The sequence below is a fragment of the Bacteroides intestinalis DSM 17393 genome (assembly GCF_000172175.1).
Taxonomy (GTDB): Bacteria; Bacteroidota; Bacteroidia; order Bacteroidales; family Bacteroidaceae; genus Bacteroides; species Bacteroides intestinalis.
This window is the reverse complement of the sequence record NZ_ABJL02000008.1, coordinates 1,209,696-1,325,038: the sequence shown is the minus strand read 5'-3', so window position 1 is coordinate 1,325,038 and position 115,343 is coordinate 1,209,696. Positions and strand designations below refer to the sequence as shown.

The 115,343-nt window shown below is 41.1% G+C and carries 95 protein-coding genes, 1 tRNA gene and 2 pseudogenes (2 of these 98 cut by a window edge); 72 read left to right on the top strand and 26 right to left on the bottom strand.

Annotation, left to right across the window (positions count from 1 at the left end; genetic code table 11):
• The 3 genes in view from BACINT_RS14685 to BACINT_RS14675 are tightly spaced (at most 47 nt apart) and all read left to right on the top strand, a layout consistent with a single transcriptional unit that may run on beyond the window.
• On the top strand, positions 1-2,431 hold the 3' portion of the coding sequence (locus BACINT_RS14685; protein ID WP_021968262.1) for a glycoside hydrolase 5 family protein. 137 nt of this gene lie to the left of the window's left edge; the window shows 2,431 of its 2,568 coding nt (coding positions 138-2,568); its start codon lies beyond the left edge, outside the window; its stop codon occupies positions 2,429-2,431.
• Positions 2,432-2,478: 47 nt separating this feature from the next.
• The gene (locus BACINT_RS14680; RefSeq protein ID WP_021968263.1) at positions 2,479-3,663 is read left to right on the top strand and encodes a glycoside hydrolase family 53 protein; all 1,185 of its coding nucleotides are present in this window, start codon (positions 2,479-2,481) and stop codon (positions 3,661-3,663) included.
• A gap of 25 nt (positions 3,664-3,688) precedes the next feature.
• Complete coding sequence (locus BACINT_RS14675; protein WP_007664406.1) at positions 3,689-6,169, top strand: glycoside hydrolase family 2 TIM barrel-domain containing protein; 2,481 nt, start codon at positions 3,689-3,691, stop codon at positions 6,167-6,169.
• Between the two features lie 55 nt (positions 6,170-6,224).
• Here BACINT_RS14675 and BACINT_RS14670 read toward each other — a convergent pair whose 3' ends face one another.
• Positions 6,225-7,775 carry an ATP-binding protein gene (locus BACINT_RS14670; RefSeq protein ID WP_044155063.1) on the bottom strand — a complete coding sequence of 517 codons (1,551 nt, stop codon included), beginning with the start codon at positions 7,773-7,775 and terminating at the stop codon, positions 6,225-6,227.
• Between the two features lie 862 nt (positions 7,776-8,637).
• Here BACINT_RS14670 and BACINT_RS14665 point away from each other — a divergent pair.
• The 8 genes from BACINT_RS14665 to BACINT_RS14635 all read left to right on the top strand — a co-directional run bounded on the left by BACINT_RS14665 (position 8,638) and on the right by BACINT_RS14635 (position 21,262).
• Positions 8,638-11,670 carry a SusC/RagA family TonB-linked outer membrane protein gene (locus tag BACINT_RS14665; RefSeq protein ID WP_007664402.1) on the top strand — a complete coding sequence of 1,011 codons (3,033 nt, stop codon included), beginning with the start codon at positions 8,638-8,640 and terminating at the stop codon, positions 11,668-11,670.
• 20 nt (positions 11,671-11,690) lie between these two features.
• Positions 11,691-13,367, top strand: coding sequence for a starch-binding outer membrane lipoprotein SusD (susD, locus tag BACINT_RS14660; RefSeq protein ID WP_044155062.1), 1,677 nt, complete (start codon positions 11,691-11,693; stop codon positions 13,365-13,367).
• Between the two features lie 39 nt (positions 13,368-13,406).
• The gene (locus tag BACINT_RS14655) at positions 13,407-14,579 is read left to right on the top strand and encodes a SusF/SusE family outer membrane protein (protein ID WP_007664400.1); all 1,173 of its coding nucleotides are present in this window, start codon (positions 13,407-13,409) and stop codon (positions 14,577-14,579) included.
• A gap of 35 nt (positions 14,580-14,614) precedes the next feature.
• The gene (locus BACINT_RS14650; protein ID WP_021968267.1) at positions 14,615-16,057 is read left to right on the top strand and encodes an Outer membrane protein SusF domain-containing protein; all 1,443 of its coding nucleotides are present in this window, start codon (positions 14,615-14,617) and stop codon (positions 16,055-16,057) included.
• A 140-nt stretch (positions 16,058-16,197) separates the two neighbouring features.
• Positions 16,198-16,386 (top strand): hypothetical protein, encoded by a 189-nt coding sequence (locus BACINT_RS24580; protein ID WP_007664398.1) that lies wholly within the window; start codon positions 16,198-16,200, stop codon positions 16,384-16,386.
• An 82-nt stretch (positions 16,387-16,468) separates the two neighbouring features.
• On the top strand, positions 16,469-17,128 hold the full coding sequence (locus tag BACINT_RS14645) for a glycosyl hydrolase 53 family protein (RefSeq protein WP_232288769.1): 660 nt from the start codon (positions 16,469-16,471) through the stop codon (positions 17,126-17,128).
• 70 nt (positions 17,129-17,198) lie between these two features.
• Entirely contained in the window at positions 17,199-19,154 is a 1,956-nt protein-coding gene (locus BACINT_RS14640) for a glycoside hydrolase family 13 protein (RefSeq protein ID WP_007664396.1), read from the top strand.
• A gap of 140 nt (positions 19,155-19,294) precedes the next feature.
• Positions 19,295-21,262 carry an alpha/beta hydrolase gene (locus tag BACINT_RS14635; protein WP_007664395.1) on the top strand — a complete coding sequence of 656 codons (1,968 nt, stop codon included), beginning with the start codon at positions 19,295-19,297 and terminating at the stop codon, positions 21,260-21,262.
• A 67-nt stretch (positions 21,263-21,329) separates the two neighbouring features.
• On the opposite strand, the gene BACINT_RS14630 is transcribed toward BACINT_RS14635, so the two are convergent.
• Entirely contained in the window at positions 21,330-21,527 is a 198-nt protein-coding gene (locus BACINT_RS14630) for an ATP-binding protein (RefSeq protein ID WP_007664394.1), read from the bottom strand.
• A 1,939-nt stretch (positions 21,528-23,466) separates the two neighbouring features.
• Here BACINT_RS14630 and BACINT_RS14625 point away from each other — a divergent pair.
• The gene (locus BACINT_RS14625) at positions 23,467-26,301 is read left to right on the top strand and encodes a DUF4961 domain-containing protein (RefSeq protein ID WP_044155061.1); all 2,835 of its coding nucleotides are present in this window, start codon (positions 23,467-23,469) and stop codon (positions 26,299-26,301) included.
• Between the two features lie 2 nt (positions 26,302-26,303).
• On the opposite strand, the gene BACINT_RS14620 is transcribed toward BACINT_RS14625, so the two are convergent.
• Positions 26,304-27,287 (bottom strand): GNAT family N-acetyltransferase, encoded by a 984-nt coding sequence (locus tag BACINT_RS14620; RefSeq protein ID WP_007664392.1) that lies wholly within the window; start codon positions 27,285-27,287, stop codon positions 26,304-26,306.
• 176 nt (positions 27,288-27,463) lie between these two features.
• Between BACINT_RS14620 and BACINT_RS14615 the strand changes: the two genes are divergently transcribed.
• The 5 genes from BACINT_RS14615 to BACINT_RS14595 all read left to right on the top strand — a co-directional run bounded on the left by BACINT_RS14615 (position 27,464) and on the right by BACINT_RS14595 (position 30,390).
• The gene (locus BACINT_RS14615; protein ID WP_007664391.1) at positions 27,464-28,000 is read left to right on the top strand and encodes a nitroreductase family protein; all 537 of its coding nucleotides are present in this window, start codon (positions 27,464-27,466) and stop codon (positions 27,998-28,000) included.
• Between the two features lie 2 nt (positions 28,001-28,002).
• Positions 28,003-28,338, top strand: a complete 336-nt coding sequence (locus BACINT_RS14610; protein ID WP_007664389.1) for a hypothetical protein — start codon at positions 28,003-28,005, stop codon at positions 28,336-28,338.
• A complete protein-coding gene (locus BACINT_RS14605; protein WP_007664388.1) occupies positions 28,335-29,129 on the top strand; it encodes a Rossmann-like and DUF2520 domain-containing protein in 795 nt (264 codons plus the stop codon). The genes BACINT_RS14610 and BACINT_RS14605 overlap by 4 nt, the downstream gene beginning before the upstream one ends.
• A gap of 106 nt (positions 29,130-29,235) precedes the next feature.
• Entirely contained in the window at positions 29,236-29,763 is a 528-nt protein-coding gene (locus BACINT_RS14600; protein ID WP_007664387.1) for a KdsC family phosphatase, read from the top strand.
• Positions 29,764-29,808: 45 nt separating this feature from the next.
• Positions 29,809-30,390, top strand: coding sequence for a Maf-like protein (locus BACINT_RS14595; RefSeq protein WP_007664386.1), 582 nt, complete (start codon positions 29,809-29,811; stop codon positions 30,388-30,390).
• Position 30,391: 1 nt separating this feature from the next.
• On the opposite strand, the gene BACINT_RS14590 is transcribed toward BACINT_RS14595, so the two are convergent.
• From BACINT_RS14590 to BACINT_RS14550, 9 genes are all read right to left on the bottom strand, one after another.
• The gene (locus tag BACINT_RS14590) at positions 30,392-31,390 is read right to left on the bottom strand and encodes a M20/M25/M40 family metallo-hydrolase (protein ID WP_007664385.1); all 999 of its coding nucleotides are present in this window, start codon (positions 31,388-31,390) and stop codon (positions 30,392-30,394) included.
• A gap of 19 nt (positions 31,391-31,409) precedes the next feature.
• Entirely contained in the window at positions 31,410-33,599 is a 2,190-nt protein-coding gene (locus BACINT_RS14585; RefSeq protein ID WP_007664384.1) for a tetratricopeptide repeat protein, read from the bottom strand.
• Positions 33,600-33,665: 66 nt separating this feature from the next.
• Positions 33,666-34,580 carry a glutaminase gene (locus BACINT_RS14580; protein ID WP_007664383.1) on the bottom strand — a complete coding sequence of 305 codons (915 nt, stop codon included), beginning with the start codon at positions 34,578-34,580 and terminating at the stop codon, positions 33,666-33,668.
• A gap of 18 nt (positions 34,581-34,598) precedes the next feature.
• A complete protein-coding gene (locus BACINT_RS14575) occupies positions 34,599-35,621 on the bottom strand; it encodes a porin (protein WP_007664382.1) in 1,023 nt (340 codons plus the stop codon).
• A 114-nt stretch (positions 35,622-35,735) separates the two neighbouring features.
• The gene (locus tag BACINT_RS14570) at positions 35,736-36,995 is read right to left on the bottom strand and encodes a phosphoglycerate kinase (protein ID WP_085930026.1); all 1,260 of its coding nucleotides are present in this window, start codon (positions 36,993-36,995) and stop codon (positions 35,736-35,738) included.
• Positions 36,996-37,082: 87 nt separating this feature from the next.
• Positions 37,083-37,757, bottom strand: coding sequence for an endonuclease III (gene nth, locus BACINT_RS14565; protein ID WP_007664380.1), 675 nt, complete (start codon positions 37,755-37,757; stop codon positions 37,083-37,085).
• Positions 37,754-38,950 (bottom strand): MFS transporter, encoded by a 1,197-nt coding sequence (locus BACINT_RS14560; RefSeq protein ID WP_007664378.1) that lies wholly within the window; start codon positions 38,948-38,950, stop codon positions 37,754-37,756. The genes nth and BACINT_RS14560 overlap by 4 nt, the downstream gene beginning before the upstream one ends.
• A 133-nt stretch (positions 38,951-39,083) precedes the next feature.
• Entirely contained in the window at positions 39,084-40,103 is a 1,020-nt protein-coding gene (pheS, locus tag BACINT_RS14555; RefSeq protein WP_044155283.1) for a phenylalanine--tRNA ligase subunit alpha, read from the bottom strand.
• A gap of 332 nt (positions 40,104-40,435) precedes the next feature.
• The gene (locus BACINT_RS14550) at positions 40,436-40,666 is read right to left on the bottom strand and encodes a hypothetical protein (protein ID WP_007664376.1); all 231 of its coding nucleotides are present in this window, start codon (positions 40,664-40,666) and stop codon (positions 40,436-40,438) included.
• Positions 40,667-40,930: 264 nt separating this feature from the next.
• Here BACINT_RS14550 and BACINT_RS14545 point away from each other — a divergent pair, with 264 nt between their 5' ends.
• The gene (locus BACINT_RS14545; RefSeq protein ID WP_007664375.1) at positions 40,931-41,617 is read left to right on the top strand and encodes an energy transducer TonB; all 687 of its coding nucleotides are present in this window, start codon (positions 40,931-40,933) and stop codon (positions 41,615-41,617) included.
• Positions 41,618-41,675: 58 nt separating this feature from the next.
• Here BACINT_RS14545 and BACINT_RS14540 read toward each other — a convergent pair.
• Positions 41,676-41,749: transfer RNA gene (locus BACINT_RS14540), tRNA-Ala, on the bottom strand.
• A gap of 112 nt (positions 41,750-41,861) precedes the next feature.
• Between BACINT_RS14540 and BACINT_RS14535 the strand changes: the two genes are divergently transcribed.
• The 12 genes from BACINT_RS14535 (at position 41,862) to BACINT_RS14480 (ending at position 55,034) form a co-directional block, all read left to right on the top strand.
• Positions 41,862-42,167, top strand: a complete 306-nt coding sequence (locus tag BACINT_RS14535; RefSeq protein ID WP_044155282.1) for a DUF4286 family protein — start codon at positions 41,862-41,864, stop codon at positions 42,165-42,167.
• Positions 42,164-42,733, top strand: a complete 570-nt coding sequence (gene ruvC, locus BACINT_RS14530) for a crossover junction endodeoxyribonuclease RuvC (protein WP_007664373.1) — start codon at positions 42,164-42,166, stop codon at positions 42,731-42,733. Before BACINT_RS14535 ends, ruvC begins: the two co-directional genes overlap by 4 nt.
• 36 nt (positions 42,734-42,769) lie before the next feature.
• On the top strand, positions 42,770-44,767 hold the full coding sequence (gene pulA, locus BACINT_RS14525) for a type I pullulanase (protein ID WP_007664372.1): 1,998 nt from the start codon (positions 42,770-42,772) through the stop codon (positions 44,765-44,767).
• A gap of 204 nt (positions 44,768-44,971) precedes the next feature.
• Positions 44,972-46,423, top strand: coding sequence for an ATP-binding cassette domain-containing protein (locus BACINT_RS14520; RefSeq protein WP_044155281.1), 1,452 nt, complete (start codon positions 44,972-44,974; stop codon positions 46,421-46,423).
• 12 nt (positions 46,424-46,435) lie between these two features.
• Positions 46,436-47,761, top strand: a complete 1,326-nt coding sequence (locus BACINT_RS14515) for a tetratricopeptide repeat protein (protein ID WP_007664370.1) — start codon at positions 46,436-46,438, stop codon at positions 47,759-47,761.
• Positions 47,762-47,919: 158 nt separating this feature from the next.
• Positions 47,920-49,128, top strand: coding sequence for a 6-bladed beta-propeller (locus tag BACINT_RS14510; RefSeq protein WP_044155060.1), 1,209 nt, complete (start codon positions 47,920-47,922; stop codon positions 49,126-49,128).
• A 3-nt stretch (positions 49,129-49,131) separates the two neighbouring features.
• Entirely contained in the window at positions 49,132-50,319 is a 1,188-nt protein-coding gene (locus BACINT_RS14505) for a BF3164 family lipoprotein (RefSeq protein WP_007664368.1), read from the top strand.
• A 147-nt stretch (positions 50,320-50,466) separates the two neighbouring features.
• Positions 50,467-50,802 carry a hypothetical protein gene (locus tag BACINT_RS14500; RefSeq protein ID WP_232288768.1) on the top strand — a complete coding sequence of 112 codons (336 nt, stop codon included), beginning with the start codon at positions 50,467-50,469 and terminating at the stop codon, positions 50,800-50,802.
• Positions 50,803-50,948: 146 nt separating this feature from the next.
• The gene (locus BACINT_RS14495) at positions 50,949-51,596 is read left to right on the top strand and encodes a DedA family protein (protein ID WP_007664366.1); all 648 of its coding nucleotides are present in this window, start codon (positions 50,949-50,951) and stop codon (positions 51,594-51,596) included.
• Positions 51,597-51,708: 112 nt separating this feature from the next.
• The gene (gene fsa, locus BACINT_RS14490; RefSeq protein ID WP_007664365.1) at positions 51,709-52,365 is read left to right on the top strand and encodes a fructose-6-phosphate aldolase; all 657 of its coding nucleotides are present in this window, start codon (positions 51,709-51,711) and stop codon (positions 52,363-52,365) included.
• A 113-nt stretch (positions 52,366-52,478) separates the two neighbouring features.
• A complete protein-coding gene (locus BACINT_RS14485) occupies positions 52,479-54,356 on the top strand; it encodes an LTA synthase family protein (RefSeq protein WP_007664364.1) in 1,878 nt (625 codons plus the stop codon).
• A 6-nt stretch (positions 54,357-54,362) separates the two neighbouring features.
• Positions 54,363-55,034 (top strand): phosphatase PAP2 family protein, encoded by a 672-nt coding sequence (locus tag BACINT_RS14480; protein ID WP_007664363.1) that lies wholly within the window; start codon positions 54,363-54,365, stop codon positions 55,032-55,034.
• A 1-nt stretch (position 55,035) separates the two neighbouring features.
• On the opposite strand, the gene BACINT_RS14475 is transcribed toward BACINT_RS14480, so the two are convergent.
• Positions 55,036-57,570, bottom strand: a complete 2,535-nt coding sequence (locus tag BACINT_RS14475; protein ID WP_007664362.1) for a carboxypeptidase-like regulatory domain-containing protein — start codon at positions 57,568-57,570, stop codon at positions 55,036-55,038.
• 218 nt (positions 57,571-57,788) lie between these two features.
• Positions 57,789-58,652, bottom strand: coding sequence for a GLPGLI family protein (locus tag BACINT_RS14470; RefSeq protein WP_007664361.1), 864 nt, complete (start codon positions 58,650-58,652; stop codon positions 57,789-57,791).
• Between the two features lie 219 nt (positions 58,653-58,871).
• On the opposite strand from BACINT_RS14470, the gene BACINT_RS14465 reads away from it, so the two are divergent.
• The gene (locus BACINT_RS14465) at positions 58,872-60,407 is read left to right on the top strand and encodes a sensor histidine kinase (RefSeq protein WP_044155059.1); all 1,536 of its coding nucleotides are present in this window, start codon (positions 58,872-58,874) and stop codon (positions 60,405-60,407) included.
• A gap of 1 nt (position 60,408) precedes the next feature.
• Positions 60,409-61,092 carry a response regulator transcription factor gene (locus tag BACINT_RS14460; RefSeq protein WP_007664359.1) on the top strand — a complete coding sequence of 228 codons (684 nt, stop codon included), beginning with the start codon at positions 60,409-60,411 and terminating at the stop codon, positions 61,090-61,092.
• Between the two features lie 8 nt (positions 61,093-61,100).
• On the opposite strand, the gene BACINT_RS14455 is transcribed toward BACINT_RS14460, so the two are convergent.
• The 3 genes and pseudogenes from BACINT_RS14455 to BACINT_RS24575 all read right to left on the bottom strand — a co-directional run bounded on the left by BACINT_RS14455 (position 61,101) and on the right by BACINT_RS24575 (position 62,298).
• On the bottom strand, positions 61,101-61,727 hold the full coding sequence (locus tag BACINT_RS14455) for a hypothetical protein (RefSeq protein ID WP_007664358.1): 627 nt from the start codon (positions 61,725-61,727) through the stop codon (positions 61,101-61,103).
• An 83-nt stretch (positions 61,728-61,810) separates the two neighbouring features.
• Positions 61,811-61,915, bottom strand: a pseudogene (locus tag BACINT_RS24785) (LytR/AlgR family response regulator transcription factor); the annotation flags it as partial.
• Between the two features lie 134 nt (positions 61,916-62,049).
• Positions 62,050-62,298, bottom strand: coding sequence for a hypothetical protein (locus BACINT_RS24575; RefSeq protein ID WP_007664356.1), 249 nt, complete (start codon positions 62,296-62,298; stop codon positions 62,050-62,052).
• Positions 62,299-62,667: 369 nt separating this feature from the next.
• Between BACINT_RS24575 and BACINT_RS14450 the strand changes: the two genes are divergently transcribed.
• On the top strand, positions 62,668-63,837 hold the full coding sequence (locus tag BACINT_RS14450) for a mechanosensitive ion channel family protein (protein ID WP_007664355.1): 1,170 nt from the start codon (positions 62,668-62,670) through the stop codon (positions 63,835-63,837).
• Here the strand turns inward: BACINT_RS14450 and BACINT_RS14445 are convergent.
• Positions 63,834-64,895 carry an endonuclease/exonuclease/phosphatase family protein gene (locus tag BACINT_RS14445; RefSeq protein WP_007664354.1) on the bottom strand — a complete coding sequence of 354 codons (1,062 nt, stop codon included), beginning with the start codon at positions 64,893-64,895 and terminating at the stop codon, positions 63,834-63,836. The genes BACINT_RS14450 and BACINT_RS14445 overlap by 4 nt on opposite strands.
• A gap of 12 nt (positions 64,896-64,907) precedes the next feature.
• The gene (locus BACINT_RS14440; protein ID WP_007664353.1) at positions 64,908-66,338 is read right to left on the bottom strand and encodes a hypothetical protein; all 1,431 of its coding nucleotides are present in this window, start codon (positions 66,336-66,338) and stop codon (positions 64,908-64,910) included.
• A gap of 644 nt (positions 66,339-66,982) precedes the next feature.
• Here BACINT_RS14440 and BACINT_RS14430 point away from each other — a divergent pair.
• The 12 genes and pseudogenes from BACINT_RS14430 (at position 66,983) to BACINT_RS14375 (ending at position 77,247) form a co-directional block, all read left to right on the top strand.
• Positions 66,983-67,531, top strand: coding sequence for a UpxY family transcription antiterminator (locus BACINT_RS14430; protein WP_044155058.1), 549 nt, complete (start codon positions 66,983-66,985; stop codon positions 67,529-67,531).
• Positions 67,532-67,567: 36 nt separating this feature from the next.
• Entirely contained in the window at positions 67,568-68,047 is a 480-nt protein-coding gene (locus tag BACINT_RS14425; RefSeq protein ID WP_007664350.1) for a UpxZ family transcription anti-terminator antagonist, read from the top strand.
• Positions 68,048-68,105: 58 nt separating this feature from the next.
• Positions 68,106-68,427, top strand: a pseudogene (locus tag BACINT_RS14420) (nucleotidyltransferase domain-containing protein).
• A gap of 283 nt (positions 68,428-68,710) precedes the next feature.
• Positions 68,711-70,504: a Coenzyme F420 hydrogenase/dehydrogenase, beta subunit C-terminal domain gene (locus BACINT_RS14415; protein ID WP_007664347.1), complete on the top strand. Its 1,794-nt coding sequence runs from the start codon at positions 68,711-68,713 to the stop codon at positions 70,502-70,504.
• 22 nt (positions 70,505-70,526) lie between these two features.
• Positions 70,527-70,763 carry an acyl carrier protein gene (locus tag BACINT_RS14410; RefSeq protein ID WP_007664346.1) on the top strand — a complete coding sequence of 79 codons (237 nt, stop codon included), beginning with the start codon at positions 70,527-70,529 and terminating at the stop codon, positions 70,761-70,763.
• Entirely contained in the window at positions 70,756-71,502 is a 747-nt protein-coding gene (locus tag BACINT_RS14405) for an SDR family NAD(P)-dependent oxidoreductase (RefSeq protein WP_007664345.1), read from the top strand. Before BACINT_RS14410 ends, BACINT_RS14405 begins: the two co-directional genes overlap by 8 nt.
• A 6-nt stretch (positions 71,503-71,508) precedes the next feature.
• Positions 71,509-72,552 (top strand): 3-oxoacyl-ACP synthase III family protein, encoded by a 1,044-nt coding sequence (locus tag BACINT_RS14400; protein ID WP_007664344.1) that lies wholly within the window; start codon positions 71,509-71,511, stop codon positions 72,550-72,552.
• Between the two features lie 4 nt (positions 72,553-72,556).
• Positions 72,557-72,784: a phosphopantetheine-binding protein gene (locus BACINT_RS14395; protein ID WP_007664343.1), complete on the top strand. Its 228-nt coding sequence runs from the start codon at positions 72,557-72,559 to the stop codon at positions 72,782-72,784.
• Positions 72,781-73,998 carry an ANL family adenylate-forming protein gene (locus BACINT_RS14390; protein WP_007664337.1) on the top strand — a complete coding sequence of 406 codons (1,218 nt, stop codon included), beginning with the start codon at positions 72,781-72,783 and terminating at the stop codon, positions 73,996-73,998. The genes BACINT_RS14395 and BACINT_RS14390 overlap by 4 nt, the downstream gene beginning before the upstream one ends.
• Positions 73,995-74,717, top strand: a complete 723-nt coding sequence (locus tag BACINT_RS14385; protein WP_007664336.1) for an SDR family oxidoreductase — start codon at positions 73,995-73,997, stop codon at positions 74,715-74,717. Before BACINT_RS14390 ends, BACINT_RS14385 begins: the two co-directional genes overlap by 4 nt.
• Before the next feature lie 22 nt (positions 74,718-74,739).
• A complete protein-coding gene (locus BACINT_RS14380) occupies positions 74,740-75,651 on the top strand; it encodes an aldo/keto reductase family protein (protein WP_115501894.1) in 912 nt (303 codons plus the stop codon).
• Positions 75,652-75,723: 72 nt separating this feature from the next.
• A complete protein-coding gene (locus BACINT_RS14375) occupies positions 75,724-77,247 on the top strand; it encodes an MATE family efflux transporter (RefSeq protein ID WP_007664334.1) in 1,524 nt (507 codons plus the stop codon).
• A gap of 83 nt (positions 77,248-77,330) precedes the next feature.
• Here BACINT_RS14375 and BACINT_RS14370 read toward each other — a convergent pair whose 3' ends face one another.
• The 3 genes from BACINT_RS14370 to BACINT_RS14365 form a co-directional block, all read right to left on the bottom strand.
• Positions 77,331-77,774 carry an N-acetylmuramoyl-L-alanine amidase gene (locus BACINT_RS14370; protein ID WP_044155279.1) on the bottom strand — a complete coding sequence of 148 codons (444 nt, stop codon included), beginning with the start codon at positions 77,772-77,774 and terminating at the stop codon, positions 77,331-77,333.
• Positions 77,775-77,778: 4 nt separating this feature from the next.
• Positions 77,779-77,883 (bottom strand): smalltalk protein, encoded by a 105-nt coding sequence (locus tag BACINT_RS24215; RefSeq protein WP_022394077.1) that lies wholly within the window; start codon positions 77,881-77,883, stop codon positions 77,779-77,781.
• A 113-nt stretch (positions 77,884-77,996) separates the two neighbouring features.
• Positions 77,997-78,527: an HU family DNA-binding protein gene (locus BACINT_RS14365; RefSeq protein WP_007664332.1), complete on the bottom strand. Its 531-nt coding sequence runs from the start codon at positions 78,525-78,527 to the stop codon at positions 77,997-77,999.
• Between the two features lie 207 nt (positions 78,528-78,734).
• Between BACINT_RS14365 and BACINT_RS14360 the strand changes: the two genes are divergently transcribed.
• Complete coding sequence (locus BACINT_RS14360) at positions 78,735-78,992, top strand: DUF4248 domain-containing protein (protein ID WP_007664330.1); 258 nt, start codon at positions 78,735-78,737, stop codon at positions 78,990-78,992.
• 128 nt (positions 78,993-79,120) lie between these two features.
• Here BACINT_RS14360 and BACINT_RS14355 read toward each other — a convergent pair whose 3' ends face one another.
• Both BACINT_RS14355 and BACINT_RS14350 read right to left on the bottom strand, forming a co-directional pair.
• Positions 79,121-81,142: a DnaB-like helicase C-terminal domain-containing protein gene (locus tag BACINT_RS14355; RefSeq protein WP_007664328.1), complete on the bottom strand. Its 2,022-nt coding sequence runs from the start codon at positions 81,140-81,142 to the stop codon at positions 79,121-79,123.
• Between the two features lie 28 nt (positions 81,143-81,170).
• Positions 81,171-82,181 carry a hypothetical protein gene (locus tag BACINT_RS14350; RefSeq protein ID WP_007664326.1) on the bottom strand — a complete coding sequence of 337 codons (1,011 nt, stop codon included), beginning with the start codon at positions 82,179-82,181 and terminating at the stop codon, positions 81,171-81,173.
• A gap of 120 nt (positions 82,182-82,301) precedes the next feature.
• Between BACINT_RS14350 and BACINT_RS23735 the strand changes: the two genes are divergently transcribed.
• The 13 genes from BACINT_RS23735 to BACINT_RS14290 all read left to right on the top strand — a co-directional run bounded on the left by BACINT_RS23735 (position 82,302) and on the right by BACINT_RS14290 (position 94,157).
• The gene (locus tag BACINT_RS23735) at positions 82,302-82,451 is read left to right on the top strand and encodes a helix-turn-helix domain-containing protein (RefSeq protein ID WP_007664324.1); all 150 of its coding nucleotides are present in this window, start codon (positions 82,302-82,304) and stop codon (positions 82,449-82,451) included.
• 155 nt (positions 82,452-82,606) lie between these two features.
• On the top strand, positions 82,607-83,773 hold the full coding sequence (locus BACINT_RS14345) for a polysaccharide pyruvyl transferase family protein (RefSeq protein ID WP_007664319.1): 1,167 nt from the start codon (positions 82,607-82,609) through the stop codon (positions 83,771-83,773).
• A 100-nt stretch (positions 83,774-83,873) separates the two neighbouring features.
• Complete coding sequence (locus tag BACINT_RS14340; RefSeq protein WP_007664317.1) at positions 83,874-84,860, top strand: glycosyltransferase family 2 protein; 987 nt, start codon at positions 83,874-83,876, stop codon at positions 84,858-84,860.
• 9 nt (positions 84,861-84,869) lie between these two features.
• A complete protein-coding gene (locus BACINT_RS14335; RefSeq protein WP_007664315.1) occupies positions 84,870-86,234 on the top strand; it encodes an O-antigen polymerase in 1,365 nt (454 codons plus the stop codon).
• 57 nt (positions 86,235-86,291) lie between these two features.
• On the top strand, positions 86,292-87,374 hold the full coding sequence (locus tag BACINT_RS14330; protein WP_232288767.1) for a glycosyltransferase family 4 protein: 1,083 nt from the start codon (positions 86,292-86,294) through the stop codon (positions 87,372-87,374).
• Positions 87,375-87,620: 246 nt separating this feature from the next.
• Positions 87,621-88,742 (top strand): glycosyltransferase, encoded by a 1,122-nt coding sequence (locus tag BACINT_RS14325; RefSeq protein ID WP_007664309.1) that lies wholly within the window; start codon positions 87,621-87,623, stop codon positions 88,740-88,742.
• Positions 88,735-89,688, top strand: coding sequence for an NAD-dependent epimerase/dehydratase family protein (locus BACINT_RS14320; protein ID WP_007664308.1), 954 nt, complete (start codon positions 88,735-88,737; stop codon positions 89,686-89,688). The genes BACINT_RS14325 and BACINT_RS14320 overlap by 8 nt, the downstream gene beginning before the upstream one ends.
• A gap of 15 nt (positions 89,689-89,703) precedes the next feature.
• A complete protein-coding gene (locus BACINT_RS14315) occupies positions 89,704-90,468 on the top strand; it encodes a glycosyltransferase family 2 protein (protein ID WP_007664307.1) in 765 nt (254 codons plus the stop codon).
• Positions 90,468-91,550, top strand: a complete 1,083-nt coding sequence (gene gmd, locus BACINT_RS14310; protein WP_007664305.1) for a GDP-mannose 4,6-dehydratase — start codon at positions 90,468-90,470, stop codon at positions 91,548-91,550. Before BACINT_RS14315 ends, gmd begins: the two co-directional genes overlap by 1 nt.
• A gap of 15 nt (positions 91,551-91,565) precedes the next feature.
• Positions 91,566-92,543, top strand: coding sequence for an NAD-dependent epimerase/dehydratase family protein (locus BACINT_RS14305; RefSeq protein WP_007664303.1), 978 nt, complete (start codon positions 91,566-91,568; stop codon positions 92,541-92,543).
• 30 nt (positions 92,544-92,573) lie between these two features.
• Entirely contained in the window at positions 92,574-93,533 is a 960-nt protein-coding gene (locus tag BACINT_RS14300) for an MraY family glycosyltransferase (RefSeq protein ID WP_007664301.1), read from the top strand.
• A 73-nt stretch (positions 93,534-93,606) separates the two neighbouring features.
• Complete coding sequence (locus tag BACINT_RS14295) at positions 93,607-93,837, top strand: hypothetical protein (RefSeq protein ID WP_021967888.1); 231 nt, start codon at positions 93,607-93,609, stop codon at positions 93,835-93,837.
• On the top strand, positions 93,828-94,157 hold the full coding sequence (locus BACINT_RS14290) for a type II toxin-antitoxin system RelE/ParE family toxin (protein ID WP_007664298.1): 330 nt from the start codon (positions 93,828-93,830) through the stop codon (positions 94,155-94,157). The genes BACINT_RS14295 and BACINT_RS14290 overlap by 10 nt, the downstream gene beginning before the upstream one ends.
• Before the next feature lie 64 nt (positions 94,158-94,221).
• On the opposite strand, the gene BACINT_RS14285 is transcribed toward BACINT_RS14290, so the two are convergent.
• Entirely contained in the window at positions 94,222-95,682 is a 1,461-nt protein-coding gene (locus tag BACINT_RS14285) for an aminoacyl-histidine dipeptidase (protein ID WP_007664297.1), read from the bottom strand.
• Between the two features lie 227 nt (positions 95,683-95,909).
• On the opposite strand from BACINT_RS14285, the gene BACINT_RS14280 reads away from it, so the two are divergent.
• From BACINT_RS14280 to BACINT_RS14225, 13 genes are all read left to right on the top strand, one after another.
• Positions 95,910-96,143 carry a hypothetical protein gene (locus tag BACINT_RS14280; protein WP_007214686.1) on the top strand — a complete coding sequence of 78 codons (234 nt, stop codon included), beginning with the start codon at positions 95,910-95,912 and terminating at the stop codon, positions 96,141-96,143.
• A 29-nt stretch (positions 96,144-96,172) separates the two neighbouring features.
• The gene (locus BACINT_RS14275) at positions 96,173-96,781 is read left to right on the top strand and encodes an OmpH family outer membrane protein (protein WP_007664296.1); all 609 of its coding nucleotides are present in this window, start codon (positions 96,173-96,175) and stop codon (positions 96,779-96,781) included.
• A gap of 209 nt (positions 96,782-96,990) precedes the next feature.
• Positions 96,991-98,388 (top strand): polysaccharide lyase 6 family protein, encoded by a 1,398-nt coding sequence (locus tag BACINT_RS14270; protein WP_007664295.1) that lies wholly within the window; start codon positions 96,991-96,993, stop codon positions 98,386-98,388.
• Positions 98,389-98,391: 3 nt separating this feature from the next.
• The gene (locus BACINT_RS14265; RefSeq protein WP_007664294.1) at positions 98,392-101,232 is read left to right on the top strand and encodes a glycosyl hydrolase family 28-related protein; all 2,841 of its coding nucleotides are present in this window, start codon (positions 98,392-98,394) and stop codon (positions 101,230-101,232) included.
• Between the two features lie 43 nt (positions 101,233-101,275).
• Positions 101,276-102,850 carry a DUF362 domain-containing protein gene (locus BACINT_RS14260; protein WP_007664293.1) on the top strand — a complete coding sequence of 525 codons (1,575 nt, stop codon included), beginning with the start codon at positions 101,276-101,278 and terminating at the stop codon, positions 102,848-102,850.
• Between the two features lie 117 nt (positions 102,851-102,967).
• On the top strand, positions 102,968-105,148 hold the full coding sequence (locus BACINT_RS14255; RefSeq protein WP_007664292.1) for a DUF362 domain-containing protein: 2,181 nt from the start codon (positions 102,968-102,970) through the stop codon (positions 105,146-105,148).
• A gap of 20 nt (positions 105,149-105,168) precedes the next feature.
• A complete protein-coding gene (locus tag BACINT_RS14250; protein ID WP_007664291.1) occupies positions 105,169-106,542 on the top strand; it encodes a glycoside hydrolase family 28 protein in 1,374 nt (457 codons plus the stop codon).
• Between the two features lie 9 nt (positions 106,543-106,551).
• A complete protein-coding gene (locus BACINT_RS14245) occupies positions 106,552-108,153 on the top strand; it encodes a glycoside hydrolase family 97 N-terminal domain-containing protein (RefSeq protein WP_007664290.1) in 1,602 nt (533 codons plus the stop codon).
• A 9-nt stretch (positions 108,154-108,162) separates the two neighbouring features.
• Positions 108,163-108,444, top strand: coding sequence for a glycoside hydrolase family 97 C-terminal domain-containing protein (locus tag BACINT_RS24570; protein WP_007664289.1), 282 nt, complete (start codon positions 108,163-108,165; stop codon positions 108,442-108,444).
• A 22-nt stretch (positions 108,445-108,466) separates the two neighbouring features.
• Complete coding sequence (locus BACINT_RS14240; RefSeq protein WP_052302197.1) at positions 108,467-110,413, top strand: glycoside hydrolase family 97 protein; 1,947 nt, start codon at positions 108,467-108,469, stop codon at positions 110,411-110,413.
• Between the two features lie 35 nt (positions 110,414-110,448).
• The gene (locus BACINT_RS14235) at positions 110,449-112,596 is read left to right on the top strand and encodes a glycoside hydrolase family 31 protein (protein WP_044155277.1); all 2,148 of its coding nucleotides are present in this window, start codon (positions 110,449-110,451) and stop codon (positions 112,594-112,596) included.
• A 7-nt stretch (positions 112,597-112,603) separates the two neighbouring features.
• Entirely contained in the window at positions 112,604-114,772 is a 2,169-nt protein-coding gene (locus BACINT_RS14230) for an alpha-galactosidase (RefSeq protein WP_007664286.1), read from the top strand.
• 13 nt (positions 114,773-114,785) lie between these two features.
• A protein-coding gene (locus tag BACINT_RS14225) for a glucosidase family protein (protein ID WP_007664285.1) crosses the window boundary here: on the top strand, positions 114,786-115,343 show its beginning. It continues 1,485 nt past the right edge of the window; the window shows 558 of its 2,043 coding nt (coding positions 1-558); the start codon lies at positions 114,786-114,788; its stop codon lies beyond the right edge, outside the window.

The following is a 115,343-nucleotide window of genomic DNA, read 5'->3' as shown; positions in this document are numbered from 1 at the left end:
AGCTTCTTTCTTTGGTGTGAACTATACCTTACCCTTTGCACATGCTTACCGGGCGATGGGTTATCTGGGAGTGGATCGTAAAGCTGCCATCGACCGTGATGTCTATCACATGGCACGCTTGGGATTGAATGCTTATCGTATTCACATCTGGGACGTAGAGATTTCTGATGCAGAAGGTAACTTGCTGGAAAATGAACACCTGGAACTATTGGACTACCTTATCCATAAATTACAGGAACGCGGTATCCGTACCGTTATCACGGCACAGACAAATTTTGGTAACGGTTATCCGGAACGTAATCAGCCTACCAGTGGTTTCTCTTTAAATTATGATAAATGTGCCGTTCATAGTGATGCAGATGCTATTGTTGCACAGGAAAAGTATATTGCTGCTCTTGTACGCCACGTGAATCCTTATACAGGTTATGCTTACAAAGACGATCCTTATATCGTAGGCTTTGAAATAAACAACGAGCCTTGCCATCCCGGCACTGTTGCTGAGACGCGTAATTATATAAATAAGATGCTGTCCGCCCTGAAGCGTGCAGGCAACCGCAAACCGGTGTTTTACAATGTCAGTCATAACCAGCATGTGGTAGAGGCTTACTATTCTACAGCCATACAAGGTACTACCTATCAATGGTATCCTATTGGTCTTGTATCCGGACATACCCGCAAGGGAAACTTCCTGCCTTCCGTAGACCGCTACGATATTCCTTTCTCCAATCTGAAAGGTTTCAATAAGAAGGCTCGTATGGTTTATGAATTTGATCCCGCTGATATTCTTTATTCCTATATGTATCCGGCAACTGTACGCACTTTCCGCACAGCCGGTTTCCAGTGGATTACTCAGTTTGCCTATGATCCTATCGACATGGCGGCCTACAATACCGAGTACCAGACTCATTACCTGAATGTAGCATACACTCCGAATAAAGCTATCGGATTGATGATTGCCGCAGAAGTGGCACAGAAAGTGGGCAGGGGAGAGAGTTTTGGCAGTTATCCGGCAGATACATTATTCAATGATTTCCGTGTCAGCTACGTGCAGGATTTAAGCGAACTGAATGACGGAGAGAAATTCTACTATTCCAATACGACCCAAACTCGTCCGAAAGATATTTCTCAGCTTCGCGCAATAGCCGGTTGTGGCAAATCTCCGGTGGTGAATTATGAAGGTACGGGAGTTTATTGGCTGGATCGTCTGGAAGAGGGCGTTTGGCGCTTGGAAGTAATGCCCGATGCCGTACAGGTTAGTGACCCGTTTACAAGGCCTTCTTTGGATAAAGAAGTAATGCGCATTGTTTCCGGTGCATGGGATATGACTCTGAATTTACCTGATTTAGGTAAGCAATTCCGGGTGAACGGCTTGGATAATGGAAATACGTTCAGTTCACAGGCTGCGAATGGCAAGATTTCGACTCTTCGTCCGGGTGTTTATCTGTTACAGCGTGAAGGTATATCGGCTTCCGGTAAATGGACTACTGATGCTCATTGGCAGAATATTACTCTTGGTGAATATGTATGTCCATCCATTTCTGATGATAAAGGTTTTACTGTTACTCATTCTCCTGCCAAGACAGTAGATGCCGGTAAAGATTTACAGATAGAGGCCATTGTAGCGGGTAATGAAATGCCCGATTCCGTTATTATCTACACAGATAAGATATCTTTCTGGAATGAAAAGAATCCTTATCTGAAAATGAATCATACAGGTGGTTACATTTATCGTGCTACCGTACCTGCTACAGAAATAAAAGAGGGTTGTTTTAGGTATAACATCGTCGTTTGTCAAGGCGATAAGCGACAAACGTTTCCTTCGGGAGTAGCCAGGAGTCCGCTGGATTGGGACTATACTTCGGCTACCCTGTGGGAAACCAACGTAGTTGCTCCTGAAAAACCATTGTCTCTGCTGGAAATAGGGGATGCTGATAGTAAATTGGAAACATATACTATGCCCGGATGGAGCCTCACGAACCGCCAGTTAATGCAAAATGCACCGACAGAGAAGCCGACCTTGCGCATTACCTTTGAGTCTAAAGATAAGGCGCCTGTCTTCGTTCTTCGTCGTTACATTAAGGAGGATATCGATGGACGCCCTGAGCGACTCGCTTCCTGCCGCACTTTGTGTATCCATGCAAAGAAGATTCCCGAAGGACTAAAAGCAGGCTTCATTACTTCTGACGGATATACCTATCTTGCTTCGTGTGCCGCTGCAACTGATGGTATCATTCGTGTACCCTTGCAGGATTTGGAGCAAACAAATACAGCTTTACTTCCCCACGTCTATCCGGTCTTCCTTGATAATTATTTCCGTCCGCAGACTGAAATACCTTTCAAGGTAGAGGGGATTGAAACTCTCGAACTCTCTTTTGATGGAGTTGCTGAAAAGGCTATGGAAATAGAGATAGGGAGTATCTGGCTTGAATGATTACGCTTTTATTACTTATATTTGTATCATTGATAACTATATTTGCCATGAAACACATGAAATTTTTGTCTTTCTTTTTGGGTATTGCTTTTGCTATAATAGCGTGTAGCAGTAATAACGAAACAATTCCTGCGCCGGAGGTCGATCCCGACGGTGACGATGGAACTACAGAGGTGGAATTTGCCAAAGGTGCTGACATAGGGTGGGTCACCGAATACGAATCCAAAGGCTACAACTTCTATAATGCCAAAGGTGAGCAGCGTGAGTGTACGGCTCTGATGAAGGAACTGGGGCTTGATGCCATTCGTATTCGCGTATGGGTAGATCCGAGTAAACATGGCAATTGGTGTAACACTGCCGATGTGGTGGAGAAGGCCAAAAGAGCCAAAGAGTTGGGGATGGATGTAATGATAGACTTTCATTACAGTGATTGGTGGGCTGATCCCGCCCAGCAAAACAAACCCGCGTCATGGGTAGGAAAGAATCTGGCAAACTTGAAAAGTGCCATTAAAGACCATACGGTGAGTGTGCTTCAGGCCTTGAAGGAGATAGGGGTTATTCCTAAATGGGTGCAAGTGGGGAATGAAATTCGTCCGGGCATGTTGTGGGATGAAGACGTGGCTTTGAGCGGCGCATCTTATAATGTGACGGAGAAGGATTTGAAAGATGCACCGGCAAGTGCTACCGACAAAGTGGTATATCCCATGAATTGGGCCAACCTTGGTGCTTTCGTCACTACCGGATACGATGCTGTGAAGTCGGTTTTTCCCGATGCTATTGTGATTGTTCACTTGGACAATGGATGGGACAGCGGTTTGTTCACTTGGTTCTTCGATGAATTGAAGAAGAACGGCGGCAAGTGGGATATGATAGGTATGTCGCTTTACCCTTATTGGTCGCGTGATGCCAAAGAAGGCTATTCATCTGCCGATGCCGTCATTACGGACTGCATCAGCAATATCAAGGCTTTGAGCACCAAGTACAATTGTGATGTAATGGTGGTAGAAACCGGTATGGAGTGCGCCGATGACAATGGTAAGTTGGCAAGTACCTCTGTTTTGAACGAGGGAAAGAGGCAGCTTGCCCGTATCTTGAAGGAGTGCAAGGAAAATACCAACGGTCGTTGTAAAGGAGTGTTCTATTGGGAACCGGAGTGCAGGCCGAGTCAATATAGGTTGGGAGCATTTACAGAAGGCGGTTATCCTACTGTTATAATGGATGCTTTTAAATAACATTAATTAAATACTTTGATTGAAAATGAAGAAGATACTATTCATCTCTTTCTCCTGCTGTATTCTTTTCTCTTTGATAGCAAAAGCTCAGCGTATAGAAACACTGTTGGAGAAGAACTGGAAGTTTACGAAAGGTGAAGTAGCGGAAGCCATGAAGCCTGAATTTGATGATCGTAAATGGGAAACCGTAACCGTACCTCATGACTGGGCCATCTTCGGTCCTTTCGATCGCAGCAATGACTTGCAGGAAGTAGCGGTAACGCAGAACTTCGAAAAGAAGGCTTCTGTCAAGACCGGACGTACAGGTGGACTCCCTTACGTAGGAATAGGTTGGTATCGTACTACGTTCGATGCTCCCGCTAATCAGCAGACGACACTTGTCTTTGATGGTGCAATGAGTGAAGCCCGTGTATACGTCAATGGGCAAGAAGCATGTTTCTGGCCATTCGGATATAATTCTTTCCATTGCGATGTCACCGGATTTTTGAAAAAAGACGGTAAGAACAATATCCTTGCCGTGCGTTTGGAGAATAAACCGCAATCTTCCCGTTGGTATCCCGGTGCAGGGCTTTATCGTAATGTGCGCGTAGTGAGTACTGATAAAGTGCATGTTCCAGTATGGGGTACTCAGCTGACTACTCCTCATGTTGCTGATGAGTATGCCTCGGTACGTCTGCTGACGACTATTGCTAATGATGAAGGAAAAGATATCCGTATCGTAACAGAGATTATCTCTCCTGATGGGAAAGTTGTTGCGACGAAGGATAATACCCGTAAGATTAATCATGGTCAACCTTTTGAACAAAATTTCTTGGTGAATGCTCCTTGCTTGTGGTCGCCGGAGACACCTTATCTATATAAGGCTGTTTCCAAAGTTTATGCCGATGGCAAGCAAACGGACGAATATACTACTCGTTTCGGTATCCGTAGTATAGAAATCATTGCTGACAAAGGATTCTTCCTGAATGGTAAGCACCGTAAGTTCCAGGGGGTATGTAATCATCACGATCTCGGTCCGTTAGGGGCTGCCATCAATGTTGCTGCATTACGTCGCCAACTCACACTGTTGAAAGATATGGGTTGCGATGCCATTCGTACCGCTCACAATATGCCTGCGCCGGAGTTAGTGCAACTCTGTGATGAAATGGGTTTCATGATGATGGTGGAACCTTTCGACGAATGGGACATTGCCAAATGTGAGAATGGCTATCACCGCTATTTCAACGAGTGGGCAGAACGTGATATGATAAATATGCTGCATCAGTTCCGCAACAATCCTTGTGTAGTGATGTGGAGCATCGGTAATGAAGTTCCTACCCAATGTAGTCCTGTTGGCTATAAAGTTGCTTCTTTCTTGCAGGATATCTGTCATCGTGAAGATCCGACACGTCCTGTTACTTGCGGGATGGATCAGGTTTCTTGTGTTTTGAAGAATGGTTTTGCAGCAATGATTGATGTACCCGGTTTTAATTATCGTGCACACCGTTATCTGGAAGCTTATGAACTGCTACCGCAGAATATAGTGCTTGGTTCCGAAACCTCTTCTACCGTTAGTTCCCGTGGCGTATATAAATTCCCTGTAGAGAAACGCGGGGATGCGAAATATGATGATCACCAGTCTTCCGGATATGACTTGGAGCATTGTGCCTGGTCTAATGTTCCCGATGAGGATTTTGCTTTAGCAGATGATTATGACTGGACTATCGGTCAATTTGTTTGGACAGGATTCGACTATCTGGGTGAGCCTTCTCCTTATGATACGGATGCATGGCCGAGTCATAGTTCGCTGTTTGGTATCATCGACCTTGCCAGTCTCCCTAAAGACCGTTACTATCTGTACCGTAGTCTTTGGAATAAGAATGTGAATACACTCCATGTACTTCCTCACTGGACATGGCCGGGTAGGGAAGGAGAGAATACTCCTGTTTTCGTTTACACAAACTATCCGACTGCCGAACTTTTCGTCAATGGGAAAAGTTACGGTAAACAGCATAAACTGACAGCCGAAGAAAGTAAAGCTATTCAAGGCAAAGATGCGCTTGCTCTCCAACGTCGTTACCGCTTGATGTGGATGGATGTTCCTTATGAGCCGGGTGAAGTGAAAGTCGTAGCTTATGATGCTTCAGGTAAAATAGCAGAGGAGAAAGTGGTCCGTACTGCTGGTAAACCTCATCATCTGGAAGTGGTAGCTGATCGTTTGCAACTTACTGCCGATGGCAAAGACTTAGCCTATATCACAGTTCGCGTGGTTGATAAAGATGGAAACCTTTGTCCTTCGGACAGTCGTCTTGTTAACTTTACGGTGAAAGGTGCGGGTCATTATCGTGCTGCTGCTAATGGAGATGCTACTTCACTCGATTTGTTTCACTTGCCGAAGATGCCTGCTTTCAGCGGTCAGTTGACGGCAATTGTTCAAACGGCTGAACAACCCGGAGAAATCGTTTTCGAGGCTAAGGCTAAGGGGGTGAAATCAGGTAAGGTTGTGCTGAGGTCTGTTACAGAGTAAAGAAAAGAGGGTATCACCACATTATTTGAAAGTGAAGTGATGCCCTCTTTTTTTATTATTCTACCACCCATTTTTCAATATTCCGGGTTTTCTCGCTGAAGTTTACTCCAATTTTAAGCAATTTCCGTCCATCCATCTCGAAAGGAAGCGCATAATGCTTGTCATTAATTTGCTGCAAAGCTTCTTCGGCAGTGCCTTCTAATTTGAACTCCATGATATAGATGAATTTATCAGTCCGCAATACGAGGTCGATGCGTCCGTCGTTTGTATTATATTCTACTTGGGTATAGAAACCTATCAATTTGAAAATAATGAAGAGTACATTTTCATAATGTAATTCTTGCTCGCGGATTACTTCGTAAGTGGTATCTGCAAAGAAACTTTGTAGGCGGCGGAAGAAGGAGTTATAATCTCCCGATTCTACTTCACGAACAAATTTCTGAATCGCAAATGGGGTTTCTACTTTACTGACGTTTGTATAGAAAGGCAAGAGGAAACGGATAAAGCCTTCCTCTACTTCGCGATTGGGGAATCCTAAGCGATACATACCAAAGCGTTCGTCATATCCTTTGATGGTAAGATATCCGCTTTGATAAATCACCGGAATAGGATTGGTCGATTCAGAGTCTATGCTATTCAGCACTTGGGCATCAGTCTCTTCGTGTGCCATTCGTTCGAGGTTGTAATGATGCTTCTTGAGTAACTTCACTAAGTAGGTAGGCGTTCCCGTCTCAAACCAATAGCTTCCGAATTCTTTGCGTTTGAAGGCGTTGAGCAGGCTGAAGGGATTGTACATACCAATGGAATTATGCGTAAAATGATAACCGTCATAATTCTCCTTGAGTTCGGTGCAAAGCTTATCGTACGTCACTCCCCGGGCAGCGGCAAATTCATGAAGTTCAGCTTCCAGGTTATCGTGAATCTCCCGTTCGCTGATGCCGCAGATTTCAATGTATTCATTCCACATTGATATGTCGTCCAAGTTGTTCAGGTCGCTGAATACACTGACTTTTCCGAATTTTGTCACTCCTGTCAATAAGGCAAACTTGATGCAACCATCCATTGTTTTTAGTGCTCCATAAAATGGCTTCAAAGTGTTCCTGAATTGTTTTTGCAGTTCTTCGTTACCAATGGCTTGCAACATGGGCTTGTCGTATTCGTCTACCAGGATAACAACGCGCTGCCCTGTTTGTGCATAGGCACGTTCTATAATGCCGGCAAAGCGCAGGGAGAAAGAACGTTCGGATGGTTCGGCGCCATAGAGCTTTTCCCATGCAGTCAGTGATTTCTCAAGAATATTGTCCAAACTCTGTGGCACATCATATTTTTCGATATTGAGGTCGAGGTGCAGTATCGGGTGCTCTATCCAGTCTTTCTCCAGCCTTTCCATGGCCAGTCCGCTGAACAACTCCTTCTTCCCTTGAAAGTAGGCTTCCAGCGTTGAGATGAGCAGGCTCTTGCCAAAGCGGCGCGGGCGACTCAGGAAGTAATAACTGCCGGTCTTTACCATTTGATAAATCAAGGCTGTCTTATCAATATAGAAATAACCGTCCTTACGAATCTTCTCGAAGTTCTGTATGCCTATGGGATAAATTTTATTGCTCATATTCTTCTGTTTTTGCACATCAATACACAAAAGTACTTATTTCTGTTTTATTCTCGGTATTAAAAAGGGAAATTTAATATAGACTTGTCAAAGCCGTATCCGGTCCGTATCATCTCCGTGTCTATAGGAAGCGAACTGATACGGAGATGGTACGGAGCAGATACGGAGGTGCTATGGAGATTGTATGGAGATGTTGTGGAATTGATTCTTTTCCGAAGCGTGAGGTTTCTGTGAAATATTATCTTTGCCATAACAAGATGTGGCTTTTTTGCCATTGTGACAAATTGTATTTTTAGTTGGCTGAGAATGCGCTGTTTCTATCCTGCTGCTGGTGAAAGCTGAAAGATGCAAATGAAAGTAAGTAAATGACATAGTAACTATATTACCCACCCATAAGTAGTAACCTTTTTCTGCATAAATAACTTGTATTGTGGTATGTATATGCAACAATGACGAATTTTTATTCCTTGTTTATTCATAGAATATGCTGGAATGCAGTTTTGAATTTTTGTTCGTGTTATAGAATGTATGCAAATGTAATCATTGTGAGGGTAAATTGTAAAATTAGGCTCCGTTTTGATATTTCATGACGTTTTCCCATTTGAAAATGCTTAATATATCTATCAGATCTTCTTTTGAAATATAGATTCTTTCATCTGGCTGTAGTTGTGCAATTCCGTGCAATCGTTTGCACTGCTGCTATTGCATATTTCTTATCTTTCTTATATTTTAATATTTTAATAAAGCATATTTTTGTTGCGTCGTGTTATAGATAGCTTAAAAGCAAAAAAGCAATCGAAAGATAATTTCGAATATATAATACTTAGGTAATTAATATTGTTAACTTTAATTTTTTAAATGCATGAAGCAAGTTAATCTTAGAATCTATCGAATGATTCTTCCCCTATTAGTAGGGTTATTCTTGTCTGTAGGCGTTTATGCACAGAACATTACCGTGAAAGGGCATGTAAAAGATGCCACGGGATTGGAAGTGATAGGCGCAAATGTCGTAGAGAAAGGTAATACCTCTAATGGTACAATTACTGACCTTGATGGAAACTTTACGTTGACTGTTCCCAAAGGCGCTACATTAACAATATCTTTTATTGGTTATCAGACACAAGAGGTGGCAGCCGCTTCTATGGTAATGGTGACGCTAAAAGATGATGCGGAGCTCTTGAGTGAAGTTGTGGTTGTGGGATATGGTCGTACGAAGAAAGATGACCTTACAGGTTCGGTAACGGCAATCAAACCGGATGAACTCAGTAAAGGTATCACTAACAATGCACAAGACATGTTGGTCGGAAAAGTAGCTGGTGTTGATGTTATCACTGCGGGGGGTACTCCGGGTGCAGGTGCTCAGATTCGCGTGCGTGGTGGATCTTCCCTCAATGCCTCAAATGACCCGTTGATTGTAATTGATGGTTTGACTATCGATAACAATACTCCAAAAGGAATGAGTAATCCTTTGGCTATGGTAAACCCAAATGATATTGAAACCTTTACAGTTTTGAAGGATGCTTCTGCTACTGCTATTTACGGTAGCCGCGCTTCAAATGGTGTTATCATTATCACTACTAAGAAAGGTAAGAGTGGTTCTGCTCCCAAAGTCTCTTATAATGGTGACATGACGATTTCAATGATTCAGAAAAAGTATGATGTACTTAATGGTGATGAATTCCGTGTACTTGTCAATGACATTTGGGGAGATAAAGCCGGTGAGGTAGGTATGGGTAATGCTAATACGGATTGGCAGGACCAAATATTCCGCACTGCCATCTCGCATAGCCACAATGTCTCAGTATCCGGTGGTTTGAAGAATATGCCTTATCGTTTGAGTTTGGGATATAATTCTTCTGATGGTATCGTTGAAACTTCATGGATGCGTCGTGCCAACATTGGCTTGAATCTTTCTCCTTCTTTCTTCGACAATCACCTCAATTTGAAGATCAATGCCAAGTATATGTACGAGAAAGACCGTTATGCTGATGCAGGAGGTGCGATAGGATCTGCCCTTTCGATGGATCCCACGCAGCCTGTATATTTCGATGCAGATGATGCCCGTGCTCCTTTCTTTGATGGCTATTTCCAACATACACAGTCGCCTAAAGATTTCAATGCTGAGTGGAAATATACTAATAATCCCAATGCTCCTCAGAATCCTCTGGCTCTGTTGAAACTTAAAGATGTGCAGGCTGCTGCCAATGACTTTACAGGTAACTTTGATGTGGACTATAAGGTGCATGGTTTTGAAGATTTACGTCTGCATGCCAGCTATGGTGGACAGTATACGGAAAGTAAACAGGACGATATAATCTCCAAGTATTCTTATTCTAACAACTACTTTGGCTGGAATGGAATAACGCAGACTTATAAATATAGTGTTACTGCTAATGCTTATGCTCAGTATGTGAAGGAAGTAGGCGCTCATAATTTCGATATAATGGTTGGTGCTGAAGAAAGTCATTTCCACCGCAGTGGTTACGACTATGGTCAAGGTACCGATCCTTACGATGGTACTCCTCATGATGCCAAATTAAGAGAAGAACAAGCATGGGCTACGCATAATTCTTTAGTTTCTTACTTTGGACGTCTGAACTATACGCTACTTAATAGATATATGCTTACAGCTACGTTCCGTGCCGATGGTTCTTCGCGTTTCTCAAGTGATAACAGATGGGGATATTTCCCTTCCGTGGCATTGGCATGGAAAATCAATGAAGAAGCATTTATGAAGAAGCTTACTTGGTGGAATGAGTTTAAACTCCGTTTAGGTTGGGGTATGACAGGTCAGCAGGATATTAATTCTGACTTCGGTTATGAAACTCACTATACTTCAAGTGACTCTTTCGCTCAGTATCCTTTTGGTGATACTTACTATGGCACTATGCGTCCGTCGGCTTACAATCCCGATTTGAAGTGGGAGACTACAACTACTTATAACGCCGGTTTAGATTTGGGTTTTCTGAATAACCGTATCTCAGCCAATATTGATGGTTACTATCGTGAAACCAAAGATTTGCTGAACTCTATTACTATTCCTGTAGGAATGCAGTTTGGTTCTCAATTGACAAAGAATATCGGTTCGCTGAAGAATTATGGTGTGGAATTCTCTATTAATGCTAAACCTATTGTTACTAAAGATTTTACTTGGGACGTGAGCTATAATATTGCCTGGAATCATAATGAGATTACTGACTTAGTGGATGGCGATGCCGGTTACTATGCATGGGCAGGAGATAAAATCAGTCGTGGTAACAATACTCTGATTCAGGCTAATACTGTAGGTAAAGCTACTAATTCGTTCTTTGTTTATCAACAAGTATATGATGAGAATGGCAAACCTATTGAAGGTATGTACGTAGACCGTGATGGAAACGGACGTATTGACAATGGTGACCGCTATTTTTACAAGAAGCCCTCTGCTGATGTTATTATGGGGCTTACGACTAAATTCCTTTATAAGAATTGGGATTTGAGTATGTCTTTCCGTGCTTCTATCGGTAACTATGTTTACTACGACTTCTTGTCGAATCGTGCAATGGTCAGCCAATCCGGTCTGTATTCCAATAGTGCCCTGCATAACTCTACTGCAGAGGCTGTAGCATTAGGCTTTACCGGTGTAGGAGTAGGTAACGATAACTATTTGAGCGATTATTTCGTACGTAATGCTTCTTATCTGAAGTGTTCGAACATCACTTTAGGTTACTCTTTTCCTGCATTGTTTAAGGTGGCTGGTCATGAAACATGTTCTGGCCGTGCATTCCTTACTGCTCAAAACCCTTTCATTATTTCTAAGTACAAAGGTATCGACCCTGAAGTGGCAAGCGGTATTGACTCTAATCCTTATCCGCGTCCTTTCAGTATTCAAATAGGCTTGAGCCTGAATTTCTAATCTATTAAATGCATATAAAGATGAAACATATATTTTTGAAAACAGCCCTTGCAGCCCTTCTTATGGGTGGAGTGGCAACGTCGTGTATCAACGACTTGAATATTTCGTCTATTGATCCGCAGTCCAGTTCATCGTATGGAGATATGGAGCTGCTGGCTAAAATTTACAGTACACTGGGTCTGACTGGACAAAAAGGTCCTGCCGGTAGTGGCGATATTAGTAGTGATGAAGGTGAAAGCGGCTTTTACCGTACTACATTCAATTTGCAAGAACTGTGTACCGATGAATGTCTTTGGGCTTGGCAGACTGACCCAGATATTCCTCAAATTACCAATATTGACTGGACGGCTTCATCTGTCCGCGTGCAATGGGCATTCCAGCGTCTGGCTTTTGATGTGACACTTTGTAATTTCTATCTTACTAACACAGAGGATAAAGCAGAAGATCCTGATTATAAACTTTATCGTGCCGAGGTACGTTTCCTACGTGCGCTTCATATGTGGTACTTCCTTGATCTTTGGGGAAAGGCACCTTTCAAGGCAACTTATGACATTTATGAGTTGCCGGTAGAGAAAGCTGGTAAAGAACTTTATGATTGGATTGACAAAGAATTGACTGAAATAGAGCCGGATCTTGCCGAAGTGGGTGCATTTAATAATTCTTCCAACTTTGGGCGTGCCGACAAAGGTGCTGCTTATATGCTCCATGCCCGTTTAGCTCTGAACTCTGCTGTTTATACCAAAGGTGCTGTAAAGGACTATCAGAAGGCTATTGACTATTGTGACCTGCTTGATGGAAAATACGAGCTTTCCAAGACTGAAAAGAATGGCTATACAGGTTATGAACAAGTGTTTATGGCCGACAATGACCAAAATCAGCAAGCCATGAAAGAAATTATTCTGCCTATCCGTCAGGATGGAGCTAAAACAAAAAGTTATAGTGGTGCCAACTATTTGGTAAGTTCTACTCGTATCACCGGAATGCCTTATATGGGTACTTCCAATGGTTGGAGTTGTAACTTCTCCCGTGCGGCTTTAGTTAAGAAGTTCTTCCCTACTATTGAAGATTGTCCGCTTGCTACAGAGAAAGCCCCCGATGGTGCAACGGAGGCTGAAATAATAGCACTTGATGCTGCAGCAGGGACTGCTACCAAAGATGTACAGGAAAAGGCTAACGATCATCGTGCACTCTTCTATTCCGGTTGCGGTGGTGGACTTCGTAAGTTACAGGCTGAACAGATTGCAGGCTTTAACTCCGGTCTTGCTATTGTGAAATGGAGTAATATCCGCACGGATGGTGCAGCGACTTCACACAATGAATTCCCCGATGTTGATATTCCTTTGATACGCTATGCCGAGATGTATCTGACTCGTGCAGAAGCTAAGTTCCGTCTGACAGGTGATCCGCAACAAGCACGTGCTGACATTGAAGTTTTGCGTAGCCGTGCAGGTGCTTCTACTCCTGCTACCATTACCGAACAATATATTATTGATGAATGGTGTCGTGAGTTCTATATGGAAGGTCGTCGTCGTAGTGACTTGATTCGTTTCGGGCTTTTCACTGGTGACAAATATGTTTGGGATTTCAAGGGAGGTGTAGCAGAAGGAAAAAGTGTAGAAAATTTCTTCAACGTATATCCGATTCCGGCTGATGACATCAATGGCAATAAGAACTTGACTCAAAATCCGCGTTATTAATAGAATTTATTATCGAACTACTAAAATCGAAACAATAATATGAAAAAGATACTGCTGGGAATGTTGCTACCCGTTCTTACTTTGGTGTTGGTCACCTCATGTGAGAAGGATATGGATAGCAATCCTACATTCCACGAAAATACTACAGGATTTGTATTGAATATGCCTGCCAACGCAGCCAATAATGTATTGGATTTGCTGACTACTGATGAACTCACTTTTACCACCAGCCAACCTGATTACGGTGGCATACCTTTGAGTACTAACTACGATGTGGAGATTTCTTTTGAAGATTTTACAGCAGAAGAACCTGTGTATAAAGTTGTGACAAGCTCTACTTCTGCTACCATTAAAGTATCTGGTAGTAGATTGAATGATGCTGTAATTACTATGTTTCAGGATGCTAATGAAGGCGTGACATATCCTTCTAATGAAGTGAAAGAACTCTATGTACGTCTACATGCTAACGTTAATGGTATGGACTTGGGGAATTGCTACTCTAATGTTATTAAGATTCAGGTGATAGCTACTTATCAGGCTCCGAGTATAACGTTGCCCGAAGATCTCTATGTATGCGGTTCGAGCATTGGTGCTGCTTGGACAACTTGGAGACCAATGGCACTTATTAATGGTATGGCTGGTAACTTCTTTACGATAGTTTATCTTCCTAACGACGCCGAATTCAAGTGGGGAACTTATCCTCAACAATGGTTGGGTCATGCTGATTTTAAAACTATTGATGATCAAGCAGGTGCAGATATTTCTGATAATGGTGGCAATGTGAAAGTAAAAAATGGTGGCTGGTATACGCTCTATATTAAGGGTAAGATTAATGGTGAAGCTATTGACTACACGCTGACTCTTTATCCGGCACAACTCTTTATTACTGGTGATCCTAATGGAGGATTTACTCCTGGTACTCCTTCTACTCCGATGGTTGCTCCCGCAGATAACAGTGGTCAGTGGGTATCTGCTGAATTTGTATCAGGAGGTGAGTTACGTGCTTATGCTCAAGTAGGTGAGTTTGACTGGTGGAAAACAGAGTTTACGCTTTTGGATGGCAAGGTTTTCTGGCGTGAGAATGCCAATATAGCCAGCAACTGGAACACTGATATGGGATCCGAATATAGTGTAAATGCCGGAGCAGGACAAAAGCTCTATCTTACTGTAGGTTCTACTGAAGATGGCTTAGATACGGGTGAGGTGAAATAAGCTGAATGATAATCTTATTTAAAAAGAAAAACATTATGAAGAAAAATCAAATACTCGCAGGTCTATTCCTCGCCGGAATAACCTTAGGTGCTTGTACGGATGACTATACGGATTGGGCTAACCCCCAATCCAATTCTCCCGAAGAGGCTGCTGCTAAATATGAAATTAGTTTCGCTGCAGGTGCTGATGCGGTCATAGATATGGATAAGTTTTACAGTACTATTGAAGAGGAAGCACAAAAGACTGATTCTGTGGAAATAGCTGCTCTATCTTCATCGAATTCCGAGGTGGCTTCAATCAAGGTGAACAGTATAAATATCAATGGGGTAACCATCAATGCTGCATTCAAGACAGGGAATATAGTGAAGGTGAATACTCTTGAACTTGATTCTGTGGTTCGCGATGCTTTTTTCAGCCGTGCCCATGTAGAGCGTGTGCTGGATGTGAATATGAATCTTGCCGTTAAATTGAGAAATGGTGAAGCGGTAAACATCTCGGGCACTTCTCAAGCCAAACTTACTCCGATAACTACCCCGGAAGTTTGTGCTGACGGATATGCGTTGATAGGTGATTTTGTTGAAGTGGGCGACTATTGGGATCCTGAACATCCCGTCATTATGAAGGCCGTTGAAGGTAAAGAAGGGATTTATCAAGCTACGATAGAAACTAAGGTTGCAGGTTCTAACTGGTTTAAGATCTATGAATCTTATGATATAGCTGGCGGTTGGGATGCTGCTAATGCCGGGCAGATTGGTTGCCGTGTAAATGGTGACGACAAAACTGAAAACTTTGCTGTTTGGACGGGTGATGTATATAATGTGGAAACTCCTACAATTACAGGAAAAGGGCATTTTGTCATTACATTTGATGCTGTCAACTACACTTATTCGGTTACTCCTGCTACTGCTTATCTCTATATGGCCGGTGCTGCAAACGGCTGGAAACAGATTGATGCAATGGCAAGTCCTGAATATAATAATGTCTATAAGGGCTATATGTATCTCAATCAAGAAGGTTTCAAATTCTGTTCAGAGGAGAATTGGAATGGTACTAACTATGGCGCAGACTTCAGTACTGCTGCTGATGCTGCCAATATTATGATGACCGAAGAGGCGGGTTTCTATCAAGTGGTTGTTGATCTGAATGAGAAGACTTATACCTTGACTCCCATTGCGATAGGTATCATTGGTCCTGCTACTCCCAGTGGTTGGGATGCCGATACGGATATGGAATTGGCAGAATACACAGAAGAAGGTAAAGGTACCGTACATTATTGGACTATCACTACCGAATTGAAAGCGGATGAGTTAAAATTCCGTGCCAATGATGCTTGGGATATTAGTTGGGGTGGCACTCGCGAAAATCTAACTACCAATAACGGTGCTAATTTGAAGATTGAAACGGCTGGTACGTATACCATCAACCTTTATCCTCTTTGTGAAGGTAAATCTTATTGTACGATTGAAGCTGTTAATTAACTGAGGTTGACTATAGAATATCTATAGTGATTTTAAAGATCAACGCTGTTAGGTATTTTGATAAAGACCCTCTTTCTCATAATTGAAAAAAATGGGGAAGAGGGCTTTGTTTTTCCATTGAAGTCATAAATAATGTCGTTATGAAGCATCTTAGATTAATCTTTGTTATCTCATTCTTGCTAACTTTATGTGTCGAAACTCATGCTCAACAACGTCTTTTGGGTGGTGATATTTCTTTGTTGCCAAGTTACGAGGAGGCAGGAACTGTGTATCGTGATGAGAAAGGAAGAGTTGTAAAACCTCTTGAATATTTTAAAGAACAAGGTTGAAATGCTATCCGTGTCCGTCTTTTTCAATGTGACTTCTTTGCCAGATAGCATATATGAATATACTAAGGATAGTCTTGAGCATATGGTGAAAGAAGGAGCGTTCCCTGACTTGATACAAGTGGGTAATGAGATAATCAATGGAATGTTATGGCCAGTAGCAAAAGTGGATCCGCTTGGAATGGAAAATTGGGATTTGTTTGTTAAACTTTTGGAGAGTGGCGCTAAGGCTTGTCGTGAAATTTGTCCCAAAGCAAAAATAATCATACATACAGAGAAAGCAGGTGAATGGAATAAAATTAAAACTTATTACAATCATTTGTGGCAACTTGATTACGATATCATTGGGCTTAGTTATTATTCTATGTGGCATAAGGCTGTAGGGGTACTTGCTGCTACGCTTGATTCTCTTGCTATAGAATTTCCGGACAAGGAGGTGATGATAGTTGAGGCTGCCGCCTACTATTCCTACGAGAATGATCAATGGGCAAAAAGTGCATATGAACACTCTGAATTCTATCCTATTACTGTCGAGGGGCAACGTGTATTTACTCATGAGCTGGTAGCTGAACTACGTCGTCATACCAATGTAACGGGAGTTTTTTGGTGGTTTCCCGAAGAAAATGCTTGTGGCAATACCATAACTAAGGGATGGATTAACCGTGGACTTTTTGATAATCATACAGGGAAGGTACTTCCAGCAATGAAAGAGCTTCATTTCTTTATACAACCGATTACTCGTTGATTTGAATTTTTCTTATTCCTTATTAGCGGATCATTATGTTTTGTAATAGTATCTTTAAACTTTATGTATCATGAAAATTAGAACTTTATTTTTATTTCTTGTTTTATTGTTATGTCAATCGGGATTTGCTAAACAAATAGTGTTGTCAGAAAAGATCATTGAATATCTTGAGTTTGAATCTTCTACTGTACCTTTGCATGATACCTTTGTCGGGCTTTCTGCTGGTTATTCTAACAAGAAAAGTGAGGCGATTGATAAAATAGAACCTACTTTTTGGTGGTGTGGTATGAAGAATACTCGTTTACAGTTGATGGTGTACGGATTGAATATAGCAACATATAAACCAGAAATTAATTATCCGGGAGTTGTTTTAAAGGAAGTATGTCCAATGGAAAGTCCGAACTATCTGGTTTTGTATTTAGATGTGAAAGATGCGGTGCCAGGTAAATTTCAAATAGAATTTATTAAAGGTAAACGTAAATTAAATTGTACTTATGAATTGAAAGAACGCCAGCGTAGTAGTGAAGATAAGATTGGCTTTAATTCTTCTGATGTTGTATATTTATTAATGCCGGACCGTTTTGCCAATGGTGATGAAAGCAATGACAGTATACAGATGAGGCATCCTTATGAAGTAAACCGTAAGGATGTGAATGCTCGTCATGGCGGGGATTTAGCCGGTATCATGCAACATCTTGATTATTTAGATAGTTTAGGTGTTACAGCAATCTGGACGACTCCTGTCTTGGAAAATGATATGGGTGAAGGTTCTTATCATGGTTATGCTGCAACCGATTACTATAAAATAGATCCTCGTTTGGGAACTAATGAGGATTACGTCCGTTTGGCAGAACTTATGCATCAACGTGGCATGAAACTGATAATGGATATGGTTTTTAATCATTGTGGAACCAATCATCCTTGGTTGCTCGATCCACCGATGCACAGTTGGTTTAATAATTCGCATAAATATGTTGAGACCAATCATAATAAAACTGTATTTTTTGATCCTTATGCTTCGGATATAGATAAACTGGAATTAACGGATGGGTGGTTCGTACCTACAATGCCCGATTTGAATCAGAGGAATCGTTTTGTTGCTGATTATTTGATTCAGAATTCAATTTGGTGGATTGAATATGCTGATTTGGACGGTATTCGCCAAGATACATATGTATATCCGGATCCGGATATGATGGTACGTTGGTGTAAAGAAGTTTTTGAGGAGTATCCAAATTTTAATATTGTGGGTGAAGTTATGGTTCCTAATAACCCTGTCGGTACTGCATATTGGCAGCAAAACAACATAGTAAATGGGAAAGCTAATACAAGACTGAAATCAGTGATGGATTTTCGTTTAAGGACAATAGCAGCTGACGTTTTCCATGAAGAAACATCTTGGAATACCGGTCTGCAACTTCTTTTTGAACATTTTGCTTATGATTTTTGCTATCCTGATATTAATAATGTGATGCGTCTGCTTGAGAATCATGATACGGATCGTTTTTTATTGGAAGATCCGGAAAATTTGAATGTATATAAACAGGCGGTTACCATGTTGTTGACAATTCCTGGTATTCCACAATTATATTATGGACAGGAATTATTAATGACTGGTAGTACAAAGAAAGATTTTGGATATGTACGTCCGGATATGCCGGGAGGTTGGAATGGAGATGAAATTAGTGTTTTTCAAGAAAGTGGGAGAACGGCTATGCAACAGGAAGCTTTCAATTTTATGAAAAAAATGCTGCATTGGCGTAAAGGAAATGCTGCTATATCTAAAGGCAAAATGAAGCATTTCATGCCTCGTAGCAATGTATATGTGTATGAGCGTTCTTATAATGGTAAGAGCATACTGGTTATAATGAACGGAGTTAACAAGGAAGTTGACTTGGATTTAACGTTTTATAAAGAGGTTATAGGAGATAGAACTAATTCGAAGAATGTGTTGACGGATAGTAATGTGCCATTAGGAAAAAAACTTCATTTGCAGCCAAAAGAAGTGCTTGTGCTTGAATTATGATATTGAGTAATTGAGGTTTCGTAAGTTAGTGATTTATTTAGGAACAGACAATATTAGAAATAATGGTATGTTTAATAACATTCTAAATTGTATTTGTAACAGCTTGTAAGTACATTGGTCATGGATAAATATGTAATACAATGAAAATGAAATTCCTTTTTATAGCATTTACTTTGCTGCTATGTCATTATGGTATTGCGCAGCAAACCGTTTCTTTAGGACAACTTGTAGAGTATCCTGGCTTTAACTCTTCAATTGTCACCCCGCGTGATGTCTTTGTTTGGCTACCTTCTGATTATTCTCCAAAAGAGAAGTATGATGTTCTTTATATGCATGATGGTCAAATGCTGTTTGATGCGAATACCACTTGGAATAAGCAAGAATGGGGGATTGATGAAGTTGTAGGAAAACTCCTGAATGAAAAGAAGATCAAACCCTGTATTGTTGTAGGAGTGGCAAACATCCCGGAAACGAGATATGCAGACTACTTTCCTCAAAAAGCATTGAAGAACTTACCGGATAGTATAGTTCCGGGTGATGTGGGGTTTAATGCGGATAACTATCTTCGTTTTTTGGTAGAAGAAGTTAAGCCTTTTATTGATAAAAAGTATTCCACGAATAAAAGTGTTGAGCATACCTTTGTGATGGGTTCCAGTATGGGCGGCTTAATTTCACTATATGCACTTTGTGAATATCCGGAAGTGTTTGGAGGAGCTGCTTGTATGTCAACTCATGTCCCTATGATATTAAGTAATGAACTCTCTAAAGAAAAAGCGGACCAATGGTCGGAAGCTTTTCGGAATTATCTGGATAAGAATCTCCCAAAGGCTAACAGCCGTATGATTTATATGGATAGGGGAGATGCCACTTTAGATGCTTATTATCCTCCTTATCAAGATAAACTGGATAGTCTGATGGCGAGGAAAGGTTGGAAGACCCCCATGTGGATATCTAAGGTTTTTCCGGGAGCTGGACATACGGAGGAAGATTGGAATAAGCGTTTGGATAATCCGTTGATATTTCTTTTGGGAAGTGAAAGGAAGAATGCTATTTGTGATAATCACGATAAGAACCTTTCACCTGATGATTATTTGATATCTAAATTTAAGGAAGCAGACATTGTTTTGTTGGCTGAGGATCATGGGGTGAAAGAGAATTTGGATTTTGTTCGAAACATGATACCTAAATTGTATGAGAATGGTATTTATATGTTGGGTATGGAGTTCGGGGCATACGAAGATCAACGACAATTAGATTCATTGATAAATGCACCAAAGTATGATGAACAATTGGCTCGTCAGTTGATGTTTAATTATAATACCCGATGGGCTATCGTCGAGTATATGAGTATTTATAAGGCTGCATGGGAGTGGAATCGTTCGTTACCGGAACAAGCGAGGAGGTTCCGTATTTTGAATATCAGTTATCGGTATAATTGGGAAGCGTTTGAAAAGGTGAGAACACCGGAAAATATGAAAAAAGTTTTTCCTTTGGGGAATACGGAAGATTTCAGATGTGCACTTTTAGAACGTGAAGTGCTGTCTTGCCATGAGAAAATATTGGTTTTGACAGGGACAATTCATGCATTTACATCCTATTGTTTTCCTTATTATGATTATACTTCTCCTGATTTTGTGCGCTACGAAAAGCGCTTCTTAGGAAATTTACTCTATTCAAAATATAATACGAAAGTAGTTTCTGTGGCTTTACATCAACCTTTCTTTAATTATCCAAATCATCAGCCTGCATTGGTTTCTCCAGCAGTAGGAAAATTGGAAGTGATAATGAGCAAATACAACAATAAACCTGTTGGTTTTGATTTGAAGAGGTCGCTTATAGGAGAATTACGTGATCATAGTTACTACTCAATGGGGTATACAGACTTTACTTTAGCAGATTTATTTGATGGATATATATTTCTTAAACCTATAAAGGAATTATCTTCCTGCACTATTGACTATAAATTTGTGAATGATGGAAATTGGGAAGAGGCTGTTCGTAATAGTCCTGATCCGGATTGGCATCCGCGTCCACAGAACAAAAAGCAGTATTGGGAGACAGTGACAGAATTCATGAATATTAAAAAGAGGTATGAAAACGTCCAATGAAGTGGAAAGTAAGAGATGTTTTTTTGTCTTATATGAATGATAAGCCTATTAAAATGGTATGTTATTGCTAATATGGATTTAGTAATTGTCCACTAAAATTGTGGACAGTGTCGTCCGGAAATATCAGACCGATCTCTTTTGCCAACAGGCTGATTTGGTGGCACGTTCTGTTTGGTCTGCCATATACCACGACAAAAGTAGGCTTTTCACTGTTCAATGTCTTAATCAGACGTTGCTGTTCCTCTATTCTATCAACAAATTCCATAGCTGCAAATATTATATGATACAAAAATAATGTTTCTACTCCATAATAACCAAACTATTACTTGATTTCTCTTTTCCGTTCCACGGCTTTTTCATTTAAGAAATATTGTTCATCGCTTGTAATTGTAGTAAAAATGCTTATATGCGTGCACAGCGATGCGGAAGCACCGCCTTAGGTGTTTCTTTTTATCGTTCATTTTTATTTTTTTTATAGGCGGAATTCAATAGGATATGATGTTGATATTGTCTTCCGCCTTTGTTTTTGCGATAGCAAAAATACGATTTATTTCGTTGGTGTAATTTTTTTACATACGATATTGCTAAAGAGAAACACCTTGACTGTCTTCGTGGCAGCATCATGACTCATTTGAGAAAATTTGTATCCTCAGTCCCTGAATACCGCAGAACAAGCAGGGGAAACTTCAAACACAAACTTGAAGATATACTTATGCTTGTAATATTGGGCAGGCTCAGTAAGTGTATTTTCTGGCTCAAAAATGAGAAAAATTCAGATTTGATGTATTTGTAACGTATTGATTACCAATAATGGTATTCTCGCCCATGCCGTACTGGCATGGGTAGGGGAATTGTACGTCCAATTCAAAGCTTAAATGAAAAAGCCGTGTTTTCATTCTCTTTCAAGGCGACCACATCAAAATGAAAATTCACAACGTCCTATGATGAGTTGACTGTAACTTATTATTTGTGTTAATAAATTTTTAATCGCATTAATAATTTAAAGCTGCATAGCTCATAGGTCGTAATAACTTGCAAACTTGCAAAACTTGCAGCCCCCCTCACACCCACACACGTACGCGCGCGAGGAAAGGATTTGAAGAGAACGGTGATAAAAATCGAAAATGAGCGGAAAGTACCGGTGAGCAGGGCAAACTCACCAAAATAAATATCCTACCCGTTGGCGGAATTAACTCTTTTCTGAGCGGTTATGAATGAAATAGGGATTTATCATGTGCAGGCTGAAAGCCTGATATTATATAGCGTAGGGCATCGCCCTACGTAATAGCATATCTCTACAGGAGCCCTGAAAGGGCGAAACCGAGTATAACACCTTTATTGCGCCCTTTCAGGGCTTAAGATAGAGAGCGTAATCAATACGTAGGGCGATGCCCTACGCTATATAATGTCAGGCTTTCAGCCTGCAGACGATAAATTATCATTTGATTCCTTTCTTTTCGGTTATGAACCAAACGACAAAGGAATATTCTTTCACAAAAAGCAGGTACCTAACCCCGGGACGCATATTTAGGGTACCTCAGTCGTATACTTAGGGTATCTCGGTATACGACTGAGGTACCTTAAGTATACGACTGAGATAGCCTCTATTTATATATACTCATAATCAAATAGTTACGTTTTGCTGCTTAGCTGGTAGAAAATTCAGACAAATGAATAGAAGCTTATCACTCCTTTTCCTCCTTTCTTCTCCGATATGAATTAATTTCGCCAACAGATTATCCCTTTTTTTGCTCAAGGAATAAAATAATCTGTGCCGCTTTGTGAAAGTCTTGCAAGCGGCATAGATTATTGATGATAGTTTTATCTTTTTCTGGAAAGTGATAGACCGAGCCAACTAAAAATCAAAATTCACCTTATTATACGCGCGCGCGTGGGTGTGAGGGGGGCTGCAAGTTTTGCAAGTTTGCAAGTTTCGCATAGCTCTGTTTTTTTCCCACTTGGGAAAAAATATTTCTCCAACTGGGAAAAAATATTTTTCCAATAAGACCGACGGAACCCACCAAATCCCATAAGTTGATTCCAGGTTTGTTATATCTTTGTCGACAGAAACCAGTTGATCAGGAATGTATGCTTTGGCTCATGCAACCGTTTGCATTATTTCTTTTCCTGCTTCTATCTCAAGAGTTTGATAGTTCGGAATAACCGGCGTACTTTTGAACCATTAACCAATAAATTGATACCGAATGAGAAGACTTTACTCCTTTTTAATTTGTTTGTTGGCAGTGGTTGCCATGCAAGCACAGATCATAACTACTACTCCGACTTTCCCAACGGAAAATGACGAAGTTGCCATTATCTTTGATGCAACGAAAGGTACGGCAGGGCTGAAAGGTTTTACCGGTGATGTATATGCACATACGGGAGTGATAACAAATCAAAGCACAGGTTCCGGAGATTGGAAGCACGCCCCAACTTGGGGAGATAACTCGGCGAAGTATAAATTGACTTCATTAGGAAATGATAAATGGCAACTGAAAATAACTCCAAATATTCGTGAATATTATGGTGTTAAAGATGGAGAAACTGTAGAGCAACTAGCTTTTGTTTTCCGTAGTGCGGATAAATCAAAAGAAGGCAAGGATACAGGTGGAAAAGATATCTTTGTTGAAGTACATACTGTTGGCTTGACCGTTCGCTTCGACCAACCTGCTGAAAAAGAAAATATACTTATCGGTACGCCTCTTACTATTAAAGCTTCTGCCTCTACGGCTTCTGCTTTGAAACTCTATGTGGATGCTGTTGAAATAGCTACGGAAGCTAATGCTACTACTATTTCCAAATCTCACACATTCTCAACTGCCGGGAGCTATACGTTGAAAGTAGAGGCTACAGCCAATGGTAAAACTGTTTCTGTTACACAGGAAGTAACAGTACTGAATGGAACAAGTACTTCGGAAACGATGCCCAAGGGAGTACGCCCCGGTATTAACTATGTCAGTGATACGGAAGTAACTTTGGTGTTGCAGGCTCCGGGTAAAAAGTATGTGTATGTGGTAGGTGACTTTAATGATTGGACGCCCAAAGCGGACTATCAACTGAAACAAGACGGTGAATATTTCTGGGTGACTCTTTCAGGACTGACTAAAGGAGAAGAATATGCTTTCCAATATTTGGTAGATGGTTCTGTTTATGTGGCAGACCCATATACAGATAAAGTTTTGGATCCTTGGAATGACCAGTATATTGAAAGTACGACATATCCGAATCTGAAACCTTATCCGACCGGAAAAGCAGAAGGTATTGTTTCCGTCCTGCAAACAGGACAGGCTGCTTATAACTGGAAAGTGAAGAACTTTGAGCGCCCTGCTTCTGAAAAGTTGGTTATTTACGAAATGCTGATTCGTGATTTTACTGAGGAACATACTTTTAATGCTGCGAAAGAGAAACTGGAATACTTGAAGAATCTGGGAGTAAATGCAATCGAACTGATGCCTATTAATGAGTTCGAAGGAAACACGAGCTGGGGGTATAATCCTTCATTCTATTTTGCCGTAGATAAGTATTACGGTACAAAAAATGATTTAAGAGCTTTTGTTGATGAATGTCATAGTCAAGGGATGGCTGTTATTATCGATCTTGTGCTGAATCATAGCTTTGACCAGTCTCCTTTCTATCTTTTGTATAAGGATGCGGATGGAAGACCCTCTGCTGATAATCCGTGGTATAATCAAGATTCAAATATAAAGAACCCGAGTCTTTCGTGGGGACGTGATTTTAATCACGAGAGTGAATATACCCGTGCTTTGGTAGATAGCGTAGCCGGCTTTTGGATGTCGGAATATAAAATTGATGGTTTCCGTTATGATTTTACAAAAGGATTCTCTAATACTCCTTATGGAACAAATGATTGGGCAAACGGACCGGATAATGCACGTATCGCCAACTTGAAGCGTATGTCGGCTGCCGTACAAAAGCGGCAACCGGGCGCTTACGTTATTTTTGAACATTTAGCAGCTAATAGTGAAGAGAAACAATTGGCGGAAGCTGGTATTTTATTGTGGCGCAATATGAATCATTCATATTGCCAGACAGCAATGGGATGGACTACGGAAAATGATTTCAGTGGTTTATGTGCGGGAACAAGTATGCCTGCTGGTAGTTTAGTGGGGTATATGGAGAGTCATGATGAAGAACGTACAGGGTTTAAAGCCTGGAAATGGGGAAATACCGGAGTAATAGCATCAACTACGAGTAAGAATGACGGAATAAGTCCTACAACAGGAAGTGATATTAATCTCTCTACCCGCACCAAACGTTTAGCCACTAATGCCGCCTTCTTCCTTACCGTACCCGGACCGAAGATGATCTGGCAATTTGGTGAGTTGGGATATGATTTCTCCATAAACAACAACAGTGACGGTTCTAAATATGATGATCAAGGTGGTTATCGTACCGACCCCAAACCGATACGCTGGGACTACTTTGAAGATGCTGACCGAAAAAGATTGTATGAAACGTATGCTACTCTTTTAGATTTTCGTCATTCATATCCTGAACTATTTGCTTCGAATACTACATTTAGCTGGAAAGTAGGTATTGCTAACTGGGACAATGGACGTACTTTGTCAGCTACTTCTACCGATGGAAAGTCTCTTGTAGTTGTTGGCAACTTTGCGCTGGCAGATAAGAACTTTTCTGTAACTTTCCCGGAAACAGGTACATGGTATGAACTCCTGAAAGATAATGAGCCATTGAGTGTGTCAGGTACCACACAGACTATTGCTGTTCCTGCTCATGAGTTCCGTCTCTTTACTAACTTTAAACCGACTCAGACAGGTATTGAGACTACTGCTCCTGATGCAGAAAAGCCCTTAATGTATTACAACAGGGGCATAGATACTTTGGTGCTGCCTGCCGGAGAAGCTAAACGCGTAGAAGTATATTCTGTGAATGGAATGCTGGTGATGACACAGGAAAAATGCACTTCTGTAGGTCTGTCTGCTTTGCCTGTTGGCTATTATATGGCAAGGGCTTATATGGAAGATGGCAGAGTGCAGGTTTGCAAAATAATGAAATAGATTTATTCGTAAATCTTATTCAGTATTCTGTTCAGCCATTCCCAACGGAAACGGAACCAGCGGCGAGTACTGCTTTGCTTGCCGCCAAAGCGCAGGACAAACTCGCGATAACCGTGCTTACGGAAGGGGAGACCGACATCCATAAATTCAAGGTGGCGGTATCCCCGCTGTTTGGCATCGGATAGAGCATGCCATACGGCAAGTATGCCCGGGTATTGAAGGGCGTACGTCTTGCGCATACCACCGGAGAACCAAAGGTAAGCACTGTCTTCGGAATAGATACAGGCACTACCGCCTATGATTTTATCTTTGTAAGTGACAATGAATATTTTGCTTTGCTCCCCTTTCATCATTTCTTCTTCCATGCGTTGGAAGAACACTCTGCTGGGGAAGTGGCGGCGTATTTTAGAAGAATAAACATGGTGCAGCATCTGAGAAAAAGCACGTACTTCCTCAGGAGTATGAGCTTCACGCACTTCTGCACCATTTTTTAATCCTTTTTTTATCTGACGGATACGTGAGGGGCTGAAACGGCTTTCTACATGCTCAATGCTATGTAATGAATTACGTACCCGTAGCCAGTTTATGGCGAAGTAATGATTTTTGCGGAAAGATTTATAACCGAACAGGGAGTTTTCCAGGTTACGGAATTCAATAAGGAATGCCTCCCGTAATGCCTCGGCCGTTAACCGTTGCAACATCTCACCAAAGACAAACTCCTTGTCAACAGTTTCATCAAAATACTCTCCTGTGCCATAGATTTCACATCTCTTGATGATAGAGGGTGGAAACAAACGAACACTCTTTCGTATTGCCGCCAATAGCTTGGCAAAGGGCCTTCCTGCCTCTGATGCAACAATGAGAAGGGGCGTATAACCCGGGGTTGCTTCGTAGATATGAAACAACTCGATGGAGTGAAATGTATTATTGCCCGGCAGTTCCGGGATGTCACTCCTGTGGTAATATGTCGTCAGTTTCAAAGGCATTGACTGCAAATTTAGAAAATAATCTTGTATCTTTGCGTTCTTAAATGGTAATTTAGCGCAATGCGCTAAATTAAGTTACAAGCTACCAGCTACGAGCTACGAGTGCCATTCGGTATAATAGCGCAGCTACTTGTAGCTCGTAGCTTGTAACTCGTAACTTAATAATATTATGATATATGGAAAATTTCAGTGAATTGCTAAAAGTTCGCCGCAGCATGCGGAAGTTTACGGATGAAGAGTTGACGCAGGAAGAGGTGGTTACTTTGATGAAAGCTGCGCTGATGTCACCCACTTCCAAGCGGACAAATGCATGGCAGTTTATTATGGTGGATGATAAAGAGTTGCTCGAAAAACTATCACATTGCAAGGCGCAGGCGTCGCAATTTATTGCTGATGCACCGTTGGCAATTGTGGTGACGGCCGATCCGTTAGCGAGTGATGTGTGGATTGAAGATGCTTCCATTGCTTCGATTATTATACAGTTACAGGCAGAAGATATGGGCTTAGGCAGTTGTTGGGTACAGGTGCGCGAACGTTTCACCGCTTCCGGTATGCCGTCCGATGAATATGTGCGCGAAGTGCTTGATATTCCCTTGCAACTGCAAGTACTCAGTGTCGTTGCTATCGGACACAAAGGCATGGAACGTAAGCCTTTCAGTGAAGAACATCTGCAATGGGAAAAAGTTCATATCAATAAATACGGAGGAAAGTAACAGTGAGCGCAGCAAAAGCAAACAATAACCGCGATACTTACAGGGCTACGGCTGTTACGTTGATTGTTTTCGGTATACTTTATCTGGTGGACAAATTGATACACTTCTCAAGTATCGGTCTGCCGTGGGTGATGAATAAGGACAATTTCCTCCTTTATACGGCAGTGATATTTCTCATCTTCAAGCGTGATAAGTCTGTAGGGCTGGTGTTGATCGGTTTATGGTTAATACTGAACTTCGGATTGATTACAGCATTACTCGGTACGATGTCTGCTTATCTGTTGCCTGTGGCGCTGTTAGTTCTCGGAATTATTTTATATTGGCTGGCTACAAGATGAAAAGAAGTGTACAAGATACGCCGATAGTCTTTATCGGTGCCGGAAACCTCGCGACTAATCTGGCTAAGGCTTTATATAAGAATGGTTTTCGTATAGTACAGGTCTATAGCCGTACAAAAGAAGCTGCATGTGCATTGGCGCAGGCGGTGGAGGCTGGATATACAACTGAACTTTCTGAAGTATCTAAGGATGCCCGGCTATATATTGTCTCTTTAAAGGATGATGCTTTCGTGACATTATTGCCTGAAATTGTTGCCGGAAAGGAAGATACTTTACTGGTACATACAGCCGGAAGTATTCCTATGAATGTCTGGGAAGGTAAAACGTCGCGTTATGGAGTGTTTTATCCTATGCAGACTTTCAGTAAGCAGCGCGAAGTTGATTTTCGCGTAGTGCCTTTTTTTATAGAGAGTAATTCGTCTGAAGATACAGAGTTGCTAAAAGCAATTGCTTCTGTTCTTTCGGAGAAAGTATACGAGGCAACTTCCGAGCAACGGAGGAGCCTGCATCTGGCTGCTGTGTTTACTTGTAATTTTACGAATCACATGTATGCCTTGGCATCTGAATTGCTGAAAAAGTATGATCTTCCGTTTAATGCCATGTTGCCTTTGATTGATGAGACAGCCCGTAAAGTGCATGAATTGGAACCGAAACAAGCGCAGACGGGGCCGGCTGTACGTTATGATGAGAATGTGATCAATAAACATCTGGAGATGCTTGCGGGTGAGCCGGAGATGCAGGAATTATATCGATTGGTTAGCGAGAGCATACATCGTTTGCATAACAAGTAATGTTCCGGTGTATAACAAGCAGTGTTTTGAGGCATAACAAGTATTGTTTTACCACATAACAAGCATTATTGTTTTTGATAAATAACCCAACTAAAAACCGAATATAGTGAGTACTATCAATTACGATTTAAAGAAGATAAAGGCCCTTGTCTTTGATGTTGACGGCGTTTTAAGTGCTAACGTTATCCCGATGAGTCAGGATGGCGAGCCTATGCGTACCGTGAACATTAAGGATGGATATGCCTTGCACCTTGCCGGTAAACAGGGGCTGCTATTGGGCATCATAACCGGTGGGCGATCTGAGGCTGTTCGCAAACGTTTCGTGGCTTTGGGAATTCCTTCTGTGGATATTTATATGTCTTCTTCTGTGAAAATCCATGATTATCATGATTTTCGTGATCGTCATAGTCTTAAAGATGAAGAGATTCTTTATGTGGGAGATGATATTCCCGATATTGAGGTGATGCGTGAATGTGGATTGCCATGTTGCCCTAAAGATGCATCAGCGGAAGTGAAGGCTGTTTCCCGCTATATATCTTATGCTAATGGTGGCTATGGTTGTGGTCGGGATGTCGTGGAACAAGTCCTGAAAGTTCAGGGACTTTGGATGGATGATAAAGCATTCGGATGGTAGGATGATGAGCAAATTAATAATTAATAATTAAAAATTGAAGAGGCGGTGTTGGACAATTTGAAAAAGTATAAGGTGATACTTGCTAGTAATTCTCCGCGAAGGAAGGAATTGCTTGCAGGTTTAGGTGTGGACTATGAAGTGCGGACTTTGCCCGATGTGGATGAATCATATCCTGAGACTTTGCAGGGTGCGGATATACCTTTGTATATCGCTAAAGAAAAGGCGGACGCTTACGTTGCCATGATGCAACCCGGTGAATTGATGATTACTGCCGATACAATTGTATGGCTGGATGGCAAGGTGCTGGGCAAACCCCGGGATAGGGAAGATGCTTTGCAGATGTTGCGCACTATGTCCGGGCGTACCCATGAGGTTTTCACCGGCGTATGCATAACCACTACCGATTGGCAGCGTAGTTTTACTGCACAAACTGAGGTGCGTTTTGCCACTTTAAGTGAAGAGGAAATAGCCTACTATGTAGATAATTTCCAACCGATGGATAAAGCTGGCGCCTATGGAGTGCAGGAGTGGATCGGTTTTATAGGAGTGGAAAATATTTCGGGTAGTTACTATAATATCATGGGGCTTCCTGTGCAGAAATTGTACAGGGAATTACTGAAAGTATAGTTTAATATTCTTTCTCGTTCGCCAGATTCCAGGCATTCAGAAAGGATGCTTTGGTTATCTCCACTATCTTCTCCCAATTCAGTTTGTCTGCATGATCAGAGGGTTGATGGTAATCCGGGTGTCCATCTGTATGATACCAGATAATAGGAACTCCCGCTTTAGCAAAAGGACCGTTATCACTACCGCCTATGGGATTATCCCATGGACGATAGTCGGGTTCCAGTTGGAGGTTGTATTTCTTTATATCTTCTTTTAGCCATTTTCCAAAAGTCGGATTGGCCTCCGTATAGAAATAAACTACATGCATGGGTTGTTGTGGCTTATTATTGCGACCTATCATGTCGAAGTTCAGATATCCTTTGATTTGCGAAATGAACGGACAGGTTTGTACAAAGTATCTGGAACCCAATAATCCTTTCTCCTCACCATCCCAGAAGGCAAAAATAATATTTCGTTCCGGTTGTTTGCCGCTGGTAATGAATGCTCTGGCTATTTGCAGAACGGCTGACACACCGGAAGCATTATCATCAGCACCATTATAAATCTGATCACCTTCAAGAGCAGGATCTATTCCCAAATGATCAAAGTGCGCACCGACAATAGCATACTCACTGGTGTTTTTACCGGGGATCATTCCCAGTATATTCGTCATAGAGAGCTTCTGATGTACTTCTCTTTTGAATAAGGTTATTGAATCGGGGTGTACCTCTAGCTTTCCCCTTTTCTGGCGTTCTCTTCTGTATGCTTCAAAAGGTTGAAAATAGCTGTCTCCCAATGGTTGTATTCCCATTGCCTGAAGCAATGAAGCAATATATTGGGCAGCTACCTTTGAACCATGGTATCCGGCTTCCCGCCCTTGTAATTCATCGTGAGCCAGAAAACCGATATATGCTTCGGCAGATGTCCGGTTTATGCTTTCCAGTCCTTTCTCTACAGGGCTTTGTGCTGCTGCCAGATAGCTAAGGCAACAGAATAGAGCCAGGATACAGTATTTCTTCATCAGCTACTTATTTATGTCTTTATTCAATAATATCCAGCATTAATGGAATCTCTTCTCCTGCAATGCCTTGTTTGAGAAGGCTGTTCCGGTCTCTGTCGAATATTTCAAGGAAAGCATCTTTACTTCCGCTTTCTGCCATGGCCTTACCATATAGCCCGACTGCTTTCTCTATGTTTCCCAGTACCCAGGCCACGTGTCCGGCATTGAGATAGTCCGTAGCAAGTGGCTTGGCGGCAAGGAGTTTATCATAATACTTCATAGCCTGTTCATGCTTACCACTGACAAATGAACACCAGCCAATGCCGCGCCATGCCTTCATACAGTCGTTTTCCAGGAAGTCTAACTTGAAGAAATATTGCAGGGCATCGTCATACCTTTTTTGTTCTGCCAGGCAACTACCGGTATAGAACAATACATTGCGATTTTCCGGTTGAATAGTTTCTACGCGATGATAGTATTCCAAAGCTGCATCGAAATTCTTCATCTGGCGGTAACAAGTAGCCAGGTGGCGAAGTGTCCACAGGTGATCGGGCTTCAGCATATCAGCTTTCTGATAAGCGTCCACAGCTTCCTGATAGCGTTTCTCCTTTTGCAGGCAGAAACCTGTCTTTTGGAAAATGTCCGCATTGGCTTGTTTTCGATCTATTAATATCCGGTAGAGCTCCAAAGCTTCTGCTGGATGCTCCTTGCTGAAGTGGAAGTCGGCAACCGCTACTAATAATTCGGGAGCACTCAACAGTTCTTTCAGTACCGGATTGCGGTGCAATGCAATCTCTTCCTGGAAGATATTATGAAACTCGAATCTGCGTTGGCTAAGTTTGAAGAAACGGTATAAATCGTGAATGTACTGGTTACTGATAACATCAGGCCGTTCAGCAAATTGTTTCAGGCTGGCATTGTTCTTTTCTTCCATAAAGTCGCTTTGATCCTGAGGAGTCATCTGACTTAGCATCATGTCACGTTGTCCCTGTGGGAGTTGTGCAATGGTGAAACAAAATGAATACTTATCACTGTTGCAGAAGAATCCCGATTGCAGGATGATGGAAAGGACAGAACTCTCACCGCTCTGGTTCAAACCTACCTGATGGATAATGCTGGAATGCATCCGGTCGAAAGGGTAGAACCAGTTATGTGGTTCGCGGAAGAAAGGATACCCTTTGAGTTGTGCGAATGTGCTCATATAGACATCTGCTCCTTCCAGTTGCAGATCGTTCATCTCGCGTATTTTATCTCCCAAACCCGATTGCTCGAAAGCTTGTTCCCAGTCGGGATTGCGGTCGTTTTCATCTGTTTCTTCAAAACCGAACTTCATGTTGCGCATGATATTCACGTTCTTCATCATTTCGGGAATGATTTCTTCCCGCATCTTTCTGTCAATCTTCTCCGTTTCCTGGCTACGAAGTAGCTGGATATAAATACGGTTCACCTGTTTGCTGAAGTTCGGGTCTTCTCTGAAAAGAGAAATACGTGCTTCCAATTCTGGATAAAGTGCAATGCGTGAAGGATAGAGATGCAAGGTAATAACAAGTCCTACCAATGCTCTCTGATTGATTTGCGGATTGGTATGGCGAAGCCCGTCGAGCAACCAATTTACTTTGCGCTCATCGAAACACTCCATTAAACTGAGTGTGACAGCACTGACAAACAGGCATAAGTCATTGGTTGGCAATGTCTCCGAACGAAGCATATCTTCTGCCTGGGCAAATTCTTCCAAAGTCCAACTGCTGTTGCTCCAAGTAGTAAGAAACATTACCTGGTGTGTCTCTTCATGTCGTCTCAGGATAGCGTCCAAGCCCTGGTAGTTTGCTAACTGTGATACAGCCATTTCATCTGCAAAGCCTTCCAGTATCTTTTGCAGGGTAGAAATGCCATAAGCTTTCGGAAGCTGCTTGGGATTCCTGCGCAGGGAGTGGTAATAGTGGGTGGATATTTCATCTAATAATGCAATACGTGTCTGGTCGGCAATCTCCCATGTATCAGCCAATAGCTGGCGATACAGTTTCTGCCGTTCAGGGTCTTTCATACCCAGTTTCATATATTGCAACATATATTGATAGGAAGTCTGGATTTGTTCCAGTCGGTTACGCAGACTCCAGTCGTTACCATTATATAAGAAAGCATCCAGTTGAACAAGAGCTTCTTTCAGCCGTTTATCTTCCAATAAATTGACTATTTGGTTATATTGTTTTTGGATGGATTGTTCATTCATATTCAGTCCTTTCTTTAATACTTTATTAATATAAGGTACAAAAATGATGCCAAAAAGTTCGGGGACTTAGAAAATACTGATAGCTGTTTTGGTAGTCAGTAATTCAAGGGCTTTCATCCCCATTACAGAGTTACCTTTAGGGTTAAGTCGCGGACTCCATACTGCTACCGCATACTTACGTGGGCAGACAGCTGCAATACCGCCACCAACACCGCTTTTCCCGGGTAACCCCACCAGATAAGAGAATTCCCCAGCTTCATCATAGAAACCGCAAGTCTGCATAATGGCATTGATACGTTTTACTTGTGAAGTCGTCAGTTCGATTCCATCAAAACTGAACGGTCTTGTATGATCAGCGAAAGGAAGGAAAGAACGTGCCAGTTCCCGGCAACTCATACCTATGGAACATTGAAGGAAATAAAAGTGAAGTACCCGCTCAATATCGTTTTCTATATTTCCATGATATTTCAGCATATTGGTAATGGCTGCATTCAGATAGCCATATTCACGTTCGGAAGTTGCCATACCTTCATTATATTGAATCTGGTTGTTGCCGCAGAGTTTTCGTACGAAAGCGAGATAATCCTTTTCCGGATCATCGAGTACTGAAAGCAGGATGTCTGCCATTACTAATGCTCCCGCATTGATGAGAGGATTGCGGGGAATCCCTTTCTCCATTTCCAGCTGGAAAATGGAGTTAAATGCGTTACCGGATGGTTCTACACCTATACGTTTCCAGAGTTCATTGCCCATCCGGCTGAAACTTATCGCAAGAGAGAATACTTTCGAAATACTTTGTATGGCAAAACGCTCGTCACTGTCTCCCTGGGCATATTCTTTTCCTTCAATAGTACGCAGGCAAATACCATAGCGATCAGGGTTGACTTTCAGCAATTCAGGAATATAGCTTGCCGGTTTACCCATTTGGGCGTATGGCTGTATCTCCTCGTATATTTCTTTCAGAATTTCGGTGTAGTCCATGGTATATAAGGTTTTTCTTTAGAAACGCACCTGCAATTGCGCTTGCAGTAGGTTACTATTATCTCCGATATGGCGGTTGCAGTATGTATACTGTGCCTGTACCCTGCATTTAGGATAGAACCAATATTGTAAACCTACTACATAATTACTTTGCTTATCATCGAGTACTTTACTCTTATTAAGATAATCATAAGATGCTATTACATCTACTTTCGGGAATACATGTGCAGATGCTGTTACATAATAACCGTCACTTTTGATACGTCCATCTTTTCCGGCCAAGTATTCCGTGCGTACATCCACCGGTTTAGTTTTAATGACTGCACCTGCCGACCAACGGTTACGGGTATAGTTTTCGCCTACCTGTATATCGGGATTGAGGCTGGATACGGCCACAGCACATCCTTTCCCTTTTACAAAAGAACCGCCTACAGACAGCCAGTCGAGTGGATGAACCATCAGGCTGCCTACAATATCCTTCTGGTTGTTTTTATCTTTCAGGTTGATACCTTGCCCATTCATTACCGCAAGATTATAGTTCACCAGTTTTCCAAACAGATCACCATAGATCAGGAGTCCCATATCACGTCCGCTACTGGAACCATACAAAGGATCACTGCCATTGATGCCAGCCAGATAATTGACAGATTGCGAGTAGCAATTAATCAGTTCCACATAGCAAGGAGACATTGGGTTTTCAATGGTATACATGGTTTTGAATTGTCCGATGCGGGCAGTCAGTTGCGGGAGGAATTTATATTCGGTATATGCTTCAAGGATTTTTCCAGTATTGGCAAAGCTGTACATGAAGTAGCACAACCAACGGTCGGTAATTTTACCTTGTGCCATGAAGATAACCCGCTTGATGTCGAACGTATTACTGCTGCCATCAGCATCATCGTAAGTATAACCCACCTGTGCATAACCGGAGAGGCTGATACGATCTTTGAGCGTATTTACTACGTCGTTCAAACATGCATCTTGTGCTGTTGCTATCAGTGCGGAAAGTAGGAAAGCAAAGGATAACAAAGTTCGTTTCATTTCTATGATAAATGTGTTAGGAAAGATAAATGATCGTTTACTATAAAAATATAAGATTAAAAAAGGCAACCCTTCTTTTCAAAGAGCTGCCTTTTGGTATGATAATGTTTATTCTTATTCGTTGATAGCAGCGATACCCGGAAGAACTTTTCCTTCGATTGCTTCAAGCAATGCACCACCACCTGTTGAAACATAAGAAACACCGCTTGCCAAGCCAAACTTGTTAACGCAAGCTACAGAGTCACCACCACCTACAAGTGAGAATGCACCGTTCTTAGTAGCCTCTACGATAGCCTCGCCTACTGCACGTGAGCCATGAGTGAAGTTTTCGAATTCGAATACACCTGTCGGACCATTCCACAAGATAGTCTTAGAGTTTTTGATAACATCTGTGAAGATTTTCTCAGTTTCAGGACCGATATCCAGACCTTCCCAACCATCAGGAATTTGGTCAACCGGACAGAACTTAGTGTTAGCATCGTTAGAGAAAGCGTCAGCAATCTTTGCATCAACAGCCAATACCAAGTTTACACCTTTTGCTTTTGCCTTTTCTATCAGTTCGAGGGCCAGATCCAGTTTGTCATCTTCGCAGATAGAGATACCGATCTTACCACCCATAGCCTTGGTGAAAGTATAAGTCATACCACCGGCAATGATCAGGTTGTCAACCTTGCTCAGCAGATTTTCGATAATTTCAATTTTAGAAGAAACTTTGGAACCACCCATGATAGCAGTGAATGGACGTTTGATGTCATTCAATACTTTATCAACAGCCTTCACTTCTTTCTCCATCAGGTAACCGAACATTTTGCTGTCTTTGTCGAAATATTTAGCGATCAAAGCTGTAGAAGCGTGTGCACGGTGAGCTGTACCGAAAGCGTCGTTTACATAGCAGTCAGCGTAAGAAGCCAATTTCTTGGTGAATTCTTTCTGGCTTTCTTTAACGGCTTTCTTAGCAGCAGCTTTTTCTTCGTCTGTAGCGTCTTCAGCCAAACCACGGGGTTTGCCTTCTTCTTCAGCGTAGAAACGAAGGTTTTCGAGCAACAATACTTCACCCGGTTGCAGAGCAGCAGCCTTAACAGCAGCTTCTTCGCCCATACAGTCGTTAGCGAATTGTACGTCAACACCCAACAACTCTGAAAGATGGTTCAGAATGTGTTTCAATGAGAATTTGTCAGCCGGACCTTTCGGACGACCGAGGTGAGAACCAATAATTATACTACCACCGTCAGCCAGAATTTTCTTTAACGTAGGAAGAGCAGCACGCATACGGTTATCATCTGTAATGTTGAAGTTTTCGTCCAGAGGCACATTGAAGTCTACACGAACGAATGCCTTTTTACCGGCAAAGTTGAATTGATCAATTGTCATAATACTCTATTTTATTTAAAAGTGTTATTAATTCGTTTTCGTGAGCGCAAAGTTAGCATTTATTTCTTTCTTTTGCTATGAAACCGTCATTTATTCTTTATCTTTCGGCTTCTCTTTGCTAACTTTATACTTCTCGCAATAATATTTGCACATCAATTGCAAACCGCACTTATCACATTGCGGTGTACGTGCCTGGCAGACGTATCTTCCATGTAAGATAAGCCAGTGATGTGCAATGGGGATATCCGCTTCCGGGATATTTTTCACCAGTTCTTTCTCTACACTGAACGGTGTGGTACATGCATCCGAAACCAGTCCGAGGCGGTGACTTACACGGAACACATGAGTATCTACTGCCATTGCAGCTTTGTTAAATACAACGGATTGGATGACGTTCGCCGTCTTGCGTCCCACACCGGGTAGTTTTACAAGCTCTTCCAGTGTATCAGGCACTTCACTGTTGAAGTCTTTCACCAACATTTGTGCCATACCCACCAGGTGTTTTGCTTTGTTATTGGGATAAGATACGCTACGGATATATTCGTATATCACTTCCGGTGTACTGGCAGCAAGAACTTCCGGGGTAGGGAAATCGCGATACAACGGTGGAACAATCATATTCACCCGCTTGTCTGTACATTGGGCGGAGAGGATGACTGCTATCAGCAGTTGGAACGGAGTTTCATAATGCAGTTCCGTTTCGGCTACAGGACGATTCTCCCGAAACCAGGCAAGAATTTTTTCGTAACGTTCTTTTTTTCTCATCGCAATTTATTTTTATGGTAATGAGGAGCCACTTTCCCATTGAAGTAGAGCATAGAGACAATGGTGAGGCAAGCCCCGAACAAATAAGCTTTATCGAAAGTGCTGACCTCCGCAATATATCCTCCTGTCAGCATACCGATACCGATGCCTACATCCCAGGATGTCAGATAGGTAGAAGTGGCAGTACCACGTTGGCTATTGGGGGCGAGGTTGACAAAAAGGGTATTGTAAGCCGGAAACATAATACCAAAACCTACTCCCAGCAACAGGGCTACGGCAAAGAAAACAACAGTACATAGCATGTTGTTCCAACTGATAAGGTATACGCATGCTGAAAGGAGGAAGAAGCTGAATACTACGAGATACAATCCGGCTGAAATGACCTGTGTTATCTTACCCCTGTCCACTATCTTTCCGGAGAAGATGCGCGATATAGCCATACCTATTGCCATGAAAGTGAAGAAGAAGCCTGTAGTGGCATTGATGCCGATCTGCTTGGCGTACATAGCCACATAGTTTGTTGTCATTCCGTATGGAATCGAAAGCAGCAACAAACTGATGCCTGCCGGAATACCTTTCAATAATATAAAGCGGTCAAGGGAAATCGGTTCTCTCTTCACAGGCGGTTTATAGGGTGTTTTGACAAGAGAGGCACAAACGAAGCCTGCTATACATGAGCCCAGTGAGCAACAGAATATAGTTGTGAAACTCATTCCTGCATCATGCAGGAACAATCCGGACATCGGACCTACCGCCATCGCAATATTATTCGAAAGTCCATAGTATCCTAATCCTTCTCCGCGTCGTGAAGAAGGCATGATGTCGATGACCACTGTATTACCGCCTACGGTCACCATTCCGAACGATACGCCCTGTATGATACGGAACAGGATGAATAACGTAAGCGAACCGGCAATGATATATCCGGCAAACATTGTCATAAAGATAAAATATGCCATCAGATACAGAGGCTTACGTGCAAAGCTGTCCAAAAAGTAACCGGAAAAGGGGCGGATACATAAAGCTGCTACTGTATAACAAGAAAGAATAATGCCGATTGTTGAATTTCCGGCACTGAATACTTCAGACAGGTAGAATGGAAGTACCGGTATCAGCAACCAGAAGCCGAAGTACAGCAGGAAGTTGGCTGCAAGAATAAAACAATAGCTGGGAGTGACAAGTCTATCTTTCATAATGGGCAGCTTGAGTAAGAACTAAGAAAATATATCCGGGCGAATGATTATGTATCGCCTACTTGTTTTGTGATATCCGGAATGGTATATCATTGTAGGAGCGGATAATCATTCGCCCGGTATATGTTGGTTGTTAATAAGCGGCTTCGAATTCCTTCAGGAATCTCGTGTCGTTTTCAGAGAACATACGAAGATCCTTTACCTGGTATTTCAGGTTTGTAATACGCTCAATACCCATACCGAGGGCATATCCGCTATATACTTTACTATCGATTCCGTTGCTTTCCAATACATTCGGATCTACCATACCGCAACCGAGGATTTCAACCCAGCCGGTATGCTTGCAGAACGGACAACCTTTTCCACCGCAAATATTACAGCTGATATCCATTTCCGCACTGGGTTCCGTGAACGGGAAATAAGACGGACGCAAACGGATTTTAGTATCTTCACCAAACATCTCTTTGGCAAAGAGTAACAAAACCTGTTTCAGGTCGGTGAAAGATACATCTTTGTCTACATACAAAGCCTCAACCTGATGGAAGAAACAGTGTGCACGGTAGCTGATGGCTTCATTGCGATATACACGTCCCGGACAAATGATACGGATAGGGGGGTGTGAAACTTCCATTACGCGGGTTTGCACGGATGAGGTGTGTGTACGCAATACAATATCAGGATGAGTTTCGATGAAGAAAGTATCCTGCATATCGCGTGCAGGGTGATCTTCGGCGAAATTCAATGCAGAGAACACATGCCAGTCATCCTCGATTTCCGGACCTTCGGCAATGCTGAATCCCAAACGGGCAAATATATCGATGATTTCGTTCTTTACGATGGTGAGCGGGTGGCGCGTACCCAATTCTACCGGATAAGCGGAACGTGTAAGGTCAATATCATCACAGCCCGTATCCTGACTTTCGAACTGTTCTTTCAAGGCAGTAATTTTTTCCTGTGCCTTGTTCTTCAGTTCATTCAGTCTCATGCCGACTTCTTTCTTCTGTTCGGCAGCCACGTTACGGAAATCCGCCATCAAGTCATTGATTGCACCTTTTTTACTAAGGAATTTGATGCGGAGCGCTTCCAGTTCCTCGGCATTGGCAGCTTTCAGTGCTTCCACTTCTTGCAGAAGCTGGTTGATTTTATCTATCATATCGTCGTTATTATTTATTTCCGAAATACATAAAACGGTGCAAAGATACAACTTTATCATGATTCCGGTTGCAATCTTTTTATAAAATTAATCGGATACAAGGAAAAAGGCTATATGTGATATGGAAATGAATTTATTCCCGGAGGTTTTGCAGGTCTGATTCTGGCTTATTTCCTATTTCATCTTTGTCTGTTCCCTACCTACTCCGTACATAGTCCGTGTCTAAGAACAAGGAGAAGGTACGGAGTTGGTACGGACTTGACACGGAGTTGGTATGTCTCAGGTATTTTCCGGCTTTTTTATATGCTTCATTATACCGACGGTGGCAGAGGTTAGTTTGCCTCTTCTTTATGCTTCTTTAGTGCTTCCTGATAAAGTTCTTCTTGCAATACACAGAATTCTGCCACCAGCTCAATAGAAACACATCCCTCATTTTCATCTTTTGCATTATTCATCAGTTGCTCGATTTCCTTAGAGAGAGAAAGATAACGTTGCACCTTTGAATCATAAGGGCTTAGTGTATTCAGTATGATTTCACTTTTCCCTGATTTTGTTTGTTTCATCTTTAGAATTAATTAGTCCGACAAAGGTAACTGTTTTTTTACTAATCTTAAGCATTCTGCCGTAAATAATCTTTTTGCTAAGCAATTTTGTCAAACAGATATTAAAAAAGCATATTTATGAATCTCTCCGATAACAACTTAACAGTTATTCAACTACCTTTAATACAGAAAATAGTGGCCACAAGTGTTTTCGTATTACTAACAACATCTGTATAATGTTCAATTTTAACAAGTAAACATTATGCGGTAACTAATTTGTAAACTATGGAAACCAAAAAAACACCCAAAGCAAACCTGGAAAACAAGAGGCCAACGTGGCTGCTTGTCGGTTATGTAACTGTACTCGCCTTCATGTTCGTTGCATTCGAATGGACTCGTGATGTCAGGGTTGATACGAGTGGTCGTATCACCGAGAATGTATTTGAGCAGGACATGGAGATCCCTCTTACAAGGCAGCCTGAAGTGACTCCTCCGCCACCACCTCAGGTAACTCCTATTAATGATGTTTTGACGATAATAGATGATGACGATACTGCAGAGGAAACTAATTTTGCCTCTTCGGAGGAAACAGGTGAAGATGTAGTGATTAAGCACATACCGGTTACAGTGGATGAAGAAGTGGTGGTAGAAGATGACATTTTTGTGATTGTGGAAGAAAATCCGCAATTTCCTGATGGGGGCACAGTCGGGCTTTTACAGTACTTGGGCAAGAATATCAAATATCCTACTATTCCACAAGAGAATGGAACTCAGGGTCGTGTAACGGTGCAGTTCGTTGTTAATAAAGACGGAAGTATTGTAGATGTGAAAGTGATAAGAGGTGTCGATCCTTATCTGGACAAAGAAGCAGTCCGTGTAATTTCTACTATGCCGAAATGGATACCTGGTAAACAGCGTGGTGTGCCTGTACGCTGCAAGTTTACAGTACCTGTGACGTTTAAACTACAGTGAAACAGTGATATAAAAAATAAAAGCTGCATTCGGTCTTGAATGCAGCTTTTATTTTTTGTGGAGAGTATCGGACTCGAACCGATCACCTCGACACTGCCAGTGTCGCGCTCTAGCCAGATGAGCTAACCCCCCTTTTTCGATCTTTCGCTAACGTTTTCGAGCTTTCTCTTGTTTTGGTGGCGCAAATATAATGCATTATTCTGAAATAATTGCTATGTTTGCGAAACAAATTGAAAGAAAAAATATGCTGATCTATAATACAACCTATCAAGTGGAAGAAGGACAGGAAGATAACTTCCTGATTTGGATAAAGGAATTCTATTTACCCGAAGTAGAGAAAACCGGTGCATTGCATACGCCGCGTATTGTCCGTGTACTGAGCCATCGTGAAGAGGGCAGCACATGCTATTCCCTTCAGTTTGAAGTGGAAAACTCCGCCATTCTGCATCGCTGGCACATGGAGCAAGGAGTGAAACTAAACGATGAGCTGGTTAAGATATTCCAGGATAAGGTGGTTGGCTTTCCTACATTGATGGAGGTGATAGAGTGATACAACCGGTCAAGGAAAAGATAATTTTAGGTATCGACCCCGGTACTACCATTATGGGATATGGAGTGCTGCGTGTGGTGGGGACAAAACCTGAGATGATTGCTATGGGTATTATTGACCTGCGCAAGTTTGGTGACCATTACCTTAAACTTCGCCATATACACGAACGGGTATTGAGCATCATTGAGAGTTATTTGCCTGATGAACTTGCTATTGAAGCTCCCTTTTTCGGTAAGAATGTACAATCTATGTTGAAGCTGGGGCGTGCTCAGGGAGTTGCTATGGCTGCTGCCCTCAGCCGTGATATCCCTATTACGGAATATGCCCCTCTTAAGATAAAAATGGCTATTACTGGAAATGGCCAGGCTTCCAAGGAGCAGGTAGCAGATATGTTGCAACGTATGCTTCACTTTGCAAAGGAAGATATGCCTACATTTATGGATGCTACGGACGGGCTGGCTGCTGCTTATTGCCATTTTTTGCAAATGGGGCGTCCCACAGTAGAGAAAGGGTATCACGGATGGAAAGACTTTATGGCCAAAAACCCGGATAAAGTGAAGAAATAAGATCTGATATTAATACTAAAACTTAAAATAACCACCATGAAACTGAATGAACTTGCCTTGATTGGAGTAGCCACAGCGACAGTTGCCAGCTGTGCTCCAACGAAGAATGAGTACGCGTCTTATGAGTTGTATCCCGTTCGTTCGGGCAGCCTGACGGAAATGGAGTATACTCCCGAAGTTACGAATTTTACATTGTGGGCGCCGACTGCCGATGAAGTACGCCTCATGCTGTTTGATGCGGGTGATGGCGGCCATGCTTATGAGACTGTTTCTATGGTATCTGATAAGGAAGGAACCTGGACGGCAAAGGTGGAAAAAGACCTGATAGGGAAATTTTATACATTTAATGTGAAGATCAAGGATAAATGGCTGGGAGATACTCCGGGCATCAATGCGAAAGCGGTAGGGGTGAATGGAAAACGTGCTGCTATCATTGATATGAAAGCTACTGATCCTGAAGGTTGGGCACAAGATAAGCGACCTGCTTTGGCTTCTCCGGCCGATGCTGTTATTTATGAAATGCATCACCGTGACTTCTCTACCGATCCTTCGTCGGGTATTCAGCATAAAGGTAAGTTCCTGGCACTGACGGAAGAAGGTACACTTAGCCCTGAGAAGCTGGCAACAGGCATCGATCATTTGAAAGAACTGGGTGTGACACATGTTCACATTCTGCCGTCTTATGACTACGCTTCGGTAGATGAGACGAAATTGGATGAAAATAAATATAATTGGGGATATGACCCACAGAACTATAATGTACCTGACGGCTCGTATTCTACCGATCCTTATAATCCTTCTATTCGTATTAAGGAATTCAAGCAAATGGTGCAGGCTTTACATAAGGCTGGCATCCGGGTAGTGCTGGATGTAGTGTATAATCATACATTTAATACCGCTGAGAGTAATTTTGAACGTACGGTACCAGGGTATTTCTATCGCCAGATGCCGGACGGTAGCTTTGCTGATGGGTCTGCCTGTGGTAATGAAACGGCGAGTAACCGTCCTATGATGCGGAAATATATGGTAGAGTCTGTGTTGCATTGGCTTAATGAATATCATCTTGATGGATTCCGCTTTGACTTGATGGGAATTCATGATATTACAACAATGAATGAAATCCGCAAGGCTGCTACGGCGGTTGATCCGAGTATCATTATTTATGGTGAAGGTTGGGCAGCTAAGGCTCCCCAAATGCCGGAAGACTCTTTGGCAATGAAGATGAATACTTATCGGATGCCCGGTATTGCCGCTTTCTCCGATGAAATGCGTGATGCTCTGCGGGGGCCGTTCAATGATAACCACAAAGGTGCTTTCCTTGCCGGACTTCCTGGTGGGGAGGAGAGTATTAAGTTTGGTATTGTAGGTGCCATCAAGCACCCGCAGGTGGACAATGATTCAGTGAATTACAGTAAGGCTTCATGGGCTGAACAGCCGACGCAAATGATCAGCTATGTATCTTGTCATGATGATATGTGTCTGGTAGACAGACTTAATGCAAGCATTCCAGGCATTACACCGCAGGAACTTGCCAAGTTGGATAAACTGGCACAGACGGCTGTATTTACTTCACAAGGCATACCGTTTATCTATGCGGGCGAAGAAGTGATGCGTGATAAGAAAGGGGTACATAACAGTTATCAGAGTCCTGATTCTATCAATGCGATTGATTGGAGACGCAAAGCTGAATATGCTGATGTATTTGCTTATTATAAAGGTTTGATACAGTTGCGTAAAAATCATCCTGCTTTCCGTATGGGAGATGCGGAACTGGTGCGCAAACATTTGGAATTCCTTCCGGTAGAGGGTAATAATCTGGTTGCATATCGCTTGAAGGAGAATGCTAATGGAGATGCTTGGGAAGATATTATCGTGGCACTGAATTCCCGTAAAGAGCCGGCAAAGCTGGTTGTGCCTGAAGGCAAATACACAGTGGTATGCAAGGATGGATTTATAAATGAAAATGGACTGGGTACACTTTATGGTTCGGAAGTGTTGGTTCCGGCACAATCTGCACTTATTATTTATAAATAAGTATCTATAAAAAATATCGCCCTTGTAAGTAACCATACTGGCAAGGGCGATATTTTTATAGATATGATGCTATATTATCAGTTTTACTTTCAGATTACTTGCTTAAAAATAGGCAATTTGCATAAACTGTCTGTTTGTTAGGGTAAGTAAAACCGGAAAACTTGGTATCTTTGCGGCATTATAAAACAAAATATGTCTCCAATGATGCAATCATATACTATATCTTTGAATGGAGGGGTGGCACGTAATCCGCTTGTGCGATTGGCTGCACCTGTTTCCATTTCTTTTCCTGCAGACGAACACATTGCTATTGTAGGGCCTAACGGTTCAGGAAAGAGCCTTTTGGTAGATATGCTTATCGGGAAATATCCATTGAAAGAAGGGACACTTACTTATGACTTTTCTCCTTCTGCATCACAAACGGTCTATGATAATGTCAAATACATTGCTTTCCGTGATACATACGGTTCGGCGGATGCTAATTATTATTATCAACAACGCTGGAATACTCATGACCATGATGATGTACCATTAGTTAAGGATATGTTGGGAGCAGTTAGGGATGAGGCCCTAAAACAAGAACTTTTTGAATTATTTTGCATCGAACCTATGCTGGATAAGCCGATGATTCTTCTTTCCAGCGGCGAGTTGCGCAAATTTCAGTTAGTGAAAGCACTGCTTACCGCTCCTCGTGTGCTTATCATGGACAATCCTTTCATTGGATTGGATGCACAAACCCGTGAGTTGCTGAATACTTTGTTGGAGGGATTGGCTAAGCGGTCTGCAGTGCAACTTATCCTGATACTTTCTATGATGGATGATATTCCCTCATATATTAATAAAGTGCTGCCGGTAGCAAATCGTACAGTAGGGCAAATGATGTCACGTGATCAATACCTTACCATATTCCGGAATGCAGATATACCTGTACCCGAAGATTTGCAACAACGCATTATCGATTTGCCTTATGATAATACCAATTATGTTTCCGATGAAGTGGTAAAACTGAATAAAGTCAGTATCCGTTATGGCGACCGCACTATTTTGAAAGAACTGGACTGGACGGTGATGCGTGGACAAAAATGGGCATTGAGTGGAGAAAACGGGGCTGGTAAATCGACTTTATTGAGTCTTGTATGTGCCGATAATCCCCAATCATATGCTTGTGATATCAGCCTGTTCGGGAGAAAACGGGGAACAGGTGAAAGTATTTGGGAAATAAAGAAACACATCGGGTATGTCAGCCCTGAAATGCACCGCGCTTATTTGAAGAATTTGCCGGCTATTGAGATTGTTGCTTCCGGCCTGCATGACAGCATTGGATTGTATAAACGTCCGAAGGCAGAACAAATGTCTGTTTGTGAATGGTGGATGGATATTTTTGGTATTGCCGCCCTTAAAGATAAACCTTTCTTGCAATTATCCAGTGGTGAGCAACGCCTAGCACTACTAGCACGAGCTTTTGTAAAAGATCCGGAATTACTGATATTGGATGAACCTTTGCATGGCTTGGATACTTATAACCGTCGCCGGGTGAAGAAAGTAATCGAGGCATTTTGCCGTCGGCAGGATAAAACGATGATTATGGTTACTCACTATGAGAGGGAGTTACCCGCCACTATTTCAGATCGTATATTCCTGAAGCGTAATCGATAATCGTTCAATACTATGAAGAAACTGCTACTCCTGCTTTTGATACTAATTGTCCTTCTTTCTTGCGGAAGAGGGGGAAAAGAATTGTATACTGCCCCTTCACGGGTAGTGCCAGATTCTTTTGCAATTGGTCTGAATCTGTTTAATAAAGGAAGAGCAGCTTCTCGTAACTCTGCCAATATGGATAGTGTATTGTTTTACATGCAATTGGCTGAAAACTTTTTTAAACGTGAGGGGGACAAAGCGCAGGTGAATCGTTTTATTGCCTTTATTTATTCGTCGAGAGGGATGTTAGATGAGGCTATGCCCTATTTTTTGAAAGCCAGTCGTATGGCAAATGAATGGCAATATAGCTCTATTTGTCAGGAAGTGGCCAAAGTTTATGCTGCTGCCGGACGTTTTCGGGAAGGAGTGTTAGTAATGGATTTAATACGGAAAAATATGAATGATAGGACAGTTGTACCCTACTATCATTTGGCAAAAGGAAATCTTTGGGCAGGTGTCAATGAATACGATTCGGCCGTTACTTATTACCGTACAGCATCTATATCATTAAATCGATGGGTTGCTGCAGAGGCATCCAGACGGTTGAAAATGTTGTATTCTTCGCAGGGAAAAGATAGCTGTTCTTTCTATGCAGCACTTGCTGCCAATGAGCATCTTGTGAATGAACTGAGGAGAGAAGAAAGTTTTGAGAATCGGACACAATACGAAAAGGCTAAGCTCGAAAATGAGTTGAATCGTCTGAAAATAGATAAGCAGAAGCGTGAAATCTGGCTTTTGAGTTTAGGGCTTTGTTTTGTAGTAGCATTTGCGGTAGGTTATATTGTTTGGCAGCGTCGTAAACGCCAGATGTATAAGCAGCTTTGGCGTGAGCAATCTCTGCGGCTGAGCCAGACAGAACAGTTATTGCAGCAATCAGAGGAGTTGAATATGCTACGTGAAAAAGAGGGTATGCTTCGCGAATCACTTTTCCGGCGAATGAAGTCATTTCATAAAATCCCTTCTTTGGAGAAAGAAGAAGAGACTTCCGAAGAAGAGAGTGACAGTCCAAATAGGCGTATAGCCTTATCTGATGAAGAGTGGGAAGACATACGTCAAACGGTGGACGGAAGTTACGATCGGTTTTCTGTGAGGTTGTTAGAAGCGTTCCCGGGATTAAGTATGAAGGATGTGTATTTCTGTTGCCTGGTGAAAATAAATGTTAGTATCAAGGATTTATCTGATATCTATTGTATTAGTCGTACTTCGATTAGCCGTAAGAAACAACGTATGAGACGGGATAAGTTGGGGCTGACGGAAAACAATGAAACTTTGGATGATTTTTTGCGCCGTTTCTGAACTTTTGTCTATACTGATTTTAAGTGTAAAAGATTTATTTCTTTTAAAATCAATGCTTTATCTATTCAGTAATCTGTCAGTTTTGTCTATAAGATAATTTGCTTCTCCTCCCCAAGGCAGCTATCTTTGTCTCATTGTTTCACATAAAAAATAAGAATATGAAAAACAAGCAATGGAAAAGTGCTGGATGGCTGGCAAGCCTAATGTTTATTGGGGGATTGAGTTCCTGTTCAAATGGAGGTCAAAGTCAGAAAAACTCAGCATTGGATACACAGCCGATAGCTGGTTCGGTGGAGGTTATAAATGGAGATTCCATATGGGTTTGTAATCTGTCGGCATTGAAAGATACTGTGGTACTTCCGTTGAGTTATTTTGCAGATGAATTGCAGATTGTGAAGTTGGACAATCGGGATGAAGCATTGGTGCCTGTACGAAATGTGATTGTTTCCGACAATTATATATTAGTGTGGGGTAAGGATCAGACTCCTTTTAAGCTTTTCGATAAAGCAGGGAAATTTCTTGCTAATGTGGGATCTTTCGGCCAAGGTCCCGGTGAGTATCAGCTGATTTATGATGCTCAGATAGATGAAACAGGTGGACGCATATACTTGCTTCCGTGGAATGCAAGATCTCTGTTGGCTTATGACTTGAAAGGACAAGCTGTACAGAGTATTCCATTGCCTGGTTTGGTGCCGAAAGGTGTCTTCAAGGCAAATACAAAGGATTCTCTTTTGTCTGTATTCCTTCTGCCTTTTGATTATTTGCCGTATGTGGCATGGACTCAGAAATTCAATGGAGAAATACAAGATACGATACGTTCACGCCATTTAGCCATAAAGCCGGACTTCAGCAATGAAGTATATAGCAATAAAAATGGTGCAGACTTTGATGTTTCTCTTTTTGTATTCTGGGAACGTCGTCCGGATAGCCTTTATCACTATGCTAACGGGCGTTTGAATCCTCGTTTCACAATGGATTTTGTTAAGAAAGAAATTCCCATTCATGATTATAAGGAATTGCCGCGTCATTTCCTGGGAAGTACATCCGTAGAGAAGCAGCTGGATGAAAATAATTTTACTACAGAAGTGCCGGCTGATTTTATTATGGATAAAGAATCTTTGAAGGGCGCTTTCTATAAAGTAGAGAATGACTATCTGGGTAATTTACCGATTCCTTGGTTCCCATACAATTGTTCAAATGGATATTATACAGCTAATATGGAGCCTGCGACTTTGAAGGAAACATTGGAAAAGTACCTGGAAAGTGCTAAAGATATTCCAGCTACCGATCGGGAACGTATGCAGAAACTGGCAGATAGTATTCATGAGAATGATAATAACTATATTCTGTACGCTAAGTTGAAATAATAAATGAAACACTTACTTTACATTATATTGCTGTCTCTATTGTTTTTCTCTGCCTGCAAGTCGCAGGCAGAGCAGAAACAGCAGGAGGCAAATGATACGATTGTTGTAGAAACTCCAAAGATAATACAAGATGCTCCTCTGGTGGCTGGAAGTGTGACGTTAAAAGATGGGGACTTCGGAGAACTAATAGAATTGGCAGCTACCCATCAAATACTGGATGAAGAAGGTCCCATTTTCAAAATGTCAGAACCGGAGATGCTGATTAAAGATGGATATTTCCTTTTGCAGAATCGTCCGGCTATGTCCTATACCCGCCGCCCGGATGGAACGGTTGAAGTAGTGAAACCGGCAGACGAAGGTCTGAACTGTTTCTTCCACTGGTATCGTTTACCGGATTTCCGTTATATCACTTCTTTCGGAATAGGAGGAAATGGACCTAATGAATTTAACTTTCCTCATTTGGTATCTTCAGGTGTGTCTGCTCCCGGTACGTATGTTTATGAAACGGGTACTATGCAACTGTTTGAAACTGATACGACGGGTGTATTGAGAGCTTTTCCTTTTACCTTTAAATCAATCAAAGGTGCTTCTTATTCAGACCGGCAGATATGTGCAGTTTCCCGGGATACTTTCTATTATGCTGATAATGTGCCGAGGGGAAAGGCGATAATTCGTACTGTTTATCAGGGAGACAGTTTGCAAACGGAGCAAATATATAATCTTGCTTTTAGTAAGAAACATCGTTCCTGGAGTCCGTATATCGGTGATTTTATAGTCTCTCCTTCCGGTAACAGGATGGTATATGCTTATAAATATTTTCGTAAAATCCTGGTAATGGATACATCTGCTCAAACTGTACGGGATATTACTTTTGATGTTGACGGTGTGGAAGCCAAGAATGATGTACTTACATTAGGCCCGGATAATGTGACTTATTATTGGGGAATATCTGCTACTGACGATTACTTCTTCCTGACTTATAGCGGACGTACTCCACTTCAGGTATCGCGTGAAAACGGTAAAGGTGACGGATATATCTTTGTGGAACAATATGATTGGGGTGGTAATCCGGTAGCGCGTTATAAACTTGACCATTGGGGCAGGGTGATATCAGATGGGAAGATATTATATCAGTTGTGTTATATGTATGACGATCCTCTCTTTTTGTATACATTGCCAGGAAAAGAATAAAATTGGTTTGCAAGATAAAGGGCCAAAATGATTCATCTCTGAAAAATACTTTTTATATTTGCAGCCGTTATGGCGAAGTATATATTTTTATTTTGCATATTGTTAAGTGTATTCCTTGTATCGGGATTCGATTCTGTATCCAATGATATGAAGGAGTACAAAGAACTTCGTGTAACAGAACTGCAACAGAGTAGACCAGAATGCAACTTATCCAATGTGAATACAGAGCAATGTAAAAAGATTGTTTATGGAGGAGAATATGCAAGTAAGGCTATTGGCAATATAGCAACATCTGTTTCACGTAGTAATATTCCTTCTTCACAAGTCCTGAGATTCAATGCATTTTCTGTTGTAGCCAAGATTGTTAAATCTATAAAAGTTTTACTTCCTGAAGAAAAGAGGTTTTATTTTCCATATCATCTTTCTCTTACTCAATATTCCAGTAGATATTATATCTATGCTTTAAGGCGTATTATTATTTAAATCTTCTTTCTCTTATAAGGCATTCTGTGCTTTATATTCTCTTTAATTATATCAATTCATATATATTTCTGTCATAAGGAGTAGCGGGAGAGCTATATTTATGTTGCGGAATATGTATATATTTTATTCCCAATAATCAATATGTAATGGAATTTATATTAGATTTTATTCTCCACATTGATCAATACATGATAGATATTGTGCAGGAATATCATACCTGGACCTATGTAATATTGTTCATAATCATTTTTTGTGAAACAGGGTTGGTGGTTACGCCTTTTCTTCCGGGAGATTCATTACTTTTTGTGGCGGGAGCTATAGCTTCGTTACCTGGAACACCGCTTGAAGTAAATATCCTTGTTCTTATCTTGTTTTTTGCTGCTGTGTTGGGAGATTCTTGTAACTATATGATAGGGCATCTCTTTGGGTGCAAGCTGTTTAATAACCCCAATTCCAGAATATTCAAGCAAAGTCATCTGGATAAGACACATGAATTTTATAAAAAATATGGTGGCAAGACTATAATCATAGCAAGGTTTGTTCCCATTGTGCGCACTTTTGCCCCATTTGTAGCTGGAATGGGGAAGATGCATTATCACTATTTCATGGTATACAATTTGATAGGGGGAGCTGCCTGGGTAGCGCTTTTCTGTTATGCCGGGTATTTCTTCGGAGACCTTCCGGTGGTGCAAGAAAATCTTAAATTGCTGATTGTAGCAATTATAGTAATTTCCATATTACCTGCCATGATAGAAGTGGTACGAGCAAAAATTAAATCAAAGAAACAGAAATAGTCGAAAACATTTAACTAAACTATCTGTTTCTAATTATATATGCCTTATAATTTGAGGTTTCATATCTTTTTATGTAACTTTATATTTTTAATCACAATAAACAGTTTATGCCATGAAATTTTTTATTGACACTGCAAATTTAGACCAGATCAAAGAAGCCTATGATATGGGCGTTCTCGATGGAGTAACCACCAACCCTTCGCTTATGGCGAAAGAGGGCATCAAAGGAGTAGATAATCAGCGGAAACATTATGTGGAAATTTGCAACATCGTACAAGGTGATGTCAGTGCCGAGGTTATTGCTACGGAGTATGAAGGTATGATTAAGGAAGGCGAAGAGCTTGCTGCACTCAACCCGCATATCGTAGTAAAAGTTCCCTGTATCGCAGATGGTATCAAGGCTATCAAATATTTCACTTCCAAAGGTATCCGTACCAATTGTACATTGGTATTTTCTGTAGGACAAGCTTTGCTGGCTGCCAAAGCGGGAGCTACTTATGTATCTCCGTTTGTGGGACGTCTGGACGATATCTGTGAGGATGGTATCGCACTGGTAGGTAAGATCGTGGAAATGTATCGGTATTACGGCTATACCACACAAGTTCTTGCGGCTTCTATTCGTCATACAGCACACATTATGCAATGTATTGAAGTAGGTGCCGATGTCGCAACTTGTCCATTGTCCGCCATTAAAGGTCTGCTTAATCATCCATTGACGGATTCCGGACTGAAAAAGTTCCTGGAAGACTATAAACGTGTAAACGGATAATAAAAATACTCTTATAAGCCTTTCTTTCACGGTTTTCTTGAACATTATTCGCGAAAAATAGAATAAAACAACTATTTTTGCGCTCAATATAAATATAAAACAAGAAAAAGCTGATGAAAGAAAGGCTTATAGGATTGATAAAGACGTACATCCTTTTCGTCTGTGTCTTTATATTGCAGAAACCGTTATTTATACTTTACTACAGTTCTTTGTATGCAGGTACTTCCTGGACAGATCCCTTTCTGGTTATCTGGAATGGTTTACCCCTTGACCTCTCACTGGCCGGATATCTGACGGCTATCCCCGGATTACTTTTTATTGCATCCGCCTGGACACTTTCCAAGACGCTCCGCAGTATCTGGAATGGTTATTATTTCTTCATTGCTATTTTACTCGCTGTCATTTTCATTGTTGATTTAGGTTTATATGAGTATTGGGGTTTCCGTCTGGATGCCACGCCGCTCTTCTATTTCTTCTCTTCTCCTAAAGATGCATTTGCAAGTATGAATATATGGCAGATGATAGGTGGAATAGTAGCCATGATCGTATATGCATCCTTACTTTACGTCATTTTCCTTTGGGTACAGAGAGGTATTTGGAAGGGGCTGAAGTTACCTTATCGCCGCCTGTCTGTATCGGGTGTCATGTTGTTACTGACTGCCCTTCTTTTTATTCCTATCCGCGGTGGATTCACCGTTTCTACAATGAATACCGGTAAAGCCTATTTCAGTTCTAACCAGCGACTGAATCATGCGGCTATCAATCCGGCGTTCAGCTTGATGGAATCTCTTTCCAAGCAAAAAGATTTCAGTAAACAATACCGTTTTATGGAAGCGGCACAGGCAGATGAATTGATGAAGAAGCTGGTAGATCCGCAGGTACTGGATAGTACTGTGGTAGTTCCTGATACTTTGCGCACAGCTTTATTCAAAACAGAACGTCCGAATGTTATTTTCGTCATACTGGAGAGTTTCTCATCCAAGTTGATGACTACTCTGGGTGGCGAGCCGGATATTGCCGTGCAGATGGACAGCCTGGCAAGTGAAGGAGTTCTCTTTACGAACTTTTTTGCCAATAGCTTCCGTACAGACCGTGGATTGGTATCCATTCTGAGCGGTTATCCAGCACAGCCTACCACCAGTATTATGAAGTACCCTCGCAAGACCCAGAATCTTCCTGCTATTGCAGGTAGCCTGCGTGATGCCGGATACCGTACCAAATATTATTATGGGGGTGATGCCGACTTTACGAATATGCGTTCTTACCTGATGTCTTCCGGTTTTGAAAGCATTGTTTCGGATCAGGATTTCTCCGTATCAGAGCGTTTAAGTAAATGGGGCGCACACGATCATCTTGTTTTCAATCGTCTGTTGGAAGATATAAAGGCTGAAGCGGCGGATACAACTATGGCAGATAATGCCCGTCCGTTCTACCGGGTATTGCAGACCTCCAGCAGTCACGAGCCTTTTGAGGTTCCCTATCGTCGTCTGGCGAATGATCGTTTGAATGCTTTTGCCTATACTGATAGTTGTGTAGGTGACTTTGTGAAGCGTTTTCGTGAATTGCCGCAGTGGAAGAATACGGTAATAGTATTTGTGCCCGATCATCTGGGAGCATATCCCGAACAATTGAATAATCAGTCGGTAGACCGCTATCAGATACCTCTGTTATTGGTTGGCGGTGCAATTAGCGAACCAAGACGTATTGATGTGTACGGTTCACAACATGATATTGCTGCTACTCTGTTGGCACAATTATCCTTGCCTCATCAGAAGTTTGTATTCAGCAAAGACATGTTGAATCCTGCTTCTCCTCATTTTGCTTTTTTTGCAGTTCCGGACCTTTTCGGTATGGTAACACCGGAAAACCTGCTGATATTTAACTGTGAAGCAGATGCTGTAGCAGTAGATGAAGGCACTGCGAAAGGAGGGAACTTGCTGCCGGGCAAGGCTTATTTACAGAAATTGTATGATGACATTGCTAAAAGATAAAACAAGATGATTCTATTAGACATTTTGAATCAGGTAGTCGATATTGATACTGATATATTCCTCTCCATCAACCGGATGCACAGTCCGTTCTTTGATTATTTTATGAGTGCATATAGTGGTAAATGGATTTGGGTGCCTATGTATGCTGCTATCTGGTATGTCATGCTTCGCAATTTCCACTGGAAAGTGACTTTGTTCTGTATGATTGGGTTAGCACTCGTCATTACCATTGCCGACCAGACAGGTGCAACGTTGATACGTCCTTATGTGGAGCGCCTTCGTCCGGCTAATCTGGAAAATCCGATATCCAATATGGTGCACATTGTAAATGGTTATCGGGGTGGGCGTTATGGCTTTCCTTCTTGCCACGCAGCCAATACTTTCGGACTGGCATTCTTTATCTGGTTCCTTTTCCGTAAGCGATGGCTCACCGTATTTATAATGGGATGGGCACTGCTGACTTGCTATTCACGCATTTACCTGGGAGTACATTTTCCGGGTGATCTTCTGGCAGGTACACTTATCGGATTGATTGCAGCATATATCGTATATCGCCTTTTCCTGAAAGTCAGCGGACATAAGACAATGGAAAAAGTTCCCCATATTTATGCTCCGATATTGGTTGGAGGATTAACAATATTGGGGATACTCATCTATTCCGCAGTAATGGTATTATAGATTAAAACTGATAATTTACCGTCGCCATGACTTCCCTCGGGCGTATATTCAGTCGCGAAGTATAACTTTGTGTGGCTGAATACGTCGTATAAGCATACTCTTTCTTGTTGAAGAGATTGTTGAGACTTGCTTCCAATCTCCATTTTTTTCTTTTATAGATAAGGGATGCATCTGCAAACACAGTATTGAGATGTGTATGTTCTCCTAAATCATTCCGGTAATGTTCGCCGGAAAGGCGCAGGTCTACTTGTCCGATGCTGAATGTGAGATGTAGCCGTTGTACAAAGTCCAGCAATGGGCTGAGGCGGGTATCGCTTCCTATCTTGCTACCGCCATACCCCAATGTCGCATGATATTCTGCTTCAAAGAGATCTGCGGGCGACCATATAATCTTAGGTTCTGCTTTCAGGTAATCATAACGGTAAGTTTGCAAAAGACTTTGTTGGTCGCTATCAGTCAGGCGCGTAAGTTGCTCCCCGTTGCTACGACTGAGCAGCAGGGTAAGAGAGGTTTTCAGATGCCAGTCGTATATGCCTTTGGACAAGGTACTGCTGAGGTTCCAGCTATCGCTGTGATTCGGCAGCTCACGTTGGGTGTAGACAATTGCATTTTCAGAAACACTTTGCTCAAAGAGGGTATTCCGATTACTGCGACTGTAGGTCAGCGAGGCTGTGACAAAGAATTCTTGCACGGTATTTTTATATTCACCATAGAGATTATAAGTCTGCGTAGTGCTCGTTGGAAAAAGGCCGTTACCGCTTCGCCAGGTACGGTAGTCGGTTTGGTAAAGTCCCGGATATAGGTCGGAGAAATCTCCTGCCGAACGTTTCAGGCTGCCATAGAGAGAGAACGTCCAATGGTAATCCAGTTTGTAACGCAAATACGTGGACGGATTGAAGAATAGGAATGATCGTTGCTGTGAGAAGTATCGTTGTGCTTTTAGGGGCAGTGAAAGTGTAGCCAGCCCTTTACCCCGTTGCAACTGGAAATAGGGGTTGAAATACAATGACAGGTTAGAGGCGTTGAAGTCATTAGGTTGTGTAGGCGGAATATACTTCATAGTAGCCCGTTCCCCTTGTATTCCTGCTTTGTATTGCTGGGTAAAGCCGTTGTACTTGCGCAGATATGCCGCACTATTATCTGTATAGAAACTGTGCTGATTGAATTTGCTTTTTCCTTCTTCAAGTAATAAAGATGCGGGCTGGTAAGCATACTGCGTTGCCGAGCGGAATTCCCAGGTACTATTTTCCCGGTTCCGGATGAGATTGAAATAATTTCCCGCACTCAGCCGGGAAGTTCGTAGAGTTTGTCTGAGTTCTTCCGAACGACCATGGTTTATTTCCCCATCCATTGTGAAGCGGTTGGATATATAGTTGCGATTGCTGTTATCTTCATAACGAAGTTCCAGATTGGCGGCATCACTTCTCAGGCGATAATGATAAGTTTCATCTATTTGTATGGTATCCGTTGGCTGATAATAGATTTGCGTATTTCCCCGTTGTTGCCGGATCACGTCATGAGTGTATCCAGCTTGCATACGTAAACTGCGATCTTCATTCCATTTGTACATCCGGTTGCCATTCAGGGTGTGCGTCTCATTAAACAATAAGCGTTTTTTATCCAACGGTGCACTGATGCCCGGCTGTGCTAGAAAACCGGAAAGTGGCACTTCCTGCCAACCGCTTCCTGTCAATATTGTCTGTTCGTTGCTGAGGTCCTTGCCATTGTTATTCGTCTTGTAATTGTAGACACTCTGCTTGCCTTTGCCCAGTTGAAGGGCATTCAGCCCGCCTTCCCATAAGAGTTTATCATTGTCATCGCTCCATCCGGCACCCAGTGTGGTGTTAGCTATCCATTGATCCCGCGCTTTCGGATCGAGTTTCAGGTTCAGTGCCACTTCTTCAGAGTTAATCTTTCCTTTCAGGGCCTTTACGGACTGATAGTTTTCCATGATTTCAGCCGTTTTCACAGCTTTGGCACTCAGGTTATTGTTGATCTGGTTGTAGCGTCCGCCTGTGACGTCCATTCCCTCTACAAAGTAGTGGTCGATGGCTTTCCCTTTGTACTTAACTTGTCCATTTTCATCGACATCCACGCCCGGAAGTTTCTTCAATACATCCTTGATATGCACATCTTTAGAGGAAGCAAACTGTGCCAGATCATATCTTACCGTATCTTTTCGGGTATTGATGCGTCCCGGACGTATCTGTACTTCTTTCAGCACAATAGCTTCCGGTTGTAGGCTGAGATTCAGGGTTCCTGCCGCATTGATATTTCGCATTTCTCTTTTATAGCCTAACAAAGAGATATTGAGTTGCAGCGTTCCGCTATGCTTCCACGGTAAAGAAAATTGCCCTTTAGCATCGGTTAGTGCATAGTCTATCATTGTGTTTCCGCGTAATACACTGATCATGACTGCCTCCAGCGGTAGATTGGTTTCTGCATCTGTTATCTTGCCCTTCAATGTCTGGGCGTGGGTAGACGACAAGAAACTAAAGAGAAACAGAAAAAATAGAATAGTAATTTTTTTATTCATACATTACAATAATTGATTATTTGCCAATCGAGGCTTGTCGTAATTTTTATACGAATACGGTGCTTTCGTAATTTGTTGATTATCAGTATGTAAAAAAGAGGTTATTTAAGTATACGACTGAATGGCATTCACTATACGACTGAATAGGGTTCAGTATACGACTGAAATGCATTCAGTATGCAACAGATTTCACGAACGATTACGGGTGTGGAGAAATATTATCGTTCCAACGGGTTATAAGGAACATTCTTCGGGTTCTTGGTTGCATTGCCATGTTCATCTTTTATAGTAACAGTGACGTTCGGCATGCTTCCGGTGATAAATCCTACCGGGTCGGCATAATAACGTTCGTGCACTTTGTTGTATGCTTTGCGGTTCATCGGTTCGTGCTTCTTTCCGTCGAAGAGTATGGGTCTGTATGTGTGGCACTGTTCCATACCGGCAGCGGTAAATGAATAATGCCCTTCACTGTCTTCGGCTTTTAGTATCAGTCCGGGTAGTCCGCAAAGCTTCCAGGGACCTTCGCTGACGGGGATTTCTGCAGTAAACCATGCCGTCCATGTCCGGCCTTTGAATTGACATTCGGCTTTGCTGCAAAGGTAGGAGAGGACACTATCGTTTTCTGCCAGTATCTTCCACTGTGGATGTTCTTCCGCTTCTTCGCAACGCAGGCGTGTCATGCCTGCCACTTCGTCGAGGGTTGTTACTTTTCCACTGGGATAGCCTTTGAAGGTACGTTCACCCAATTTGCTTTGCCCATATTGCTTCAGGTGTTCATTGATGGTTTCCTGTGAGGCTTTGTTGGCAAAATCCACTGCCAGTACGGAGTCGCATACATACTTGGTGTAACTGTAGAATTTGGAGAGATTTTTGCCTACTTCCAGCATCATGGTTTCTTCCGTAACATTTTCCGGTTTCTCCGGATTGATGATGCAGCGCGTTTCATATTGCACAAGGAGTTGTGCTTCGCCGATGGTATCATTCTGTATTTTCGTTCCATCAGAAACAATAATTTGTGCCTTTGCTTGTGATGCGCATAGCATGGCGAGACACAGATTGAGGAAAATAATTCTTGTACTCATAGTTTTTACATTTTTAGGGGTTTGACATACTGCTTCCAGCGATTATTGTACTGCAAAACTATGCGGATTTTGCTTCAGAAGAGGGCGAAAGTTATTACTGAAATATTACGCGGCGTATAATATCTGCCTCGCACGTACTTATATTTGCAAGCTAACTTCTACCTTTGCCGGTACCAAATGAAGGTCCTTTTGAAAGAGGCCTTAAAAAGAGGAACAATTATGGAACGACGGATTAAGATAGTTTGGATATTCTCCATTGTAGCGATGCTGCTCATTACATGCGGACAGGCTTACTGGCTACGTAACCAATACCAGTACATGAATGATGAACAGATCAATGATATCTATGATCGCATCTTGCAGACCACCCAACAGTATGACTCTATCCGTGCTCCCCAGCCCAAGAAGGTGCTTAGTAGTAGCAATATGTTTTTCTATCAACTGAGTAAATCTATTGATTTGGAAGCGCGGACCACTATCGACGAATTAATTTTAGGGGTTCTGAAAGGACGGGAGCTAGAGAGCGTGGGACAGGTGAATATAGAAACCCTCAAAATAGAGCAGCAGGATTCTGCCAGTACGGATGATAAAGAGAGAGAGGCAAAGCGCAGAGAATGGGCATTGGCGTTAGACACCCTTTTGCCGGAAGAACGGATTATTGTGAAGGATTCATTCAAGATCAATATGTCCGATAAAGATGCTCCTAACTTGAACTCTATTATTAATCTTTATCGTTTAGAGTTGGATATACCTTTTGCATTGCAGCAATTTGATTCCTTGCTTGCCATACGTTTGGACGAACAAATGTTTACTACGCATCTGGTCGTTTCTGAAGATTCCACTTACCAGTGGAATGCCGAACTGAAGCGGCAAGGCACTTTATTCAACCCGTACATCGAAGTAAGCTATCCCTATAATCCCCTGAAACATCAGTTGCTTCTTGTTACTGTGAAGGTTTCGCCTCATGCAGTACTTGTGCGTATGGGGTGGCAGTTATCCGGCAGTATCTGCCTGATTTTCCTATTAGGGCTTTGCTTGCTGTTTCAGATAAAAACCATCCTGAAGCAACGCCGGATCGACGAATTGCGAAAAAGCTTTGTAAACACCATGATACATGAATTGAAACGGCCTGTACAGGCTCTGAAAATGTGTATTGCTTTCCTGAATGACAAGTCTTTGCGAATGGATGAGAAAGCAATGGACGAAGTGATCCATGATTCTATGTCCGAACTGGATAATCTGTCGGCCTATCTCTCAAAGTTGCGTGATATGACGCGTGCCGATGATGAACATACACAACTTTCTGTTCGTACGTTCGATATAAAAGCGAGTCTGGAAAAGCTTGTCCGACTTTGTCATATTCCGGAGGATAAAGATGTTTCTATTGAGACACATTTCAGTACGGAGACTTTGGTGACGGCAGATCCGGTACACGTTTCCAACATCATCAGTAATCTGATAGAGAATGCTGTGAAGTATTCAGGTACTTCTGTGCACGTCGTTGTAGATTGTCTTTTGCAAGATCATCAGTTGCTGATACGGGTATCTGATGATGGTATCGGCATTCCGGTTTCCGAACAGAATCGTGTATTCGATAAATTCTACCGGGGCAGTAATCTTCCTGACCGCTCATTGCCGGGTATCGGTCTGGGTCTGAGTTATGTAAAATTGCTGGTAGAGGCACACCATGGGACTATCTCTTTAAATAGTCAGGCGGGTAAGGGAACGACAATAGAAATTAATATACCTCAATAAGATGAAACCTTTGAAGATACTTTTTGCTGACGATGATTTGAAATACTCAATGCTGCTGAAGCGCTTTCTTGAAAAAGAAGGTTACGAGGTAACTTATGCGGGGAACGGAAGCATTGCTATCGAGCAATTTCCTCTTGTGAAACCAGATTTGGTGCTACTTGATATTAATATGCCCGGTCACAATGGCTTTGAAGTTGCCGAACGTATCCGCGAGACGGATAAGCATGTACTCATATTCTTTCTTTCCGACCGTAGTGATAAGGCCGACCGTCTGCAAGGTTTCCAGCTTCGTGCGAATGATTATCTTGCTAAACCGTTTTATCCGGAAGAACTTATAGCCCGTATTCGTGAACGTTTCGCTTCACAGCTTTCCGATACGGTGGAGGAGGAGACTTATCATTTCGGCCAGTCTGTCTTCAATTACAGTACCAATGAAATACGAACGGGAAATAATAAAGTGCTTATTACTTCCCGTCAGGCAGAGATTCTCCGCTTGTTGGCGAAGAACCTTAATTTATCTGTAGACCGTGACTTGTTGTTGAATACAGTCTGGAGTAGTGCCTCTTATGCAAACTCTCTGGCGCTGAACGTGCAGATTACTTATTTGCGCAAGGCACTTCGCAACGACTCTTCGGTGAAGATAGAATCGTTGATGAAGAAAGGCTATGTATTGAAAGATAAGTAGTTTATTGTTTACTTTATTTCTTCTAACAATGTTTCTCCCTCATTTTGTATAAAGAATTTGCCTGTCCATTTTCCTGTGATTTGCAATTCTTTACCTGTATTAATTTCTGTGAAGCAGGCACGGTAAGTAGCGTTTATTTCTCGCAAACTAATGATGTGATTGTAAATAAGTCTGTGATGAGGAGGTATAGTCGATTCATGAGTTATTTCTACCGTAAGAGGAATATATTGTTCCTCCAACGAAAAGAGGGTTTTAGGACCACTATGTATATATGAAAAATGGTCTGATGGGAGGAGAGTAAAACCACCTGGGACATAAATTTCATTAGGGGTCTGGGTTAAAAGTTGAAACAACTTTGCATCATCTGTATAGAAGCATGAAGATTGTCTTACATCTGCTGTTGGCTTGACTGTTACTTTCATTTCTTCATCAGTGTTGTTATCAGTCAAGAAACCTGGTATCGTTTGCTTAATGATTTTGACTTCATCATCTTGCATAATCCATGCTACTTCTTTTAATTTGTAATCCTTTGCGAGTTCATCATCATCACTATCATCGTTACTACACGCTGAAGTGCCGCAAAGTACTATAATAACAAATAGCCCGATTCTAAGTAGTTCTTTAATTTGTGTCATATCTTTCAGTCTTTAGTTAGTCCATATTGTGAATAGAATTCCAAATATATGATAATTATTTGGAATGAAGGCTGTTATTACTGTTAAAGGTTCAGCCATAGCTTGAAAGAAGACACTTTTTCTTCGCTCACCGTTATCTTATCCTTATGAGGCGGTTTCACGTGAAGTATTATTTTCCCGTTAAAATAGGCGCTGCATGCACTCGATAACTTAATATCCAGAAACAGGATATTCGGATGAGGTTGTATCTTGAACCAAGCGATGGCATCTTCCACACTTCTGGGTAATACGGTAACCTCCCAGTCGGGACGCAGCCGTGTGATTAGTGATATACATTCGAAAAATTTCGTGTGAAGCGTACGGCATTTGCCGGATTATATTCTATTTCGGCTAGTAACAATCCCAAGATAACAAGTTTTACCAACCACACCACTAATAAAATACGTATTCCTCCTATCTGGAGAGTGAATGGATTATCAGCTCTTCCTATTAACTTGGCAGCTAACAACAACCCATAATCAACAGTAGAAACAATAGCATTACAGATGTATATACCACTATGAACTTCCACTTACAGTGCAATTTGTTGGAATATAGGCGGTTTATCCATGAACTGATACGAAGAGTATAATATCCCAATATATTGAAAGTGGCAACGACAAAAAAGAATGCACATGGTGTGTGGATTACATTTGTAACTTGCGGAGTAAGATTTGCATAATTAGCCAACAGCAGGAATGAGAAAACTCCCAATCCTGAAAAGAGTAGGCTGTATAAAAGTCAGTACCAATGTCTGTTTGACGGTGAAAGGAGCATCTTCCATCGGAACTTTTTTACTGAAGCCGGAAAACTAAAAGATGAAACCGGAAAAAGTTTCACTAAACAACCTGCCCCCTTTATCTGTTATCACTTTTATAAGCAACTAAAATCGGAGGAATATATGACGACATTAGGAGGGTGGATGAATAAAACCCTTGTAGGTTGGGGAGTAGATCCCAAATTTGCGAATACATTTGATGAGACTATCATCGCCATATTGATTATTGCTATAGCTGTAGGATTAGACTATCTATTCCAAGCAATATTAGTGGGCGGTATGAAGCATTATACAAATCGTTCACCTCACCGTTGGAATACCTTATTAATGAAGCGGAAGGTCGTTCCTCACCTGATACATACCTTGCCGGGCATTCTGATTTATTTCCTGTTGCCCCATACTTTTGTGCATGGAGTAGAGTTGTTGGGCTTGGCTCAGAAGGTGTGTGCCGTGTATATTGTAGCTGCATTAGCCTTTGCGCTGAACGGACTGTTACTGGTTTTTCTGGATTTTCATAATCAAAAAGACAATAGTAAGAATCACCCGATGAAAGGTTTTGTCCAGGTATTGCAAGTACTACTGTTCTTTGTGGCTGCTATCATTGCCATATCTATTCTTATCGATAAATCTCCCGCAACCCTTTTTGCCGGATTGGGTGCTTCGGCAGCAGTATTGATGTTGGTATTTAAAGATAGTATTTTGGGGTTTGTGGCCGGAGTGCAACTCTCTGCCAATGAAATGCTGCGTATCGGCGACTGGATTGCTTTACCCAACGGATCTGCCAATGGTATTGTGAAAGAAATTACCCTCAACACCGTGAAGATCCAGAACTGGGATAACACAATTTCTACCATTCCGCCTTATACCTTAGTGAACGGTTCTTTTCAGAACTGGCGCGGCATGCAGGAGAGTGGCGGTCGGCGTGTGGACAAGAATATCTATCTGGATATGACCACATTGAAGTTCTGTACTTCTGAAATGTTGGATACCATTCGCAAGGAAGTTCCTTTGATGGCGGACTATCAGCCGGCGGAAGGGGAGGTGCCTACCAATGCGCAACTCTACCGCATTTACATCGAACGCTATCTTTGTAGCCTACCTGTTGTAAATCAGGATCTGGACTTGATTATCAGTCAGAAGGAAATGACAACTTACGGAGTTCCTATTCAGGTCTATTTCTTTTCCCGGAACAAGGTATGGAAAGAATATGAGCGTATTCAGTCCGATATATTTGATCATTTGCTGGTAATGGTACAGAAGTTTGATTTGAAATTGTATCAGTATTCGGATTAATAAATGAGCCGGAAATCTGCCCATACAGGCAGGTGATCGCTGTAACCGTTCTGGTACTTCATTCCGTAGTAAGTGCGGAATGGCTGCACACCGCCATACTTTTTATCATCCGTCAATAGGAAAGAAGGACGAAAGATATCGGCTTTGCTTTCACTGGTGCAAAAGTCTGCATCCGGCTGGAGAAGCGTGCCGGAGACAATGATATGATCCAGTAATCCCCATTCGCCCTGATATTTATAACTGCCGAAGTCTTTTTGTGTAGCGGCCTTACGGGCAAGCAAGTGGTAGAATCTTTGTGGTTGCAAACTACTTTTGTCTTGAAGGGGAGCTTTTGCTGAAACTATTTTGCTGACCGATGCATTATCGGGATAATCGTTAAAGTCTCCCATGATAAGAATTTGCGGATGATACCGATGGAGGTAGATGCTGTCTGCCGCAGCTTTCAATTGTCGGGCGGCATGCAGACGGTAAGGTTCGCTTTCTTTAGCACCTCCTGAACGGGACGGAAGATGAACTACAAAAACATCCAGTGTATCGTGGTTTAATAACATTCCGCAGACGTGTAGTATATCTCGTGTAGGGCGAAGTTTCTTTTTACCGGATATATGAGGTATGGGGATTCCCTGATAGGAAATCAGTTTGAAACGGTCCCGTTGGTAAAGCAATGCCACATCGATTCCTCGCTGATCGGGTGAGTTGGTCATCACATAGCGATATCCAGCTTCCCGAAGAACCGAGCGCTGAGTCAGGTCGCGTAATACACTGTCATTTTCCACTTCACAGAGGGCAACAAGTGCTGGTGGAGTCCAACCGCCTGCGGCTGTGATGGTGCGGGCTATGTTATCCAGCTTCTTTTTATATTTTGTATAATTCCAGTGGCGTACTGCGTCAGGTAGGAATTCATAGTCATTTTTTAGTGTATCGTGGCGGCAGTCGAATAAGTTTTCAACATTATAACTGACAACGCGAAAAGAGAGGGTGTCCTTTTTCGTTTGTCCGCAAAGAAAGAAAAAAGGAGCGAACAGAAATGAAAAAGTAATATATAATTTAATGTTCATTGAGAGTTGTTTTTAGTATGATGCCAAGATCATAGATTCATAACATCCTGCATCCGGTGCTGCATCCTGTAGGCGGGAGTGTCCATTTCTGTCAATTGGGTAGGTGTTTGCATCTTCTTTTCTTCCCCAATTAATGGCTTTGGATTTTTCACCAAGATTAAAATTGTATTCCTGTGTACGGTTATCCATCAGCATGAAATTATCATCCTTTTCCCAAATAACATTGACTATCTTGTCATTCTCTTCTTCTATCGAGTTGATGAGGCAGTGTGAGAAGTAATAATTGAAAGCTATATTCTCATTTTTAGAGCGTCCTCCGTTAATTTCGTCTGTGCCCGAACCCGCAATAATACAATTACGGAAAATAGCCGATGAAAGCGGATATGCAGTGTCATCCTGTTCATTCCGCACTTGCAATGCCGCCCCTTTCCGTACATTCCAACTAAAGTAATTTGCCAGTGTACAGTGGGTAAATGTATAATCTCCCCCTAACAGACTGACGCAGCTTTCTCCCGCATTACTAATCTCACTGTTTCCTACCGCTACCTGACACGACGTCAACTCCAGTCCATTGCCCGATACTTGCCGTATGATAGAGGATTCCAATGTCAGTTTCCTGCGGTCTGTTATCGAAGAATCGCAACGAATGCCGAAACTACCACCGTGAATATCCGCATAGACCAGATGATTTTCATAGCTGGTTTTGTAAAAACGTAAGCCTCCCCATTGTCCCGGTAACCGGTCATAAGGAAGATAGGGGAACATCCGGTCTGTACGATCTCCCCGGAAAACAACCGGAGCGGAAAGGGTACCTTCTATTGACAGGCGTCCGTGTACCTGCATTCCTGCCTTGCCGTGGAAATACAAACGGGTGCCTGCTGCAAGTGTTAAGTGTGCATCCGGAGCAACACTGATACTGTCATAAATCAGTATCGGACGTTGGGATGTAATCAAGGTATCTTTTTCAATTACTTTTCCCCGGAAAGTAAAGGCATCTTGTGCGTATGCTTGCAATTTTACTTCTTGCCGGATGCCATTCAGTTGAAAAAGAATAGAGTCTTTTATGAATCTGATGTCGGCATTGTCTTGCTGAGGCAGGGTCGCTTCTACAAAAATATACAAGCTGTCTTCGCCTGCAATTTCTATATCGGAGAATTGATTTCCCTTTATGCCATCCACATTGATGCGAAAACCGGATTTTCCGGCATCGGCAAGGACTATGGAAGATATTAACAATGCTTTCTTATTCGGGTTGTATACTTTCAGTTGACGGGTGGATGTAGGAATACCAGTGAGAACGGTATCCATGCATAGCGTATCCTGCGAGAAACAAAGTGTATGCTTCGGGTCGGACGAATAATCGTCCATGTCGTCACAAGCGTTGAAGGACAACAGGAAGAATATAGGGAATAGATATATGAGGCGCAGGGCTTTTAATCTCATGCCGTTATCGGGTTTTTACTAAATAACGGGGGGGGAGGGTTTTTATTATATGATTTAAAATGAAATCTAAAGGAATAATTAAATAATTGCTAAGTGCTTAATATATAGATGGATATGATTGGTGGGCGATTTTTATAATATCAAAAGTTGGCTTAACTTGGAAGATTTTTGAATGCTTTTGTTTTAATAATAAACCGTTGGATAACAGTGAATTGCTTCTGTAAAATAGGGGTGGATAAAAAACGTTCGTTTAATGTGCACAAAGATAAAGGGTATTTTTGAGATGAACAAGATGTTTAATAAAAATATTTGCTTTTAAAGCTGTTTTTATAAGTATGTTATTGATTATCAGTATTGTATTATTGGTGATAAATATATTTAATATCTTTTCCTTTTTATAGTTTTTGGCATCTGAACTTTGTGTTCAACATAGTGCACATTAAACGAACGATTAAAAGACATTATAGCTCCATTAATCTCTTCGTTAATCTCTTTTTCACATAACTGTTTCACTGCTTTTTGACCGTGATGGCGAAACGCTTTGAGATAATATGAATGCAACATAAGTTCTTAAAAATAACTGCATTACATAAATTAATCGGTAAGTATTTCACTACTCCGGTGTCCCCAAAGAATATTCTGACGTGAACATCACTTCACATTCTCCGCATCTTCACTGGTTTGCAGTGCGTGTCACCTATAGCCGTGAGTTAGCTTTGAAAGCTTTTCTCGACGAGGAAAAGATTGAGAATTTCATACCCATGCGTCGCGATTATATTGTGAAAAAGGGTCGTCGCATTCGTAGGCTTGTTCCTGCCGTGCATAATCTTGTTTTCATTCGCTCTACTCGCAAGCGTATCGATGCCTTAAAGGATAAAGCCGGTATGAATATCCCCATGCGCTATATCATGGATCGCGAACAGCGTCTCCCCATTGTCATTCCCGACAGTCAGATGCGCAGCTTCATTCTTGTTGCCGGTACCTATGAGGAATCGATTGTTTATGTGGAACCAGCCGAACTTCAACTGATAAAAGGTCAGAAAGTACGTGTTATAGGCGGTGTTTTCGAAGGAACCGTGGGTGAGTTCGTTCGTATTCGTCGTGACCGTCGTGTAGTTGTGAATATTGAAGGGGTTATGGCTGTTGCCACAACGTTTATTCACTCTTCACTGGTAGAGCCTATAGCCGACTAATTTCAGTGTTATAAATCATAAATCATAATTAAATATATGAGTGATCAAGTTTCATCCTTATTTTCCCTGGCTCACAGTCTTCTCACTCTGGGGCAGGATGACCGTCCGATTTATGTCGATGATTTCACCCGTCTGAATCGTGATGTTTATGAATCGGCCCTGAACTCGTATGGAAAGCATGGCTCTACTCCTGAAGCTGAAGCCGAACTTTGTCTGGGGCTTTTAGTGGCTTTCAATGCCACTATGTACGATAATGGCCATAAACAGGAATATATTCAGAAGGTTCTGGACCGTAGTTTTGCAGTGCTTCCTATCCTAAAGCCTTCGCTTCTGAAAGTCCGTCTGCTGACTTATTGTTATGGTGAAGTATATGAAGAAAAATTGGCTGAGGAAGCACATGCCATAATTTCAACTTGGGAAACATCCCGATTGAATTTGGAGCAAGTGGAGATAATTGAGGAATTACAATATATTGAGGAGAATCCTTATCCTTTTGAGGAAGTTGATTTATTATAAAAAAATTGTTCTCTGAGAATAAAAGTCTATCTTTGTGTAAAATGAGTATTTAATTGTTATGAATCCGGTAAAGAGTGATATCTTACACTCTATAAAGAATACGTTGCAGAGCGTTCTTCCTTCAGGTGGACATGCTTTTTTGTATGGTTCACAGGCGCGGGGCGATGCACGTGTTGATTCGAATTGGGATATACTTATTCTTTTGGATAAGCCGAAGATTGAGACTAAAGATTACGATAATGTTTCTTATCCATATAGTTGAGCTGAGATGGTCATTAAATAAATGTATAAGTCCGGTACTATATACCATGCAAGACTGGTTGAAGTATCATTTTACACCATTTTTTCATAATGTAAAAGAAGAAGGGATACAATTGTAATGAGTTTTAGTTCGGAAGACATGCAAGCATTATTGCCTATAGAAAAGAAAAAGCATAACAGGTGACTATAATGATCTCTTTGATTTTGCACGTGAAGGTGTACTTCCTCTGTTAGAGCCAACACGTCAATTGTTAGTCAAGCTTGACAGATTGATAACTCAGTTCTAATCATCCTTTTTATTTTTGGCGCTGCATCATTTTATTGCAGTTGATATGTGTGCCGGCTTACTTGAAGAGTGAGTTGGTCAGAATTTTATATTCTCATTTTATATTTCCCATTCATATGATTGATATTTCGGATAAAGCAATGTGCTGCGGTTGCAACGCCTGTGGAGACGTGTGTGCTCATGATGCAATTACTTTCAAAACGGATATTGAAGGATTTTGGTATCCAGAGGTGGACAAAAGCAAGTGCACTGATTGCGGATTGTGTGAAAAGGTTTGTCCAATTATCAATATCGATACACTGAAGAAGAATAATTTGAAGCAATCAATTTGCTATGTAGCTGAGCATAAGGACATCGAAGTGGTATTTGACAGTACTTCGGGTGGATTATTTTCAGCTTTGGCTGATATAATGTATCGTAATAAGGGATATGTTGGTGGCGCTATTTTTAATGAAGATTTCTCAGTAAGACAGTATATATCACCCGATAAGAAAGATTTAATAAAACTGCGTAGTTCTAAATATTTGCAAAGCAATTTCACAGGGTTTTATAAACAGCTCCGTGGTTTGCTAAAAAAAGGAGAAAATGTATTAGTTTGTGGTTCTCCATGTCAAATGGCTGCATTAAGATCCTTTTTGCGAAAAGACTACGAAAACCTAATTATAGTGGATTTTGTATGCAGAGGTACAAACTCGCCTAAAGTTTGGCGGAAATACCTTGATACTTTTGAAGAAAGGTATGGCTCTCCAGTTGTATATTGCAAGGCCAAATCCAAGGAATATGGATGGAGAAATTTGACTCAAAAAGTAGTTTTGGCAAATGGAAAGGCTTATTACGAGCCTAAAGATTCGAATAACTACACAAAAGGATATTTACAGACTGGAGTCTTTTGTCGTCCTTCTTGCTATGAATGTAAATTCAAGGGATATCCACGCATAGCGGATATTACACTTGCGGATTTTTGGGGAGTAGAAAATGTTAAAAAGACAATGGATAAAAATTTGGGGTTATCCTTAGTTATGGTTAATTCTCAAAAAGGGGCATCATTCTTTGAGAAAGCAAAGATAAGAATAAATTCCTTTCAAGTACCTTTTGAAACGATTGAAAAGGGCAATCTTGCACTAACAAAATCATTAGATAAACCCAAAGTCAATAGAGAACAATTTTTTAAGGATTTAGATAATATGACATTTACTCAGATTGCTGACAAATACATATTATCAACTCCTAAGAGTAAGAAGTTTATTATAAAAAAATACATCAAATATCTATTTGCTGTGTGGCGAGGAACAAATCATTCTCCAAAAGCCATATATCAATTTTTTAAATACAATACATTTAATGAGATAATCCATGGAAATGTATTGATACCTGCATCTCATGTTGTTATTCAACTGGAAAAAGGTGGTAAAATAATAAAGAAAGGCATATCCTATATTGGTACAAAGCGATATCGAAAATCCAAATTAGAGACAAGACTGCTGATAGAAAAAGGGGGCGTTTTGGAACTTGGACCAAATACAAATATAATGTATGGTGCAGATATTGAAGTCTTTCATGACGCGCATCTGATATACAAAGGAGAGGGAGGTAGTAATATTGGCGCCACTGTCATTTGCGGTGAAAAAATAGAAATAGGAAAAGGCACAATGATGGGACGTAATGTTTTGATTAGAGACAATAATGGAGACCATTATATAAACCGTACGGGATACAAAAATACCCGTCCTGTTGTAATAGGAGAGAAGGCTTGGTTGTGTGAGGGTTGTACCATTATGTTAGGAGTAAATATAGGAGATGGGGCGATAGTGGGAGCCAAAGCATTTGTTACTTCTAATATTCCACCAAATACAATGGTGTCTGGCAATCCTTCGAAAGTTGTTGACGAAGATGTTCTCTGGAAATACTAAATAATAATAAAAGGAAAAGAATATGGAATTGAAAGATTTTATTTCTCAGTTTGTTGAGCAATTTGATAATTTAGATGTTTCTACAATCAACGGTGAAACATATTTTAAAGAGATGGACGTATGGACGTCTATGGCTGCATTGATGATTATTGGTATGATAGATGATGAGTATGGAGTAGAGATATCAGCAAAAGATATCAGAAGTGCAGAAACAATTGCGGATTTATTTGAACTTGTCAAAACAAGAAAAAATGTATAATCCATTTACATTAGAGTCTAAAACTATTTTAGTCACAGGAGCGTCATCGGGAATAGGGCGTTCCACTGCTATCGAATGTTCTAAATTAGGTGCGAAACTCATAATAACAGGAAGAAACGCTGAACGTTTAAAAGAAACCTTTCTGATGTTGGTGGGTGAAGGCCATCAGAACATTGCGGCGGATTTATCTGATGATGCACAGATTGATGAATTGGTAGAACAATTGCCTAACTTAAACGGATTAGTAAACAACGCTGGGCTAACTGAAACTATACTTACGCAATTTGTGAAACGAGAAAATATAGAAAAGGTTTTGGGTATAAATACGATAGCACCAATACTTTTGACGCAGAAAATATTGAAAAAAAAGAAAATTTCATGTGGCGGAAGCATCGTTTTCACATGTAGTATAAGTGGCACATGTGTTGCCGGTGGCGGCAATGTCCTATATAGTACATCTAAAGGAGCAATTCATGGTTTTGTGAAAAATGCGGCTTTGGATTTGGCCGTTAAGGGTATTAGGGTCAATGAGGTGTGTCCTGGAATGATAAATACCAGCATACTTGATAGAGGAAAGATAGGTGAAGAGGAATTGAGAATTGAAGCTTCAAAGTATCCGATGAAGAGATTTGGAAATCCAAACGAAGTATCTTATGGCATAATTTATTTGCTATCAGATGCATCTTCTTTTGTCACTGGTACAGGTATAGTCATTGATGGAGGATTTACACTGCAATAATTAATCATGAAGACGATATTAAAGAACGTTCAAATAAAAGCCGTGAATTCATGGCTTCCTTCTAATAGTTTGGAAATGTTATCCCTTGGCAGTCTTTATGGTGAATTTGAGGTGAATACAATCATGAAGGCAACAGGTGTCAATCGAGTCAGAATTGCAAATAAAGACATGACGTCAGCAGACATGTGTCGAAAGGCTGCAGAGGCATTATTTGAACAAGAGGGCATCGGTAGAGAAGAAATTGATGGTTTAGTGTTCGTTTCACAGACACCGGATTATATTCTTCCGGCAACTTCGATATTATTACAAGAAAAATTGATGTTGTCTAAAGATACCGTTTGTATTGACATTCATTATGGCTGTTCCGGTTATATTTATGGTCTGTTTCAAGCATCCCTATGGGTAAGTAGCGGAGCATGTAAGAATGTACTCGTGCTTTCCGGTGATACTACATCCAGGATGATTAACCCCAATGACAAATCACTTCGTATGGTTTTTGGAGATTGTGGTACTTCCACTTTAGTATCTAAAGGAAGTGATCTCATCGGGTTTCACATACAGTCTGATGGTAGTGGCTCTGATAGACTCATCGTTCCTGCGGGTGGATTTCGTTTGCCATGTTCTGAAGAGACATCAGTGTTAGAGTGGGATGAAGATCATAATGGACGTACCAAAAATGATTTGTTTATGGATGGAATAGCCATATTCAATTTTGCAATATCACAGGTACATAAAAACATCAATACATTGATTGAATACATGGAATGGAATAAAGCGGATGTCGGCTTTTATGCCTTGCATCAAGCCAATGATTTTATGGTAAACTATGTGCGTAAGAAGCTCAAGATCAGTGCGGATATTGCTCCTACTAACGTGAGTAATTTCGGCAATACTGGACCTGCTTCAATTCCATTGCTTTTTTCTGATTTGTGTCCGGCAGAATATAATTTGAAGAAAGTTATTATGTGTGGTTTTGGAGTTGGATTATCATGGGGTAGCGTGGCCGCAAATCTGTCAAATACACATTTTTATCAACCAATAAATAAGTAGAGAAATGAAAGAAAAAATATTAACTATTATCAACGATATCAGACTGTCAAAAGATTTACCGGTTTTGGAATCCATCTCTGAAGAAAGCAGTTTGAGAGATGATTTAGGACTTACTTCTTTTGATTTGGCAGAATTAACAGTTCATATTGAAGACGAATTTGATATTGATATATTCGAAGATGGATTAGTTAGTACTGTTGGTGAAATCTATACGAAACTTGATAAAGAATGAAACCTTTTTTGATTGATAATGATAAGGTATATACTTATCAAGATTTGTTAGATGCTATACAGACGGATGGCTTTTATTATCCATATTACAAAGTTCACGATGTGTTTTTGTATTTTGTAAATCTGGTTAAAGCGTTGGCTAATAATCAGTCATTGGTACTATTGGACTCTGATTTAAATTCTTCAGAGATTGAAAACTTAGATGAATCGTTAGTCAATCAGCCGCGAATTATAAATACGTCAAGTTTTTCTGATGTTCCAGAGGTTATAAATGCGGTAAAGAAATCGGCGGCCGAGATAACAATATTTACTTCCGGTACAACAGGTCAGCCCAAGAAAGTCCTCCATTCTATTTCATCTCTTACTCGATCAGTAAGAACAGGTGAACGGTATGCCAATCAAATATGGGGCTATGCTTACGCTCCTACTCACATGGCGGGATTGCAAGTATTCTTCCAAGCATTTGAAAATGAAAATACATTAGTAAATATATTCGGAAGGAGCCGCAATGAGGTTTACAGATGTATATCCAATCATCACATAACTCATATTTCTGCAACTCCTACTTTTTACAGGCTGTTGCTTCCTTTTGAGAAGGAATATGATACGGTAATTCGAGCTACCTTAGGAGGAGAGAAGTCCGATGAGCATCTTTATGACTCCATGCGTTGTGTTTTTCCAAATGCAAAAATTAATAACGTTTATGCATCAACAGAAGCTGGGTCATTGTTTGCGGCAAAAGGTGATTGCTTCCAGATACCGGAAGCTATCAGAGATAAATTTAGAGTTGAAGACGATGAACTTCTTATTCATAAGTCACTATTAGGTCGTTCTGATAGTTTTAAGTTTGAAGGTGATTATTATCATTCAGGAGATTTGATAGAATGGATCGACAAATCAATGGGTTTATTTAAATTCAAGAGCCGTAAAAACGAACTTATCAACGTAGGTGGCTATAAAGTAAATCCGGGAGAAGTAGAGAATGTCTTATTATCTATTGATGGTATTCAGCAGGTTTTAGTGTACGGTAAAGCAAATTCTGTGTTGGGCAATATATTATGTGCCGATATTCAATTGGAACCTAATATAGCATTAACAGAAATAGATATAAAGAAAATCTTACGTAGTAATTTGCAGGACTTTAAAATACCTCGCAGATTTAGGTTTGTAGAGGCTATGACATTAACAAGAACAGGAAAATTGAAAAGACAATGAATTATTTAGTAACGGGATGCTCGCGAGGTGTAGGTTTAGAAATATGCCGTGTGCTGCTATCAGAAGGAAATACGGTATATGGCGTGGCAAGAAGCTATACAGATGAGTTTAAAAAGCTGGAGTCGGAATATTCCGGATACTTATATTTTAAAAGTATAGATCTTTCTGATTGTGAGAATATTCATAAGAATGTATTTAAGGAGTATGTTACTAACAAAATTCAGTTGGATGGATATGTAAATAATGCAGCCATGGCATATGATGATATAGTAACGAACCTTAATATAGATAAACTGAAAGCTATGTATAATGTGAATGTCTTTACTCCAATGATGATAACGAAATACGTGCTTCGCAATATGCTTTTATCTAAAAAGAAAGGTTCTATTATACATATTTCATCTATCAGTGCCCACACCGGATACAAAGGACTGGCAATGTATGCATCAAGCAAGGGTGCATTAGAAGCTTTTTCTAAAGATACTGCAAGAGAATGGGGGCAACTGGGGATTCGCTCAAATGTAGTGGTACCAGGATTTATGGAAACAGCTATGAGTGCATCTTTAACAGAAGATCAAAAAGATAGAATCTATAAACGTACATCTTTAAAAACCGCAACCAGTGTGAGATCCGTTGCTGAAACTGTGGCGTTTTTGCTTTCTGATAAGGCTTGCAGCATAACAGGGCAGAATGTACACGTTGATAATGGAACAATATGATAACAGGATAAAAATACATAAAATGGATATTCCCAAAATAGAATTGAATAATGGCGTTAAAATACCTTGCATTGGTAATGGTCCGGGAATTGTTGGCTACTCTCCAAGGCAAGATCGTATTTCTAATTCTTTATTTAAACGGGCGTTTCGAAAGTTCATAATACGACCAAAACAGGAATATGATTATGTGGATGCTGTTGCAAATTCTTTTAAGATAGGATTTAGTCTGTTAGATTATTCATCATCTTACGGCGATGGACATCTAATAGGTAAAGCTATCAAAAGAAGTGGAGTATCACGGAATGATTTATTTATTACTACAAGAATCAGTAATCAAGCTCAACGTGAGCAAAAAGTACGTGCGTGCCTCATGTCCCAACTTCAGGGTATGGGTGTAGATTATGTAGATATGTTGATGTTTCATTGGCCTGTAACAGATCTATATATAGATACCTGGAAGGAAATGGTGCAATTGTATAAAGAAGGTTATTGCAAGTGTTTAGGCGTTGCAAATTGTCATAAACATCACATAGAAGAGCTTATGAAAGCCGCTGATGTCGTCCCGTCAATTAATCAATTTGAAGTTCATCCTTTATTTACTCAGAAAGATCTTATTGGCTATTGTTGGAGCAAGGGAATTCAAGTAGAAGCATATACTGCGATAGCAAGATTCGATGATCGTTTGATGCGATTACCATTATTGAAAAATATAGCTCAAAAATATCATAAAACCGTTGTGCAGATTATTTTAAGATGGCATGTTCAAACAGGTGTAATTCCATTGGTAAGATCTTTGAATAAAAGTAGACAATTAGAGAATGTGAGTATTTTTGATTTTGAATTGACATCTAATGAAATGAAAGCTATTGATGCTATCAATATCAATAGTCGTTTGAGATATGATCCGGATAATTGTGACTTTTCGATTCTTTAGATATGACTTTGTATAAGCGGTTACGTGATTTACAAATTTTATCGATTGTTTTATTAGGGGGATGTGCTTTACATGGAACAAGGTAATAATAGAACCATCGCAAAGAATACCGCATTTCTGTATTTCCGTATGATGTTTACAATGATAGTTTCATTGTATACTTCGCGTGTGATACTGCAAACGTTAGGAGTTGACGATTATGGTATTTATCAGTCCGTAGGTGGAATTGTAGGCTTTTTGTCTTTTATCAATAGTGCGCTCAGTACAGGTTCATCTCGTTTTTTAACTTACGAATTAGGAACAGGTAATCTTGAAAAGTTGAAGAGAACTTTCTCTACAACATTGACTATCCATATAGTAATTGCTCTCTTTGTTGTTATAGTTGCGGAAACACTTGGGATATGGTTCCTTTATAATAAATTGATGATACCGGCTGAGCGGATGGATGCGGCTGTCTATACCTTTCATATATCTATATTGACAGCCGTTTTTACATTGACGCAAGTGCCTTATAATGCAAGCATCATTGCGCATGAGAAGATGTCGGTTTTTGCATATATGAGTATTCTTGAATGTTCGGCAAAACTGGGAGTTGTTTATCTTTTATCTATTGGCGGTTATGATAAATTGAAATTGTATGCAACTTTATTGTTCATAGTTCAGGTAGGACTCATCTGTATCTATCGTTTATATTGTAGTCGGCATTTCAAGGAAACGGTTTATCGTTTTGTTTTTGATAAGGCTATATTCAAAGAAATAGCGGGATTTTCGGGATGGAGTTTATTTGCCGGTAGTTCAATCGCTCTTAATAGTCAAGGTATTCTGATTTTGTTGAATATGTTTTTTGAACCTGCTGTGGTTGCGGCACGGTCTATTTCTATTCAGGTAAATATGGCGGCCAGCCAGTTCGTCGACAATTTTCGTACTGCGGCTAATCCGCAGATAGTAAAGAAACTGGCGGCGGGCGACTTGATAGGTTCTAAAAGGCTACTGTTGGCCTCCACCAAGTATTCTTATTATATGATGTTTATAATCTGTTTTCCTGTCTGTCTTCTCGCGCATCCTTTATTAAAGATATGGTTGGGTGTTGTGCCTGATTATACGGTTATATTTCTTCAGATTATAGTTATTCAGAGTCTGTTTCAAGTTTTTGACACTTCTTTTTATACAGCTTTGTATGCTAAAGGACGGTTGAGGGAAAATGCTCTAATATCACCAACCTTAGGTTTTATTAGTTTTCCTATAATTTACTTCTTATTTAAGGCAGGATATTCTCCTGTCGCTCTTTCATGGGCTAGTTTATTGACTTATGCCGTATTGGGGGTAATAGTAAAGCCTATATTGGTAGTGAAAATAGCAAATTATTATTGGAGAGATGTCTGGAATGTTTTCAAGCCCTGTTTGTTGGTTACTATGGCTGCTTTACCTGTACCTGTTTTTTTATATCATATAATAGGCGTTGATAGTATTCCACACTCCATTTTTATAGGTTTTATAACTGTTATTATAATTATATTGTCAGTATATTGGATTGGGATTGATGTGCTGACCAAACAAAAAGTTTGGTCATATATAAAACGGAGAGTAAAAAAATGAGATATAATATTTGTTAGTATATAGCAAAAAGAGTCCCACAGTGAACTTTGGTTTTGTGGAACTCTACTATTATTAACAGGGGATCATAATTCCTGATATTCTTTTTTTGCATCAAAGCACGGACACGCCTTATGCACCAACTTACTGAGCTGATAATGCCCCAGTATTTTTGCCTTCGGATAGTCTGTTTTCAATTGTCGTAGTAGATCAAGCAACGAGCATTTCTGTGCATACGTCCTTGTATCAGCCGGTTGTCCTTCCTCATTGAGTCCGCCTTCGTAACAGATACCGATGCTTTTATCATTCCATCCTGTAGCGTGCGCACCGATTTGATGAACCGGACGACAGATATGTACTTCACCGTCACGTGTGATATAGAAATGATAACCGATGCTTGCAAAACCTCTTGCCAGATGACAACGGCGAAGAGCCTCTACGGAGAAATTCTTGTCACAGCGTGTTGCTGAACAATGAACTACCAGGAGGCGTACCTCCCGATAGTTTTGATAGAAACTGCCTGCTTTCATACCTTTATGCCATGCAGGCATTAAGGCCGAGTACTCCTGCCAGAGCAGAAGCCACGGCAATTACAACTTTGATGATAACACTCCAGGTTGATTTTGATTTTTTTTCCATGCGAATTGTTATTTAGTTATTAGTTATAAGTAATTAGTGATAAGTGATTGGCAGCGCAGCCTTTCATTATTAATTCTTTCATTTTTAATTTCTAAAGGCTGCGCCTTTATGTCCTATCCCAGCGGATCGTCTTCAATACCTCCGTCGCCATCGGTACCACCGCCGCCATCAGGTTTTCCGCCTGAGTTTGAAGAACCGGAAATATCTACGGTGGTCTGCCCTGCCTTCTGGGCTTTGAGCAATGCACGCGTTGCAGCACGTGTAGGTACGGGTGAGAAACTCATTCCGGCAAAGATGTCCTTCAGGTCCTCTCCGGGAACGAATTGGATGTTTACTCCGGTGATATTGGCAGCCGTGAATTTTTCGGCCGTGTCTGCCGCACGACTGTTGATTTGTAACCGGAATTTTCCCAAGTCTCCGAAGTCCACCTGTTTGCCGGCTCTCAGGCCTCCAATCATATTCTCCACAGTGGAGATGATTACGGCGGCTACGTCCGCTCTACTAACGGTGGTCTGGCTTGCTACCTGCTGTCCCAACTCTTTCAGAGTCAGTTCTCCGGTTATTTGTGACTTGGCATAAGCCTTGGGCTCTTCATCCTGCTTTTGAGGATTCTTGAGCATTGCAATACTGTAATTCAGTGGCATAAGCGATGAATTAAAAATTAATAATTAAAAATTAAACTTTTGTCGGGGAAGGACTTTTTCTTCTTTCCGACAAGTCAAAGATACAACCTCTGATAGGTGTGAAAATGAGTGACATTGAGCGGTGATAAACCTGCTTCAGTATGAGTGTTATCTGGTGACTTTTTAGTACTTTTATAGCATATAAAGAATCTAAAAAGTTAGCGGAAAATGAAGAAAAATGTGAGTGATCAGGAATCGGATGCTGCCATTGAAGAATGGCCGGTGCGTCCTTACTCCAAGAGTGAATTGGCGCGTGCTTATGCACCCGAAATAGGAGAGCGTTCCGCGCTCAACCGTTTGTCTCGCTGGATACGTTTTAATGAAGCGTTGTATTCTGCTTTGAAGGCAACCGGTTATAGATCGACTCAGCAGATTTTTACATCTAAGCAAGTCGGCCTGATTTTTGAATATTTGGGAAGACCTTGAAGAAGTTGGAGAAGTGGAGAGTTGAGAGTGAAGGTAGTTGTACTTGCTGCTGCGAAGGCAGACGCTTGCGGCTCTGTCAGCCAACACTTGCACAAGTGAACGGTAACGAAGCCGCAAGCATAAAACTCTCAACTCTCAACTTCTCCAAGCCAAGGATTCCGGTCTTTGGTCATGATTTTGCCTTGTGCTTCAGCCACGATCTGTTCTTCTGACTCACGTTCATCGTAGCGTCCGCAAGTCTGACGAACATACAGTACGCTTCCCGTCTGGCACAGGTCTTGGTCGCGAACTTTCAGCATATCGAGTCGGGTGTAACTCCGGTCCTGTTCTTTGATTCGGGAGATGGAAAAGATGAAATCGGCGAGATTGGCCCAGTTGGCACTTCCCGAAATGGTGTACATATCTATGTCTTCCAGTTCGTTTTTTCCGTTCTGCTTTTTCAGGCTGCGCGGATGTGCCACGATGATTACCCAAATGTTGTTGTTGCGTCCCCATGCCTGCATTTGTGTCAGCATGGCTTTTATGGCTTGCGTTTCGGTGCTGTAGCGTCCCGTTTCCATTTCCATGAAGAGGTACGGGTCGATAATCAGATATTTCAGAGGAGCTGTCCGTCGCACTCTGTCTGCCCGTGCAATGATATTGGTCGGGGTAGGAGAGACTTCGTGCAGGTCGAGGTGCACCATGTGCGTGTTCAGGAAACTGACTATGGGTTGTAACTGCTCGCGGGTGTAATTGGCAGTGTTTACTTTGCCCAACATCAACTGGATGAGATGGGCGATATGCTTGTTCTTATCAGGCACCTCAAAAGATAGATAACAGACGTAACGTCCGGTTTTGGCCATCAACCGGCAGGTGAGGTCGTTCAGGAAATCGGTCTTTCCGCTGTTGGGCTTCCCGGTGGTGATTATCAGTCCGCCTTGATCGGTGGGATGAAAAATGCGATCCGTCAATGGTCCGTATCCCACGTCGTAGCCGTGGTCGTATTCTCCATGCAGGGCGTCTAGAATTTCGTTAGTCCGTTCGCTTACGGTGATGATGTCTGAGGTGTGTTGCGCCTCTGCCGATTCGATGATTTCGCGCACCACATTGCTGCCATAGGTAGCAAGTACATCGGATATGTCCTTGCAGTCGCCTGGCAGAGTGGTGAGCAGGCTGCGGGCTCCGAAATAGTCGGTAAGGTGTTTGATAAGTGTACGTCCGGGCAGGTCCCGGTCTCCACAAATCACGATGTCACGAACCTGATCCAGCCAAGGTTCGAAGGCTTCAAAAGTTTTGGCTAAATCGCTGGCAGCCCCGTTGGGGACACTGATGGCATAGGGGTAACCGGTTTCTAGCAGAGTAAGTACATCTTTTTCGCCCTCGGTGACAATCAGTCGTGGAATATGCTCTTCGGATACCCGTAGAGGATTGATACAGTCGATATTATAAGGTGCGCAAGGTGTGGTTGGTGAGTCTTGGCTCCAGAACTTGGTATAACAGACGGGATTTTCTGTACCGACTGCGTTTCCGTCGCTTGTTGTTTTAATAGTCGACGGATCACACGAACGGTATTTGGCATTTACAGGTTGTCCGTTCACATAGTTTACGTATGCGATGCAGTGATACTGGGTTCCGGTGGCTTTTTTCTCATCGTCCTTGCCATAGCAGCGGTGTGTGAGACATCCGATATGAGCTTCGATTGCTTTTTCCAACGAAATGCCTTGGTCTGCGAGGTACCGTCTTGCTGCCAACTGATCTTGATCATTCGTTTCCAGATCATTGGTCAAGGATTTAATTCTGGAAAATACTTCGGGAGAGAGCTTTTTATAATCTTCGGGAATCATGGGTACTTCCGATGTGCTTTTTCCGCTGATTGTTGAGCTGTTGCTACATGCAGCATCATTCCCTTTACCGGTGTAGTGAGTAGTTTTGCTTGTCCTTGTATAGTTTCCGCCGGTGTTGCCGGTAAATGATGAATCGCTGTACGGCCGTTCTTCCCAGAAGTCCTTCAGCTTTCCGTTGAAGTCACATCCGGCGTAGAAGCAGTGGAAGGCTCCGGTTTTTTTAGAAATTGAAAGATGTTTTTTCCCGCATTTGGGACATTCGGCAACGAAATTCTGTCCCGCGTTCTTACGTTCGGGGAAGTCAGAAAGATAATAAAATGGTTTCATTGGGAGTTTAAGATTTATAATTTATGATTTATGCAATGGGGAGAATCCATTCTTTGCTTAGCACGTTCCAAACCGCATTTCCGGAAGGTCTTGCTTCTGCATCAGCAGGAATATTCACTGCCCCTTCATCCTTGTCGTCGTAGAATCTCATTCCCGTCTCCGGGTCTGTCCATTCAAATTCATTGACCGGATGATTGTCGCGTTGATTCTTCTTCGTTTCCAGGGCCACCTGTTTCCGCTTCTGTCTGCTGCCTCGTGCTGCATCATTCAGTAAATGTTGACCGTGCGCTGACTTCAGCAGATTACTCAACCAGCAAAGTCGTCCGGTATGGTTTGATTTCATAAACCGTGCCTGTCCTGCGAAATAGGGAATCAGCAATTCGTTGACCAGATAGACCAGATTCTCGCACGCGTGCTTTCGGGTAAGTCCTTCATGCATTTGGAACCAGTTGATGAGTGGTGTCAAAACCTGCGCTTTCTGAGTCGAATTTCCGTTGATGAGATGGAAAAACTCTTTGGCAGCAGCCAAAGATTCTTCTGTAATAATATCTTTCTTCGAAGATTTATCTTCTAAAGTTGCTTCGCTTTTAGGCGAAAGCTCTTCGTCAGAAGAGTTCCCTTTAGTATATATATTATATATATTATCCACCGCAAGAGTTTGCGCAAAAGCTTGTGGTAAATTTAGTGATGATTGGGATGTTTTGCTATCCTCTTTTGTCTCTAATTTAGAATTCTCCTCATGACAGAGTGGAGAATAAAAGGCTTTTATTTGCTTCTGCCCTTCGTTCACAATGAACTTGAAAGACTGACTTGCCTTTACAGCTTCGATGAGCGATTGAGTGGTGGAAAATCTCAGTGACATCTTGATATCGTAGAAGTTCTCTACCGGATAGATGTGTTTGTCATTCATGTAAGCAGTCAGTCCGAGGTACAGATCGAGCAATTTGGGTATAGTGGAGTCTGTTATTTTACGACTTCTCCATATCTTGATTGTTTTTTGCAGTTCCGTAATGGAAATGGTTGTTTTAAGTGATTTCATTGCTTGTTATTTTTTAATCTGCGGTGAAGTTACGTAGAAAGGGGAAAAGCATCGTACCAACATGTTGGTACGATTGATAATATAATTGTCGAATTTTAACATTAAATTTTATAGAGAGCCATGCTTGAAGAAACAGAAGAATCATGTGGTCATGAGAATTTAGGTGAGTATATCAACCAATTCCGTCTTAATTTGGGAGTAAGTATCAAACAGCTTTGTGAGGACTGTCATATCAGTCGTCGCACCTATTACGAGAGTTCGGGATGGTAAAGATATTAAGCTGAGTTTTTATGTTCGCATCTTCAATGCTTTTCATGAGTATGCTACGGAAGAGGAGTTCGGGGAGATGTGGAAAGAAGTTGCTGCGTTGCTGTTTTGAGCTGTAGAAGAGAAACATATAGGTAGAATATTTTATTTTTATATTTATGGAGATACTAATTCTTACACAACCTTTGCATACTAATTATGGTGGATTGCTTCAAGCTTACGCTTTACAGCAAATATTGAAGGGAATGGGACATGATGTTGTTACAGATCGACTTGGAGTTGTACGAAAACTGCCTTTGTGGAACAGGGCTTTACGCTTTTTATATCATGCTGTTCAATTCTGTATTCTAAAGAATTATCGTTATTATCCATATCGTTATTTATTCGTTTCATTTGATAAGGAAAGTAAGGCTAAAAGGAGCATTTCTATTAATACGGATCGTTTTGTTAATACTCATATTGATACAATTGATTTATTAACAAGAAGTAATGAAAGTGTAATCGATGCAGTGAGACAGTTTGATGCGATAGTAGTAGGTAGTGATCAGGTTTGGAGGGCTACAATGAGTGATATACCTACCTATTTCTTATCTTTTACAAAGGCTATAAATGTGAAGCGTATAGCTTATGCTGCGTCATTTGGTACAGATGATTTGAATGAGTATTCAAAAATGGATATGAAAATAGCGTCTGAGTCTATTAAATTATTTGATGCGGTTTCTGTTAGGGAAAAGTCTGGTGTACATCTTTGCCGAGATTATTTTAAGATGGATGCGGTTCATGTTTTAGATCCGACAATGCTTTTAAGTAAGGATGATTATTTGAAATTGATAGAAGAAGAGGATAAGCCCTGTTCGGAAAATATACTTCTTACTTATGTGTTGGACAGAACACAGGAGAAAAATGATATCATTCAAAGGGTAGGGGAGGCTTTACATCTGACTTCTTGTGAGAATGGGGCTGTAAAGTACTTTTCCAATGTTGTAGAAAGTAATGTATCGGAATGTATCTATCCGTCTGTATCCCGGTGGGTGGCAGGTTTTCGTGATGCTCAGTTTGTAGTGACTGATTCCTTTCATGGAACCGTGTTCTCCATTATTTTTAATAAACCGTTTGTAGCTATTTTGAATTCTAAGAGAGGATCTTCAAGATTTATTTCATTATTAAGTGTTTTGGGGTTGGAAAACCGCTTGATTTCTACTACTAATGACTTGTTAGAAGAGCACTTAAAGCCTATAGATTATACTGAGGTAAATAAAATTTTGAATGATTGGAGATATCTGTCTATTAGTTTTATGGAGAGGCATTTGAAAGAGGCTCGCTAACGGTGATAAGCATATCCTGTGAGGTACTTTATATTGGGAATTAAAATACATCCTTTCTAATTTACCTGAAAATTATTTGAAATTAGAAAAAAAACTATATATGCCAAAAGTTAGTGTGATAATACCTGTATATGGTGTGGAAAAGTATATTTCTCGTTGTGCTCGAAGTCTATTTGAACAGACCTTGGATGATATAGAGTATATATTTGTAGATGATTGTACAAAAGATAATTCAATAGGAGTTTTACAAGAAGTTTTAGAACAATATCCTCAAAGAAGAGAACAGACACGAATTGTAAAACTATTGGTAAATAGTGGACAGGCTGCCGCTCGAAAGTATGGAATGCAACTGGCTACTGGTGACTATATAATTCATTGTGATGGTGATGATTGGGTAGATGTGGAAATGTATGATAAAATGTGGAGAAGGGCGATTGAAACCAATAGTGATATTGTGTTTTGTGAATTTTACACTACTGATGGGGTTAATTATTCGCACATTCATAACAATTTAGATACTTTAAATAAGGAAAATGTTCTGTTGATAATTGTCGGTAGAATGTTATGGAGTTTATGTGGTGGATTAGTGAGGAGGAGTATTATTTCTAACAATCAGATAATTTATCCGACAGCTAATAATGGAGAGGATTTTGCGATAATGATTCAGCAAATCTATTATGCCCAGCGATTTGCTTATATTGGTGAACCATTGTATTATTATTATGTAAACTTAAACTCTATTACAAAAGAGATTGGGCTTGATAAGTATTTATTAAGAAAAGAACAGCACTGTGCTAATATAAATATCGTCGAGAAGTTCTTTGAACGTGAAAATGTACTTGAAAAGAATTTAGATGTTCTATTAATCTTGAAATTGTATTGTAGAGCAAATTTTTCAACTCAAGTACGCGATAAAAATACCCGTATGATATGGTATTCTATCTACCCAGAGCTGGATTCAAAGAATTTTCTATTTAACAATAAAGTTCCTCTACATTTGAAACTTTATTATTGGGCTGTTAAATTGCATGCACTTTCCTTGTATGTGTTGTTTTCGGATTTAAAACATAAATTTAGCAAGAATTAGTTGCGGGTTATGAATAAGGGATCTTATCTGATTAATAAGAAATGTGGATTACACTTGTTCTTTTTATTGATTTCTCTGGGGATGTACTTTGGCTCTCCTATGAAATATTCGCAAGTCTATTGTATTATTCTATTTTTACTGTTTGTTGCTAATTCATTCTTGCTGTATGTTCAAGATCGAAAAAATGAGCCGCTTGGATTCAATGTTTTGTTTACTATTAGCTTTTTTCTTGTAAGTTACATTTATCCAGTTTTCATTTATCCAATAATGCCTGATTATTCAATGTTTGCCTATAGCGGATTTAGTAGTGAGGTGATAACGCGAGCTACGGCATTAGCAAATGTTGCTTATGCTGTTTATAGCGTAGGTTATACGAGGAATTTTTTAGTTATGAATATAGGAGAGAAAGCTATTCCTATATGTTTGATTTCTACAAAGCAGAACGATAGAATAATTGCTTTGGAGATTATATTATTTGTACTAATTGTGATTGCTGGAGGACTTGAGTTTTTTTCTGATACATATTCTGGTGAGGGGGAAGCGAATACGAATGCTTTGTTTCGTTTCACCTATACATTTTTTCAACCACTTATTCTTTTTGGTTGTTTGGTAGATTGTACTATGAAAGGATTTAAAAATAGCGTAGTTATTTTCTTCATTATATTGGTACTTCTTAGTACAGGCACACGTACATTACCATTGTGTGTAATGTCTGTTTATTTATGTTATTATAGTTTACGATATCATCTGTCAATTCAAAAAGTTTTTGTAACTCTTTTTGTTGTCTTTGTATTTTTATCATTGATAGGACATTGGCGAGGTGGTGGAGAATTGTCTAGTATATCTGATAATGAATTGACATTATTCGATTATGCTAGAGACTTTATTATTTGTAATAGGAATTTGTATGCCATTTATGATCATGTAAATAATGAGTCTATTACCTATGGCATTTCTTCCTTGTCTTATATATTAGCTCCTATACCTTTTTTGCAATCATTTGTATCCTTTTTATTTGATATTCCAGCATACAATATGAGATCAGAGTCTCTTACTAGTTATTGGGTGTTAGGTGAAGGCAATCCTTTGGGATTAGGTACACATATAGTAGGAGATATATATCTTTCATTTGGTTTTATTGGGGTACTTTTTTTATTCTATTTTTTGGGGAAAATTGTAACTTCTTCAAGAATGAAAAGTAGGATGGGTAGTCAAAGCGCTTTCGTTATTTATTATATTTTGTTATCTGGAGCTATTTTTATGTGTCGTGGTTCTTTTTTTTATAGTCTTAAAAATCTGATTTGGGTATTGCTTTTTTGGAATGTATGCAATTATAAACATGTGCAAAATCAAACTTTTCATAACTCAATTTAAAACGGGAATATAATGAAAATCATTTATTGTCTCCATGGAACATACAATTCGGGTGGAATGGAACGAATCGTTATAAATAAGGCAAATTATTTGGCTAAAATTGGTCATGATGTTTCTATAGTGACAACTGAACAGAAAGGGCATAAACCTTTTTTTGATATTCATCCTAATATTACTCTTTTTGACTTGCATATTAATTATGCAAATGACAATGATAGAACTTTTTTGTGGAAAATGTTTTCGTTTCTGATAAAAAGGGCTATTCATCGAAAGAGATTGACTACTTATTTAAAGACTAGTAAAGCTGATATTGTTATTTCAACATTTGGTAATGAAGCGAGTTTTTTACCTAATATAAAAGATGGCAGTAAAAAAATTGCAGAAATTCATTTTTCAAGATTCTTTCGAATACAATTTGGTCGAAAGGGATTTTGGAGTTTAGCTGATAAGTATAGGTCAAGAAATGATTTGAAACTCGTAAAAAAATACGATAAATTTGTTTGTCTTACTTATGAAGATAAGGAATATTGGTCTTCTAACTATAATTTAGTTGTTATCCCTAACTTCATAAGTTATTATCCTTTAAAATGTGCAAGTTTAAAATCTCATACTGTTATTGCTGTAGGAAGATTATCTTATCAAAAAGGTTATGAACGGCTTGTTGATGCTTGGAAAATAGTGACTCAGTATCATCCTTTTTGGGTTTTAAAAATCTTTGGTTCGGGGGAAAAATATGATTATGTGAATAATTGTATTATAGAAAGTAATTTAGAGAAAGTAATAGAGATACATGAGCCTACATCGGACATACAGCAGGAGTATTTAAATAGTTCAATATTTGTTCTTTCATCTCGTTATGAAGGACTTCCCATGGTTCTTTTAGAAGCTATGTCATGTGGACTTCCAGTGGTTTCTTACGATTGTAAATGTGGTCCTAAGGATATTATAAAGGATGGAATAGATGGCTTTTTAGTTCGTGAAGGCGATATTGATGATTTGGCTAGGAAAATAATGTTGTTGATAGAAAGTGAAGATTTACGTAAGCAAATGGGTACGAAAGCTTATCAAAAATCTAAATTATATTCACAAGAAACTATAATGACAAAGTGGGAAGAGGTGTTTGAAAGTGTAGTACGATAGCGTAAAAGATGTTTATATATATGATGGATAATTATATAGAGAAATGTATAATGCATACACTTTTCATTAGGATTGAATATGTTGTAAAGCTAGTTCGATTTTTTTTGGAAAAAATAGGGGGAGAATTGAAAAGTTATTTGATTGATGGCGAGCTTAAGTCATGGTGATCTGATAAATGTTTTTAGAATAGGAATAGTGTTTTTGAAAAAATACAGTATTGAATCTGGTAACTTATACTGGTAATTTATGAAAATATTTCATGTTATAGAAAGATTATTTAAATATGGTGGGGCGAATGTTGCATGTGTTGACATTGCTACTAGAGAAATGCTTTTCGGTAATGATGTTGCTATTTTCTCTACAAGTTCATCGCATGATGACAATCTGGTAATTCCTTCTCAAATAACAACTTTTATATGTAAGCGGATTAATTCCTTTTTCAGATTGAGCTATGTTGAAAATTTGAATGCCGAAATGAAAAAAGCGATTGATGAATTTCATCCGGATATAATCCACGTACATGCATTATGGGATCCATTAATTCATGCTGCAATTAAATACGCCTCAATGAAAAACATTCCGATAGTACACTCTCCACATGGAATGTTGACACCATGGGCTTTATCTAATAAAAAAAATAAGAAAAGAATTGCATGGCGATTGTATCAGCATGTTGATTTAAAGAAGGTATCATTATTTCATGTTACTTGTGAAGATGAAAAGCAAGATTTACTTCGTTTGGGCTTCAAGCAACCTGTAGAAGTTATTCCATTGGGTATGGACATTCCTTCTGTTGACTTAAAAAACAAGGACGACTTAAAGTTAATTCTATTTATGTCACGCATTCACCCTAAAAAAGGGTTGTTGAATCTTGTGGAAGCTTGGAATAGGATTCGTAATCCTCAATGGCAAATAATTATTTGCGGACCAGATGATGACTCTCACCAGAAAGTTGTTGAAGATAGAATTAAAACATTAAAGTTGAATTCATTTTTCGAATTTAAAGGTTCTGTAACGGGAAAAGCAAAAGAAGATTTATTGAATAAATGTAGCTTGTTTGTACTTCCTACTTTTAGCGAGAATTTTGGAATTGTAGTTTTGGAGGCTTTAGCGCATGGTATGCCTGTGATAACAACAGTGGGAAGTCCATGGCATAGCATTGAAAAGTATGGAGCTGGTTGGTGGATAGAGATAGGAGTAGAACCATTGTATAAAGCATTAGATGAGTTTATAAAAATGGATTTTCAGGAAAGATTAAAAATGGCGTATAATGCCCAAACATTAGCAAAAGACAAGTACTCATGGGATACCATTATTTTAAATATGTTAGATGTATATAAAAAAGTTATAAGTAAATATCATGAGTAAGATTTTGATAACTGGTGCTTCTGGTTTTATTGGGGAGAATTTGTTGGAGGATCTTTTGCTTAAACAGCATATTGTTATCAACATTGATAATAACCCTCCTCGTAATACATTTCATAAGCAATTTTGGCATAATGTGAATATTAATAATTATACCAAATTTAAGCAAGTTATATCAGATTTTAATCCTGATTATATTATCCATTTAGCGGCTCGTACAGATCTAGAGGGAAGAATACTTGATGATTACTCTGCTAATATTAATGGAGTGGAAAACTTGATGCAGATTGTAAAAACACTTCCAAATCTAAAGAAAGTAATAGTAACTTCATCTATGTTAGTTTGTCACACAGGTTATTACCCAAAAGATCAATTTGATTATGCTCCTAATACATTGTATGGGGAGAGTAAGGTTGAAACGGAGAAAATAGTATGGGATAATAAGCCTCAATGTGATTGGGCAATTATTCGCCCTACTTCCATTTGGGGACCATGGTTTGGAGTTCCTTATCGGAATTTTTTTGATATGGTGATATCCCGCAAATATTTCCATATAGGCAGGAAAAGTTGTACTAAAACTTATGGTTATGTAGGTAATGCTGTATATCAGATAGAGCAAATTTTGTTTCATGAAACTTTGAATGAGGACCAAAAGGTATTTTATATTGGCGATAATCCTCCAACTAACATCGAGACATGGGCAAATGAGATAGCGGCAGAGTTGAACTCTAACATAAAAAGAGTACCATTTTGGATGTTAAAAACCGCTGCTTATTTCGGTGATCTGTTGAAGCTATTTAATATAACTTTCCCTATGACTTCATTTCGGCTTAAAAATATGACAACGGATAATATCATTGATTTATCAGAAACATATAATATAGCTCCCAATCCTCCTTATTCTCGAATTGATGGTATAAAAGCCACTTTACAATGGCTTAAAAAATAAATCAGATAATAATTTATGAAAGTCTCTCTTGTTACTGTTACATTTAATAGTGACCAAACTCTTCGTGATACTATTCAGTCGGTGCTTAATCAGACCTATTCAGATATTGAGTATATTATTATTGATGGTCTGTCTAAAGATAATACGGTTGATATTATCCGCAAATGTGAGCCGCAGTTTCAAGGGCGGTTGAAATGGATAAGTGAAAGAGATAATGGTCTTTATGATGCCATGAATAAAGGTATTCGTATGTCGACCGGTGAGATTGTCGGTATTATTAATTCAGATGATTTTTATCATCGGAGAGATATCATTTCAAGGGTTGTAGAGGCTTTTCGAAATGAGAAGACTCAAACAGTTTATGGAGATGTGCGTTTTGTGAATCCAGATAATCTGGATAAAACTGTACGTTATTATTCGTCTCGGAATTTTTCTCCTAGTCGTTTTCGGTATGGTTTTATGCCTGCTCATCCCACTTTCTTTACTTATCGGAAATATTTCGAAGAATTCGGATATTATAAGACTGATTATCATATAGCAGCGGATTATGAATTGCTGATTCGTTTTCTGTATACACATCAATTGAAGTCAAAATATCTTTCTCTGGATTTTATGAAAATGAGAACTGGTGGTGCAAGTACCGCCTCTATTAAGAGTAATATTTTACTAAATAAGGAAATCGTTCGTGCATGTAGTGAGAATGGGATTTGGACATGCATGCCATTGCTGTTTCTGAAATATTTTATAAAAGTGTTTGAATTGTTTTTAACGAAAGAATAATGAAAAAAGTAGCATTACTAACTGGAATCACTGGTCAGGATGGTTCCTTTCTTGCCGAGTTTCTAATAGAAAAAGGGTATGAAGTTCACGGTATTCTCCGTCGTTCGTCTTCATTCAATACTGGTCGTATCGAACATTTATATCTGGACGAATGGGTACGTGACATGAAGCAACGACGCTTGGTCAATCTTCATTATGGAGATATGACGGATAGCAGTTCTCTTATTCGCATTATTCAGCAGGTGCAACCAGATGAGATTTATAATCTTGCTGCTCAGAGCCATGTGAAAGTATCTTTCGATGTTCCTGAATATACGGCTGAAGCGGATGCAGTTGGAACACTTCGTATGCTGGAGGCTGTTCGTATTCTTGGTTTGGAGAAGAAGACTAAGATTTATCAGGCTTCTACATCGGAACTTTATGGTAAAGTTCAGGAAATTCCCCAGAAAGAAACTACTCCATTCTATCCTCGTAGCCCATACGGTGTAGCGAAACAATATGGCTTCTGGATAACCAAGAATTACCGTGAGAGTTATGATATGTTTGCAGTGAACGGTATTCTTTTTAACCATGAAAGTGAACGTCGTGGAGAGACTTTTGTAACCCGTAAGATTACCCTTGCTGCTGCCCGTATAGCTCAAGGCTTCCAAGATAAGCTGTATTTAGGTAATCTGGATGCCCGTCGTGACTGGGGATATGCAAAGGATTATGTGGAGTGTATGTGGCTGATTCTTCAGCATGATACTCCTGAGGATTTTGTAATCGCTACAGGTGAAATGCATACAGTTCGTGAATTTGCTACGCTTGCCTTTAAGGAAGTAGGTATTGAACTTTGTTGGAAAGGTGAAGGTGTAAATGAAAAAGGTGTTGATTCGAAGAACGATAAGGTTCTTGTTGAGGTTGATCCTAAGTATTTTCGTCCTTGTGAAGTGGAACAATTATTGGGTGATCCGACAAAAGCAAAGACTCTGCTTGGTTGGAATCCAACGAAGACCAGTTTTCCTGAATTGGTGAGAATAATGGTGGCGCATGATATGCGTTTTGTAAAGAAGTTATATCTCAAATCGCAGATAACGGAATAAATCTTTAAATTTTCCATGAATATACTTATAACAGGGATTTACGGTTTTGTGGGGTCTAATCTTATAGCGGCTTTATGTGAACATCATACCCTCTATGGGCTTGATATCATTTCTCCGGAAAAGAAGGGAGTTGTGAAGACTTTCTCGTGGAAGGATATTGAAACTACTTCTTTTCCTATGCAGCGTTTACCTCACTTTGATGCAATTATTCATCTAGCTGGTAAAGCACATGATACAAAGAACCAATCTGTTGCACAGGCATATTTTGATATCAATACAGGGCTAACACAGAAGATATTTGATTTCTTTCTGGAATCTACAGCTAAAAAGTTCATATTCTTTAGTTCAGTGAAGGCTGCTGCCGATAGTGTAGTAGGGGATGCATTGAGGGAAGATGTGATACCTACTCCAATAGGCCCTTACGGAGAGAGTAAGATAGCAGCCGAGAATTATATTCTCGATAAATTAAAAAATAAAAATGAAAAATTAAAACTACATGATGATAGGAAGCAGGTATATATCTTGAGACCCTGCATGATTCATGGCCCGGGCAATAAAGGAAACCTGAATTTGCTTTATAATGTGGTAAAGAAAGGCATTCCCTGGCCTTTGGGAGATTTTGAAAATAAGCGTTCGTTCACTTCGATTGATAACTTATGTTATGTGGTGGAAGGTTTGCTGACAAAGAATATAGCGAGTGGCATTTATCATATGGGGGATGACGAAGCTCTATCTACAAATGAATTGATTGCTCTCATGTGTGAGGCTATGGGTAAAGCACCTCATATCTGGAAGATGAACCGGAAGATGATGGAAGGTTGTGCAGGTTTAGGAACCTTACTTCATCTGCCGCTGAATACTGAGCGTTTGCGGAAACTGACAGAAAATTATGTGGTGAGCAATGAGAAGATTAAAGCTGCACTTGGCATTGAATGGATGCCTGTTCGTGCTGTTGATGGGATTATGAAAACGATAAAATCGTTTTCAAATTGATAATTAACAATTAAAGGGGCAAGTACGGTTATGTATTACCTGATTATATTAGTTTTGCTATTTCTGGCAGAACTTTTTTATTTTAAAATAGCTGATAAGTGCAATATCATCGATAAGCCCAATGAGAGAAGTTCCCATACCCGGATTACTTTGCGTGGTGGTGGAATCATCTTCTATTTTGGCGCATTAGCTTATTTCTTGACTAACCATTGGGAATATCCCTGGTTCATATTAGCTTTAACCTTGATAACGTTTATCAGTTTTGTGGATGATATTCGTTCTATTTCCCAAAGCTTAAGGTTGATGTTGCATTTTACTGCTATGGTTTTGATGTTTTATCAATGGGGATTGTTTACTCTTCCCTGGTGGTGGATTATCGTAGCGTTAATTGTTTGTACGGGCATCATTAACGCTTATAATTTCATGGATGGCATCAATGGCATTACAGGTGGTTATTCGCTGGTTATCCTTGCTGCACTGGCTTATATCAATACTGAAATAACGCAGTTTGTAGAACCTGCTCTAATCTATACGGTTCTTTGTTCTGTATTGGTCTTTTGTTTCTTCAACTTTCGTAAGAAGGCGAAATGTTTTGCCGGTGATGTAGGCTCTGTAAGTATTGCTTTTATACTTCTTTTCCTGATAGGAAAGTTAATTCTCAAGACTGAGGATTTCAGCTGGATTATCCTGTTGTCTGTTTATGGCGTTGATAGTGTTTTGACTATCGTTCACCGACTGATGCTTCATGAAAACATAGGTTTACCACATCGGAAACACATGTATCAGCTTATGGCGAATGAATTGAAGATACCTCATGTGGCGGTGTCACTGGTTTATATGTTGACGCAAGCTTTGGTCATATTGGGTTATTTCTGTTTTGTGGGATATGGTTATTGGTATTTGTTGGGGATAATTGTATTATTGAGTAGCATTTATGTGTTATTTATGAGAAAGTATTTTCATTTTTATGTGCAACAAGGAAAAAAGTGAAATTATAAAAAGTACTTTTTCTTTTGACTATTTCCATATTAAGTGGTACCTTTGTGTTTATAAAAAAAGAAAAATGGATAAACCTAAATATTACTCCGAAAAGGGAGAACAGTCGCAAAAGGTGAGTGAACCGATGGCCGTTTATAATTCTACAGTTCGTAGTGCAGAAGAGTATTTGGAAATGATTCCAGAAGAAACTATGCGAATACTAATAGATTCAGCTATAGATGACTATGAAATGGGCCGTTGTACTCCTCATTCTCAAATGGATATTTGGGTAAAAGAAAGAATGGGATGGAAATAATTTGGTCTCGTTCTGCGAAAGAAACTTTAGCTACTGTATTGGATTATATTGAAGAGTATTTTGATTCTACAGTTGCTATGAAAGTTTATAATAAAATAAACAACCATGTTGATTTGTTAGTATCTTTCCCAAGAATGGGAGTTCGTGATCCTCGTTTCTCTATAGATGAAATGGAGGTTCGTTATTTGGTTAATACTCCTAATATTATTTATTATGCGATTATTCAAGATGTTATTGTAATTATTTCTGTTTTCGATGCACGCTGCTCCCCAGATACAATTAGTACAATGGTCGTTGATTTTATGAAGCAATATAGATGAATAGAATAAAGGAATTCTTAAAATAAACTCCCGGCAGATAACTAACATTCTGCCGGGAGTTTTTTTATTTCTTTACGGGAACATTAGCCAGAATATCCAGCAAGTGTTTCCAGAATTTATCCACTGTAGGAATCAGCATCCGTTCATCGGGAGAATGAACTCCCTGTAAAGTCGGACCAAAGGATATCATATCCAGTGAAGGATACTTATCGAGGAACAGACCGCATTCCAGTCCGGCATGGATTGCTTTTACCTTCGCATCTACACCGAATAAACGTTTGTAAGATTCGACTGCAATTTCCAGTATTTCGGAGTGAGGATTGGGTTTCCAACCCGGGTAGCCGTCACCGAAACTAACTTTGGCTCCACCCATATCGAATACGGTACGTACCATATTGGCAATGTCTTGCTTGGAAGAGGCGGTAGAACTGCGCTGGCTGGTTTCGATGCGAATCACGTTGTCCGGCTTCATCTTGACAGATGCAAGATTGGTGGAAGTTTCCACCAGTCCGGGGATGTCCTGACTCATGGCATAAACTCCGTGGGGACAAGCATAGAGGCTTTGCAGCAAACGTTTGGTGGTATCTTTATCAATAGCTTTCGCGCAAGCATTTTCCGATTCTAAAACGAGTTGTAACGTCGGATCGACTACGGCATACTCTGCCTGTACTTCGGCTGCGAATATATTCAGATCGGCACGCAGATCGTGTTTATTGTCTTCCGGTATAGCGATAATGGCGTGTGCTTCGCGAGCGATGGCATTGCGCAGATTACCACCATCGATTTCGCACAGGTACATATCATACTTCTGGAAAGTCTGGCTCAGGAAGCGGTTCAGTATCTTATTGGCATTGCCAAGTCCCATGTGGATATCTCCACCGGAATGTCCGCCTCTTAAACCTTTCACTTGTACTTTGCAACAGAAATATCCGGCAGGTACATCCACCTCTTTATATATAAACTCTGCAACGGAGTCGATTCCTCCTGCACAGCCGATAAAGAGTTCACCCTCATCTTCCGAGTCGAGGTTCAGCAAAATATCCCCGTTCATGAAACCTTCTTTCAAGGCAAAAGCACCGGTCAGCCCGGTTTCTTCGTCCACTGTAAACAGGCATTCCAGAGGTCCGTGCTGAATACTGTCATCAGCAAGGATAGCAAGTTCAGTAGCTACGCCTATACCGTTGTCGGCTCCCAGCGTTGTACCTTTGGCTTTCATCCATTCACCTTCAATCACAGTCTCTATCGGGTCGGTGAGGAAATCATGCTGCATATCGTTGTTCTTTTCGCACACCATGTCGATGTGAGATTGCAGTACAACGGTTTTCCGGTTCTCCATACCCGGTGTAGCGGGCTTTTTGATGAGGACGTTGCCGGCTTCATCGACCAGCGTTTCCAACTTATGTTTCTCACCGAATGCTTTCAGATAAGCAATCATTTTCTCTTCCTTCTTTGAAGGACGCGGCACTTGGCAGATTTCATCGAAATAATGAAAAACGCCTGCCGGTTTCAGTTCATTCTTTTCCATATTAATTCCTTTATGAATGTTCGTATTTAACCTCTTATTGCTAAATATGGTTAAATCAATTGGCTATTTTATAACCGCTTCTCTTTTTTTATGGTAAAAAAAGCGGGTTAGTCCATACAAAGCCCTATATTTGCACCCACAAAAATAGAGCAAATTGAATGCAAAAGAAAATTTTATTTTCATTTTGCTGAAATGCAGTCTGTTTTCGTATTACAAAAATAGTAGAAATGCTCGATACAGTATTGATAAGTTTGTTAATAGTTGCTATTTGTATTGCATTATTAGGTGTAAAGGTCTTTTTTGTGAAAGGCGGAAAGTTCCCTAACGGGCACGTCAGCGGTAATAAAGCAATGCGGGAGAGAGGTATTGGGTGTGCCCAATCGCAAGACAGGGAAGCACAGAAGAAGCCGCGTTTTTCTATTGATGAACTGGAAAAAGCCTTAAATGATAGTATGAATTAATAATTTTAAAACTATATTTTTTACAAGTTATGAAGAGATTGAACTACCTCGTAAACGGTTTGGCTGCTCTTGCACTTATCGTTTTATTTTCTCAGTGTGCAGGTAAAGCTGAAAATCAAACGGCAACTACGTCAGGCCAAGCTTCAGGTGAACTTACTGGAATGAAGATTGCTTATGTTGAAATAGACACGCTTCTGGCACAATATAATTTCTGCATCGACCTGAATGAAGGTATGGTAAAGAAGAGTGAAAATGTACGCTTGACGCTGAATCAGAAAGCTCGTGAATTGGATAAGCAGAAACAGGATTTCCAGACGAAGTATCAGAATAATGCTTATCTGTCTCCAGAAAGAGCACAGCAGGAGTACAACCGCATCGCCAAACTGGAACAAGATTTACAGACTTTGAGCAACAAACTGCAATCAGAGTTGATGAGCGAAAACGAAAAGAATAGCCTGCAATTGCGCGATTCTATCAATGCTTTCCTGAAAGAGTATAATAAGACAAAAGGATATAGTATGATTATCAGTAATACAGGTTTCGACAATCTGTTGTACGCTGACAGCATCTATAACATTACGAAAGAAATCGTAGAAGGATTGAACGCAAGATATTCTTCTCCGGCTCCTAAGAAATAAAAAAATCGATTTAGAATAGGGTCGTCCCCTTACGTTGTAATCACAATGTAAGGGGACGATTTTTTTATATCTGCACTTCAAGTTTATAAAAACGTACCATTCTTTTGAAGTATCTTCTCAAACTACTTCCAGAGGGAAGTTACCTATTTCTGTTCATGTTTTAATCATCTATATTTGCTCTGTGATTTTTAAACTCTAATTGGAAAAACATGATGAAAAAACTTTGTGTTCTTTTGCTCTTAATGGTGTCGCTCTTTGCCAGTGCCAAAGAGTATACATTCTCACCGGGAGATGTGCAGGCAATGAAGCAGATGCTGGGTAGTGGAAACTTGCAGCCGGGGGATGCCGTCGTACTGAAAGACGGAACGTATCATAATCTGGAAGAAATACATTTTACCGGTAAGGGTGTTTCTGGTAAACCGATTGTTTGGCGGGCTGAGAATCCCGGAAAGGCTGTTATTTCCGGTAAGTTAAGGCTGAAGATATATGGAGAGTATTTGCAACTGGAAGACTTGCTCTTTTATAAGGCATGGGCCATAGGGCATGATATGATTGATTTTCAAGGAGAAAAAGGTGTGTATGCTTCTTATTGCCGGATGACTCGTTGTGTGATTGATGAGTGTAATGATCCTCAGAAAGGTGAACGACCGAATGAAGGAGATGAATATTGGGTCGGATTACGGGGAACCAATAACCGGATAGACCATTGTTACTTTGCTAATAAAAGAGTAGGCGGACTGGTGTTGCAGGTATGGCTGAGTGCTGATAACCACTTGAATAATCATTTGATAGATCATAATTTCTTTGGTGAACGTCAGCCTTACGGTGGCAATGGAGCAGAAATTATTCGTATCGGGCATTCCTGGTCTTCCCAATTGGAATCACGTACGATTGTCGAGGATAATGTCTTTCTCAGATGTAGTGGAGAAAATGAGATTATTTCTGTGAAATCCTGTCATAATGTATTGCGCAGGAACTTGTTTTATGAATCTGCCGGTGGATTGGTTTGTCGTCATGGGCATTATAATGTGATAGAGTCGAATACATTTATAGGGCATAATCTGCGTGGAACCGCCGGTATTCGTATTATTAACCAGGGACATACGGTTTACGATAATTATATTAAAGATGTAAGGTCATTCGGATTGTTGGTACGTGTAGGAGTCTACGAACGTCCTACGGCAGAAACGGATGTGAAACAAGAACCATTAACTTCATACCATCGGGTAGAGAATGTGGATATCGCTTATAATACCTTTCTGAATAGTTCATTGGAGTTGGGATCAGGCCGTGGAGAAAAGATGCCCCGCAATGTTCGTTTTGCCCATAATCTGTTTGCAGGACAAACTCCTGATTTGAAAATAGTGAGGGCGGATGAAGTACTTCCCGGTTTCTTGTTTCTGGATAATGAGTGGGCATTTTCTGATAAGAATTCACTTTCGAGTGTCCCTTATGAACAGGTGAGAGAAGGTTTTAAGTCGGTTGATATGCCTGACGGTTTGAATCAAGAGGAAAAAGAACGGATAGATGCCTGTATCTTTACTGCCGGTCCGACATGGTATAAGGCGTTGAAAGAGAATGTTAACCATATCGATACGAATCGTTGATTTATGAGAAATACACTATTGGATATGAGGTCTATATTATCAAAAACTTTTCTTTTGTCTCTGTTGCTGGGAGTGGCAGGAACAGGTATTCAGGCAGGGGAATTGTATCCCTGGCAACTGACGCGCGATTCTTTATTGTTGTTTGAAGGTTCTACTTATCGCTATACTGTAGATACTCCCGAAAATGAGGGCTTAAGTTCTACTTTGCCGTCAGTTGAAGCTCTGAAAGAACAGTTGGTTCATTCCGGTTCGGGCATTTATCGTCTTTTTACTTCTACCGGACAGGAGAAAACGGAAGGTCTTCCGGTTAATGGTGATTACTTACAATCAGCCTCTAAAAAGCGTTTGCTTATAGGGGTACGTAAAGGGGCGTTACCTCCTGTGATAAAGTTGGACCGTACTGCATTTACCATAAAGACTGCGGGAAATCTGACACTTGATTTTTATGCCGGACAGCGTAGCCCGATGACTACTGTCACTATTCGCGTACCGGAAGGGATTGCTGTAACATTGGACAATACAACGGTAAATGTAATAGGTCGTGGAGAAGTGATTCTTCGTGATTTGCCCAAACAGTCTATCGGAAGAACCGGAACCAACTATTCGTATAAAAAGGTTGGGGATGTGGAAATTCGTAAAGATGGGAAGAAAGGTACCCTGTTAATCTTTAAAGATTTGGATTTCCGTCCCTCTAACGGCCCTGATATCCGTCTTTGTTTCCGCGGAGTAGTAATACCGGAAAAAGGTAATTATGCATTTGAGGCTGATTATATAACCTCTCAACCGGAAGTTCTGCATAGTCCGGTTGCTACTGTAACTTTTGAAGGAGTGACGACTGTCTCCGATTTTACCCGTACTCCCTTGCAGGCATTTACATATAAAAAGAATTGGGATTTATCTTTCACTTCTTTCTACTGGACAGCTCCTCGTAATGCGGAGTCTGTGACTTTGCTATTGTCTGAGGATAAGGGAAGAACCTGGAAACCTGTAAGAACAGGGATATTGCCGGACGATGATTTCGCTGCTGCCGGCCGGTTGAATCCTAATCAATTGTATGCTTTTAAACTGCTTGTAAAAGGAGGTGATAACCAGGGAGAATCAAATATAGCCTGGTTCTATTCCGGTTTGCAGGATATTAAGACTACAGGAGTAAAAGGAGATGGAATAGCAGACGATACGGAAGCCATAAACAAAGCTATTATAGAGATGAATAAGTTGGGTGGGGGGATTCTGCGATTTACGGCAGGCACCTATAATGTGCGGACGGTTCATCTGTTGAGTAATGTCTGGTTACATCTGGATGCAGACGCTACCATTCAGGGACTTCCGGGTGGTGATGCGCCGGAAACGACCTGGTTTAGTGACCGGGCCTATCGTTCGGGACTTTCTCCTACCGATCCTCGCCCTTATGCTGATCCGGAGAACTATCTGACGAAGCAGGATGTGGGGCATACGTTCTTCCGCAATGCAATGTTCTTTGGAGAACGCATTGATAATGTGAAGATTGTGGGTACAGGCCGTATCACGGGTAATGGTAATTTGGTTACTTCTGATAAAGTCATGAATAATGCTCCCGAGAAGCGCTGTGACAAAATGTTTTCTTTAAAACTTTGTACCAATATTGAAATTGGAGGCTGGGCTATGGGTAAAGATATGTGGTATGATCCGCAAAAGGATGAACCTTACTATATAGATGCGGATGGGCAGAAGAATTATGACGTCAGCAATATGCTGCATATAGATCAGGGAGGTCATTTTGTTTTGCTGGCTACAGGTACCGATGGCATCCATGTGCACGATACTTACTTTGCCAAACATAATACCCGGAATGCCCGTGATATCTACGACTTTATGGCGTGCAATGATGTAACGGTGACGAACATTTATTCGCGTGTCAGTTCGGATGACATTGTGAAACCGGGTTCGGATTGTTCATTAGGTTTTACCCGTCCAGCACGTAACTATATGGTACGCAATATCGTTGGAGATACCAATTGTAACCTGTTCCAGATAGGTTCGGAAACAGCGGATGATATTCAGGACTTATACGTGGATAATATTTATGTACTGGGTGCCAATAAAGCAGGTTTCTCCATATCTACCAATGATGGCGGACATATAAAAAATGTCTATCTGAATAGTGGAAAGACAGGACCGATACATTCCCGTTCGGTGATGCATCGTACCCGTGCTCCGTTCTTCATATCTATATCCAATAGAGGCCGTGTGTTGGGTGCTGATGTAGCTCCTTTCACGTTCACAGAAAATGGAAATGTTCGCAAGGAACTACTGGTGACCAACTCTAATATCGGTGAAGTGGAGAATATTGTGATTTGTGGTGTAGACATTGATGAAGTATACGGAGGGAGTTCTTTCCGTGGAGGTCGCTGGAAAGCATACGATGGTTCTCAAAATACGGCAACACCCATCATTGCAGGTTTTAAACTGCCGGATACGGAAGTTGTGGAAGGAGGACTGACATTTCGTTTGCCGAATGGCCAGCATACCGGGTATATTAAGAATGTACAGTTCCATGATGTAAATTTACTTGTGAAAGGCGGACATCCGGTAGAAGATGCAGAAGCGTATCCGCCTGAAATCGGAGTAGGACGTTATAATGTAGGTGATTTGAAAATACAACCGTCTTTTGGTTTCTGGGCGCGTCATGTGAAGGACTTCCTATTAGATAATTGCAGTATCAGTGCTGAGCAGAAAGATGGTCGTTATGCAGTAGTACTGGATGATGTGATTGGCGCTGAGATCAGGAATCTGAAAGTGAAAGAAGGCATTACGGATAAAGAAAACGTAAAAGTGCTTCGTAGTGAAAAGATTATCATCAAATAAGAACAGAGAAACATGAAGAAATAATAGATAATGGTGAGAAAGTATGAAACGTATTTATTTATATTTTAAAGAAAGGACCGAGAAAGGGGAATTTACTTCCAGAGGGATACAGATACTCTTCTTTTGGGGACTCGGTCTTTTTTCTACTATCTGGTTTTTGGTACGGGTTATTCCGAAACCTTCCCGTGCCAGTTATCCATGTATGCAGACAGCGGCACCGCTGATGTCTGCATTTGTCATGTACTTACTCTCGTTCACGGGAGTCTGGGTGAGTCTGCGACAGTTGCGTGAAGCATTCCGTAACCGGAAAGTAGTGGTAGGGGTTTTTGCTTTTGCAGGTTTTTGTTTCTTCGGTGCTTTGATGTTGGTAGAAAATAGCACTGACATGCTGGCACAAACTTTTCTTCCGACTAGAGAACCGCGTATGGCATGGGGTAAGAATAATCCGGTGGGGGAGGCGAAAGGTATTTATCCGGGTCGGGTGGTATGGACTCATGCGCCGGGTGCTGCTACGTGGAAGAAAGGGGAGGGCTTTTGGTTTGAAGATCGTTGGAATAATCAGGCAGATGCCGACTGGCTTCTAAACCAGTCTCTCTTGTCCTTGACCGGAGAGAAAAAAGAAAAGGCAGCCTGGAAATCCCTTTTTATTTATTTCAATCAACAGCATGATAAGGGGCAGCGTGGATATAAGAAAGGAGAAAGAATTGCTATCAAGATTAATCAGAATAATACTTTCTCCCATGAAGATTGTGAGCAGTTGAATGCTTCTCCGCATCTGACGCTTGCCTTGCTTCGTAGTTTGGTGAATGACGGCGGAGTGCCTCAGGAGCAAATCACAGTATTTGATGCCAGCCGTTTTATTACGAAAGCTCTTTATGATAAATGTCATGCCGAATTCCCCGGTGTTGTATATCTGGATAATGAAGGAGGAAACGGGCGTACCCAATCTACCTATACGGCAGATGCAATTCCATATTCAACTGATAATGGCCGTTTGGCGCGAGGATTGGCAAACTGTGCACTTGAGGCTGATTACCTGATCAATATGGCATTGCTGAAAGGGCATGGCGGACAGGGAGTAACACTCTGTGCGAAAAACTGGTATGGAGTAACGGATATCAACCGTGACTTCCGTAAAAATCAGCATAACAATTTCAATCAGGATCGTGGGGGAAAGCCGCGCTATATGACCTTTACCGATTATATCGCACATAAGGATCTGGGACAAAAGACAATGCTCTTTCTGATAGATGGTCTGTACGGTTCGGAAAAGGTGAACGGAGTGCCTTCCGGTAAATGGAAGATGTCACCGTTTAATGGAGACTGGCCTTGCTCACTTCTGGCTTCCCAGGATCCGGTAGCCATTGATGCAGTGGGCATTGATTTTCTGAGTGCAGAGTTTCCGCGTATGGCCGATGTGGATTATTGCGATATGTATCTGGTGGAGGCAGCTCTGGCAGACCGTCCGTTATCCACTACTTTCTATGATCCGGAAAGAGATGGTACAGGAGTTGGCAGTCTCGGAGTCTTGGAACATTGGAATAATCCGGAAGAAAAGAAATATAGCCGTAATATGGGGAAAGACATTGGAATAGAGTTGCTCTATTTACATAAATAAGACACTGTCTGCTTGGTTGAGACGATTTTTCAAGTATTTGATGAAATACTGATAATCGTCTCTTTTTTATCTGCCTATTTTTGTAACCATGAAAGATAATCCTTTATATCTAATGAAATGAATACAAAAATAAAAAGATGGTTTTTTAAGACTTGTCCGAAGAGTGGACGAATCGTTGGAATCAACAAGAAAAATGTTATTTTTAAGGTTTGCTTTCCTCTGTTCGGATTAGCTGCTCTGATTTGGTTTCTGATACGGGTAGTACCCAAACCTTCCAGAATAGAATATCCTTGTCAGCAAATTGCTGCTCCTATCGCTTTCTCTTTTGTAGCTTTCATCAGTAGTACATTGGTTGGGTTTGGTACGTGGAAACGTTTCAAATTCTTGTGGCATTCCCGTCGGTTCTATATGGGGCTATCCGTATTGGCAGTCGGTATATTATTATCGGGTACATTATATATAATGTCAGTGGATAATTCTCTGATGGGGCAGGTCATTCGTAAGCAGATAGATAATGGTACTGATATGGGACGTTTTGTGCCTATTGATGCTCCCAACACTCCGATGGGAGTAGCCAGAGGAATTCATCCGGGGCGAGTGGCATGGGCACATGATCCGAAGGCGGCTGCCTGGGATGGAAAAAGAGGACTTTATTCGGATCCGGATAATAATAGTCAGACACGTGTCGATGATATGATGGAGGGAGTGATTATTGCGCTGACCCGCCAAAATACGATTGATAAGGCATGGGATGAATTGTTCAGAACCTTTAATTATAAGAAAGGTAAGGGAGCAGTAAAGTATAAGAAAGGTGAGAAGATTGCTATCAAGATTAATCTGAATGACAATGGTGGAACTAATATCATTGATGCTACTCCACAGTCAGTGTATTCTTTGCTGCATCAATTGGTGGATATAATGAAAATTCCCCAGAATTGTATTACAGTATATGATGCACAGCGTCGGGGTATTTCGGCTGTTTACGATTATGTACAACCGGTTTATCCAAATGTCAATTATCAGAATTGGGGAGGATTTGTTCCTGATGTAATTCGTTATTCCAGTGAGATTACCGATGCCGGTGCCAGAAGTTTGGCACGTGCGGCTTATGAAGCCGACTATATGATTAACATGGCATTAATGAAAAGACATTCCGAACCAACCGATAAATGGCGGGACAGTGCCGGACAGACAGCTATAACGGCTACCGGTAAGAATCAGTTCGGTTCGATAGGCAATGTGCCGCCTTTGCATCTTTCTATTCGTGACTGGTCTTCCTTCCGTGGTATGGGCACTTATAACTGCATTGTCGATCTGATGGCTCACGAACGTATAGGTGGAAACACTTTGGTGTATCTGGTGGATGCTATGTACGTAAATCCCAAGCATAACGGGAAAGCGGTACGTTTCCAACTTCCCCCGTTCAATAATGGCTGGACCTCCAGTTTCCTGGCTTCCAATGATCAGGTTGCCATCGAATCAGTGGTACTTGATTTTATTTATTCGGAACTTCCTTTATGTGCCAATGCCGACAATTTTCTTCATGAGGCGGCGAATATAGGGAATCCTCCTTCGGGAATAGCTTATATTGGAAAAGAGCAAGGTAGCCTGGGAGTACATGAGCATTGGAATAATCCAACGCACCGGATGTACAGTCGTAATCTGGGTACAGGTAAAGGGATTGAATTATACAGGGTTCCGTTGGATGAAAAGCGTCCGGCAATAGAATACTTCTACGCAGATAAAAATGCCTTGCATTATAAAACATCCCATGCAGATGAAGTGCGATTGAATGGTAAACATCTGGAAGTTGCAGAAGGCGTCATTCCTTTGTCTATTTCTAAGACGACTGAGTTTAATCTGGAGACTTTGGCAAAGGGAAAGGTAACATCTTCACAACGTGTAGTGGTACGTCGTTTGAAGAATATAGAGATATGCCAGGCTAAAGATATGGAAAGACAGGGCTCTGCATCCTTGAATGAGGATGGTTCGGTAGAATTCAAAGGCGAGAAAGGAAGTTCTGAAGGAAGTGTGAGTTGGAAAGTCAACATTCCACATAAAGGTGAATATTATTTGGTAGTATCTTATGCGGGTGGCAATCCGGTTCCTTCTTACTTATATATTAATGGAGAGAAAAGAAGTGAGAATATCGGTTATTTGGCTACATTTGGTGGGAAACGCGGAGAGTTTGTATTCCCTGTAGCGTTGGCTCAAGGTACCAATGAATTGCGTTTGGAACATCCGGGACGGCGCAGTAACAGGATCTATACAGTGAATATTGCAAAGGAAATTAAATAGTTAACTTACATATACTAACCATGAAAACGAAAAGGAATTTATTACTGTTGTTAATGTTACTTGTTCTGCCATTTACGTTGCAGGCTGAAACATTTAATGTAAAGAAGTACGGTGCTCGGGGAAACGGCAAAAAGATGGATTCACCCGCTATCCAGAAAGCAATTGATGCTTGTCATAAGGCAGGTGGTGGAACGGTACTTGTGCCTGCCGGAACCTATTTGTCGGCTACTATCGTGCTAAAAGATAATGTGACTTTGCATTTGGAGAAAGATGCTCTTATTCTGGGCACTACCGATTATAAAGCTTACGATAACCTTGATCCTTTTACCGAAGGTCTGGGCATTGATGTCGGTTGGGCATTATTGGTAGCGGTAGATGCTAAAAATGTTGCTTTGGAGGGTGAAGGTGCTATCGATGGTCAAGGCTCAGCTTTGAAAGAACGGCATATAAAAGTAGATACCCGGCCGGAAGGCCAGCGTTGGGGATTGCGCCCTTTCTTGCTTCGTTGGGTACGTTGTGAAGGTGTGCGCGTGGAAGGAGTTACTTTAAAATATGCAGGTGCCTGGACTTCCCATTATTTCCAATGTCGTAATGTGAATATCCACAATGTGACGATACGCAGTTTTGGAGTAGCTCATAATGATGGTATTAATATTGATGGTTGCCAGCATGTACGTATTAGTAATTGTGATATTGTCAGTGGCGACGATGCTCTTTGTTTTAAGACTACTGCCAGCAAAATGGGATGTGATGATATCATTGTTACGGATATGAAGTTGAAAAGTAATCAGGCGGGCATTAAGATGGGAACAGAATCCATGGCAGGATTTGAGAACATCAAGATCAGCAATTGTCATATTTATGATACCAAAAATGGAGGTATTAAGTTATTCTCTGTAGATGGGGCCCATCTGCGTAATGTGGAAATCTCTGATATCACAATGGACGAAGTACGTACTCCGATGCTGTTTCGTTTGGGTGTCCGCCTTAGTGTTTTTCGCAAAAAAGAAGACCGTCAGCAACCGATTGGAGTCTTTGAAAATGTGACGATTCGCAACGTAAAGGCAGTGGCTGCCGATAAGGCTCAACTGACACCTCCTTCCGGCATCCTGATTACAGGTATTCCCGGACACTATATCACAAACCTGACTTTGGAAAATATTCATATTCGTTTATTGGGTACAGGAACTCCTGAAGATGCCTTGTCTCAGGTGCCTGAAGCTATAGACAAATATCCTGAAGTGAAAACTTTCGGACCTAAGATTCCGGCATACGGGGTATGGGCACGCCATGTGAAAGGATTGAAACTGAAGAATGTTACGTTTGAGTTGAAGAATCCCGATGCTCGTCCTGAGATTATTTGTGAAGATGGGGATATACAGATTTACAAATAATCGGTGATTATGCGAAAAACTATTTGTGCAATATTGATGGGGTCTTGTGCCTTGGCTTATGCCAATGCACAGACACTGTTTCCGGTCACCAGTCCGGATGGCTCTATTTCTTTGGTGTTGAAACTAAAAGAAAAAGGACTTTATTATGAAGTAGAGAAAAACGGAGTGAAGGTATTGGTAGAGTCGCCTGTGCGTCTGACCATAGATGAATCGGAACTTTGTAATTCGGTCGATGTTCTGTCTTCAGATACATATAAGACGGATAATACCTATCCTATCCGGGGCAGTCATTCTTTGGCGGTAGATAGAAGCAATGGACAAATTATCAAGTTACGAAATAGTAGTTTGAAGACTGATTTCTCTTTGGAGGCGAGAGCTTATAACGATGGTGTCGCTTTTCGGATGATACTTCCCGGTAAGCAGGGAGAAATAAGAACGCCGGATGAACATACATTATTTACATTGCCGGTGGGGAGTACGGTGTGGTATCATGATATGTATTGTCACTATGAAGGTATCCACCAGAGAAAGGATATCTCTGAAATTATGCAGGGAGAATGGGCTGCTCCTCCGGTAACGGTGCAATTGCCGGGAGAATCCGGTTATCTTTGCATAACAGAATCCGCTTTGATGAATTATGCCGGTATGTCATTGCAGGCAAATGGTAAGAATGGTTTTGAAACGAAACTGGGACATGCGCAACCGGCCGGATATCCTTTTGCCCATGATTATAGTCTGGCGGAAGCCCGGCGGTTATCGAAACCGGCAGCTTTGGCAGCTACTATAATAACTCCCTGGCGTACAATCATAATAGCCGATAATCTGAATGAGTTGGTGAATTCCGATTTGATAACCAACTTGGCTCCGGCACCGGATAAACGACTATTCCCCAAAGGAATAAATACGGACTGGATTAAACCGGGACGTTCCGTATGGTGCTGGCTGGATGGTGGAGCACGGACAGTGGAGGGAATGAAAGAATTTTCTAAACTGGCCGGAGAATTAGGGTTTGAATATAATACGGTAGATGCTTTTTGGTATCGTTGGACAAATGAACAGTTAAAAGAACTAGTGGATTATTCGGCTCAGTTTGGAGTTAAAATCTGGTTATGGCGTCACGGCCGGGATATGCGTGATCCTAAAAAACGCAGAGAATTGTTTGAACGCTGTCACAGATTAGGAGTTGTCGGCTTGAAACTTGACGCGTTCTCACATGAGTCGAAAGAATTTGTCGATTTATATCAGTCATGTCTGAAAGAAGCGGCGGAATATAAACTGATGCTAAACATTCATGGCAGTAATAAACCGACGGGTGAAGTGCGTACGTGGCCGAATGAGATGAGTCGTGAAGGTATTCGTGGCTTGGAATATGGGAAAAATCAGTATGAGTGGAGCACGCATAATACAACCTTGCCTTTCACTCGTCTGGTAGCGGGAGCCGGAGATTATACACCCGTTATTTTTGGAGAACGTCGTTTGGAAACGTCATGGGTACATCAGTTAGCTACGGCACTTGTTTTCAACTCTTCTGTCATATTCTTCGGTTCACACCCGAAAGCGATGTTGGATAATCCGGCTGTGAAATTCTTGAAGCAAATACCTGCTACCTAGGATGAGACGGTGGTATTGCCATCCAGTCGGATAGGTGAGGTTGCGGCATTTGCACGAAGAAGCGGAAAGACTTGGTTTTTGGCTGTACTGAATGGACAAGAGGAATGTTCCCTGCAATTTCCTTTATCATTTTTGGGTGACGGATGGTATGAAGGAATGGTTTTGAATGATCGGCCGTCTGATGCTGCCGCTATCAAGACAGAACGTGTCTTCTGTAGAAAATCTGATGCTTTGACGGGACACATGCGTACAGGGGGTGGATATATTGTGATGTTTACTCCTCAAGAATAATTAATGATTAATGATGAATACCATGAGAAAACTATTGAGAGCAGCAATGTTGCTGTTGGCGGTATTAATGGCCGCTTGTACGGCTCCCGATACATGGGAGTTGGTGTCCAAGGACAATAATATCCGTTTCGTCCTGGCAAACAAAAAGGATAAAGGTGAAGTAAATCTTTGCTATTCCGTTTATTATAGGGATACGCTGGCAGTAGAGAAATCTCTTTTAGGGCTGGTTATGGATAATTGTGAGTATGGAAAAGACGCACAATTTGTTTCCGCTTCTGCAGTGAAAGATATTTCTAATGCTTATCAGTTAAAATCCGGTAAGAAATTGAATACTACGGATGAGTGCCGTGAGCAGATTTTTACTTTCCGTAATAAAGAGAATAAGCAGTTTAATTTGATCGCAAGGGTATATAATGACGGAGTCGCTTTCCGTTATGAACTACCCGGAGAGGCTGGACAGATGCATACTATCCAGACCGAGCATACAGAATTTGCCGTACCCGTAAATGGAAAAGCGTGGATACACCCGTATGACTGGAACGATCGTCATAAACCGAGCTATGAACAATATTGCCGGAGTGAAATAGATATCCGTTCGGAATGTGGGCATGGGCGTGGTTGGGCATTCCCTATGCTATTCAATACCAACGGAATTTGGATGATGATCACAGAAGCTCATCTGAATGGCTCATATCCTGCTACTCATATAGATAATGCCGGAACAGATAAAGCATATAAAATCCGCTTTCCGGAACCGGATGAGCCAATTGTACCGGATGCAGTAGAGCCGGTATCAGAATTACCGTGGTTCACTCCTTGGCGTGCCATTATCATAGGGGATGATCTGAATACCATATTCCAGACACAAATGGTTTCACATCTGAATCCTGCATCTGTAGTAAGCGATGAATCCTGGATAGAGGCCGGACGCGCTTCATGGAGCTGGTGGTCTAATGGCAGCACTCCCCGTGATTATAAAGCACAACTGAAATATGTGGATCTTAGTGCAGAAATGGGTTGGGAATATATGCTGATTGATGCCGGCTGGCAAAACATGGGCAACGGTGGCACTATGGAAGATGTAGTGAAATACGCACAGAAGAAAGGAGTGGGGGTCTGGTTATGGTACCATTCCGGTGCAGGGCGTGACAACGACTCTATACCGACGCATCGTCTGATGAGTGATCCTGAATTACGTCGTGCAGAAATGAAACGCATCAGTGAAATTGGAGTGAAAGGAATCAAGGTCGATTTCTTTGATACAGACAAACAACGTATTATCCAACTTTATCCGGCTTTATTGAAAGATGCCGCGGACAATCATTTGCTAATAGATCTTCATGGTGCCACTTTACCCCGTGGCTTTGAACGTACGTATCCGAATATGCTGACTACGGAAGCTATCCGGGGTGCAGAAACCCTGGGACGTCAGGAACGTTGCGACCAGGCGGCAAAACATAATGCTACTGTACCTTTCACACGCAATGTAGTCGGTTCGATGGATTACACTCCGGTGACTTTCTCTGATAAAGTACGCCAAGGGGTACCTGCTATACGTAAGACAACTATGGGGCATCAGTTGGCTCTGGCAGTAGTCTTTGAATCAGGTTTTCAATGTTTTGCTGATAAGGCGGAGTCTTATCTTTCTCTACCGGAACAACCGAAACAATTCCTGAAAGAAGTACCCGCTGCCTGGGACGAAAGTATCCTGCTGGCTGGTTATCCTGCTGATTATGCTGTTGTGGCTCGTCGTTCCGGTGATGTCTGGTATATTGGCGGTATCAGTGGTAAGGAAGAGGAACGTGAAATAGAATTTACCTTGCCTGCCGGATGTGAAGGTAAACCATTCACTATGATTATAGATGGAAAAGATAAGGATAGTTTTGACTACACGCCTGTGGAGAATATGAACGGAACGGTAAAAGTGAAGGTACTTCCGAATGGTGGCTTTGCTGGTATAATCCGATGAAATGAGAATAACACTATTATAATAAAATGAAGAGAATGAAGAAGATTTTGATTGTAGGGGCAATGGCTTTGTTGATGCTATGTCCTGCTAAAGCACAGATAGCCTGGCAGCAAGTGGAGCCTGGCGTTTGGAAAGGCGTGGTAGGTACTCCTGAAGAGTATTCATTACTGGGAGTGGCCGGTGTCACACCGCAAAAGGAAGGTTTTGCCCGCTTACCGGAGGTGACATTACCCCAATTAGCGAATGAAATTGTGGGTTCCATACAGGATGGTAAAACAAGTCTCCGTATTCCTTTGCAACGTAAGGAGCAATTGTACGGCTTTGGACTGAACTTCCAGACGGTACACCAGCGTGGCAAGATTCTGAACCTGCATGTAGACCATTACGGTGGACGTGACAACGGACGCACACATGCTCCTGTTCCCTTTTACATTTCCAGTTCCGGTTATGGGGTACTGATCAATTCGGCACGTTATCTGACGGTGTATGCTGGTAGCGGCGCGCGTAAGGATAGTCCGAATGCTCCGGTAGCCAAGGATCGTAATCTGGATAAGACCTGGACATCCGCTCCTTACTCGGATGCCGTTTCTATCTTGGTTCCTGCCTCGGGTGCAGAAATTTATCTGTTTGCCGGACCTACTCCTATGGATGTTGTCCGTCGTTATAACCTGCTCTGTGGAGGTGGTACATTGCCTCCGCGCTGGGGATTGGGCTTTACGCAACGTACAAAGAAGCTCTATACAGCTGAAGACGTGAAGAACGAAGCGGATGAGTTTGAACAACGCGGTTTCCCGTTGGACTTTATCGGACTGGAACCGGGTTGGCAAAGCAAAGCGTATCCTTGTACCTTTGAGTGGGATGCTACCCGCTATCCTGATCCCGCCGGCTTTGTGAAAGATATGTTGGCTAAAGGAGTACGCATCAACTTATGGACAAACCCATACGTATCTCCCGATTCAAAGATATATAAGGAAATGTATCCGGTAAGTGGCTCACACACCGTATGGTGTGGTATCGTGCCCGACTTGGCAGGCGAGAAAGCCCGCAAAATCTGGATGGATAAACTGGAACAGGAACATGTGAATATCGGTGTCAGCGGTTATAAAGTGGATGAAGTAGACGGATACGACCGTTATTTGTGGCCGGATGTAGCTACTTTCCCCAGTGGAATTGCTGCCGAGCAGATGCGCCAGACTTATGGTTTGTGGGTACAACGCACTACTGCGGAATTGTACAAGAAACGTAATCAACGTACCTTCGGATTGGTTCGCGCATCGAATGCCGGTGCTGCTTCCTTCCCCTATGTGATTTATAATGACTATTACAGTCATCAGGACTTTATTACTGCTTTGATTAATTCAGGTTTTAGTGGTGTATTGTGGACTCCAGAAGTACGTAGTTCCAGTTCATCGGAAGACTGGCTACGCCGTTTCCAGTCTGTAGTATTCTCACCGATGGCAATGATTAATGCTTGGGCAAGCGGAACAAAACCTTGGACTTTCCCCGAAGTAGAGAATCAGATAAAAGAGTATGCTATGCTGCGTATGCAGATGATGCCTTACTGGTATAGTGAATTTGCACGTTATCATTTTGATGGTATTCCTCCATTCCGTGCCATGAATCTGGAACCGGGTTTCATTCCTGAACAAGGAACTACAGCGAAACTGTCGGATGCAAATCTGGAAGAGAATCCTTATCTGGAAGCTGTTTCCAAGGAAATTAAGGATCAGTATATGGCTGGTGAATATCTGTTGGTGGCTCCCATGTTCAAAGGTCAGAAAGAGCGTACGGTGGTATTGCCTAAGGGAGACTGGTACGATTTCTATACGGGTAAATATGTGGGCAATGGAGAGAAGATTACTGTTACACCGGGCTTGGACCGTATTCCGGTATATGTAAAGGATGGAGCTGTCCTGCCATTTATGGAGGCCCGTCTGCATGCCCCGAAAGCAGGAGAGAAGGTGAATCTGGAAATCCGCCATTATGGAAAAGCGGATGGTTCTTACCGTCTGTATGATGATGACGGAGAAACATTCGATTATGAGAAGGGTGCCTATTCCTGGCGTGATATCACTGTGACACGCGATAAGAAAGGCAAGCTGAAGGGGGCTATATCCAAAGCAGAAAAAGGTAAGCCGAACAGTATTGCCAATGTTACCTGGAAGTTTATGACAGAAGAATGATAAGATCATGAAGAATATATTGACGACCTGTTTATTTCTCTGCCTTCTCCTCACGGTGCATGCAGCAGATAATCCGAATGTGAAGAAACTCTTTACCGTTACATCCGGTGAACTGAAACTGACCTTTATGGTGGGTATGGACAATCGCCTTTACCAATTGGGTTTTGGGGATGCTGCCCGTGAAGTAGAGCCTCCTGCTAAGATGCCCTCACGTGAATGGGAGTTTCTTCCTCCTTATGGGAACGGTGTCCTGACAGAACCGGCTATCCAGGCAACTCATGTAGATGGAAATACATCTACGGAACTTCACTACACCGGACATCGTACGGAAGCGCTGACACCGGGTATCGAACAAACCGTTATTTCACTGAAAGACCCTGCCTATCCTTTCACCGTAGATATCTATATCAAGTGCTACACAGACAATAGCATGATGGAGATATGGAATACCGTTACGCATAATGAGAAAGGTAAAGTCATTCTGCATCGTTTTGCTTCTGCTGCTCCGGTGGTAAAGGCAAAGGAATACTGGCTCACTCAATTTTCGGGTAACTATAAGCGCGAAGCAACCCTCAATGAAGAACGGCTTTCGGAAGGAGTCAAAATTCTGGATTCCAAATTAGGTATCCGTGCGCATCAGATGCGTATTCCTTCTTTTATCCTCTCTCTGAACGGACCGGCTAAAGAAAATGAAGGTGAAGTACTGGCTGCTTCTTTGCGTTGGAGCGGTAGTTTCCAGTTTGCTTTCGATGTAGACTGGAACAAGAACCTGCGTTTGCTGACCGGTATGAATCCTTTGGGCTCACAATACAATCTGGAGCGTGGCGGCACATTCACTACACCCGCCATTCTCTACACGTATAGTAAGCGGGGTAAGGGAGAAGCCAGCCGTCGTTTCCATCGTTGGGCTATGGCAAATGCCATCCGCGATGCAGAGAAAGACCGCCCTGTATTGTTGAACAACTGGGAAGCTACGCACTGCGATTTTGATGAAGACCGCCTGAAGCAACTCTTTGACGGTGCCCGCCAGGTGGGGGCTGAACTTTTCTTATTGGATGATGGCTGGTTCGGTAATGGCTCTTACTCCCGTGATGATGATAAGCATGGTCTGGGAGATTGGGACCCTTCTATCAAGAAGTTACCCAAAGGTCTGTCATATATTGCCAAAGAAGCATTGAAGCGTAAAGTTGGCTTCGGTATCTGGCTGGAACCCGAGATGGTGAATCCTCAGAGCGAACTTTATCAGAAACATCCGGATTGGATCATTACTCAACCCAAGCGTGAACCGATACTGGGTCGCCATCAGGAAATACTGGATCTTACCCGCCCCGAGGTACAGGCTTTTGAGTGGGATATTATCGACAAAACCTTGCGGCCTAACCCGGATATCACTTATGTGAAGTGGGACTGTAACCGTTACATCACCCAACCCGGATCTTCTTATTTGCAGCCTGCCGATCAGAGTCATCTCTGGATAGACTATAACTGGGCGCTTTACCGTCTGATGGATCGTTTTGCCAAAGGTTTCCCCAATGTGATGGCCATGCTTTGTGCCGGTGGATCGGGACGTGTGGATTATGGTGCAATGTCTTATTTCCATTCCTTCTGGCCCAGTGACAACACAGACCCGTTGGGACGTATCAAGATACAATGGGGCTTCTCGCATTTCTTCCCTGCAAATACGATTTCCGCTCACGTTACCCGTATGGGGAAACGTCATTTGAAGATGGCCATAGATGTGGCATTGAGTGGTGCATTCGGAATAGACCTGGCATTGGATAAGGCTACGGCTGAAGAACGTGCGCAGATTGCCGATGCTGTGAAACTATATAAAGAACGCATCCGTCCGTTGGTGATGCATGGTGAACTTTATCGCTTGGTTTCTCCCTATGAGTCTCCATTGGCTTCTTTGAGTTATGTTTCAACAGATAAGCAAAAGGCAGTTGTTTACTTCTACCAGACTAAAGATGGTAATGAACCCCGGGTAATGCTTGGTGGCTTGGATGCCCATAAGAAATATCGTGTGGAAGAAGTCAGTCTGGCCAAAGGTGTGGCTTCCCGTTTTCCTGCCAATGGTAAGGTATTTACGGGAGCAGAACTGATGGAAAAAGGTCTGGAGAATCCATTGAATACCCAGTTTGAGAGTGCAGTATTAATATTAGTAGCTAACAATTAAACACAATAACCTTATGGACTTGAGAAGAACCTTATTACTTTTCTCTTTCATCTTTACCGGTTCGCTGGCCATTGCACAACCGAAAGATCGTTGGACTATCCAGGATGGTGGAGCCATCCGCTGGAGTATCAATGATAATATTCCACATGACGATCATTTGGAAATGAGTGGACAGCAACTTTCCGTTGTCCTTCGTTACGGTGTGGATGCACAGAAGCGTTTTCATCTGAACCGCAGTCTTGTTTTTCCTATGCTTCGCATGCATCCCAACAAGACACAGAACAATCTGAAGCAACGCTTCGATGTGAATATTCCCGCTTTAGTTACAGTGGACGATCAAACTCTGCTGAATGAAGAAGTACGCGACGTTACCTTCAATGGCATTATGCGTGTGGAAAGTAGTTTCGGTTATATTTACCGGCGTAAAGAACTGAAAGATGCCGTACAGTTGACTCGTGTACTTTATCCATCCACCAACGCCGCGCACTATTGTGAGGAATATACTTTCAAAAATAGCAGTCCGAATCAGATAACGTTGCGAGTGCCTGAGTGGAATGTAACATATACTACT

Bases quoted from the DNA above. Each gene is read 5' to 3' on its own strand.
- BACINT_RS14680 (WP_021968263.1), top strand. From the start codon at position 2,479: ATGAAACACATGAAATTTTTGTCTTTCTTTTTGGGTATTGCTTTTGCT.
- BACINT_RS14675 (WP_007664406.1), top strand. From the start codon at position 3,689: ATGAAGAAGATACTATTCATCTCTTTCTCCTGCTGTATTCTTTTCTCT.
- BACINT_RS14670 (WP_044155063.1), bottom strand. From the start codon at position 7,775: ATGAGCAATAAAATTTATCCCATAGGCATACAGAACTTCGAGAAGATT.
- BACINT_RS14665 (WP_007664402.1), top strand. From the start codon at position 8,638: ATGAAGCAAGTTAATCTTAGAATCTATCGAATGATTCTTCCCCTATTA.
- susD (WP_044155062.1), top strand. From the start codon at position 11,691: ATGAAACATATATTTTTGAAAACAGCCCTTGCAGCCCTTCTTATGGGT.
- BACINT_RS14655 (WP_007664400.1), top strand. From the start codon at position 13,407: ATGAAAAAGATACTGCTGGGAATGTTGCTACCCGTTCTTACTTTGGTG.
- BACINT_RS14650 (WP_021968267.1), top strand. From the start codon at position 14,615: ATGAAGAAAAATCAAATACTCGCAGGTCTATTCCTCGCCGGAATAACC.
- BACINT_RS24580 (WP_007664398.1), top strand. From the start codon at position 16,198: ATGAAGCATCTTAGATTAATCTTTGTTATCTCATTCTTGCTAACTTTA.
- BACINT_RS14645 (WP_232288769.1), top strand. From the start codon at position 16,469: ATGGTGAAAGAAGGAGCGTTCCCTGACTTGATACAAGTGGGTAATGAG.
- BACINT_RS14640 (WP_007664396.1), top strand. From the start codon at position 17,199: ATGAAAATTAGAACTTTATTTTTATTTCTTGTTTTATTGTTATGTCAA.
- BACINT_RS14635 (WP_007664395.1), top strand. From the start codon at position 19,295: ATGAAAATGAAATTCCTTTTTATAGCATTTACTTTGCTGCTATGTCAT.
- BACINT_RS14630 (WP_007664394.1), bottom strand. From the start codon at position 21,527: ATGGAATTTGTTGATAGAATAGAGGAACAGCAACGTCTGATTAAGACA.
- BACINT_RS14625 (WP_044155061.1), top strand. From the start codon at position 23,467: ATGAGAAGACTTTACTCCTTTTTAATTTGTTTGTTGGCAGTGGTTGCC.
- BACINT_RS14620 (WP_007664392.1), bottom strand. From the start codon at position 27,287: ATGCCTTTGAAACTGACGACATATTACCACAGGAGTGACATCCCGGAA.
- BACINT_RS14615 (WP_007664391.1), top strand. From the start codon at position 27,464: ATGGAAAATTTCAGTGAATTGCTAAAAGTTCGCCGCAGCATGCGGAAG.
- BACINT_RS14605 (WP_007664388.1), top strand. From the start codon at position 28,335: ATGAAAAGAAGTGTACAAGATACGCCGATAGTCTTTATCGGTGCCGGA.
- BACINT_RS14590 (WP_007664385.1), bottom strand. From the start codon at position 31,390: ATGAAGAAATACTGTATCCTGGCTCTATTCTGTTGCCTTAGCTATCTG.
- BACINT_RS14585 (WP_007664384.1), bottom strand. From the start codon at position 33,599: ATGAATGAACAATCCATCCAAAAACAATATAACCAAATAGTCAATTTA.
- BACINT_RS14580 (WP_007664383.1), bottom strand. From the start codon at position 34,580: ATGGACTACACCGAAATTCTGAAAGAAATATACGAGGAGATACAGCCA.
- BACINT_RS14575 (WP_007664382.1), bottom strand. From the start codon at position 35,621: ATGAAACGAACTTTGTTATCCTTTGCTTTCCTACTTTCCGCACTGATA.
- nth (WP_007664380.1), bottom strand. From the start codon at position 37,757: ATGAGAAAAAAAGAACGTTACGAAAAAATTCTTGCCTGGTTTCGGGAG.
- BACINT_RS14560 (WP_007664378.1), bottom strand. From the start codon at position 38,950: ATGAAAGATAGACTTGTCACTCCCAGCTATTGTTTTATTCTTGCAGCC.
- pheS (WP_044155283.1), bottom strand. From the start codon at position 40,103: ATGATAGATAAAATCAACCAGCTTCTGCAAGAAGTGGAAGCACTGAAA.
- BACINT_RS14550 (WP_007664376.1), bottom strand. From the start codon at position 40,666: ATGAAACAAACAAAATCAGGGAAAAGTGAAATCATACTGAATACACTA.
- BACINT_RS14545 (WP_007664375.1), top strand. From the start codon at position 40,931: ATGGAAACCAAAAAAACACCCAAAGCAAACCTGGAAAACAAGAGGCCA.
- BACINT_RS14535 (WP_044155282.1), top strand. From the start codon at position 41,862: ATGCTGATCTATAATACAACCTATCAAGTGGAAGAAGGACAGGAAGAT.
- pulA (WP_007664372.1), top strand. From the start codon at position 42,770: ATGAAACTGAATGAACTTGCCTTGATTGGAGTAGCCACAGCGACAGTT.
- BACINT_RS14520 (WP_044155281.1), top strand. From the start codon at position 44,972: ATGCAATCATATACTATATCTTTGAATGGAGGGGTGGCACGTAATCCG.
- BACINT_RS14515 (WP_007664370.1), top strand. From the start codon at position 46,436: ATGAAGAAACTGCTACTCCTGCTTTTGATACTAATTGTCCTTCTTTCT.
- BACINT_RS14510 (WP_044155060.1), top strand. From the start codon at position 47,920: ATGAAAAACAAGCAATGGAAAAGTGCTGGATGGCTGGCAAGCCTAATG.
- BACINT_RS14505 (WP_007664368.1), top strand. From the start codon at position 49,132: ATGAAACACTTACTTTACATTATATTGCTGTCTCTATTGTTTTTCTCT.
- BACINT_RS14500 (WP_232288768.1), top strand. From the start codon at position 50,467: ATGAAGGAGTACAAAGAACTTCGTGTAACAGAACTGCAACAGAGTAGA.
- BACINT_RS14495 (WP_007664366.1), top strand. From the start codon at position 50,949: ATGGAATTTATATTAGATTTTATTCTCCACATTGATCAATACATGATA.
- fsa (WP_007664365.1), top strand. From the start codon at position 51,709: ATGAAATTTTTTATTGACACTGCAAATTTAGACCAGATCAAAGAAGCC.
- BACINT_RS14485 (WP_007664364.1), top strand. From the start codon at position 52,479: ATGAAAGAAAGGCTTATAGGATTGATAAAGACGTACATCCTTTTCGTC.
- BACINT_RS14480 (WP_007664363.1), top strand. From the start codon at position 54,363: ATGATTCTATTAGACATTTTGAATCAGGTAGTCGATATTGATACTGAT.
- BACINT_RS14475 (WP_007664362.1), bottom strand. From the start codon at position 57,570: ATGAATAAAAAAATTACTATTCTATTTTTTCTGTTTCTCTTTAGTTTC.
- BACINT_RS14470 (WP_007664361.1), bottom strand. From the start codon at position 58,652: ATGAGTACAAGAATTATTTTCCTCAATCTGTGTCTCGCCATGCTATGC.
- BACINT_RS14465 (WP_044155059.1), top strand. From the start codon at position 58,872: ATGGAACGACGGATTAAGATAGTTTGGATATTCTCCATTGTAGCGATG.
- BACINT_RS14460 (WP_007664359.1), top strand. From the start codon at position 60,409: ATGAAACCTTTGAAGATACTTTTTGCTGACGATGATTTGAAATACTCA.
- BACINT_RS14455 (WP_007664358.1), bottom strand. From the start codon at position 61,727: ATGACACAAATTAAAGAACTACTTAGAATCGGGCTATTTGTTATTATA.
- BACINT_RS14450 (WP_007664355.1), top strand. From the start codon at position 62,668: ATGACGACATTAGGAGGGTGGATGAATAAAACCCTTGTAGGTTGGGGA.
- BACINT_RS14445 (WP_007664354.1), bottom strand. From the start codon at position 64,895: ATGAACATTAAATTATATATTACTTTTTCATTTCTGTTCGCTCCTTTT.
- BACINT_RS14440 (WP_007664353.1), bottom strand. From the start codon at position 66,338: ATGAGATTAAAAGCCCTGCGCCTCATATATCTATTCCCTATATTCTTC.
- BACINT_RS14425 (WP_007664350.1), top strand. From the start codon at position 67,568: ATGAGTGATCAAGTTTCATCCTTATTTTCCCTGGCTCACAGTCTTCTC.
- BACINT_RS14415 (WP_007664347.1), top strand. From the start codon at position 68,711: ATGATTGATATTTCGGATAAAGCAATGTGCTGCGGTTGCAACGCCTGT.
- BACINT_RS14410 (WP_007664346.1), top strand. From the start codon at position 70,527: ATGGAATTGAAAGATTTTATTTCTCAGTTTGTTGAGCAATTTGATAAT.
- BACINT_RS14405 (WP_007664345.1), top strand. From the start codon at position 70,756: ATGTATAATCCATTTACATTAGAGTCTAAAACTATTTTAGTCACAGGA.
- BACINT_RS14400 (WP_007664344.1), top strand. From the start codon at position 71,509: ATGAAGACGATATTAAAGAACGTTCAAATAAAAGCCGTGAATTCATGG.
- BACINT_RS14395 (WP_007664343.1), top strand. From the start codon at position 72,557: ATGAAAGAAAAAATATTAACTATTATCAACGATATCAGACTGTCAAAA.
- BACINT_RS14390 (WP_007664337.1), top strand. From the start codon at position 72,781: ATGAAACCTTTTTTGATTGATAATGATAAGGTATATACTTATCAAGAT.
- BACINT_RS14385 (WP_007664336.1), top strand. From the start codon at position 73,995: ATGAATTATTTAGTAACGGGATGCTCGCGAGGTGTAGGTTTAGAAATA.
- BACINT_RS14380 (WP_115501894.1), top strand. From the start codon at position 74,740: ATGGATATTCCCAAAATAGAATTGAATAATGGCGTTAAAATACCTTGC.
- BACINT_RS14375 (WP_007664334.1), top strand. From the start codon at position 75,724: ATGGAACAAGGTAATAATAGAACCATCGCAAAGAATACCGCATTTCTG.
- BACINT_RS14370 (WP_044155279.1), bottom strand. From the start codon at position 77,774: ATGAAAGCAGGCAGTTTCTATCAAAACTATCGGGAGGTACGCCTCCTG.
- BACINT_RS24215 (WP_022394077.1), bottom strand. From the start codon at position 77,883: ATGGAAAAAAAATCAAAATCAACCTGGAGTGTTATCATCAAAGTTGTA.
- BACINT_RS14365 (WP_007664332.1), bottom strand. From the start codon at position 78,527: ATGCCACTGAATTACAGTATTGCAATGCTCAAGAATCCTCAAAAGCAG.
- BACINT_RS14360 (WP_007664330.1), top strand. From the start codon at position 78,735: ATGAAGAAAAATGTGAGTGATCAGGAATCGGATGCTGCCATTGAAGAA.
- BACINT_RS14355 (WP_007664328.1), bottom strand. From the start codon at position 81,142: ATGAAACCATTTTATTATCTTTCTGACTTCCCCGAACGTAAGAACGCG.
- BACINT_RS14350 (WP_007664326.1), bottom strand. From the start codon at position 82,181: ATGAAATCACTTAAAACAACCATTTCCATTACGGAACTGCAAAAAACA.
- BACINT_RS23735 (WP_007664324.1), top strand. From the start codon at position 82,302: ATGCTTGAAGAAACAGAAGAATCATGTGGTCATGAGAATTTAGGTGAG.
- BACINT_RS14345 (WP_007664319.1), top strand. From the start codon at position 82,607: ATGGAGATACTAATTCTTACACAACCTTTGCATACTAATTATGGTGGA.
- BACINT_RS14340 (WP_007664317.1), top strand. From the start codon at position 83,874: ATGCCAAAAGTTAGTGTGATAATACCTGTATATGGTGTGGAAAAGTAT.
- BACINT_RS14335 (WP_007664315.1), top strand. From the start codon at position 84,870: ATGAATAAGGGATCTTATCTGATTAATAAGAAATGTGGATTACACTTG.
- BACINT_RS14330 (WP_232288767.1), top strand. From the start codon at position 86,292: ATGGAACGAATCGTTATAAATAAGGCAAATTATTTGGCTAAAATTGGT.
- BACINT_RS14325 (WP_007664309.1), top strand. From the start codon at position 87,621: ATGAAAATATTTCATGTTATAGAAAGATTATTTAAATATGGTGGGGCG.
- BACINT_RS14320 (WP_007664308.1), top strand. From the start codon at position 88,735: ATGAGTAAGATTTTGATAACTGGTGCTTCTGGTTTTATTGGGGAGAAT.
- BACINT_RS14315 (WP_007664307.1), top strand. From the start codon at position 89,704: ATGAAAGTCTCTCTTGTTACTGTTACATTTAATAGTGACCAAACTCTT.
- gmd (WP_007664305.1), top strand. From the start codon at position 90,468: ATGAAAAAAGTAGCATTACTAACTGGAATCACTGGTCAGGATGGTTCC.
- BACINT_RS14305 (WP_007664303.1), top strand. From the start codon at position 91,566: ATGAATATACTTATAACAGGGATTTACGGTTTTGTGGGGTCTAATCTT.
- BACINT_RS14300 (WP_007664301.1), top strand. From the start codon at position 92,574: ATGTATTACCTGATTATATTAGTTTTGCTATTTCTGGCAGAACTTTTT.
- BACINT_RS14295 (WP_021967888.1), top strand. From the start codon at position 93,607: ATGGATAAACCTAAATATTACTCCGAAAAGGGAGAACAGTCGCAAAAG.
- BACINT_RS14290 (WP_007664298.1), top strand. From the start codon at position 93,828: ATGGAAATAATTTGGTCTCGTTCTGCGAAAGAAACTTTAGCTACTGTA.
- BACINT_RS14285 (WP_007664297.1), bottom strand. From the start codon at position 95,682: ATGGAAAAGAATGAACTGAAACCGGCAGGCGTTTTTCATTATTTCGAT.
- BACINT_RS14280 (WP_007214686.1), top strand. From the start codon at position 95,910: ATGCTCGATACAGTATTGATAAGTTTGTTAATAGTTGCTATTTGTATT.
- BACINT_RS14275 (WP_007664296.1), top strand. From the start codon at position 96,173: ATGAAGAGATTGAACTACCTCGTAAACGGTTTGGCTGCTCTTGCACTT.
- BACINT_RS14270 (WP_007664295.1), top strand. From the start codon at position 96,991: ATGATGAAAAAACTTTGTGTTCTTTTGCTCTTAATGGTGTCGCTCTTT.
- BACINT_RS14265 (WP_007664294.1), top strand. From the start codon at position 98,392: ATGAGAAATACACTATTGGATATGAGGTCTATATTATCAAAAACTTTT.
- BACINT_RS14260 (WP_007664293.1), top strand. From the start codon at position 101,276: ATGAAACGTATTTATTTATATTTTAAAGAAAGGACCGAGAAAGGGGAA.
- BACINT_RS14255 (WP_007664292.1), top strand. From the start codon at position 102,968: ATGAATACAAAAATAAAAAGATGGTTTTTTAAGACTTGTCCGAAGAGT.
- BACINT_RS14250 (WP_007664291.1), top strand. From the start codon at position 105,169: ATGAAAACGAAAAGGAATTTATTACTGTTGTTAATGTTACTTGTTCTG.
- BACINT_RS14245 (WP_007664290.1), top strand. From the start codon at position 106,552: ATGCGAAAAACTATTTGTGCAATATTGATGGGGTCTTGTGCCTTGGCT.
- BACINT_RS14240 (WP_052302197.1), top strand. From the start codon at position 108,467: ATGAGAAAACTATTGAGAGCAGCAATGTTGCTGTTGGCGGTATTAATG.
- BACINT_RS14235 (WP_044155277.1), top strand. From the start codon at position 110,449: ATGAAGAAGATTTTGATTGTAGGGGCAATGGCTTTGTTGATGCTATGT.
- BACINT_RS14230 (WP_007664286.1), top strand. From the start codon at position 112,604: ATGAAGAATATATTGACGACCTGTTTATTTCTCTGCCTTCTCCTCACG.